This window comes from Streptomyces sp. NPDC048297, assembly GCF_043201585.1.
Taxonomy (GTDB): domain Bacteria; phylum Actinomycetota; class Actinomycetes; order Streptomycetales; family Streptomycetaceae; genus Streptomyces.
Genome location: NZ_JBICZA010000009.1, coordinates 67,839 through 180,252 on the forward strand (window position 1 = coordinate 67,839; position 112,414 = coordinate 180,252).

Here is a 112,414-nt window from a genome sequence, read left to right on the forward strand (position 1 = left end):
TCCCCACAGGGGACGGCAGCCATCCGACAGGAGACCGCGCCCACCCCGGCGAGAGACCGCAGCCGCCCTGGCAGGAGACGGCAACCGCCCCAGCGAGGAACAGCAACCGCCCCGACAGGGAACAGCAGCCACCCCGGCGAAGGACCGCAGCCACCCCGGCGAGGGATCGCAGCCGCCCCGCGAGGGACTGGCACCCCCTCCCCCGGCAGGGGTCGTCACTCCCCCGGCGCACCGGCTGGTTCGTCGTTCGGTGCGGCGGGAACCCGCATCCCGTGAACGCGCGCATCGAGGATTACGCCCTCATCGGGGACGAGCAGACCGCGGCTCTGGTCGGCAAGGACGGCTCGATCGACTGGCTGTGTCTGCCCCGCTTCGACTCGGGCGCCTGCTTCGCCAGGCTCCTGGGCGGCGAGGACAACGGCCACTGGCGCATCGCTCCCGCGGGAGCGGGCACCTGCACGCGCCGCGCCTACAAGCCCGACACTCTCGTCCTCGACACCGAGTGGGACACCCCCGAGGGCACGGTCCGGGTGACCGACCTGATGCCGCAGCGCGACCGCGCACCCGACGTCGTACGCATCATCGAGGGGGTCAGCGGACGCGTCACCGTGCAGAGCACGCTCCGGCTGCGCTTCGACTACGGCTCGATCGTGCCGTGGATGCGCCGCTCCGACGGCCACCGGGTGGCCGTCGCCGGCCCGGACTCGGTGTGGCTGCGCACCGAGCCGGCCGTACGCGTCTGGGGCGAGGACTTCAGCACCCGCTCGGAGTTCACCGTCGCCGCGGGCGAACGGGTCGCGTTCGTCCTCACCTGGCACCCCTCGCACGAGCAGCGTCCGCCGCTCGTCGACCCGTACAAGGCGCTGGAGACCAGCGTCCGGGACTGGCAGCGGTGGGCGGCGCGCTGCAGCTACACCGGGCCGCACCGGGACGCCGTCGTACGTTCCCTGATCACGCTGAAGGCCCTCACCTACGCGCCCACGGGCGGGATCGTCGCCGCGGCGACCACTTCACTGCCCGAGGAGCTGGGCGGGGTGCGCAACTGGGACTACCGCTACTGCTGGCTGCGCGACACCACCCTCACCCTCGGCGCCCTGCTGGCGGCGGGCTTCCAGGAGGAGGCCGCGGCCTGGCGCGACTGGCTGCTGCGCGCGGTGGCGGGCGACCCGGCGGACCTGCAGATCATGTACGGCCTGGCGGGCGAGCGCCGGCTGCCGGAGTGGGAGGTGCCCTGGCTGACCGGCTTCGGCGAGTCCACGCCGGTGCGGGTCGGCAACGGCGCCGTCGACCAGCTCCAGCTGGACGTGTACGGCGAGGTCATGGACGCGCTGTCGCTGGCCCGCACGTCGGGCCTGAGCACCAAGCCGCACATGTGGGCGCTGCAGTGCGCGCTCATGAACTTCCTGACGACGGTGTGGCGGCAGCCCGACGAGGGGTTGTGGGAGGTGCGCGGCGGGCGGCGCCAGTTCGTGCACTCGAAGGTGATGGTGTGGGTGGCCGCCGACCGCGCCGTACGGACGCTGGAGCGGCATCCGCACCTGAAGGGTGACCGGGACGGCTGGCGGGCGATGCGCGACGAGGTGCACCGGGAGGTGTGCGAGAAGGGCTACGACCCCGTGCGCAGGACCTTCACGCAGTACTACGGCTCGCGCGAGCTGGACGCCGCCCTGCTGCTGATCCCCCGCGTCGGCTTCCTGCCCCCCGACGACCCGCGGGTCGTCAGCACGGTCGACGCGATCCGCGCCGACCTCGGCCACGGCGGTTTCGTACGCCGTTACGACACCGATGCCGTCGGCGTCGACGGGATGCCGGGCGGCGAGGGCGCCTTCCTCGCCTGTTCGTTCTGGCTCGCGGACGCCCTGCACATGACCGGCCGCACCGACGAGGCCCGGGAGCTGTTCCGGCGGCTGCTGGACCTCACCAACGACGTGGGCCTGCTGGCCGAGGAGTACGACCCTGAGCTGGGCCGGCAGCTGGGCAACTACCCGCAGGCGTTCAGCCACATCGCGCTGGTGAACACCGCCCTCACCCTGTACGGCGACGAGGGGACCGTGCTCGGGGCAGGATAGGGACCATGGATCTTGGACTGAAGGACAAGGTGTACATCGTCACCGGCGCCACGCGCGGCCTGGGCAACGCCGCCGCGCGGGAGCTGGTGGGCGACGGGGCGAAGGTGGTCATCACCGGCCGCGACGAGAAGCGGGTGGCCGACGCGGCTGCCGAACTGGGCGAGAACGCGGTGGGCGTGGCCGTCGACAACGCGGACGCGGGCGCTCCGGAACGGCTGATCGCTGCCGCCCGGGAGCACTTCGGGGGCTTCGACGGCATCCTCGTCAGCGTCGGCGGGCCGCCGGCCGGGTTCGTCGCCGACAACACGGACGCGCAGTGGCAGGGCGCGTTCGAGTCCGTGTTCCTGGGCGCGGTGCGGCTCGCGCGGGCCGCGGCGGCCGAGCTGGACGCGGGCGGTGTCATCGGGTTCGTGCTGTCCGGCTCGGTGCACGAACCGATTCCGGGGCTGACGATCTCCAACGGACTGCGCCCCGGGCTCGCCGGGTTCGCCAAGTCCCTCGCGGACGAGCTGGGGCCGCGCGGGATCCGGGTGGTGGGGGTGCTGCCGTCGCGCATCGACACGGACCGTGTGCGCGAGCTGGACGGCATGGCCGCGGATCCCGAGGCCGCCCGGCAGGCGAACGAGTCCCGGATCCCGCTGCGCCGCTACGGGGCGCCGGAGGAGTTCGGGCGGGTCGCCGCCTTCCTGTTGTCGCCGGCGGCTTCCTACCTGACGGGAATCATGGTGCCGGTGGACGGCGGGATGAGGCACGGGTTCTGACGGTCCGTCATGTCCGCCTCATCCCTCCTGTCCCTGCCCATTCCTGAAAATCCTGAATCACATCCGTCACACCCGTCATGTGACCCTTTCCGCACCGTGTTTGACCTCCCGTAGGCGCACGTCCGCCGGGAGTACCGGCAGGCCCGCCGCCTCCCTCGCGTGAGTCAACGCCTGCGCCGTGAACTCCGTCAGGGCCGTCGCCGGGTCGACGTGGGGCTCCAGCTGGAGCCAGGCGCGCACCACGGGTGCCGTGCGGCGGCCCGTCAGCAGGAGTTCCGTGTGGGCCACGCCCGCCTGCAGGGCCGTGTCGGCGGCCAGGACGGACTCCAGGGCCCGGCCCCTCAGCAGGGCGCTCCCGCCGTCGCCGGTGTCGATGCGGATCTCGGCCAGACGGCGGGGGCGCAGCGTGGAGGTCAGCCACCACAGGGCGAGCAGCAGCAGGACGGCCAGGACCCCGAGGACCGCGGGCCACCACCAGCCGGCCTCCCGCCAGTGGGTGCGTTCGGCGCTGCTGAGCAGGACGTCGTGCGGGCCGGAGTGGACCCACCAGTGAGGCGGCGGCGCGCCCAGGCCCACGGCCAGTACCGCACCGCCGGCGGCGAGCAGCACCAGGCCCACGAGTGCGAGCAGGACACGGTGGACGGCACCCCTGCGCACGGCGCTCACCTCTTCCGTCCGGGCCGGCGGACGTGCACCGAGAGCGCGGGCGGGTGGTCGAGCCCGAATCCGCGGACCGCCTCGGCGAGCACGGTGTCCAGGTCGGCGCGCACCTCGTCCAGGTCGCGGAAGTGCGAGACCACGTCGACGGCGGCCCGCCTGCGCCGCATGCGCACCCGTACCGCGCGCACGCCGGAGATCTCCATGGCGCGGTCGCGCAGCACCAGTGCGGCGGCCTCGCGGCGCAGAGCGGCGCGGACGTCGGGGTGCGGGCGCCGCATGGGCAGCAGCCCGCGCAGTCCGGGGGTCACGGCGAGGAGGATCAGCCAGAGGCCGAGGGCGGCGGCGACACCGGCGCCGGCCAGGACCCAGGTGTCGTCCAGGGGCCGTTCGGCGAGTTGCCGGGCCAGCGCACGGCGCCAGTGCATCGCGGGGCGGTGGGCGCGTACGGCGGCGATGTCGTAGAGGAAGAGACCCGCGCCGGCCAGCAGGACCAGGGCGACGAGGGCCGCGGGGACGCGGCGCGGTGACCAGAAGCGGCCGCTGCTCCCGGCCGACGGGGTCGGCTCGGGTGGCGAGGGTGATGAGGGTGATGAGGGTGGTGGGGCGTCGAAGGGTTTCTCGGTGTCGAGGACGGGCAGCCGCCGGGTGGTGCCGGCCGGCCGGGGCTCGCTCATGGCGTCCTCCCGTGGGGCGCGCCGGGTGCCGGTGTCAGGTGCAGCCGCTCGACCTGCACGGTGACCTCCGGCACTTCCATGCTCACCAACGCGCCTACCCGCTCCACCACGTGACGACGCACGGCGGCGCAGCGGGCGCCGATGTCGCCGGGGTAGCCGAGTTCGAGAAGGACGCGGACGCGGGCGGTGTCATGGCGCAGGACGACCGTGGCGTGCGGGGGTGCGGCGTCCTCGGGCAGCGGGGCGAGGGCCTCGCGGGCGGCCTGTGCGGCGATCTTCGCGACGACCCGGTCGGCGATCCGCAGGGCGCCGCGCTCGCCCGGCTGCACGAGGGCGGGGGGCTGTCGTCCCGTGCCCGTGCCGGTGCCGGTGTCGGCGCTCACGGCTTTCACCGCCGCCGGTCGCGCCGGTCGTCGCGGGTACGGAAGAAGTCACCCAGTTCCAGGTCGCCCTCCAGGAACCGGCCGACGACGAACCCCACGGCTCCCAGCGCCGCCACCAGCAGAAAGGCTCCGAACCCGCCGAAGTACCCGGCGAATGCCAGCGCCATTCCGGCGATCATGCCGACCACGGCCATGCTCATGCGGCGCTCCTCTTCCCGTCGGGCGTGTTCTCGTCAGGCGTGTTCTCGTCAGGCGTGCTGTGCCGGTTGTGCTCGTCAGGCATGTTCTCGTCAGGCGTGCTGTGCCGGTTGTGCTCGTCGGGCGTGCCGTGGCGTGCTCACTGGATGCGGGGCTGCTCCGGTTCCTCTTCTTCCTCGTCGGGGAGGTTGACGTCGCTCACCGCGATGTTGACCTCGACGACCTCAAGGCCGGTCATGCGTTCCACGGCGGCGATGACGTTCTCCCGCACGGCGCGGGCGACATCGCCGATGGAGACGCCGTAGTCCACGACGATCTCCAGGTCGAGCGCGGTCTGCACCTCGCCGACCTCGGCCTTCACGCCCCGGGTCACCGACTTCGTGCCGCCGGGCACCCGGTCCCGCACGGCTCCGAAGGTGCGGGCCAGACCGCTGCCCATAGCGTGCACACCGAGCACGTCCCGGGCCGCCATGCCGGCGATCTTCTCCACGACACCGTCGGCGATCGTCGTCCGGCCGCGGGTCGCCGGGTCCCCGCCGCCGCGCCGAGTGGTCTTGCGGGGCGACCCCGGTGGTTCGTTCGCTTCGTTGTCGCCGTCTGGGGTCGTCGTCATCTCGGTCATCGCCGTACGTCCCTTTCGGTCGTCGTCCTGCGACCACCGTATGCAAGGTCGCGGGAATGCGCGCCGGTATACGGCAGGCTGGAGGAATGACGTCGACGTCGGACCGGTGGGCGCGGGAAGTCGGGCAGCAACTGCGGCTGGGCAGGCTGCTGCCGCTCGGTGGCGCGCGGGACGGGGTGTGGATCGCCGAGGGAGCGGTCCGGGCGGTCCTGGGGGTCGCGGTGGTCCGGGAGGTGCCGGACGTCCGGCTGGGCGGGCTGCGGATCACGCTCGCCGATCCGGAGGACGTCCACGAACCGGTCGTACCGCCGCCGCCGAGCGCGCTGCCTCCGGGCGCTCTGCGCGTGACGGCCGACTTCGCGGCCACCGTGGCCGAGCCGCTGCCGGCGACCGCGGCGCGACTGCGCGCGGCCCTGTCGACGACCGCGCGGCACCTGGGCCTGCGGGTCACGGAGGTGGATCTCCGGGTGACGGACCTGCTGGAGGCGGCGACCGCGCCGCCGCCCACGGCGGTGCCGGCGGCACGTCCGCCGCGCGCCCGCAGAACCACCGACCCTGACGAGTCCCTGGCCGCCGGCGCCGCACTCTCCGTCCCCGGAGTGACCGGCCTGACCGGCACACTGGGCGGCCTGGGCCACGCGGTCCACATCGAACGGCGGCACATGGGGGACGGGGAACACGCGGACGGATCCGGGGAAGCAGCCCGGCTCCCCCGCCGGCACGTCCGCGTGGAGGTGGCGACGAGCACGGCCCACCGAGCCGTCGAGGTGGCCCGGCGGGTACGCGCCGCCGTCGGAGACGCACTGGACGATCACCCGACGGTGGCGGTACTGGTCACGTCCGTGGGGTGAGCGAGGTCGAGCGGCAGGTGTCCGTCCCCGAGGCCGCGGGTGACCGGCCCCCGGGCCGCAGGCGACCGGGCCAGGGGCTGCGAGTGACCGAGCCAGGGGCCGCGAGTGACCGAGCCAGGGGCCGCGAGTGACCGGGCCAGGGGCCGCGAGTGACCGGGCCAGGGGCCGCGAGTGACCGAGCCAGGGGCTGCGAGTGACCGGGCCACGGGCTGCGAGTGACCGGGCCACGGGCTGCGAGTGACCGGGCCACGGGCTGCGAGTGACCGGGCCACGGGCTGCGAGTGACCGGGCCAGGGGCTGCGAGTGACCGGGTCAAGTCCCTGCTTGTCGAGGCGGGCCGCTCACTCGCCCAGGCCGGCCAGGTCGCGCAGGCGGCGGGACTGGGCGGCGCGTTCGGCGGCGCGCTGGTCGTCGTAGGTCCGGTCGGCGGCGCCCTGCAGCAGGGCCTTGGTCTCCACCACGGCGTCGCGCGGTGCGGCCAGCATCGCGGCGGCCAAGTCCCGTACGGCGCCGTCGAGTTCGTCGGCGGCCACGGCGAGGTTGGCCAGCCCGGTGGCGACCGCCTCCTGGGCCTGGACGAAGCGTCCGGTGACGCACATCTCGAGTGCGCGGGCGTACCCGACGAGGCCGACCAGCGGATGCGTGCCGGTCAGGTCGGGGACGAGGCCCAGGCCGGTCTCGCGCATGGCGAACTGTACGTCGTCCGCGACGACGCGCAGGTCACAGGCCAGTGCCAGCTGGAAGCCGGCACCGATGGCATGCCCCTGGACGGCGGCGATGGACACGATGTCGCTGCGTCGCCACCAGGTGAACGCCTCCTGGAACCCGGCGATGACCCCGTCGAGCCCGGCGTCGTCACGGCGTGCGAGATCGACGAAGCTCGCCTCGCCCGGGATTCCCTCCGGGGTGAACATCTGGCGGTTCAGCCCGGCGGAGAAGGACTGGCCCTCGCCGCGCAGCACGACGACACGGACGGAGCCCGGCAGCAGCCGGCCCGCTTCGGCCAACGCCCGCCACATCGCGGGGCTCTGCGCGTTGCGCTTGGCCGGATTGGTCAGCGTCACCGTGGCGAGCGCGTCGTCGACGGTGAGCCGTACGCCGTCCTTGTCGAGTGCAGGAGTGGAGTCCTGGTCGAGCGAAACCATGGGGCGCCTCCGATGGGTGCGGTCGTCACGCGATGCCTTGAGACATGCTAAGCGACTGCACAGTAACCACCCGGTCGATCACTTCACCGACCGGGTGGCCACCATCGAAGCCGATGGGCCGCCCGGGGTCAGGACGATGCGGCCTTCTTGCCCCGGGTCGCACCGCCACGCCCACGGAGCGTGACGCCCGACTCGCTGAGCATCCGGTGCACGAAGCCATACGAGCGGCCGGTCTCCTCGGCCAGCGCCCGGATGCTCGCACCGGAGTCGTACTTCTTCTTCAGGTCTGCCGCGAGCTTGTCGCGCGCGGCGCCGGTCACCCGGCTGCCCTTCTTCAGAGTCTCGGCCACCCGTGCCTCCTCATGGGAAGTGCGCTCTGGTCTCCTCATGATCACCCCTCCCGGGCGTGATGGCCACCCATTCGGCAAGGTCGGTGGGACATCGTTGTGACGACAGGAGCACATCCCCACATGCGGAATTGATGGTTCCGGCGCGTGAAAGCCGCGAGGCCGAACGGGTGGATCGCTGAAGTGCCAGGTCAGAGACGCGAAGCGGCCGATCCCTTGGGGGTCAAGGGATCGGCCGCGAAATCGATGTACGACACACCTCGATACGAGGACATCTCACACAGATGATGGATCACGGATCGGCCGAATGATCCATACGCAGTGGATCATTCTTTCGATCAAGCCAGGGCGACGAGGTCCGCGTAGTCGGAGCCCCACAGGTCCTCGACACCGTCGGGCAGCAGGATGATCCGCTCCGGCTGGAGCGCCTCGACGGCGCCCTCGTCGTGGGTGACGAGGACGACCGCGCCCTTGTAGGTGCGCAGGGCGCCGAGGATCTCCTCACGGCTGGCGGGGTCGAGGTTGTTGGTCGGCTCGTCGAGGAGCAGGACGTTGGCGGAGGAGACGACCAGCGTGGCGAGGGCCAGCCGGGTCTTCTCGCCGCCGGAGAGGACACCGGCCGGCTTGTCGACGTCGTCGCCGGAGAACAGGAACGAGCCGAGCACCTTGCGGACCTCGACCAGGTCCATGTCGGGGGCGGCCGAGCGCATGTTCTCCAGGACCGTGCGCTCGGGGTCGAGGGTCTCGTGCTCCTGGGCGTAGTAGCCGAGCTTGAGTCCGTGACCGGGGACGACCTCGCCGGTGTCGGGCGTCTCGACCCCGCCGAGCAGGCGCAGCAGGGTGGTCTTGCCGGCGCCGTTGAGGCCGAGGATGACGACCCGGGAGCCCTTGTCGATGGCCAGGTCGACGTCGGTGAAGATCTCCAGCGAGCCGTACGACTTCGACAGGCCCTCGGCCATCAGCGGGGTCTTGCCGCAGGGCGCGGGATCCGGGAAGCGGAGCTTGGCGACCTTGTCGGACTGGCGGACGGCCTCCAGGCCGGAGAGCAGCTTGTCGGCGCGGCGGGCCATGTTCTGCGCGGCGACCGTCTTGGTCGCCTTGGCGCGCATCTTGTCGGCCTGCGCGTTGAGCGCCGCGGCCTTCTTCTCGGCGTTGGCGCGCTCGCGCTTGCGGCGCTTCTCGTCGGCCTCGCGCTGCTGCTGGTAGAGCTTCCAGCCCATGTTGTAGACGTCGATCTGGGCGCGGTTGGCGTCCAGGTAGAAGACCTTGTTGACGACCGTCTCGACCAGGTCGACGTCGTGGGAGATCACGATGAAGCCGCCGCGGTACGTCTTCAGGTAGTCGCGCAGCCAGATGATCGAGTCCGCGTCGAGGTGGTTCGTCGGCTCGTCGAGCAGCAGGGTGTCGGCGTCCGAGAACAGGATGCGGGCCAGCTCGATACGGCGGCGCTGACCGCCGGAGAGCGTGTGCAGCGGCTGGCCGAGGACGCGGTCGGGCAGGTTGAGCGCGGCGGCGATGGTGGCCGCCTCGGCCTCGGCCGCGTACCCGCCCTTGGTGAGGAACTCGGTCTCCTGGCGCTCGTACTGCTTGAGGGCCTTCTCGCGGGTGGCGCCCAGGCCGTTGGCGATGCGCTGCTCGTTCTCGCGCATCTTGCGGATCAGTACGTCGAGGCCGCGGGCGGAGAGGATGCGGTCGCGGGCGAGGACGTCGAGGTCGCCGGTGCGCGGGTCCTGCGGGAGGTAGCCGACCTCACCGGAGCGGGCGATCTGGCCGGCGGCCGGGATGCCCTCGCCGGCCAGGCACTTGGTGAGGGTGGTCTTGCCTGCGCCGTTGCGGCCGACGAGGCCGATGCGGTCGCCCTTGGCGACACGGAAGGTGGCGTGCTCGATGAGGACGCGCGCACCGGCGCGCAGCTCGATACCGGAGGCGGAGATCACGGACAGACTCCAGGGCGTACGGAAGGGGCGGTGGGCGGCTGAGGACGTTCCCGCCGTCTAATGCGCGAGGAGAATGGCCATGGGCCAAGTCTAACGGGGCCGGGCAAGCGGTTTTTCTACGTGCGCCTGTTCGGACCGGCCGCCTGGGCGCTCGTTGCCCAGCGGTGTGCGGTCGGGGGCGATCCGGCCCAGGTCGTCCAGGGCCACGACCTGCTCGGTCCAGGCGCCCTCGGCGCAGGGCTGGGCGAGCAGCAGGGCCGTGCTGTGGCGTACGGCACGTTCGGGCGCGAAGACGCAGTCCGGGTGGGCCGGCAGCACCCAGCGCAGGTCGCCGTCTCCGGTGCGGTACGCGGTGACGCGGTGCGGGGTGACGACGGCGAGGATGCCCTTGCCGAGGGGGCGCAGGACGCCGGTGCCGCCCTGCTCGGCGAGCCAGCCGGCCGCGTCGGGCAGCGCGCGGTGCCAGCGCACGGCGCTGCCGTCGGTGCCGGTGACGAGCCCGTCGTCCCACAGCGTGACCGTCCGCCCGCCTGCCGGCACCACCGCGAGTGGCCGCCGCCCCACGCGCGCGTAGCGCCAGCGCAGTGCCCCGGTGCGGGGGTCATGCGCCTCGACGGCGTCCCCCCTGACCCGCGGCGAACCGTCCTCCGCGTGCGACGGCGCGGGCGCCGGCCGGCTCGTGGTGAGGCGGTCACCGTAGGGCGCGGGGCGCATGAAGTGGGCCCCACCGAGCAGACAGAGCGCGAGAAGCACCAGCGCGGCGGCTGCGGAGCGGGCGTAGGAGGGGCGCGGGGGACGGGGGCGCGTGAAGGGCGTGGGGGGTGTGGGGCGCGTGTGGGGTGTGGGGCGCGTGTGATGTGGGGCGCATGGGGTGCCTGCGGCGCATGGGGTGCCTGCGGTGCCTGCGGTGCTTGCGGTGCCTGCGGCGCGTAAGCGGCTCAGGAGGGCGCCCGGGGCGCGGATTGTCGCGTCGGTAGGGGGCGGGGCGGAGGGGGTCGCGTCGGCCCGGGGCGCGGGGGCGGGAGGCGCCCCGGCTCCGGGCACGGTGGCGTGGGGGCCGTCGGTATGAGGTGAGGCGCTTTGGGGTGCATCCGCACGGAGCGCGGCAGCTTGAGGCGGAGTAGTGGAGGGCGGCGCCGTGTCGGAGTGGGCGGGGGCTGGGCCGTGTGGTGGTGGAGTGGCCATTTCTCCGCCTTTGGTCGCGACGGCCACGGGACAGGCGCAGAGCGTAGTCAGGGGCCGTGGGTGTGGCCCGGATGTGTGGGGGGACACGGCGGGTGTGGGAGCGGGGCGTACGCCGTTCGGGCGTTCGTCCGGCGTTCGGGGAGGTGGGTCGGGCAGGGATGCGCCAGGCTGCGGAGCAGGAGCGCGACGGCGCGGACAGGTCGCGCGAGCGGATCGCGTGGACAGATCGTGTGGAAAGGCCGCGTGGACAGGCCGTGTGGGCAGGTGACGCGGACGGGCGGTTGGGACAGAGGGCGGTGGGCTCGTGCAGTTCGACGATGACGCGAGGCTGGACACCTCCGAGGTGCAGGATCAGCGCGGGCGCCGGATCCCGGGCGGCCGGGCGACCGTCGGCGGTGGCGTCGTCGGGCTGATCGGCCTGTTGCTGGCGCTGTTCCTCGGTGTCGGCCCGGACCAGCTCGGCCTGTCCGGCGGCGACTCGCCCGGACCCGCCAGTTCCTCGCTGGCGCAGGTCCAGCAGACCTGCCGTACCGGGCGGGACGCGAACATCCGGGACGACTGCCGGATGGTGGCGGTGGTCAACAGCGTGCAGGACTACTGGTCACAGGAGTTCCGGCGGCAGGGGGCGGCCTACACGCCGTCGCCGACGGTCTTCTTCAGCGGGGAGGTCGCCACGGGGTGCGGCCTCGCGACCTCGGCGGTCGGGCCGTTCTACTGCCCCGGGGACCGGAAGGTCTATCTCGACCTGGGGTTCTTCAACGAGCTGCGGACGAAGTTCGGGGCGAGCGGCGGGGCGTTCGCGCAGGCGTACGTGGTGGCGCACGAGTACGGCCACCACGTGCAGGACCTGACGGGCACGCTGGGCCGGTCCCAGGACGGAATGACCGGGGCGGACAGCAACTCGGTGCGCACGGAACTGCAGGCGGACTGCTACGCCGGGGTGTGGGCGCACCACGCGACCACGACACCGGACGAGTCGACGGGCCGCCCGCTGATCACCAGCCTGACGACGGCGGACGTCCAGGACGGTCTGGACGCGGCGGCGGCCGTGGGTGACGACCGGATCCAGGAGCGGTTCCAGGGGCGGGTGACGCCGGAGACGTGGACGCACGGGTCGGCGCAGCAGCGGCAGCAGTGGTTCCAGCAGGGGTTCAGGACCGGGGACCCGGCCCGCTGCGACACGTTCCGCTGAGGCGTTGTCAGTGGTGGCTGTCACACTCAAAATCACCGCGGAGACGGCTCCGGGGGCACGACGGATCCGACGCACGAGGGAGTGATCGGCATGGCGGGCACGGGCGGACGGCCGGGCATCTGTCCGACGCTGCTGTACGCGGACGCGAAGGCGGCGATCAAGCAGCTCACGGAGGCCTTCGGCTTCACCGAGCTGTCGGTGTACGAGGGGGCGGACGGCACGGTGATGCACGCCGAGCTGGCCCAGGGCAACGGCGTGGTGATGCTCGGTTCCAAGGGCCGCGGCGGCGTCTTCGACACGGCGATGAAGGACGCGGGTCCCGCGGGGGTGTACGTCGTCGTGGACGACGTCGACGCCCACCACCAGCGGGCCCTGGAGCACGGCGCCGAGATCCTGATGCCCCCGACCGACCAGGACTACGGCTCGCGGGACTACATGGCCCGGGACACCGAGGGCAACATCTGGAGCTTCGGGACGTACGCCCCCGAGATAGGCGGCTGAGCGGCCCGCTCCCGGCGCCGGTCCGGCGTCCCCGGTGTGCTGGCCCCGGTGTGCGCGTCGGCCGTACCCGGTGTGCTCGCCGGTTATCCCCCGGTGTGCACCTGGAAGGCGGCCCGGCGTACGGCCTTGGCGAGGGCGGGGTCGGGGTGGGCGGCGGCGAGCGCGACCAGGACCTGCACGGTGCGCGGGTGGCCGACGGCCCGTACCTCGTCGAGCAGCAGGGGGACGGTGGGCTGCACGGCGGCCTCCAGGTGCCGTACGAGCATGTCCGTCTCACCGTGGTCGGCGACGGCCGCGGCGGTGTCGACCCAGAGCCAGGTGGCCTCCTCGCGGGTGAGGACCTCGTGGGCGTCCTCGGCGTCGATGCCGTCGTGCTCGGCGAGCCACAGCAGGGCGTACGGCCGGAGGGCGGCTTCGTCGACGACCGCGCGGACGTCGGGCTCGGCGGGGGCGCCGACGACGCGCAGCGCCTCGAAGGCGAGGCCGCGCAGCAGGGCGTCCTCGCCGCGGGCGGCGTGCACGAGTTCGCCGACGGCGCTGCCGACGGGGCGGGCGGCGAGCCATGCGCGGTACTCGGCGCGGGCGGCGTTGGGGCGGAGCTGGGCGCAGCCGCGGAGCATGTCCTCGGCGGACTGCTCGATGTTGCCGGCGGGGCTCTGCGCGGCCACGCAGATCTGCTCCAGCTTGACCCAGACCGCCCAGCTGCCGAGCGGGGTGAGGGTGGCCTGGCCGTCGCCGTGGGTGAGGGCGCCGACGGAGGCGAGGGCGCGCACGGCCCAGTCGAGGAGGGGGGCGAGCGGGGTGTCGCCGGCGGGCGCGGGCTCCGCCGGGCGGAGCTGCTCGGCCGGGCCGGCGCTCCCCTCGGCCCCGGGGGCGTAGGAGATCTCGCAGCGCTCGGTGCGCAGTTCGCTGACCCGCTGCTGAAGCAGGTCGAGCAGCTGCTCGACCGGGACGGGGCCGGCGGACAGCTGGAGGAAGGAGAGCACCTGGGGCATGGCCGAGACGACCTCGGCGACGGCGGCGGGCTCGTGGTCCTCGGGTTCCGGGCAGGCGAGGGACCAGGCGTCGAAGAGGGCGACCCAGCCGCGCAGCACGGCACTGTCGTCGCGGTCCCAGGCGCGCAGGCGCCAGCCGGGGCGCGCGCTGTCCCCGTGCACCTCGACGAGTCCGGCGAGGCGGGCGGTGTCCCACTCGGCGCGGACCTGGGCGGAGCTCAGGCCGAGGTCGGTGGCGGCGCGCTCGGCGCTCTTGTCGGAGAGGGTGGCCTTGCCGTCACCGGTGACGTCGTTCCCCGGGCCGAGGGCGGCGTCCGCCCAGCGGGCGACGCGGACCGCGCCGGCCAGGCCGCTGCGCGCCATTCTGGCCAGTTCGGCGGGGGCGGGAGTGCCTTCCGGCGGCCGGGGTGCGGGGCGGCGTGGGCGCCGCTGGTTCACAGCTCTGGGGGCGGCGGCCAGGGGTCGCGGTCGGACGAGTCGAAGCCTGGAGTCGCGCGGGATACGGGACGTCACGGGTGCAGTCTTCCGGTTGACGGTCCGAAAACCCAAACGGAATGTCACGGGGGGCGACGGGGGTGGCCAATGCACGGGGTGCGGTGACAGGCGAAGGAGAGATGATCCGGCCGTTCGTACGGCGCTAAACGGAACGTCTGGAACCGGGGCTTCCGGTTGGGGTCGGAGGCGCCGGTGCACGGGTGATCGGCGATGACTCACCTCGGTGTCCGACCGCAGGTGTCCCACCCCAGGTGTTCCACCTCAGGTGTCCCACCTCGGCCGGTTCGCATCAGGGGTACCGGCCGGCTCACATCAGGGGTATCAGGAATCGGCGCAGGCGCTCCTCGTACTCCTCCGGGTCCACGTTCCACATCGCGGCGTGCGAGGCCTGGGCGACGGTGTGCAGGGCGACCCGGTCGGGGTGGCGGGCGGCGAGGCGGCGGGAGTACTCCCAGGGGGCCACCGTGTCGTCCGGGCCGTGGAAGATCAGCGTGGGCACGGGCGGCGGGGCGGGGTCGGCGGGCCCGGCGACCTGGTCGGCGGAGAGTCCGGTCCGGCCCTGCGCGGCCCGCACCGCGAGCGGCAGCAGCGGGCCGGGGGTGTGGTGGGCCCGTGCCAGGGCGCGCACCGTGGCCTCCCAGTCGAGCACCGGCGAGTCGAGGACGAGGCCGACGACGCGTTCCCGCACCGGGGAGTGCTCGACGGTGCGCAGGGCCATGGTGGCGCCGGTGGACCAGCCGAGGAGGACGACCCGGGCGGCGCCGTAGCGGACGGCGTAGCGGATCGCCGCGTCGACGTCCCGCCACTCGGTCTCGCCGAGGTGGTTCAGGCCGTCCGGGGGGCGCGGGGCGCCGAGGTCGCCGCGGTAGGCGAGCGCGAGGACGGGCAGGCGCCGCTCGTGCAGAAAGCGCATGACGTTCATGGTGTGCTCGCGGGTGGCGCCCAGGCCGTGGACCGCGATCACCCAGGTGTCCCGCTGCCCCGGCACGAACCAGGCGGGCAGGGAGCCCAGTTCACCGGGCACGTCGACGTCGGCGTGTTCGAGACCGAGGGCGCCGCTCGGGTTGCCGACGTACACGTTCGGGGTGAGCCACACCGCGTCGCCGGGTCCGAGGGCGCCGTGCGTGACGCGTTCGAGGCGGCGGACGACGGTGTCGGCGCTGCGCTCGGCGGACTCCAGGACGGCGCCGACGACCGCGTGGGAGCCGTCGCCGGCGAGGCCGTAGGTGCCGGGGCGCAGGGAGGCCAGGTCGCGGGTGAGGGTGATCCGGCCGGCCGCCGTGGCGTGCACGGTGAGGCGGGGCTCGGTGGGCAGGGGCCGGCCCGCGGGCGCCTTCAGCGCGGCGTCGCTGGCGAGCCGGCCGGCGGCCACGGATGCCGCGCCGGCGGCCAGGACTGCGGTGAGTGCGGCGGCGGTCGCCTTGACGGTGCGCACGCGTCCAGTGTCGTGGCGGTCGGTGATCCCGGCCAGCGGAGGAACACGGCGAAGCGAAAGCGCGGAGCGGAACAGCGGAGCAAAACCCTGGAGCGGAACAGCGGACCGGGACAGCCGAGCGAAACCCCGGAACTGAACCCCGGACCGGGACAGCCGAGCGAAAGCACGGAGCGAAACCACGGACCGGGAACTCGGACCGGGACAGCCGAGCGGAACAGCGGAGCGAAACCCCGGAGCGGAAGCGCGGAGCGGAAGCGCGGGTGGTCAGCTGTGCTGTCCGTACCCCTTTAGGCGTTCGGTGACCTCGGAGAGTTGGGAGTCGGTGAGCAGGGACGGGCTCAGAGCCGGGAGCGAGGACGCGGTCAGCCACAGACGGCACATCCACTCCAGCTGGGCGGTGCGGTCGTAGGCCTGGTCGAGGGTGGTGCCGTAGGTGACGGTGCCGTGGTTGCGCAGGAGGCAGCCGGAGCGGTCGGTGAGGGCGTGCAGCATGTTCGCGGCGAGTTCGTCGGTGCCGTAGGCCGCGTAGGGGGCGACCCGGACGCGGCCACCGAGGGCGCTGGCCATGTAGTGGATCGCGGGCAGCTCGGTCACGAGGGTGGAGACGGCCGTGGCGTGCACGGCGTGGGTGTGGACGACGGCGCGGGCGTCGGTCGTGCGGTAGACCGCGAGGTGCATGGGCAGTTCGCTGGTCGGCACCAGCGTGCCGAGCACCTGCCGGCCGGTGAGGTCGACACCGGTGATGTCGTCCGGGGTCAGCCGGTCGTAGGGCACGCCCGAAGGGGTGACGAGGACGGTGTCCCCGACCCGCGCGGAGACGTTGCCGGAGGTGCCGACGACGAGCCCGTCGGCGACGGTCCGCCGTGCCGTCGCGACCAGCTCCTCCCAGACGCGTGCCTCGTCCCCGCGCGCGCCCCTGCCCCCGCGCTCGTCCCCGTCCCCGTCCGCGCCTGCCGTGCGCCGCTGTTCAGCCATGCGGTGATCCTGCCAGCAGGCCGGGTGGGGAACGGCGCGCGGGAACGCAACAGTTGTGCCGCCGAACGGGCGTATATCGCCCTGAAATATACGAAAAACTGCTCCCCGTCGATGATCGCCTGCGTTCAATGTTCCTCCCGCTCGCCGGACTCCGTCGGCCCCGCCCCCGGGAGGACACATGACCCGCGACCACTCCCCCAGTTCACGTTCTTCACTCCCCGCGCCTCCCACGCATCCCGCGCCCCCTGCGCATCCCGCGCGTCGCCGCGCGGGCGTCCTCGCCGCGGCCACCGCGGTGCTCGCCCTCGCGGGCGCCCAGACGGCGACCGCCGGGCCGTCCTCGGCCGCGGCGGGAGGACTGCCGTCGGCGGCCATGGCGGGGCTGCCCGTGGGCCACGACGTGTCGTCCCACCAGGAGCACGTCGACTGGCCGGAGGTCCGCTCGAAGGGCGCGCGGTTCGTCTACGTGAAGGCGACCGAGTCCACCGGCTACCGCAACCCCTACTTCGACCGGCAGTACGGCGGCGCCCGCCGGGCGGGGCTGATCCGGGGCGCGTACCACTTCGCCCGTCCGGACCGGTCCTCCGGCGCGGAGCAGGCCGCCTACTTCGTGCGGAACGGCGGCGACTGGCGCCCGGACGGGCGCACGCTGCCGCCCGCGCTCGACATCGAGTACAACCCGTACGACCCGCACGAGAAGTGCTACGGGCTGAGCCGGCCGGGGATGGTCCGCTGGATCCGGTCGTTCAGCGACGAGGTCAGGCGGGAGACCGGCCGCCGCCCGGTGATCTACACGACCGCCCTGTGGTGGAGCGCCTGCACCGGCGACAGCCGCGCGTTCGCCGGTGACCACGCCCTGTGGATCGCCAGCCACGGCGCCCCGGACCCGGGGTCGCTGCCCGGCGGCTGGCAGCACTGGACCTTCTGGCAGTACGACATCCGGGGCGGTCTGCCGGGTGACCAGAATCTCTTCAACGGGCCGCGGAGCCGGCTGCGGGCCTTCGCGCTCGGCCGCTGACCAAGGGGCGCCTGAGGCACCGGAGACGAACGGAACCCCGACCCCCCGTTCAAGACACCCTCAAGCCCGCCTCAGTTCATCTTCCGTTCACCCAGGTTGCCTACGGTCCAACAGCCAATGACCTCGAACGATTGCCTGGGTAAATGGAAAACTTCTCGCTGATCCTCGCGATTGTGGTGGTAACCGCACTCGCGTTTGATTTCACGAACGGTTTTCACGACACCGCCAACGCGATGGCCACCACCATCTCGACCGGTGCGCTCAAGCCCAAGGTCGCGGTGGCCCTGTCCGCCGCCCTCAACCTTGTGGGCGCCTTCCTCTCCGTGGAGGTCGCCAACACGATCTCCAAGGGTCTCGTCGATGAGAACGGCATCCGTCCCGAGGTCATCTTCGCCGCCCTCACCGGCGCGATCCTCTGGAACCTGCTGACCTGGCTGGTGGGACTTCCCTCCAGCTCCTCGCACGCCCTGATGGGCGGCCTGGTCGGTGCCACCGTCGCCTCGGCGGGCCTCGGCGCCGTCCACGGTGACGTCCTGGTCACCAAGGTCCTGCTCCCGGCGGTCGCCGCACCGCTGGTGGCCGGTCTCGCGGCGACGCTCGCCACCCGCTTCTCCTACGGCATCGGCAAGAACGCCGGCGGCGAGGCCACCCGCAAGGGCTACCGCGCCGGCCAGATCGCCTCCGCCGGCCTGGTCTCCCTCGCGCACGGCACCAACGACGCGCAGAAGACGATGGGCATCATCACCCTCGCGCTGGTCGCGGGCGGCACCATCGCCCCCGACTCCAACCCTCCCACCTGGGTCATCCTCTCCGCGGGCCTGGCCATCGCGCTCGGCACCTACATCGGCGGCTGGCGCATCATCCGCACCATGGGCAAGGGCCTGACCGACCTGCAGCCGCAGCAGGGCTTCGCCGCGCAGACCAGCGCCGCCACCGCCATCCTGGCCTCCTCCCACCTGGGCTTCTCCCTGTCCACCACGCACGTCGTCTCCGGTTCGGTGATGGGTGCGGGCCTGGGCCGCAAGGGCGGTGTGGTGCGCTGGTCCACCGCGACCCGGATGGTCGTCGCCTGGGTGCTGACCCTCCCGGCCGCCGCCCTGGTCGGCGCGGGCGCCGAGTCGGTGACGGAGCTGGGCGACTGGGGCACCGGGCTCGTCCTCGTCCTCCTGGTCGCCGCCAGCGCCGCGATCTGGAAGGTCTCCCGCCGTGAGGTCGTCGACCACACCAACGTCACCGCCGACGGCGTCACCGAGCCGGCCGGCGTGGTGACCACCGCCATGGCCGCGGTGACCCCGCCCCCGGCCGGCACCGTCACCGCGACCGTGACCGAGGGCCTGACGGCCACCATCGCGGCTCCGGCCACCGCCGACCCGGCCCCGGCGGCCCCGGCGACCCCGCCGGCCGCCGCGGTCTGACCCCGAGCACCCGGTACCTGAAGGAAGCATCCCCATGAAGATCGACTGGGCGGCCATCGGCTCCGTCTTCGGTGTCAGCCTCGTGGCGACCGTGGGCCTGGTGGTCCTGTTCACCCTCGGTGTCACCGGCCTCTCCCGCCGGGAGAAGGCCGCGGCGCAGGGCAACTCCGCGGCGCTCGCGGTGACCGGCGCGTACGTCTGCTTCGCCGCCTGCGCTGCCGCGGTGGCGTACGGCATCTACCTGATCGTGGCCAAGGCCTGATCCCTCAGATCAAGACCTCAACCCCCAGGCCACGGCCCCGGCCTGACCGTCCGTCCGGAAGACTCCGCCCCGAAGCGTTCGGGGGGCGGAGTCTTTCGTGTGCCCCGGCATCGCGTGAGCGGCGCCCGACGCGGGGCTGTGTGGGGCTCGGCACACTCTCTCCGCGCAGGTCAACGGCAAGTTGACGGCTCTTCCGGGAGCGTGGTGGACTGCCGGGGCCATGTACGGCGGCAGAAGAGGAAGCCGGTGCGAATCCGGCGCGGTCCCGCCACTGTCACCGGGGTAGAACCCCCGGGAGCCAGGAACTCTCGCCGCCGGTCTCGTCGAACCAGGGCGTGGACACCCTGAGTGAGGACATACCGCCATGCTCGGCTGCCGATCGAGAACCCGTACCAGGACCGCGTCTTCGCCCACGGCCGGCTGAGCCGATGGGTGCCGATCGCTCGTACGCGTACGGCGCCGCCGCCGGCCTCCTGGGCGACCTGCTCCTCGGTGATCCACGCCGCGGGCATCCCGTCGCCGTGTTCGGGCGTGCGGCCGGCGCCATGGAAGGCGCGTTGTGGCACGACCACCGCGGCTGGGGTGCGCTGCACACCGCCGTGTGCGCCGGAGGCGCCGTCGCGCTGGGTGTGGTGGCCGAGCGCGCCGTGCGCCGCTCCCCCGCCGCGACCGTCGCGCTGACCGCGGCTGCTACCTGGGCCGTCGTCGGGGGCACTTCACTGGCCCGGGAGGCCCGAGCCGTCGGGCATGCCCTGCGGGCCGGGGACGTGGCGACCGCCCGTGCGCGGCTGCCGCACCTGTGCGGCCGGGACCCCCAGGCGCTCGACGCCGACGGGATCGCCCGCGCGGTGGTCGAGTCGGTCGCGGAGAACACCTCCGACGCCGTCGTGGGCGCGCTGGTGTGGGGCGCGGTCGGCGGGGTTCCGGGGCTGCTCGGGTTCCGGGCGGTCAACACCCTGGACGCGATGGTCGGCCACAAGTCCCCCCGTCTGCGGCGCTACGGCTGGGCCTCCGCCCGCCTGGACGACGTCGCCGGCTGGCCGGGGGCACGGCTGACCGCCGTACTGGCCACGCTCGCCGGACCCGATCCGCGCGGCGCCGTGCGGGCGTGGCGGGCGGACGCGGACAGGCATCCGAGCCCCAACGCCGGTCCTGTCGAGGCGTCGTTCGCGGGTGCCCTCGGGGTACGCCTCGGCGGGACGCTGTCCTACGGCGGGCGCGTCGAGCACCGGCCCGTGCTCAACGGGGCCGCCGGGCGGCCCGTCCAGGTCACCGACATCGACCGGGCGGTACGGCTGTCCCGCCGCGTCGGCCTGCTCGCGCTCGGCACCACGGTCGCCGCGCGCGTCCTGCTGAAGAACCTGAAGGGACGGGGCAAGTGAACGGTGGTCTCCTCGTCGCCGGCACCACCTCCGACGCCGGCAAGAGCGTCGTGACGGCCGGGATCTGCCGGTGGCTGGTGCGCCAGGGCGTCAAGGTGGCGCCCTTCAAGGCGCAGAACATGTCTCTCAACTCCTTCGTGACCCGCGAGGGCGCGGAGATCGGCCGAGCGCAGGCCATGCAGGCCCAGGCCTGCCGGATCGAGCCGACCGCGCTGATGAACCCCGTGCTGCTCAAGCCCGGCGGTGAGCAGAGCAGCCAAGTGGTGCTGCTGGGCAGGCCGGTGGGCGAGATGAGCGCGCGCGGCTACCACGGCGGGCGCCAGCAGAAGCTGCTGGGCACGGTGCTGGAGTGCCTGGCCGAGTTGCGGGGCACGTATGACGCGGTGATCTGTGAGGGGGCCGGTTCTCCCGCCGAGATCAATCTGCGGCGCACCGACATCGTCAACATGGGGATCGCGCGGGGTGCGCGGCTGCCCGTCCTCGTCGTCGGCGACATCGACCGCGGCGGCGTCTTCGCCTCCTTCTTCGGCACCGTCGCCCTGCTCTCGCCCGAGGACCAGGAGCTGGTCGCGGGCTTCCTGGTCAACAAGTTCCGGGGCGACGTCTCGCTGCTGGAACCCGGGGTGGAGATGCTGCGAGGTCTCACCGGCAGGCGGACGTACGGCGTGCTGCCGTTCCGGCACGGGCTCGGCATCGACGAGGAGGACGGCCTTCGTGTGTCGTTGCGGGGCACCGTCCGCGAGTCCACGGTCGCGCCGCCGCACGGCGAGGACGTGCTGCGGGTCGCCGTCTGCGCGATCCCGCTGATGTCGAACTTCACCGACGTGGACGCGCTGGCCGCCGAACCGGGCGTCGTCGTGCGGTTCGTGGACCGGCCGGAGGAGCTGGCGGACGCGGACCTGGCGGTGGTCCCGGGCACGCGCGGGACCGTGCGGGCGCTTCAGTGGCTGCGCGAGCGGGGCCTCGCCGACGCGCTGGTCCGCAGGGCCGCCGACGGCCGCCCGGTCCTGGGCATCTGCGGTGGCTTCCAAGTGCTCGGCGAGGAGATCGAGGACGACGTCGAGTCGCGCGCCGGCACCGTCCCCGGGCTCGGGGTGCTGCCCGTGCGGGTGCGGTTCGCCCGCGAGAAGACCCTGACCCGGCCGGCCGGGGAGGCCCTCGGCGAGCGGGTCGAGGGGTACGAGATCCATCACGGGGTGGCCGAAGTCCTCGGCGGGGAAGCCTTCCTGGACGGTTGCCGGGTCGGTCACACCTGGGGCACGCACTGGCACGGTTCGCTGGAGTCGGACGGCTTCCGGCGGGCGTTCCTGCGCGAGGTGGCCGCCGCCGCGGGGCGCCGCTTCGTGCCGGCCCCGGACACCTCGTTCGCCGCGCTGCGCGAGGAGCAGCTCGACCGGCTCGGCGACCTGATCGAACAGCACGCGGACACGGACGCGCTCTGGCGGCTCATCGAGTCGGGCGCGCCGCAAGGACTGCCTTTCATTCCACCGGGAGCGCCCGCATGAGCACAGTGTTGTTGTTGTCGACCGCCGACACCGATCTCCTGGCGGCCCGGTCGTCCGGCGCCGGCTACCGCATCGGCAATCCGACCCGCGTCGACGTCACCGGCGAGCTGCCGGGTCTGATCGAGGGCGCCGACATCGCGGTCGTACGGCTGCTGGGCGGAAAGCGCGCCTGGGAGGACGGTCTCGCCGCGCTGAAGGCGGCCGGGATCCCGGCGGTGCTGCTGGGCGGCGAGGCCGTACCGGACGCGGAGTTGATGGCCGAGTCGTCGGTGCCGGCGGGTGTCGTCGCGGAGGCGCTGCGGTACCTGGTCGAGGGCGGGCCCGCGAACCTGCTGGAGCTGTCCCGGTTCCTGTCGGACACCGTGCTGCTGACCGGCGAGGGCTTCGAGGAGCCGCGGAAGATGCCGGAGTACGGCGTCCGCGGCGAGCGTGCCGCCGTGGCCGGCCGGCCGACGGTGGGCGTGCTCTTCTACCGGGCGCACGAACTGAGCGGCAACACCGCGTTCGTGGACACCCTGTGCGAGGCGATCGAGGCGAAGGGCGCCAACGCCCTTCCCGTGTACTGCGGTTCGCTGCGCGGCGCGGACGCCGGGCTGTACGAGCTGCTGGGCCGGGCCGACGCGCTGGTCGCCACCGTGCTCGCGGCCGGCGGTACGCACGCCTCGCAGGCGTCGGCGGGCGGTGACGAGGAGGCCTGGGACATCGGGGCGCTCGCGGACCTGGACATCCCGGTGCTGCAGGGCCTGTGCCTCACCTCGTCGAAGCGGGCCTGGGACGAGTCGGACGCCGCGCTCTCCCCGATGGACGCGGCGATGCAGGTCGCGATCCCTGAGTTCGACGGCCGGCTGATCACCGTGCCGTTCTCCTTCAAGGAGCAGGGCCCCGACGAGGTCCCGGTGTACGTGGCCGACCCGGAGCGGGCCGGGCGGGTGGCCGGGATCGCCGTACGGCACGCGCTGCTCCGGCACAAGCCGAACGCGCAGAAGAAGGTCGCGCTGGTCTTCACCGCCTACCCGACCAAGCACTCCCGGGTCGGCAACGCGGTCGGCCTGGACACGCCCGCCTCGGCGGTCCGGGTCCTGGACGCGCTCCGGGACGCGGGGTACTCCCTCACCGAATACCCGTCCGGTGGCGACGAGTTGATCCACCGGCTGATCGAGGCCGGCGGCCATGACGTCGAGTGGCTCACCGAGGACCAGTTGGCCGCCGCGCCCGCGCGGGTGCCGCTGGCCGACTACCGGGCGTGGTTCGAGACCCTCGACGCGGAGCTGCGGGACGCCATGGTCGAGGCGTGGGGCGAGCCGCCGGGCGGCCTGTACGTGGACGGCGAGGACATCGTGCTGGCCTCGCTCCGGTTCGGGAACGTCGTCGTGATGATCCAGCCGCCGCGCGGCTTCGGCGAGAACCCGATCGCGATCTACCACGACCCCGACATGCCTCCCTCGCACCACTACATGGCGGCCTACCGCTGGCTGGACAACAGCTTCGGCGCGGACGCGGTGGTGCACATGGGCAAGCACGGCACGATGGAGTGGCTGCCGGGCAAGGGGCTGGGGCTGAGCGCCGGTTGTGCCCCGGACGCCGTCCTCGGCGATCTGCCGCTGATCTACCCGTTCATCGTCAACGACCCGGGCGAGGGCACCCAGGCCAAGCGGCGCGGGCACGCCACCGTCGTCGACCACCTGGTGCCGCCGATGGCACGCGCCGACACGTACGGCGACCTGGCCAAGCTGGAACAGCTGCTGGACGAGTACGCGCTCGTCTCGGACCTGGACCCGGTGAAGGCCCCGGCCGTGCGCGCGCAGATCTGGACGCTGGTCAAGGCGGCCGAACTCCACCACGACCTGCATGTGGACGAGCAGCCGGACGACTCCGACTTCGACGAGTTCGTCATGCACATCGACGGTTATCTGTGCGAGATCAAGGACGTGCAGATCCGCGACGGCCTGCACGTCCTGGGCGGTGGTCCGGTCGGCGAGCCGCGCGTGAACCTGGTGCTGGCCGTGTTGCGCGCGTCCCAGGTGTGGGGCGGGCAGGCGAACGCGCTGCCGGGGCTGCGGGCCGCGCTCGCCGCTCATTTCGGGCTGGTCGAGAAGGAGTTGCTGGCCGAGCCGGGAGCGCCGGTGAAGGTGCCGGTGGAGCTGACGGACCTGGTGGAGGGTCCGGCGCGCACGGGCGCCGACGCGATCGACCTGCTGGAGCAGCTGTGCCGGCGGTTCGCGCAGGGCATGGAGGACCGCGGCTGGGCGGTCGCCGACAGCGCGCCGCTGGTCCGCGAGGTCCTGGGCACCGAACTCCCGGACGCGGTCGCCGTGCTGGAGTTCGCCTGCGCCGAGGTGGTCCCGCGGCTCGCCCGTACGACGGACGAGATCGGGCACATCCTGCGCGCGCTGGACGGCGGTTACGTCCCGGCGGGCCCCTCGGGCTCGCCGACCCGCGGTCTGGTCAACGTGCTGCCGACCGGCCGCAACTTCTACTCCGTCGACCCCAAGGCCATTCCCTCCCGGCTGAGCTGGGAGGTGGGCCAGTCGCTCGCGGACTCGCTGGTGCAGCGCTACCTCCAGGACACGGGCGCGTACCCGAAGTCCGTCGGCCTCACCGTCTGGGGCACGTCCGCGATGCGCACCCAGGGCGACGACATCGCCGAGATCCTCGCGCTGCTGGGCTGCCGCCCGGTGTGGGACGACGCCTCGCGCCGCGTGACCGGGTTCGAGGTGGTTCCCCTGGCGGAGCTGGGCCGTCCACGCATCGACGTCACGGTCCGGATCTCCGGGTTCTTCCGGGACGCGTTCCCGCACGTGGTCGGGCTGATCGACGACGCCGTGCGCACGGTGGCCGAGCTGGACGAGCCGGCCGACCGCAACTTCGTGAAGGCGCACGCCGACGAGGACACCGCCGGACACGGTGACCGGCGGCGCGCCACGGCCCGGATCTTCGGCTCGAAGCCGGGTGCGTACGGCGCCGGGCTGCTGCCGCTGATCGACGCCCGCAACTGGCGTTCCGACGCCGACCTCGCCGAGGTGTACGCGGTGTGGGGCGGCTACGCGTACGGGCGCGGGCTCGACGGGCGGGCGGCGCGCGGGGACATGGAGACCGCGTTCAAGCGGATCACGGTCGCGGCGAAGAACGTCGACACGCGCGAGCACGACCTGGTCGACGCGGACGACTACTTCCAGTACCACGGCGGCATGGTCGCCATGGTCCGGCATCTGACCGGCGCCAACCCCGAGGCGTACGTGGGTGATTCGGCCGTGCCGGACCAGGTGAGGACGCGCACGCTGGGCGAGGAGACGCACCGCGTCTTCCGGGCCCGCGTGGTCAACCCGCGCTGGATGGCGGCCATGCGCCGGCACGGCTACAAGGGCGCCTTCGAGATGGCGGCGACCGTGGACTACCTGTTCGGCTACGACGCCACGGCGGGCGTGGTCGACGACTGGATGTACGAGAAGCTGGCCGGCGAATACGTCTTCGCCCCGGAGAACCGGGACTTCATGAAGAAGTCCAACCCGTGGGCGCTGCGCGGGATCACCGAACGGCTGCTGGAGGCGGCCGACCGGGGGCTGTGGGCCGAGCCGGACGCGGAGACGCTGGAACGGCTGCGCGCCACCTACCTGGAGTTGGAAGGCGACTTGGAGGGCGACCAGTGACCACCCCATTCCCCTTTACGGCCGTCGTCGGGCAGGACGACCTGCGGCTCGCGCTGCTGCTGAACGCCGTCTCGCCGGCGGTCGGCGGTGTGCTGGTGCGCGGCGAGAAGGGAACGGCCAAGTCAACGGCTGTGCGCGCCCTTTCGGCGCTGCTGCCGCGGGTGCCCGTGGTCCCCGGATGCCGTTTCTCCTGTGATCCGGCCTCCCCCGACCCGTCGTGCCCGGACGGACCGCACGAGCCGGGGCCCGGCGTCGAACGGGCGGCGCGGATGGTCGAGTTGCCCGTCGGCGCCTCGGAGGACCGGCTGGTCGGCGCCCTCGACATCGAGCGGGCGCTCGCGGAGGGCGTGAAGGCGTTCGAGCCGGGCCTGCTGGCCGACGCGCACCGCGGGATCCTCTACGTCGATGAAGTGAACCTGCTCCACGACCACCTGGTCGACCTGCTGCTGGACGCGGCGGCGATGGGTGCCTCGTACGTGGAGCGCGAGGGTGTGTCCGTACGGCACGCGGCGCGTTTCCTGCTGGTCGGCACGATGAACCCCGAGGAGGGCGAGCTGCGGCCGCAGCTGCTCGACCGGTTCGGGCTGACCGTGGAGGTCGCGGCCTCGCGGGAGCCGGACCAGCGGGTCGAGGTCGTACGGCGCAGGCTGGCGTACGACGACGATCCGGCCGGCTTCGCCGCGCGGTGGGCCGGCGAGGAGGCCGCCGTACGGCAACGGATCGTGGCGGCGCGGGAGTTGCTGGCGCAGGTGCGCCTCGGCGACGGGGCGCTGCGGCAGATCGCGGCGACCTGCGCGGCCTTCGAGGTGGACGGCATGCGCGCCGACATCGTGATGGCGCGCACCGCGACCGCGCTGGCCGCGTGGGCGGGGCGCACGGACGTGCTGGCCGAGGACGTGCGGCAGGCCGCGCTGCTGGCACTGCCGCACCGGCGGCGGAGGAATCCCTTCGACGCGCCGGGCCTCGACGAGGACAAGCTGGACGAGACGCTGGAGCAGTTCTCCGGGGACGACGTGGACGGCGACGAGGATCCGGATCCCGACGGTCCCGGTGGCGGCGGCGGTCGGCCGGCACCCGACTCGGGCCCCGAGGGCGACGGGGGCGGCGGGGGCGATGGGGGCGACGCCGCGCAGCCCGAGGCCGGTGAGGGCGGGCGGCCGCAGGCCTCCGGTGCGCGGGAGCAGTCGGCCGTACGGGCCGCCGAGCCCTTCCGCACCAAGGCGCTGAGCGTGCCCGGCATCGGCGAGGGTGCGGCCGGGCGGCGCTCGCGGGCGCGGACCGAGCACGGGCGGACCACCGGCTCGCGTCGGCCCTGCGGGACGCTGACCAAGCTGCATCTGGCGGCGACCGTGCAGGCCGCGGCTCCGCACCAGCGGGCGCGCGGCCGGTCCGGTCCCGGGCTGGTGGTGCGCCGGGACGATCTGCGGCAGGCGACCCGGGAGGGGCGCGAGGGGAACCTCGTGCTGTTCGTGGTCGACGCCTCCGGGTCGATGGCGGCGCGGCAGCGGATGGGCGCGGTGAAGGGGGCCGTGCTGTCGCTGCTGCTGGACGCCTACCAGCGGCGGGACAAGGTGGGACTGGTGACCTTCCGGGGCGCCGGCGCCGATGTCGCGCTGCCGCCCACGTCCTCCGTGGATGCCGCCGCCGTCCGGCTGGAGTCGCTGCCGACGGGCGGCCGTACGCCGCTCGCGGCCGGGCTGCTCAAGGCGCACGAGGTGCTGCGGGTCGAGCGGCTGAGGGATCCGGCGCGGCGGGCGCTGGTGGTCGTGGTGACCGACGGACGGGCCACCGGTGGGCGGGAGCCGGTCGCGCTGGCGGGGCGTGCGGCGCGGCTGTTCGCGGCCGACGGGGTCGCCTCCGTGGTCGTGGACTGCGAGTCGGGTCCGGTGCGGCTGGGGCTCGCCGGGCAGCTCGCGGGTGAGCTGGGCGGTACGGCGGTGACGCTGGACGAGCTGCGGGCGGACTCGATCGCCGGGCTGGTCAGGGATGTGCAGGGGGCGCACGGGACGCAGACGCGGGGAACACAGGGGACGCAGGGGACGCAGGGGACTTCGAGGAGGGCCGCGTAATGCCGCAGGGACAGCCGAGTGTCGTACCGGACGACGGTCTGACGACGCGCCAGCGACGCAACCGTCCGCTGGTCGTCGTGCACACCGGGATCGGCAAGGGCAAGTCGACCGCCGCGTTCGGTCTCGCGCTGCGCGCCTGGAACCAGGGGTGGCCGATCGGGGTGTTCCAGTTCGTCAAGTCGGCGAAGTGGAAGGTCGGCGAGGAGAACGCGCTGCGCGTGCTCGGCGCCTCCGGCGAGGGCGGGAGCGTCGACTGGCACAAGATGGGCGAGGGCTGGTCCTGGGTCCAGCGGGACGCGCAGATGGACAACGAGGAGAAGGCCCGGGAGGGCTGGGAGCAGGTCAAGCGGGACCTCGCGGCCGAGACGTACCGGCTGTACGTGCTGGACGAGTTCGCGTACCCGATGCACTGGGGCTGGGTCGACACCGATGAGGTGGTCGACGTGCTGCGGAACCGGCCGGGGACCCAGCATGTGGTGATCACCGGGCGGAACGCGCCCGAGAAGCTGGTCGGCTTCGCGGACCTCGTGACGGACATGTCCAAGGTCAAGCACCCCATGGACGTGGGGCAGAAGGGCCAGAAGGGCATCGAGTGGTGAGTTCGTCGATGCCGTCAGTGCCGTCAGTGCCTCGGCTGGTCGTCGCCGCGCCGTCGTCGGGCAGCGGCAAGACCACCGTCGCCACGGGGCTGATGGCCGCGTTCGCCGCGCGGGGGCTCGCCGTGTCCCCGCACAAGGTCGGACCGGACTACATCGACCCCGGGTACCACGCGCTCGCGACCGGGCGGGCGGGACGCAACCTGGACGCGTACCTGTGCGGTCCGGAGCTGGTCGCCCCGCTGTTCCTGCACGGGGCGCGGGGGTGCGATCTCGCCGTCGTCGAGGGCGTGATGGGGCTGTACGACGGGGCCGCGGGCCAGGGCGAGTTCGCGTCCACCGCGCATGTCGCCAAGCTGCTCGGGGCGCCGGTGGTGCTGGTCGTGGACGCGTCGTCGCAGTCCCGGTCGGTGGCCGCGCTGGTGCACGGGTTCGCGTCCTGGGATCCGGAGGTGCGGATCGGGGGCGTGGTCCTGAACAAGGTCGGGTCGGACCGGCACGAGGAGATCGTGCGGGAGGCGCTGGACTCCTCCGGGGTGCCGGTGCTGGGTGCGCTGCGGCGGGTTCAGCAGGTGGACACGCCGTCCCGGCATCTGGGGCTGGTGCCGGTCGCCGAGAGGCGGGCCGCCGCGGTCGAGGCCGTGGCCGCGATGGCCGAGCAGGTGGCCCGTGGCTGCGACCTGGCCGCGCTGGAAGCACTTGCCCGTGCCGCCGGTCCCGTACCGGGGCGCTCCGCTCCCTGGACCCCCGAACCCGTGCCCACCCCCGGCCCTCCTCGGCCGGCCGGGAAGCGGGCGCCTGTCGTGGCCGTTGCCGGCGGGGAGGCGTTCACCTTCTCCTATGCCGAGCACACCGAGCTGCTCGCCGCCGCCGGTGCCGAGGTCGTCACCTTCGACCCGCTGCGGGACGAACAACTCCCGGACGGCACCGCGGGGTTGGTCGTCGGCGGTGGTTTCCCCGAGGTGTACGCGGCCGAGCTGTCCGCGAACGAGCCGCTGCGCAAGGCCGTCGCCGAGCTGGCGCTGAGCGGTGCGCCGGTCGCCGCCGAGTGCGCGGGGCTGCTCTATCTGTGCCGGGAGCTGGACGGCAGGCCCATGTGCGGGGTGCTGGACGCCGGCGCGCGGATGAGTGACCGCCTGACCCTCGGCTACCGGGACGCCGTGGCCGTCGGGGACAGCGTGCTGGCCGTCGCCGGGACGCGGATGCGGGGGCACGAGTTCCATCGCACCGTCGTCGAACCCGGCGCCGGTGCCGCTCCCGCCTGGGGGCTCACCGCCCCGGTGCGGCGGGTCGAAGGTTTCGTACAGCAGGGCGTGCACGCGAGTTATCTGCACACGCACTGGGCGTCGCAGCCCGGTGTGGCCCATCGGTTCGTGGAGAGGTGCCGGACGTCATGAGCAGCAGGCTGGTCGGAGTCGGGGTCGGTCCCGGTGACCCGGAGCTGGTGACCGTCAAGGGGGTCAACGCACTGCGCGCGGCCGACGTCGTCGTCGTACCGGTGATGGACACCGGGGAGCGGGGCCGGGCCGAGGCGACCGTGCTGCACTACGTGCCCGCGGAGAACGTCGTCCGGGTGGTGTTCGCGCTGAACGAGCGGACCGACCGGGCGCGCCGGGAGGCCGCCTGGGACGCGGCGGGCGCGCGGGTCGCCGAACTGCTCGGCCGCCATGGGTCCGTCGCGTTCGCCACCATCGGGGATCCCAACGTGTACTCGACGTTCACGTATCTCGCGCAGACCATCGTGGAGCTGGTGCCGGGTGTCGTGGTCGAGACCGTGCCCGGGATCACCGCCATGCAGGACCTGGCCGCGCGCTCGGGTGCCGTGCTGACCGAGGGCACGGAACCGCTGACGCTGGTGCCGGTGACGGCGGGTTCGGCGGTCCTGAAGGACGCGCTGGCCGGGCCGGGAACCGTCGTGGCCTACAAGTTCGGGCGGCAGGCCACCGAGGTCGCCGAGGCACTGCGGGAGACCGGCCGGATCGGCGACGCGGTGTGGGGCTCGGCCCTCGGCCTGCCGGAGGAGTCGGTCCGCCCGGCCACCGAACTGGACGGGGAGCCACTGCCCTACCTCTCCACCCTGATCGCACCCCCGCGACGCGAGGGCGGCCGGGGCGGCAAGCTGTGACGGCTACGGCGGTTTCCACCACCGGCGGGCAGGGGCCCTCGGTCACCGGGGGCCCAGGAAGCCGGGGAGGCTCGGCGGCGGAAGACCGGGCCGGGGCTGTCGGCGGCGGGCGCGGGGACTCGGGCGCCGAGGGATCGCCGGGCTCGGACGCCGCAGGCCCGGAAGGCTCGGCGGCAGAAGGCCGGGCCGGGTCGGCCGATGGCGGGCACGGGGACTTGGACGTCAGGGGGTCGGGCGGCTCGACCGGCGGAGACCCTGACGGCGCGGCGGCGGAAGACCGGGCTGGAGCAGCCGACGCCGGGCGCGGGGACTCGGTCAGCGGTGCTCGCGGAGGGTCGGTTGTGGGGAGCCGCGTCGGGCCGGCCGCCGCAGACCCCTGCGACTCAGACATCAGCGGGCGCCGGGACCCGGCAGCCGGAGGCGGCCAGGCCGGTTCGGGCGCCGAGAGCCAGACCCGCACAGTCGCCGCCAGGCGCATGGGCTCGGGCGCCGGGCATCGGGGTTGCTCAGCCACCGGGAACCCCGTCCGCTCAGCCGCCGGGAACCCCGTCCGCTCAGCCGCCGGGAACCCCGTCCGCTCAGTCGCCGGGGACCCGGTCCGCTCGGTCACCGGGAACCCCGTCCGCTCAGCCGCCCGAGATGCCGACCACCAGCCAGATGAAGGCCGCGCCGGCGACCGTGCACAGCAGGGTGGAGCGGGCCGGGTGTTCGTGGTGGGCCTCGGGGAGGATCTCGGCGGCGGCGAGGTAGAGCAGGACGCCGCCGAAGAGGCCGAGATAGCCGCCGAGCACCGGCTCGGGGATGTGGATGAAGGCGGTCGACAGGGCGCCCACGAGCGGTGCGCAGGCGTCGGCGACGAGCATGCCCATCGCCCGGCGGCGCGCGTTGCCGTACAGGTTCGTGAGGGTGAAGGTGTTGAAGCCGTCAGCGAAGTCGTGCGCGATCACGGCGAGTGCGACGGACGTGCCCATGCCGCCGCCCACCTGGAAGGCCGCGCCGATCGCCACGCCGTCCATCGCGCTGTGGCCGACCATCGCGGCGGCCGCCGTCAGGCCCACCTCGGGCGCCCGGTGATTGTGCTCGGCACCGCCGTGCGCCGCGCGCCGGGCGGCCAGCGTGCGCTCCACCAGGTGGGCCAGCAGGAAACCGGCCACGAACAGCAGCAGGGCGGCGGGTACGCCGAAGATCTCGCCGCCGGCCACGTGCAGCGCCTCCGGCAGCAGGTCCAGGCCGACCACGCCCAGCATCAGTCCGCCGGCCAGGCCCAGGACCAGGTGCCGACGGTCGGTCACACGCTGGGCCGTCCATCCCCCGGCCAGCGTCATCAGGAACGCGCCGAGCGCGACGAAGACCGCCATAGGGCCTTGCTATCCGATGGAGGGCTCTTCGCGCACATCCGGCACCACCAGAACCACCCCAAACTCTGATAATCATCCCATTTTGATTCGCGATTCCGATGCGTGATGCAGATACGTGATTCCGATGCGCGATTCCGATGCGCGTTCCGAAGCGCGTCTTCGTGCGAGATACGAGAGGACCCCTTCCCATGGCCGATGCCCCCACCGGCAAGGTGACGTTCGTCGGTGCCGGCCCCGGCGCCGCCGACCTGCTGACGTTCCGCGCCGCGCGCGCGATCGCCGAGGCGGACGTGGTGATCTGGGCGGCGAGCCTGGTCCAGGAGGAGGTCCTGGAGCACGCGCGCGAGGACGCGGAGATCCTGGACTCGGCGACCATGTCCCTGGAGGACGTCGTCGCCGTCTACCTGCGTGCCCACGCCGAGGGGCTGCGCGTGGCGCGGATCCACTCCGGTGACCCGGCACTGTGGGGCGGCACGCAGGAGCAGCTCGACCGGTGCGACGAGATCGGGATCGCGACGGAGATCGTCCCCGGTGTCTCCTCCTTCTCCGCCGTCGCCGCGCTCGCGCGGCGCGAGCTGACCATCCCGGAGGTCGCCCAGTCCGTGGTCCTCACCCGGCTCGGCGGCGGCAAGACGCCGATGCCGCCCGGCGAGGAGGTGCGCGAGTTCGCCCGGCACGGCACCACCATGGCGATCTTCCTGTCGGCGGCGCGCAGCGGCCAGCTGGTGCGGGAGCTGCTGGAGGGCGGCTACCCGACGGACACCCCGGTCGTCATCGCGCACCAGGCGACCTGGCCGGAGGAGCTGGTCGTGAAGTGCACGATCGGCACGCTGGAGGAGACGGTCAAGGAGCACAAGCTCTGGAAGCACACGCTCTTCCTGGTCGGCCCGGCCCTGGACGCCCACGGCACCCGCTCGCACCTGTACCACCCCGGTCACTTCCACGGCTACCGCAAGGCCGACCCGGAGGCGCGACGGGCGCTGCGCGAGCAGGGAGCGAGCAGTTGATCACGGTCGTCGGCACGGGCACGGGCACGGGCACCGGCACCGGCACCGGCACCGGGGCTGAAGCGCCGGTCCCGCCTGACGTGCTCGCCGGGGCCGCCCTGGTGGTCGGCGGACGGCGCCACCTGGACGCGGCACGGCTGCCCGAGGGCGCGGAGCGCATCGTGCTCGGGCCGCTGGCCCCCGCCCTGGAGACGATCGCGGAGTACGTCGGCAAGGAGCTGCCGGTCCTCGTGCTGGCCTCCGGGGATCCCGGGTTCTTCGGGATCGTGCGGGCGCTGGCCGAGCGGTTCGGGTCCGGGCGGCTGGACGTGCGGCCGGGGGTGTCCTCGGTGGCCGCCGCGTTCGCGCGGATCGGGCTGCCGTGGGACGACGCGGTCGTCGTCAGCGCGCACGGGCGTGACCTGCGCACGGCGGTCAACGTGTGCCGGGCGCACCCGAAGACGGCCGTGCTGACCGGGCCGGGGGCCGGGCCCGCCGAACTCGGGGCGGCCCTGATCGCCGACGGCGACCGGGTGCTCGTCGTGGCGAGCGCGCTCGGCGATCCGGAGCGGGAGCGCGTGGAGCGGGTGACGCCCGCCGAGGCCGCCGCCCGGGGCTGGGGTACGGCGGTCAGCGTGGTGCTGTGCCTGGACGAGGCACGGGCGCTCGGTGCCGTGCGCACGGTCTCCGGGATGCCCGAGCGGCCGTCCGGATGGGCCCTGGACGAGGGCGAGTTCGCGCACCGCGACTCGATGATCACCAAGTTCGAGGTGCGGGCACTGGCCCTCGCCCGGCTGGGGCCGCGCCCGGGAGACCTGGTGTGGGACGTCGGCGCGGGCTCCGGCTCGGTGGCCGTGGAGTGCGCGCGGCTCGGCGCGGCGGTCGTCGCCGTCGAGAAGACCCCGGACGGGGTCGGGCGGATCCGTGCCAACGCGGACGCGCACGGTGTCGATGTGCGCGTGCTGCACGGCGAGGCTCCGGGCGCCCTGTCCGGCCTCGCCGACGATCCCGACGCCGTGTTCGTCGGCGGCGGGGGGCGTGAACTGCCCGCCGTCGTCGAGGCGTGCGCGCGGCGGGCCCGGCGGACCGTGGTCGTCGCCATGGCCGCGCTGGACCGGGTGCCGGCGGCGCGACAGGCGCTGACGAACGCCGGGTTGCGCTGCGACGGCGTGCTGCTGCAGTCGTCCCGGCTGGCACCGCTGCCGGGTGACGTGACCCGGCTCGCGGCCACCAATCCCGTTTTCCTGCTGTGGGGCGTGCGGCCTCCGGCATCCAGTGAAGGAGTGACTGCGTGATCGGCCTCATTTCCGCCACCGCGGCGGGGGCGGCGGCGCGCGACCGGCTGGCCGCGGCCTGGCCGGAGCGTACGCGGGTGTACGACGGCCCGGTCGGGGAGGCCGTACGGGCCGCGTTCGCCGAGTGCGGGCAGCTGGTGTGCTTCCTGGCGACGGGCGCGACGGTACGGCTGATCGCGCCGCTGCTCGGTGACAAGGCGAGCGACCCGGGTGTGGTGTGCGTGGACGAGGGCGGCCGGTTCGCGGTGTCGCTGGTCGGCGGGCACGGCGGCGGCGCCAATGAACTCGCCCGTGAGGTGGGCGCGTTGCTGGGTGCGGAGCCGGTGGTGACGACGGCGACTGACGCGGTCGGGCTGCCGGGCCTCGACACCCTCGGGTTCCCGTTCGAGGGTGCGGTGGCCTCGGTGTCACGGGCTCTGCTGGACGGTGAACCCGTCACGCTGGAGGCCGAGTTGCCGTGGCCGCTGCCTCCGCTGCCCACCTCGCCGCAGGGGTCGTACACGATCCGCCTGACGGACCGGGCCGTCGAGCCGGGTGAGCGGGAGGTGCTGCTGCGGCCCCCGTCCCTGGTGGTCGGCGTCGGCGCGTCCAGCGGCGCGCCCGTCGAGGAGGTGCTCGGGCTGGTCGAGGAGACGCTCCGGGAGGCCGGTCTTTCGGTCCGGTCGGTGGCCGAACTCGCCACCGTGGACGCGAAGTCGCGGGAGCCGGGCATCGTGGCCGCCGCCGGGCGGCTGGGGGTGCCCGTGGTGACGTACCCGGCCGAGGAGCTGGCCGCCGTCGAGGTGCCCAACCCGTCCGGGGCGCCGCTCGCGGCCGTCGGCACCCCGTCCGTGGCGGAGGCGGCGGCGCTGGTGTCCGGCGGTGAACTCCTCGTGCCCAAAAGGAAGTCCGAGCGCGCCGACGGGCGGCCCGCGATGGCGACCTGTGCCGTCGTACGGCGTCCGGCGCGCGGGCGGCTCGCGGTGGTCGGACTCGGGCCGGGCGCCCGGGACCTGCTCACGCCCCGCGCGGCCGACGAGCTGCGCCGGGCCTCCGTGCTGGTCGGGCTCGACCAGTACGTCGACCAGATCCGCGACCTGCTGCGGCCCGGCACCCGGGTGCTGGAGTCGGGGCTCGGCGCGGAGGAGGAGCGGGCCCGTACGGCGGTCGCCGAGGCGCGGAAGGGGCATGCGGTGGCGCTGATCGGCAGCGGCGACGCGGGCGTGTACGCCATGGCCTCGCCCGCGCTCGCGGAGGCGTCCGACGACATCGACGTGGTCGGTGTGCCGGGGGTGACGGCGGCGCTGGCCGCCGGGGCGATCCTGGGCGCGCCGCTCGGACACGACCACGTGTCGATCAGCCTGTCCGACCTGCACACGCCGTGGGAGGTCATCGAGCGGCGGGTGCGGGCGGCGGCCGAGGCGGACATCGTCGTGACCTTCTACAACCCGCGCTCCCGGGGCCGCGACTGGCAGCTGCCCAAGGCCCTTGCCATCCTCGCGGAGCACCGGGAGCCGACGACGCCGGTCGGTGTCGTCCGCAACGCCTCGCGGCCGGACGAGTCCAGCCGGCTGACCACGCTCGTGGCGCTGGACCCGGCGAGCGTCGACATGATGACCGTCGTCACCGTGGGCAACACCGCGACCCGGGACGTCGCCGGACGCATGGTGACCCCGCGCGGCTACCGCTGGCAGGAAAGCACGCAGGTGAGCACGCGGGCGGGCGATCAGGAGCCCCCTCAGGTGAGCAGCACGCGGGGGAGCACGCGGGCGAGTACGCAGGAGGAGGCCCGGTGAACAGGATCGTCCATCCCATCGAGCAGGAGTCCTTCCGGCGGCTGCGCGCCCGCCTGGACACCTCGCACTTCCCGCCGCTGACCCGGGCGGTGGTCGAGCGGGTCATCCACTCCGCCGCCGACCTGGAGTACGCGAACGATCTCGTCATGGACGAGGAGGACCTGGTCACGGCGCACGCTGCGCTGCATGCCGGGGCGCCCGTCGTCGTGGACGTGGAGATGGTCGCGGCGGGCATCACCCGCCGGGAGACCGTCTGCCGGCTGAAGGAGGCCAAGTCCGGGCCGGGGCTGACCCGTTCGGCGCACGCGGTCCGGCTCGCCCACGAGCAGGTCGGGCCCGGCGCGATCTGGGTGATCGGCTGTGCGCCGACCGCCCTGGAGGAGCTGCTGACCCTGGACGCCTCCCCCGCACTCGTCATCGGCCTGCCCGTCGGCTTCGTCGGCGCGGCCGAGTCCAAGGAGGCGTTGCGCGCGAGCGGGCTGCCCGCCGTGAGCAACGTGTCCGAGAAGGGCGGCTCGGCGGTCGCCGCCGCAGCGCTCAACGCCCTGCTGTACCACCCGATCCACCCGAAGGAGACACCGTGACCACCCCTCCCCCCGCGCTGCTCGTCGCCGGCCACGGCACCCGGGACGAGGCCGGAGCCGAAGCGTTCCGCGACTTCGTACGGGAGCTGGGCCGCCGGCACCCCGAACTGCCCGTCGCCGGCGGCTTCATCGAGCTGTCCCCGCCGCCGCTCGGCGACGCCGTCGCCGAGTTGGTGGAGCGCGGGGTACGGCGGTTCGCGGCCGTGCCGCTGATGCTGGTGTCCGCCGGGCACGCCAAGGGGGACATACCGGCGGCGCTGGCCCGCGAGAAGGAACGGCACCCGGGGATCTCGTACACGTACGGGCGTCCGCTGGGCCCGCATCCGTCGCTGCTGTCGGTGCTGGAACGGCGGCTGGACGACGTTCTCGGCGACGGGGACCGGGCCGATGTCACCGTGCTGCTGGTGGGGCGCGGGTCCACCGACCCGGACGCCAACGCCGAGGTGCACAAGGCGGCGCGGCTGCTGTGGGAGGGGCGCGGGTACGCCGGTGTGGAGACGGCGTTCGTGTCGCTGGCGGCGCCGGACGTGCCGAGCGGCCTCGACCGGTGCGTGAGGCTGGGCGCCCGGCGGATCGTCGTCCTGCCCTACTTCCTGTTCACCGGGATCCTGCCGGACCGGGTGCGTGAGCAGACCGGGCGGTGGGCGGCGGCGCACCCCGAGGCCGAGGTGCGCTCGGCGGACGTCATCGGGCCCGAGCCGGAGTTGCTGGACCTGGTGATGGAGCGGTACGAGGAGGCCGTCAAGGGCGATCTGCGCATGAACTGCGACTCGTGCGTGTACCGGATCGCGCTGCCGGGGTTCGAGGACAAGGTGGGACTGCCGCAGCAGCCGCACTTCCACCCCGACGACGACGGACACGACGGCCACGGGCACGGACACGGACACGGACACGGGCACCACCAGCACGGAGGGCACTCCCACAGCCATGCGCACTGAGAACTCCGGACACTCCGAGCAGGCCGCGCACACCGGGCAGAGCGCGCACGCCGCGGACGATCTGCGGCATCACGGCGACGCCGAAGTGCGCGACGACGGGGCCGCGCTGGTCGACCTCGCCGTCAACGTACGGACGGACACGCCTCCGGCCTGGCTGCGGGACGTGATCACCGCGTCCCTGTCCTCGCTCGCGGCCTACCCGGACGGGCGGGCCGCGCGGGCGGCGGTGGCGGCGCGGCACGGGCTGCCGGTGGACCGGGTGCTGCTGACGGCGGGCGCGGCGGAGGCGTTCGTGCTGCTGGCGCGGGCGCTGAAGGTGCGCCGGCCGGTGGTCGTGCATCCGCAGTTCACCGAGCCGGAGGCGGCGCTGCGGAATGCGGGGCACAGCGTGGACCGGGTGCTGCTGCGGGAGGCCGACGGCTTCCGGCTGGACCCGGCGGCCGTCCCGGAGGACGCCGACCTGGTGGTGATCGGGAACCCGACCAATCCGACGTCGGTGCTGCATCCCGCCGACACGATCGTCCGACTCGCCCGTCCCGGGCGGACGTTGGTGGTCGACGAGGCGTTCATGGACGCGGTGCCGGGTGAGCGGGAGGCGCTGGCCGGGCGGACCGATGTGCCGGGTCTGGTCGTGCTGCGCAGTCTGACCAAGACATGGGGGCTGGCCGGGCTGCGGATCGGGTACGTGCTGGCTCCCGCGGAGATCGTCGCCGCGCTGGAGCGGGCGCAGCCGTTGTGGCCGGTGTCGACGCCGGCGCTGGCGGCAGCACAGGCGTGTGTGGCGCCGCGCGCTCTCGCGGAGGCGGCGCACGTGGCGCACCGGATCGCGGCGGACCGGGGGCATCTGGTGGAGGGGCTGGCCGCGTTCGCGTCCCGCGGGGTGCGGGTGGTGGCGCCACCGGAGGGGCCGTTCGTCCTGGTCAGGATGGCTGGGGCCGCTCCGGTACGACGGCAACTGCGCGAGCTGGGCTACGCGGTGCGGCGTGGGGACACGTTTCCCGGGCTGGGCGAGGAGTGGGTGCGGCTCGCCGTGCGGGACCGGGCCACGGTGAGCGGTTTTCTGGCCGCGCTGTCAGCTGTGCTGCCGTAACAGGGCGCCGCTCCAGCCCAGTGCCGTAACAAGGCGCCGCCCCGGCCCAGTTGCCCGGCTGGAGCGGCGCCTCGGGTTCATGCGTGGCGTCAGCCCTTCCTGCGGCGTGCCACCGTGACCGCGCCTGCGCCCACCAGCAGCAGCGCCAGCGCGCCGCCGGCGATGTACGGGGTCGTCGAACTGCCGCCCGTTTCCGCGAGGTCGGCTCGGGCGCCCTGGGGTTTCACGGCGGCGACCGGGGCGTGACTCTGGACGGGGTGGCTCTGGACGGAGTGGTTCTTCGGCGGGTGCGTCGGCGACTCGCACGTGGCCTTGGCCAGAGTGACCGTTCCTTCGACGTCCGCGACGTTGAGTTTCAACGGGTTGACGGAGACCTTGAGTTCGAGGGCCGTCGCGGCGGCCGTGCGCGTGGTGGTCCGGTGCTGGGAGAGGTCGAGGCGGACCTCTCCGACACCGGGCACCTTCACCTCGGTGGGGCCGCCGGCGGTGAGCGTGACCCGCTTGCCGAGGACGGTGACGGCGCCGAGGACGTTCGCCGAGGCGACGGGCTGCTTGCCCACGTCGCAGGTCGCCTTGGCGGTCACCGTGTCGGCCTCGATCACGGAGAGCAGGGGCAGGCCCGGCACGTGGACGCGGGCGTGGACGATGCGGACGGAACCCTCGGCGCGCTTCGGCGTCACGGTGGCCCTGGCCGAGGCGACGTCCGCGCCGAGGACCGTGAACGGACTGCCTCCGTTCACGCCGTCGAGCCGGGCCGACAGCGCGGTCCTGTCGGCGCTGCGCGGTGCCTGGACCTCGTTGAGGGAGAGCGCGAGCGGGACGTTCACGGTCTTGTTGAGCAGGGACACGTCGAGCCCGGTGCGCAGCACGACGGCGGAGGCGCGACCGTGGTCTTCGGTCGCGTGCGCGGCGCCCGCGCCCAGGACCGCGGGACCTGCGGTGAGGGCGGTGACCGTCGCCAGGGCGGCGAGACGGCGTGCGGGCATGCGGAAGTTGTTGCTGTTCAAGGTGGTGGGACCCCCAGAAGGAACATGCTTGGGACCCGACAACTGTTACGCACTGAGGGTGAACGGGCGGCAATCCTGAGTTACTTCACTCATTCGTGGATATTCCGCACACCTCTTCGAAATATGTGGCACACCCGTTCCCCGCGCCCCCTACGCGCCCGCGCCCTTACGCCCCCTATGCCTCTACGCCCCTATGCCTCTACTCAACGACATGCCCGTTCAGCACCACCCTGCGCGGCGCCGCCAGCACCCGCACGTCCGCCCGGGGATCCGCCTCGTACACGACGAGGTCGGCCGGTGCGCCCTCCTCCAGGCCGGGGCGGCCGAGCCAGGCGCGGGCACCCCAGCTCGTCGCCGAGAGCGCGTCCAGCGGTGGGATGCCGGCCGTGACCAGTTCCTCGACCTCGGCCGCGACCAGCCCGTGGGCCAGCGAGCCGCCCGCGTCCGTGCCGACGTACACCGGGATCCCGGCGTCGTAGGCGCCGCGCACGGTGTCGTAGCGGCGCTCGTGCAGCCGGCGCATATGGGCCGACCAGCGCGGGTACCGGGTGTCGCCGCCGGCCGCGAGCCGCGGGAAGGTGGCGATGTTGACGAGGGTCGGGACGATCGCGACGCCACGCTCGGCGAACAGCGGGATCAGGTCGTCGGTGAGGCCGGTGGCGTGCTCGACGCAGTCGATGCCCGCCTCGACCAGGTCGCGCAGCGAACTCTCCGCGAAGCAGTGGGCGGTGACGCGGGCGCCGAGCCGGTGGGCCTCGGCGATGGCCGCCTCGACGGCGTCACGCGGCCAGCAGGCGGACAGGTCGCCGAGGTCGCGGTCGATCCAGTCGCCGACCAGCTTGACCCAGCCGTCGCCGCGCCGGGCCTCCTGGCCGACGTACGCGACGAGTTCACCGGGCTCGATCTCGTGGGCGAAGTCGCGGATGTAGCGGCGGGTGCGGGCGATGTGCCGGCCGGCCCGGATGATCTTCGGGAGGTCCTCGCGGTCGTCGACCCAGCGGGTGTCGGAGGGCGAGCCCGCGTCACGGATCAGCAGAGTGCCGGCCTCCCGGTCGGTCAGCGCCTGCTTCTCGGCGGTGTCCGCGTCCACCGGCCCCTCGGCACCGAGGCCGACATGGCAGTGCGCGTCGACCAGGCCGGGCAGCGCCCAGCCCTCCACGGTCCGCACGTCCCGGACGCCGGCGGGGCGGTCGTAGGAGACCCGGCCCCCGACCACCCACAGCTCGTCGCGGACGTCCTCAGGTCCCACGAGGACCCGGCCCTTCACGTGCAGCACCGCGTGACCGTTCATACACAGCACCTTAAAGGGCACTTTCCTGTCCTTACGATCTCTCCCGCCTCGATCTCATTGCCGCGAGGAGATCCACCCGGCTTCCATATACGAGGGAGCGATCCTCGAAAGGCCACCTAAATCACGGTATGTCATATTCCGGCATACCGTACGAGTGAGGAGATTTCGTGAAAACACCTCAGACCCTCAAGCGCACGGCCGTTGCCCTGGGCCTGGCCACGGCGTCGGTCGGCCTGATGCTGGGCAACGCGGGATCAGCCTCTGCGGCCAGCGCCTACCAGCTGACCCTGTGCTCCCAGGGGAACTACAGCGCCTACGCGGACGTTCCGCAGCAGGGCGGGTCGACCGTTCTGGTCGCCCCCGGCCACTGCACCACCATCGGGCTGAGCGGCAACACCACGTACGCCAACGTCCGGGGCAAGTGGAACACCAACAACGGCACGTTCTACATCGACACCGTGCCCATCAAGGCGTACAAGGGCGTCCAGATCAACACGTACGGCGTCACCACCGGCCCGTACCTGTGGTACAGCAACTGACGTGATCACGGCGGCCCTCGGCCGGTTCCAGGGAACCGGCCGAGGGCCGCTTCGCTGCTCACGACACCGGGTGAGTGAGCTACCGCTTCGCCGCTCACCGGTTGAGTGAGCTACCGCTCAGACTTTCCGACCTGGTCCGAGGTCTCCTCCTCGACCTCGGCCATCGCCGGGTCGAGCAGGCGGGACAGGAAGTGGCGGGTGCGCTCGTGCTGCGGGTCTCCGATGACCTGCTCGGGGCTGCCGTCCTCGACGATCACGCCGCCGTCCATGAAGACGACCCGGTCGGCGACCTCGCGCGCGAAGGTCATCTCGTGCGTGACGACCATCATCGTCATGCCGTCCTCGGCGAGGCTCCGCATCACCGCGAGGACGTCGCCGACCAGTTCCGGGTCGAGCGCGGAGGTCGGCTCGTCGAAGAGCATCACCTCCGGGCCCATGGCGAGCGCGCGGGCGATGGCCACGCGCTGCTGCTGGCCACCGGAGAGGGAGGACGGGTAGGCGTACGCCTTCTCGGACAGGCCGACCCGGGCCAGGTTCTCGGCGGCGATCTTCGCGGCCGTCGCCTTGTCGCGTCTGAGGACCCGTCGCTGCGGGAGCGTGAGGTTCTCGGTGACGCTCAGGTGCGGGAAGAGATTGAACTGCTGGAAGACCATGCCGATACGGCGGCGCGCGGCGTCGATGTCCACGTCCGGGTCGGTGATCTCGGTGCCGCCGACGAAGACCTGCCCCTTGGAGGGCTCCTCCAGGAGGTTCACGCACCGCAGCAGCGTCGACTTGCCGGAACCGGACGGGCCGATCACGCAGACGACCTCGCCCTGGCCGATCTCCAGATCGATCCCGCGCAGGACCTCGTTGTCGCCGAAGGACTTGTACAGGTCCCGGACGCGGATCTCGGGGCCGCTCGCCGGGCTGGTCTCGGGGCGGGTCACGTGATCTCCTTCTGGGCCTTGGCCTCCATGCGGCGGGCGACGATGCCGAGCGGGATGGTGACCAGCAGGTAGCACAGGCCCGCGACCAGGATCGGCGTGGAGTTGGCGGTCGTGCTCGCCAGGTCCCGGCCGAACTTGGACAGTTCGCGCTCCTCCAGGGTCACGCCGAGCAGCAGGACCAGGGAGGAGTCCTTGAAGAGCATGATCAGCTCGTTGGTGAGCGGCGGGAGGATGATCCGCACGGCCTGCGGGATGATGATGGAGATCATCGCGCGGGCGGGCGAGAAGCCCAGCGAACGGGCCGCCTCCGTCTGCCCCTTGGGCACCGCCTGGATGCCGGCGCGGAAGGTCTCCGCCATGTAGGCGGCGCCGATGAGGCCGAGGCCGAGCGCGGCCTTGCCGTACGTGCCGCCGGGGATCTCGGTGCCCGGGAAGGCCAGCGGCACGGCCACCGCGATGAAGACGAAGATCAGCAGGGCGGGCAGGCCCCGGAAGATCTCGATGTAGACGCCGGCCAGCCAGCGGTAGGGACCCACCGAGGACAGCCGCATCAGGGCGACGACCAGGCCGAGCACCACGCCGACGGCGAAGCCGGACACCGTGAACAGCACGGTGTTCTTCAGCGCCAGCGTGATGACGTCCGGGAACATCTGCCGGGCGATGGAGCCCTGCGCGAACTGGTTCCGCAGCCGGCCCCAGTCCGCCGTGACCGCGACGGCGATCACGGCGGCGACGAACACGACGTACTGGATGCCGCGCGAGAGCCGGCGCCTCTGCCGCCGGGTCAGGCCCTTTTTCTTCGGCTGATTCGGCTGGTTCGGCTGGTTCGGCTGCTTCGGCTGCTTCGGCTGCTTCGGCTGCTTCGGCTGCTTCGGCTGCTTCGGCTGGGGTGGTACGTCGAGTTCGCTCATGAGGCGGCGGGAGAGGCCACGGAGGCGTTGTACGGGCCGATCCACTGCTCGTAGATCTTCTTGTAGGTGCCGTCGGCCTTGGCGGTCTTGAGGGCCTTGTTGATGTCGTCGAGCAGGACCTTGTTGCCCTTCTTGACCGTGAAGCCGTACTGCTCACCGGTGTTGATGTTCTCGACGAGCTTGAACTTGTCCGCGTTGGCCTTGTCCTTCAGCCAGCCCTGGACGACCGGGAAGTCGATGACGACCGCCTGGACCTGGCCGGTGCGCAGGCCGTTGATGACCGCGTCGGAGGACTCGAAGGAGACCGGGTCGTAGCCCTTGCTCTTGGCGTAGTCCTCGCCGGTGGTCTGCGCCTGGGCGCCGAGCTTCTTGCCCTTGGCCTTGACGTCGGCGAGCGAGTTGACGCCGCTGCTCCTGTCGACCAGGACGGCCTGGGTGGCCTCGAAGTACGGGTCGGAGAAGTCGACGTTCTTCTTGCGCTCGGGCGTGATCGTCATGCCCGCCGCGGCAAGGTCGCACTGGCCGGAGTTGAGGAACGCGCCGGTCTTGAAGTTCTCGAACGGCGTGTCGTTGATCACCTGCTTGACGCCCAGGTCCTTGGCGACGAGGTCGATGAGGGAGACGTCGAAGCCCTGCACCTTGCCGTCGATCTCCGACTGGAAGGGCGGGTAGGGCAGGTGGGTGCAGGTGGTCAGCTGACCGGCCTTGGCGAGGTGGACCCCCTTGACGGTGGTCTTACCGCTCCCCGAGTCGCTGGAGGAGCAGCCGGCCACGAGCACCAGCCCGGCCGTCGCGGTGATGGCGGCCAGGATGCGGGTCCGGCGTCCGAGGAGCGTTGTCATGGAGGAAATCTCCCAGTAGAGGGAACTGTGCGTTCAGATTATAAGGATGAGTTTGGGCCCCTCAAACCAAACCCATGATCAAGGGACCCCTCGACTTAAGATCGGTGGAGTTGTCCCCGGGATCTACCCACTGAGCGAAGAGAGCACCGCCGTGACCCACCCCTTCCTCGATCTGCCCCCGCTGAGCGCCGAGCGGTTCGCCGCCATCGAGGACCGGGTGGCACGGCTGCTGGACACGCGGCAGGACGTCGTGATCACGCAGGGCGAGGCGCTGCTGCCGCTGGAGGGCGCGATCCGTGGGGCGGCCGGCCCCGGCACGACCGCGCTGAACGTGATCACGGGCCCGTACGGCCAGACCTTCGGGAACTGGCTCAGGGACTGCGGTGCGACGGTGCACGACCTCTGTGTCCCCTTCCACACGGCGGTGACGGCGGCCCAGATCCGGCAGGCTCTGACCGAGCACCCGGAGATCGACTTCGTGTCCCTGGTCCACGCGGAGGCGGCGACCGGCAACACCAACCCGGTCGCCCGGATCGGCGAGGTGGTGCGGGAGCACGGCGCGCTGTTCTACCTGGACGCGGTCGCCTCCGTCGGCGCGGAGCCGGTGCTGCCGGACGCGTGGGGCGTGGACCTGTGCGTGATCGGGGCGCAGAAGGCGATGGGCGGCCCGGCCGGCGTCTCGGCGATCTCGGTGAGCGAGCGGGCGTGGACCCGGATGGCCGCGAACCCGAACGCCCCGCGCCGCTCCTACCTCTCCCTCCTGGACTGGAAGGAGCGCTGGATCGACGGCGGCCGCACGGCACTGCTGCACGCTCCGGCCCAGCTGGAGATGCTGGCGCTGGAGGCGTGCCTGGAGCGGATCGAGGCGGCGGGCCTGGACGCGGTGATGGGCCGTCACCGTGACACGGCGCGGGCCGTGCGCGCGGGTGCGCTCGCGCTCGGCGGGGGCCTGGAGCCGTACGTCCACGAGGCGGCGGAGGCCGCCCCGGTCGCCACGACGCTGCGGGTGCCGGCCGGTGTGGTGGCCTCCGAGCTGGTGGCCCGCGCCCTGGAGAGCGACCCCGCGCTGCCGCTGGCCGCCGGGGGCGGCGCCCTGGCCAAGGAGATGATCCGGGTCAACCACTACGGCGCGGACGCCACGCCGGCCGTGGTGCGCGGCTGCCTCACGGCGCTGGGTGCCGCGCTGTCGCAGAGGGGCCTGGCCGTGGACGTACCCGGCGCCCTGCGGGCGGCCGAGCGGTCCGAGCCCGCTGCCTGATCTCAGGACGTCCGCCGGGGCCCGCGCGCGGCCCCGTCCGCTTCCCCGCACAGGACGGTGAGCCGGTCGGCGAGTTCCTCGCGCCGAGGACGCGCATCCGGTCGTGGAGGCGTGAAGCGATCAGGACGCGCACGCGGGGGTGCCGCCGGCGGAGAGCTGGTCGGGCACACGGCGGGGAGGCCGTCCCCGGGCGCGTGCACGGCACGCGGGAGCACGACGAACGGGGCGAGGTGGCTGAGCCGTCGGAGCCGCGGGCCGAGGGTGCCGTTCCCGGCGTGCGTGGCGTGCGTGGCGTGCGCGGCGAGCCGGCAGGCGGGGGTGGTCGTGCCGACGCCGGCCTCGCCGCGGGGCAGGACACGGGGGCGGTCCGCCGGCAGCGCGTCGATCCGCTGGGGCGCGGGTTCGTCGCCCGCTCGGGCTTCCTGAGCGAGGTAGGCCGTGTCCAGGTCCCACCTCGACTCACTGCGCCGCCGAGCGGGCCGCGGCGGTGACGAGTTCATTGCGCACGGCCTGGACCGCGTCGGCCGGTTCGATCCGGTCGTCGATCATGTGGCCTCCCCCATGCGGTCTCCGCTCGACGACGCGAAGAGGATCCCACGCCCTGGTCCCTCTTCACCGGTGCCTGGAATTCACACGACCCACATTAATTCCGGCCGCCATTTTCATCATTCAATCGAGAGCAGCTTCCCATATTCTCCTGCCCGCTTTCCGCGGGACTAAACAAAAAGGTTTCGTACGGATTTCCCGGCCGTGACGCACTCCACATGCGGGGTGTTTTGTCATGATTCAAGGAGGGGTATTCCAGACATTTCACCCTGCGTGGCGTCCACTCCGCGCACCCCCGCCGTGCATTTCTGAATTCACCTCGCTAAATTCCTTCCGCATGACTGCCGCTGCAGCAGACCTGCTCATCGACCGACCGGCAACGGCCGACGGCGCCGCACTCTGGCGCCTCGCCAAGGACTCGAAAACCCTCGATCTGAACTCCTCGTACAGCTATCTGCTGTGGTGCCGGGACTTCGCCGGCACCTCGGCCGTGGCGCGCGGGGCGGACGGCGAGCCCGTCGGTTTCGTCACCGGGTACGTGCGGCCCGACCGCCCCGGCACCCTGCTCGTCTGGCAGGTCGCCGTCGACGCCTCCCAGCGGGGGCGCGGGGTCGCCGCCGCGCTGCTGGACGGGCTGACCGGGCGCCTTGCCGCCGAACGCGGCGTCACCTCCCTCGAGACCACCATCACCCCCGGGAACACCGCCTCCGAGCGGCTGTTCACCTCGTTCGCGAAGCGCCACGGCGCGGAGCTCGCCCGCGAGGTGCTGTTCCCCGCCGACCTGTTCCCGGACGGCCCGCACGCCCCCGAAGTCCTGTACCGGATCGGCCCGTTGACCCGCTGATTCCGTCGCCCCGTCGATTCCGTCGACCCGTTGACCCACACTCCAGGCCCCCGCACTCCAGGCCCCCGACCCCAGCTCGCTTTGAGGAGCGATTCACCGTGACCATCACCCAGCCCGACCTCAGTGTCTTCGAGACCGTCGAGTCCGAGGTGCGCAGCTACTGCCGCGGCTGGCCCACCGTGTTCGACCGTGCGCAGGGCAGCCGGATGTACGACGAGGACGGCCACGCGTACCTCGACTTCTTCGCCGGCGCCGGCTCACTCAACTACGGCCACAACAACCCCGTACTCAAACGGGCGTTGATCGACTATCTGTCCCGGGACGGGGTGACCCACGGCCTGGACATGTCGACGACGGCCAAGCGGAACTTCCTCCAGGCCTTCCAGGACCTGGTGCTGCGCCCGCGCGACCTGCCGTACAAGGTCATGTTCCCGGGCCCGACCGGCACCAACGCCGTCGAGTCGGCGCTGAAGCTGGCCCGGAAGGTGAAGGGGCGCGAGGCGATCGTGTCGTTCACGAACGCCTTCCACGGCATGTCGCTCGGCTCGCTCGCCGTCACCGGCAACGCCTTCAAGCGGGCCGGCGCCGGCATCCCGCTGGTGCACGGCACGCCGATGCCGTTCGACAACTACTTCGACGGCACCGTGCCGGACTTCCTGTGGTTCGAACGGCTGCTGGAGGACCAGGGCTCCGGCCTGAACAAGCCGGCCGCGGTGATCGTGGAGACCGTGCAGGGCGAGGGCGGCATCAACGTGGCACGGCCCGAGTGGCTGCGCGAGCTCAAGGCGCTGTGCGAGCGGCAGGACATGCTGCTGATCGTCGACGACATCCAGATGGGCTGCGGCCGCACGGGCGCCTTCTTCTCCTTCGAGGAGTCGGGCATCACGCCCGACATCGTCACCGTGTCCAAGTCGATCAGCGGTTACGGCCTGCCGATGTCGCTGTGCCTGTTCCGGCCCGAACTCGACATCTGGGAGCCGGGCGAGCACAACGGCACCTTCCGCGGCAACAACCCCGCGTTCGTCACCGCCACCGCGGCCCTGGAGACGTACTGGACCGACGGCTCGGCCATGGAGAAGCAGACCCGGGCCCGCGGCGAGCAGGTCGAGCAGGGGCTGATCGGCATCACCGAGGAGAACCTCGCCGACATCAGGGAGTACCGCGGCCGCGGTCTGGTGTGGGGCCTGGAGTTCCACGAGAAGGAGCGGGCCTCCCGGATCGCCCGGCGGGCCTTCGAACTCGGGCTGCTCATCGAGACGTCGGGCCCGGAGGGCGAGGTCGTCAAGCTGCTGCCCGCCCTCACCATCACCCCGGACGAGCTGGACGAGGGCCTGAGCGTCCTGGCCCGCGCCGTCCGCGAGACCGTCTGACACCGGTCTTCGAGGAACGCGCACCATCCACCGAGGAGGAAGCACAGCACCGTGATCGTCCGATCGTTCAAGGACATCGAAGGCACCGACCGGCATGTGAGGGCGAAGTCCGGCACCTGGGAGAGCAAGCGCATCGTGCTCGCCAAGGAGCGCGTCGGCTTCTCCCTGCACGAGACCGTCCTGTATGCGGGCACCGAGACGTCGATGTGGTACGCCAACCACATCGAGGCCGTCGTCTACACCGAGGGCGAGGCCGAACTCACCGACCACGAGACCGGGAAGACGCACACGATCACCCCCGGCACCATGTACCTGCTCGACGGGCACGAGCGGCACACGCTGCGCGTCAAGGAGGACTTCCGCTGCGTCTGCGTGTTCAACCCGCCGGTCACCGGACGGGAGGACCACGACGAGAACGGCGTCTACCCGCTGCTCACCGAGCCCGAGGAGGTGTGAGGCACCGATGACCACCGTCACCGACCTGTACCCGAGCCGCGCCACCACCGAGGTGAGCACGCCCCGCAAGGACCCGGTCGTCTGGGGCTCCCCGGACACCCCCGGCCCGATCCCGGCGGCGGACCTGACCTCGTACGAACGCGACGGCTTCCTCGCCGTCGACCAGCTGATCACCCCGGACGAGGTCGAGGTCTACCGGCGCGAGCTGGACCGGCTGGTCGCCGACCCGGCGATCCGCGCCGACGAGCGCGCGATCGTCGAGCCGCGCTCGCGGGAGATCCGCTCGGTCTTCGAGGTGCACCGGATCAGCGCGGTGTTCGCGCGGCTGGTGCGCGACGAGCGGGTGGTCGGCCGGGCCCGGCAGATCCTCGGCTCGGACGTGTACGTCCACCAGTCGCGGATCAACGTCAAGCCCGGTTTCGGCGCGAGCGGCTTCTACTGGCACTCGGACTTCGAGACCTGGCACGCCGAGGACGGCCTGCCGAACATGCGCACGGTGTCCGTCTCGATCGCGCTGACCGAGAACCACGACACCAACGGCGGGCTCATGATCATGCCGGGCTCGCACCGGACGTTCCTCGGCTGCGCCGGGGCCACGCCGGAGGACAACTACAAGAAGTCGCTGCAGATGCAGGACGCGGGCACGCCCTCGGACGAGGCGCTGACCAGGATGGCGGGCGAGCACGGCATCAGGCTGTTCACCGGCCGGGCCGGCTCGGCGACCTGGTTCGACTGCAACTGCATGCACGGGTCCGGCGACAACATCACGCCGTTCCCGCGCAGCAACGTCTTCATCGTGTTCAACAGCGTGGACAACGCCGCGGTCGAGCCGTTCGCGGCGCCCGTGCGCCGGCCGGAGTTCATCGGAGCAAGGGATTTCACCGCGGTGACGTGACCCCCAGGACACCGGCCGGGGCCTCCTGGTGTGGGACGGGAGGCCCCGGCCCGGTCATGTCGTCAGCCTCGTACGGGACGGATGGTCCCGGCCCCGTCATGTCGTCAGCCGGGGAGATCGTCAGCCGGCGAGCACGTCCAGCAGGCGGTCCACGTCCGCTTCCGTGTTGTAGAGGTGGAAGGACGCCCGCAGATTGCCGGCCCGGTCGGACACCTCGATGCCCGCGCGGCTCACCTCGCCCTGCCGCTCGCCCAGTCCGGGGACGGAGACGATCGCCGAGCCGGGAGCGGGCAGGGGCGCGTGGCCGAGCGAGGCGAGTCCGGCCCGGAACCGGTCGGCGAGGGCCAGGTCGTGAGCGTGTACGGCGGCCACGCCCAGCTCCTCGATCAGGGCGAGGGAGTGGCGCAGTCCGGCATAGGTGAACAGGGCGGGGCTGACGTCGAACCGCCGTGCGGAGTGGGCGAGTTCGGTGACCGGGCCGTAGCAGCTGTCCCACGGCGACTCGGCGGCGACCCAGCCCGCGAGCAGCGGGATCAGGTCCCCGAAGTCCTCCGGTACGACGAGGAACGCGGCGCCGTGCGGGCCGAGCAGCCACTTGAAGGCGGTGGAGACGGTGAAGTCGTAGGCGCCGGCGTCCATGGGGAGCCAGCCGGCCGCCTGGGAGAAGTCGACGTAGGTACGGGCGCCGTGGGCGCGGGCGGCCTCGCGCAGGGCGGGCAGGTCGGTGATCCGCCCGTCGGCGGACTGGGCGGCGCTGACCGCGACGAGCGCGGTGCCGGGACGCACGGACTCGGCGAGCCGCTCCAGCGGTACGGCACGGACCTTGAGGTCACCCCGCGTGTGGAAGGGGTTGATCACGGAGGTGAAGTCGCCCTCGGCGGTGAGGACTTCGGCGCCGGACGGCAGCGAGGCGGCGACCAGCCCGGTCTGTGCGGCGACCGAGGGGCCCGCCGCGACCCGGCCGGCCGGGACCGAGGCCAGCCGGGCGAAGCTCGCGCGGGCGGCCTCGACGTCCTCGAACAGCGGGTCCATCGGCCGGCCCTCCGCCCTGATCGCCACGGCTTCGTGCAGCGCGGCGACGGTACGGGCGGGCAGCAGGCCGCTGCTCGCGGTGTTGAGAAAGGTGTTCTTCGGACTGAACTCGGCGCGGACGAGGCTCTCGAAGGTCTCCATGCCCCCACTGTGCGGGGCCCGGGATCCCCCGTCCATCGCGCATCTGTACACGGAACGCCTTTGGAGTCCTTATACATCCGCGCCGACCTGCGGTTTCAGCCCTGCTGCGGGACCGCGCACCCGTCCGGGCCACAGGCCTCGGCCGGCCCCTGGTCGACCAGCGTGAGCGGGGAGCGCTCGCCCCAGGCCTGGGCCAGCGCCTGGGTGAAGACCTCGGCGGGCTGGGCGCCGGAGACGCCGTACGTGCGGTCCAGCACGAAGAAGGGGACCCCGTTCGCGCCCAGCTCGGCGGCCTCGCGCTCGTCGGCGCGGACCTCGTCGGCGTAGGCGGTGGGGTCGGCGAGCACCCCGCGGACGGCGTCGGCGTCGAGGCCTGCCTCGACGGCCAGCTCCACCAGCCGCTCTTCGCCCTCGGTGAAGACGGACCGCTCCTCGGCGAAGTTGGCCCGGTAGAGGATCTGGATCAGCTCGTCCTGCCTGCCGTGCGCCTTGGCGAGGTGCAGCAGGCGGTGCATGTCGAAGGTGTTGCCGTGGTCGCGGCCCCGGGTGCGGTAGTCCAGGCCCTCGGCGCCGGCCTGGGCGCCCAGGTTGTCCTCGCCGGCCTGGGCCTGCGCCTCGCTCATGCCGTACTTCTTCGTGAGCATGGTGATCACCGGCTGGGCGTCGCCCTTGGCACGGCCCGGGTCCAGCTCGAAGGAGCGGTGCACCACCTCGACCTCGTCGCGGTGCGGGAAGGCGGCGAGCGCCTTCTCGAAGCGGGCCTTGCCCACGTAGCACCAGGGGCAGGCGATGTCGCTCCAGATCTCGACGCGCATGTCTTCGGCTCTTCTCCAGGTCGTACGGGGGCGGAGGATCTCTCCCCCAAGTACGTGAACGTTCAAGCAGGCATGTTCATTCCGCGGGCACGGAGAAGCGCAGGAAGAGGTGGTGGTCGCCGTCGGCCGGCGGGTTCTCCGGGTCGGGGAGCCAGCCCTGGCGGGCGTAGAAGGCCTGGGCGCGCGCGTTGTCCATGTGCACGTCGAGGACGGCCGTGCGCCGGCCGTCGGCCCGCCACTGCTCCACGCAGGCCGCGTGCAGGGCCGTGCCGATGCCGGAGCGCCACCGGCCGGGGTCGACGTGGAACTGGAACAGCTTGACCGTGTCCGCGGGTGCGTCCTGCGGGGGTGCGGAAGGAGGCGACGGCGACGATGCGGCCCTGTTCGACGGCGCACAGCACATGGGCGTCGGGGCGTTCGATGGAGGCGCGCCAGGCCGCCGCCCAGTCGACGTCGCTCTCGGGGAGCCCGTCCGGGTAGTACGTGGCGCGCGCCCGCAGGTGCAGAGCGGCGATGTCCTCGGTCTCGGCGGGCAGAGCGGTGCGGATCACCCGGGCACCGGTTTCACGTGCACTGATCATGCAGGGCAGGACGCGCCGGTGCCCGCTGCGGTTGCGCGGCTCCCGCCCCCGGCCACCGCCGACCGGGGACCGGGGACCGTCGTCCGGGGGACCATCGACCGGGGGGGCCGCCGACCGAGGAACCGTCAGCTGCCGTCGCGCAGGTCGTCCGGCCAGGCGTCGCGGTACGCGATGTGGTCGTACGTCACCACACAGCCCTCGCCGAGCGGTGACTGCGTCATGAACCCGACCAGCGCCGCTCCCGTCTCCTTCTCGTCGCCGAGGGTGAAGAGCCGTACGAAGGTCCAGCGCACCCCGTCGCGCGAGGCGTGGAAGGCGAGCGCCCGGCCGGTCCGGCTGACCCGCAGCCACACCGAACTCCCGTCCACGGTGAAGGAGTTCGCGTCGTCGGAGTGTCCCCGGGTGACCACCGTGCAGACGGTGGGCACGTCCGGGGAGTACTCCAGGCAGAGCTTGGCCCAGGCCCGGTCGCCGACCTGGACGTACAGCACGCCCGCGTCGAAGGAGGCGCGGAACCCCACGGTGACGCGGGCGATCAGCTGGAAGTCGCCTTCGGGCGCCCCGAGCAGCCGGGGCGCGTCGGCGGCGGGGTCCATGGCCTCCCCGGCGGGCGGCACGAACCGGTCCTGCCGGGAACCCGCCCACCCGGTGAGCACACCGTCCTCGTACGACCAGTTCCCGTCGGGTCCGTAGGTGCGCAGGGCGAAGGGCAGTTCGGGGAGTTCCAGGTCCATCGGCCCATCATCGCAGGCCGGCCCGCGGGCCTACCGCTCCAGGACCCCGTTGAACCTCCGCGGCAGCCCCAGCGGGTTGTCGTCACGCAGCTCCGGGGGCAGCAGGGCCTCGGGCGTCCCCTGGTAGGCCACGGGCCGCAGCCACCGCTCGATGGCCGTGCCGCCCACGGACGTGGACGTGGAGGTGGTCGCCGGGTAGGGGCCTCCGTGGTGCTGAGCCGGTGCCACGGCGACGCCCGTCGCCCAGCCGTTGACCACCACGCGCCCGGCGAGCGGTGTCAGTTCGGCGATGATGTCCGCGCCCCGGCCCTCTCCAGCGGCCTCCGCCGAGGACATCTGGACGGTCGCGGAGAGGTTGCCCGGGAGCCGCGACAGGACCGCCGAGACCTCGGCCTCGTCGTCGTAGCGCGCCACCACGGTGACCGGTCCGAAGCACTCCTCCAGCAGCAGGTCGTACGCCCCGCCCTCGGCCAGCCGCGACGCCGGCACGGTGAGGAAGCCCGCGCTGACGGTGTGCCCGCCGCCCGCTCCCGGGGTGACCGGGGACCCCACCTCGGGCAGCCGGCCCCGTTCGGCGACACCGGCGACGAAGTTGTCCCGCATGCGGTGGTCGAGCAGCACTCCGGCCTCGGTGTCGCTGACCGCGTCGGTGAGCGTCTTGACCAGCCCGTCGCCGGCCGCGCCTGACGGCACCAGCACCAGGCCGGGCTTCACGCAGAACTGGCCGACGCCGAGGGTCATGGACCCGGCGAGCCCGGCGCCGATCGCCTCCGCCCGCTCGGTCGCGGCCGCCTCGGTCACCACGACCGGGTTCAGCGAGCCCAGTTCGCCGTGGAACGGGATCGGCACCGGGCGCGCGACGGCCGCGTCGAACAGGGCCCGCCCGCCGCGTACGGAACCGGTGAAGCCGGCGGCGGCGACCAGCGGGTGCCGGATCAGTTCGACGCCCGCCTCGAAGCCGTGCACGAGGCCGACGACGCCCTCGGGGATGCCGTGCCCGGCGGCGGCCCGGCGCAGCACCTTGGCGACCAGTTCGGACAGGGCCGGGTGGTCGGGGTGGGCCTTGACGACCACGGGGCAGCCGGCGGCCAGCGCGCTCGCGGTGTCGCCGCCGGCGACGGAGAAGGCGAAGGGGAAATTGGAGGCGGTGTAGACGGCCACGACGCCGAGGGGGACCTTGTAGCGGCGCAGGTCCGGGACGGGCGGGGTGGGGGTGTCGTCGGGGTGGTCGATGACGACGTCCAGGAAGGCGCCCTCGTCGACGATGTCCGCGAAGGCCCGCAACTGGTAGGTGGTGCGGGCGAGTTCGCCGGTCAGCCGGACCGGGCCGAGGGCGGTCTCGGCGTCGGCGGTCTCGACCAGGCCGCCCCTGGCCGCGTCCAGGCCGGCGGCGGCCGTGCGCAGGAAGGCGGAGCGGACCGAGCGGTCGGCGAGGGCGCCGCGCGCCGCGTGCGCCGCCCGGACGGCCTCGTCCACCTCCTGCGCTGTGGCCTCCACCGCAACCTGTTCCCGCTGCTTCCCGTTGCGCGGGTCGACACTCCAGACTGGTGCTGCTGCCACTGCGGGTCCCTCCCGGTAAGGCCGTACTTTCGAGGTCGATCGTCGGAGCGTTCGATATACTGAACGCCGTCTCTGATGATGAATACGCTGCTGAGGCTAAGGGGTCAAGGCGATGTCGGCAGGCGAGACAGGCGGGGCGCAGGTCAAGTCCGCGGTGCGGACCGTGGAGTTGCTCGAGTACTTCGCCGGCCGTCCCGGTATGCACTCCCTCGCGGCGGTGCAGGAGGCGGTGGGTTACCCCAAGTCCAGCCTGTACATGCTGCTGCGCACGCTCGTGGAACTGGGCTGGGTGGAGACGGACGCGACGGGCACGCGGTACGGCATCGGGGTGCGGGCGCTGCTGGTCGGCACGTCCTACATCGACGGCGACGAGGTGGTGGCCGCGGCCCGGCCGACCCTGGACCGGCTCTCCGACGACACCACGGAGACCATCCACCTGGCCCGTCTCGACGGCACGAACGTGGTCTACCTGGCCACCCGCCAGTCGCAGCACTATCTGCGCCCCTTCACCCGGGTCGGCCGCCGGCTGCCCGCCCACTCCACGTCCCTCGGCAAGGCGCTGCTGGCCACGCACACCGACGAACAGGTGCGCAAGCTCCTTCCGGAGACCCTGCCCGCCCTCACCGAGCACACGATCACCGACCGCGAGGAGCTCATCGAGGAGCTGCACCAGGTCCGTGAGCAGGGCTTCGCCGTCGACCGCGAGGAGAACACGCTGGGCCTGCGCTGCTTCGGCGTCGCCATCCCGTACCGCACCCCCGCACGGGACGCCATCAGCTGCTCGGTGCCGGTCGCGCGCCTCACCCCGGCCCACGAGCAGATGATCAAGGACGCCCTGTTCGACGCCCGGGACCGGCTGACCCTGGCGACGCGGCGGCTCTAAGTCTTCACCTTTTCTGATTTTCAGATTTCCTGAACATGGGATGAGAAAGCGGGCGTACGGGAACGCCCACCCCCGTCCCGCTCGTCTTCACCATCGGCATGAACAAGACGATCAGGCGGGCGTCCGTCTTCGCGCTGCTGCTCGTGCTCGCTCTGCTGGTCAGGGCGACATGGGTGCAGTTCTACGACGGCAAGGCCCTCGCGGACGACAACAACAACCGCCGGAACCCGATCGAGACGTACTCCCGGCCGCTCGGCAACATCATCGTGGCGGGGAACTCGATCACGGGCTCGGCCCGGACGAAGGGCGGCGACCTCGCCTACAAGCGCACGTACACCGACGGTGAGCTGTACGCGCCGGTGACCGGCTACGCCTCACAGGCCTATGCCCCGACCCAGCTGGAGGGCATCTACAAGGACCTGCTCAACGGCACGGACAGCCGGCTGAAGACCGTGCTGGACACGGTGACCGGCAAGCGCGCCGACCCGGGCAACGTGCTCACGACCATCGACCCGGCCGTGCAGAAGGCCGCCTACGAGGCGCTCGGCGGCAACAAGGGCGGGGCCGTCGCCATCGACCCGAAGACCGGCCGGATCCTCGCCGTGGTCTCGACGCCGACGTACGACCCCTCGCAGCTCACCGACGCCAACACGGCGGGACCGGCCTGGCAGCGGCTGGTCGCGGACAAGGACAAGCCGCTCACCAACCGGGCACTGCGCCAGCCGCTTCCGCCGGGCTCCACGTTCAAGCTGGTCGTCGCGGCGGCCGCGCTGGAGAACGGGCTGTACGAGAACGTGGACCAGCACACCCGCAGCCCCGACCCGTACCCCCTGCCGGGCACGAGCAGGCAGCTGGTGAACGAGAACCGGTCGGCCCCCTGCGCGGACGCCTCGATCCGGGTCGCGCTGCAGTTCTCCTGCAACAACGTCTTCGGCAAGATGGCCGTCGACCTCGGCCAGGACAAGGTGCGTGCGATGGCCGAGAAGTTCGGCTTCGACGACCAGAAGCAGGACGTGCCCGTGCGCGCCTACACCAGCGTCTACCCCTCGGACATGGACAAGGCGCAGACCGCCCTCTCGGGCATCGGCCAGTTCGACGTCACCGCGACCCCGCTCCAGATGGCCATGGTGTCCGCGGCCATCGCCAACGACGGCAAGCTGGTCTCGCCGCACATGGTCTCGCGGATCACCGACAGCGGCGGCTCGGTGCTCGGGGACTACGACGACAGCGCGGACACCCGGCAGATCATGGACTCCCGCACGGCCGGGCTGCTGCGGTCGGCCATGGAGACGGTGGTGAAGGACGGCACCGGTACGAACGCGCTGATCGACGGGGTGACCGTGGGCGGCAAGACCGGTACCGCCCAGCACGGCGAGAACAACAGCAAGACGCCGTACGCCTGGTTCACCTCGTACGGAAAGTCCGGCAGCACCGGCAAGGAGGTCGCCGTCGCGGTGATGGTGGAACAGTCGGACGCGGCCAGGTCGGAGGTCAGCGGCAACGGGCTCGCGGCGCCGGTGGCGAAGGCGATGATGCGGGCGGCGCTGAAGTAGCCGTCGGGAGGGGGCGGTTCCGCGAAACCGCCCCCGGCCTCACCTGACGCCCAGGATCTGCTCCACCGGGTCGATCGCGAAGTACACCAGGAACAGCGCCGAGACGCCCCACAGCAGCCAGTTGACCTCCCTGGCCTTGCCGACGACGGTCTTGATCACGACGTACGCGAGGAAGCCCGCGCCGATGCCGTCGGTGATGGAGTACGTGAACGGCATCACGCCGATGGTGAGGAACGCCGGTACGGCGATCTCGTAGTTGTCCCAGTCGATGTGCTTGACGTGGGTCATCATCAAGAAGCCCACCGCGATCAGCGCGGGCGCCGCCGCCTGGAGCGGGACGATGGTGAGCAGCGGGGTGAGCAAGAGCGCGAGGCCGAAGAGGCCGCCGGTGATCAGGTTGGCGAAGCCGGTGCGGGCGCCCTCGCCGACGCCGGCGGCGGACTCGATGTAGGCGGTGTTGGAGGAGGCGGAGCCGATGCCTCCGGCGACGGCCGCGGCGCCGTCGATGAACAGGACGCGGCCGATGCCCGGCACCTGCCCCTTCTCGTCCAGGAGTCCGGCCTCGGCGCTGATGCCGACGATGGTGCCCATGGCGTCGAAGAAGTCGGACAGGATGAGGGTGAAGACGAGCAGGACGGCGGTGAGGACACCCGCCTTGGCGAAGCCGCCGAACAGGCTGAAGTGGCCCAACAGACCGAAGTCCGGGGGCGCGACGAGCTTGTCGGGGACCTTGGGGGTGGTCAGGCCCCACGTCTTGATGTCGGCCACGGCGTCGATGACGATCGCGACGACGGTCATCGTGACAATGCTGATGAGGATCGCGCCCTTCACCTTCCGGGCGAGCAGCGCGAGGGTGACGAGGACGCCGAGACAGAAGACGAGGACCGGCCAGCCGGTGAGGCGTCCGACGGCGCCGAGCTGCACCGGCACCGTGGTGTGCGCGGCGTCCGGGATGCGGCTGACGAAGCCGGCGTCGACGAAGCCGATGAAGGCGATGAACAGGCCGATGCCGACGCCGATGGCCTGCTTCAGCTGCTGCGGGATCGCCTCCATGATCGCCCTGCGCAGCCCGGTGAGGACCAGGACGCAGATGACGACGCCTTCGAGGACGACCAGGCCCATCGCGTCGGCCCAGCTCATCAGCGGCGCCAGCTGGAAGGCGACGACGGCGTTGAGGCCGAGTCCGGCGGCGATGGCGAGCGGGAGGTTGCCGCCGACGCCCATGATGATCGTCATCACACAGGCCACCAGGGCGGTGGCGGTGACGAGTTGGCCGGTGTCGAGGGAGTGCCCGAACTTGTCCTTGGCGCTGCCGAGGATGATCGGGTTCAGCACGAGGATGTAGGCCATGGTGAAGAACGTGGCGAAGCCACCGCGTATCTCCCGGCCGAAACTGGATCCCCGTGCCGAGATCCTGAAGTACCGGTCGAGGCTGTTGCCGGGAAGTGGCGCGGCGCCCGGCCGCTGGTCCACCTTCGCCGTGTCGGGCATGGGCGTACTCCTGTGTGCCTGAGGGAGCGGTGTGTGGATGCTGGCTGGATTGTTCCCTCGCCCGATCGCTTTCAGGTGTTCGCCGTGTTACGGATTCGACCGGGAGCCGGTCCTAGGAGACGAAGTACGTGGGGTTCGGCAGCTTGTAGGTGCGGTCGGCGTGGCCGCCGTCCAGATCCGAGTACTGGTCGCCGAAGTTGGCGATGATCTCGTACCCGAGGTCGTCCTCGATGTGCGCGCGGGTGCCGGACTTGTACTGGACGGTGGTGCAGGTCCAGGCGCCCGGGGTGGCGCAGTCGTTCAGGTAGGCCGGCGGATCGGCCTTGTCCTTGAGGAACATGTGGCCGGCGTCGAGGTTCACGTCGGCGCCGATCTTCTTCAGGTTGGCGACGGCGGCGGTGCGCTGGGCCTCGCTCAGACCGGAGTTGTAGAAGACCTCGACGCCCTTGGAGTGGGCGTACCGCACCAGTTCGGGGCTGCCGAAGACGGCGGGGCGGTCGGCGCGGTTCACGTAGTCGCTCCACGTGGTGGGGTTGTACGTGTAGTTGTAGCGCTTCTCGTAGTCGAGGCTGAGGAGCAGCGTGTCGTCGATGTCGAAGACGACGGCCGGCTTCTCGCCACGGTGGTGGGCCTTGCGGGCCGCTTTGTCGATATAGCGCCTGGCGTCGGCGTCGATGTCCGCCAGGTCCTCGGCGTACGGGCTGTCCGGCGAGGCCTGGTAGACGCCGCCGGCGTCGGCGTGGGTGCCGTAGTAGGTGTCGATGTCCGTCACCAACTGCCCGATGTTGTAGGGCTCGTGGGTGGAGTTCGCCGCCGACTGGCCGGCGGTGGCGGCGCCGGCGCCGCAGAGGGCGCCACCGGCGAGGGCGCAGGCGGCGGTGATCGCCGCGATCCGTGATGTCTTCCGCATGGCAGGATTTCTACGCGCGTCACCCCGGGTGGCGCGAGCGCCGTTGCCTGATCGTGATCAAGCGCGGCTTTGCCGCCGGCAGACGGGAGGTGACGCTGCGTCCGCCGGAGTGAAGGTGACACCCGCCTTCCGGAGCCCGCCCCGCCCCCGGCGGCCCGACAGCTGCCCAGCGGTGGCCCGGCGGCTCAGATGCCGCGGATGTCGCCCTCGACGGCGGGGCGGGTCGTGCGGCCGAAGACGGCGGCGGCTCGGGCGGTCGCCGACTCTCGGGTGAGCGTGGGGCCGACGTGGGTGACCAGCAGCTCCCGTACGCGCGCCTCCTGGGCGATGTGGCCCGCGTCCTCCGGGGTCAGATGCACCTGTTCGCCGCCGTGATGCCGGTCGATGTCGGCCTCGCACACGAACAGGTCCGCGTTGCAGGCGAGTTCCGTCAGCGCGGTGCAGGGGCCGCTGTCGCCCGAGTAGGCCAGCACGCTGCCCTGGCTCTCGGCGCGCAGCCCGTACGCCTCGCTGTCGTGGGCGACGGCGCGGGCGGTCAGCCGGAGGTTCCAGTGCCGGACGTCGTGGCCGTCGTACAGGGGCCGGAAGTCGAAGACGTCCTTCAGGAAGCCGAGGTGCGGCAGGCCGAGGAATCCGGCGAGCCGGCGGGCGCAGTCCTGCGGGGCGTACAAGGGGACGGGCACGGCCGGGGTCATCCCGCCGAACGCGAAGGCGTAGGCGGCGGCCAGCAGGTCGGCGCTGTGGTCGGCGTGCAGGTGCGAGATCCAGATCGCGGTGAGCCGGGACGGATCCGTGTACCGCTGCAACGCGGCGAACGTCCCGGGCCCCGCGTCCACCCACACCTCGGCGCCTCCCCCGGACAGCAGGTATCCGGAACAGGGACGGTCGGGGCCGGGATGGGGCGAGGCGGTACCGAGGACGGTGAGGCTGAGCGGCATGAAAAGGAGGGTACGACGCCGGGAACCGACCCCTCGCACACACGCCCAAGCGGAACCTCCGGCGCCGCTACCTGCGGCGTTGCGCCACGACCGCCCTCCGGACCTTCCCGCGTGCCCCACGACCGCCCACGACCGCCCTACGCCGCGTCGCCCTACGCCCCCCGTCGCCCTACGGCCGCCAGCCCGGGTCCCGGCCGCTCAGGCCCACCGCGCGGTCCAGGAGGGAGGCCTCCGCCGGGACGGGGACGATCTGGCCGAAGATGCCGCCGCCGCGGCTGGGGTCCTCGGCGGCGAGGCGCAGGAAGGCGTGGGCGGCGTCGATGGCGGCGGGGTCGGGGGCGTAGGGCCGGTCCAGGGCGCGGGTCAGGTCCCACCCGTGGATCACCAGCTCGTCGGCGAGGACCAGGCCCGCGACCTCGCCGGGCAGGTCCACGCTCCCGGCGCGGGTCGTACCGGTCCAGGCCGCCGGGTCGCGCCAGGCGTCGGCGAGGTCGTCCAGCACCTTGGGCAGCCGCTCGCGCCAGTCGGGCCCGAGGTCCGGGACCGTGGCGTCCGGGCGGGTGTCGGTCAGCGCGCCGAGGTCCTTGCGGGCGGCGGCATGGAAGGCGACGGACAGCCCCAGCACGTGGGCCAGCAGGTTGCGCACCGTGTAGTCCGGACACGGCGTGGGGGCCGACAGCTGCTCGTCGGTGACGGTCTCGGCGAGCTGCGCCATGATCCGTGTCTGGGCGCCGAGATCGAGGATCGAGTCGGACATGCGTTGCTCCTCGGGAGTGCTCCGGGCCGCGCCCACCGGGCTCGGGGACGGGGACGGCGGTTGTACCTGTACGAAGTGATGACCCCCCGGCGCGCCGTAACTCATCGGTGCCGAGGCCCCCGGTTCCGCCCGCCCCGTTCCGCTCGCCCGGTTCCGCCCACCTCCGTTCCGCCCACCTCCGTTCCACCCGCCCCCGTTCCGCCCGCCCCCGTTCCGCCCGCCCCCGTTCCGCCCGCCCGGATAGGGCACCTGACCGATCCGGTCGCACCCCCCTTAGCACCACGATGACCTGGCATGACGACTTCCTGGACCGTGTTCCGCGTGCTGCGGGACCGCAATGCGGCGCTGTTTCTGACGAGTGTGGTGGTGTCCGGTTTCGGCACGTCCTCGCTGTGGCTGGCGGCGGGCGTGTGGGTCAAGGACCTCACCGGCTCCGACGGTCTGGCCGCGCTGTGCATGCTCGCCATGTGGGCGCCCACCCTGGCAGGGCCGGCGCTCGGCACCCTCGCCGACCGCTTCCCGCGCGGGCCCCTGCTCATCGGCCTCAATGCCGGCCTGGCCGGGCTCCTGCTCACCTTGTGCGCGGTGGACTCCCCCGGCCGCCTGTGGCTGCTGTTCGCCGTGCTGCTCGGCTACGGCGCCGCCGGTGTCGTCCACGACGCCGCCGAGTCGGCGCTGGTCACCGCCGCCGTCGGCCCGGACCGCCTCGGCGACTTCAACGGGCTGCGCATGACCGCCAACGAGGGGATGAAGCTCGTCGCGCCGCTCACCGGGGCGGGCCTGTACACGGCCTTCGGCGGGCCGGCCGTCGCCTGTCTCGACGCGGTCACCTTCGTCCTCGCCGCCGGGCTGTGCGCCCTGCTGCGGGTGCGCGAGGAGCGGCCGGTGCGCTCCGGTGCCGGCTGGTGGCGGGAAACGACGGAGGGGGTCAGCGGGCTGTGGGGGCACCCGGGGCTGCGCCCGCTGGTCCGGGCCGGCGGGATCACGATGCTGCTCGCCTCGCTGAGCAGCACGACGCTGTACGCCGTCGTGGACCGCCTCGGGCACTCCCCCGCCTTCGCGGGCGTTCTGTACGCCGTGCAGGGCGCGGGCTCGGTGGCGGTCGGGCTGGTCTCGGGGCCCGCGCTGCGGCGCCTGGGCGGGCGCCGGTTCGCGGCGGCCGGGATCGCGCTGACGGCGGCCGGGGTGGCCGCGCGGGCGGTGCCGTCGGACGCGGTGGCCCTGGTGGGCGGCGCGGCCGTCGGGCTGGGGCTGCCCTGTGTGCTGATCGCCGCGCTGACGGCCGTGCAGCGCGAGGTGCCCGGACCGCTGCTGGGCCGGGCGACGGCCACCGCGAACACACTGCTGTTCACGCCGAACGTGGTCGGGCTGGCCGTGGGAGCCGGCCTGGTCGAACTGGCCGGTCCCGGCACGCTGTTGCCCGTGTACGGCCTGGCGCTGCTCGTGACCGCCGCCGTGCTCGCGGCTCAGCGCACCGCCGACAGCGCCTCGCGCACCGCCTCCAGGTCCGGGTCGGACGCCAACCCCGCGTGATACAGCCGCAGTTCCGTCGCGCCCTCCACGCGCGCGCGTGCCGCGTCCGCGGCGAGGGTGCCGGGGCTGCCGCCCATGCCGGTGACGACCGTGAAGTTGGCCACCAGGACCGTGTCCGGCCGCGCCTGTGCGGCGAAGGGCGCCAGCAGGGCCGTACCGCCCGCGCACGGGACCACCACGCCGTCGGCGACGGAGAGGACGTGGGCGGGGTCGACGCCGGCGTTGGCGCCGCAGTGGTAGGAGACCGGGTCGGCGTGCAGCAGCACCTGGAAGCCTTCGGGCGCGGCGGCGCGTACGGCGGTGACGGCCTCCTCCTGGAGGGTGCGGGCGGTGGTGTCGCGCCACGCGCGCGTGGCGGCGGCCGTGTCCGGCCCGAGGAGTTTCTCCACGGCCGGCCAGCCCCCGTCGTCCGGCGCGCCGCGCCACAGCGGCTCCAGCGCGGTCCGTACGGCGGCGGCCAGTTCACCGGCGTCGAGGCCCTGTGCGCCGTATCCGGCGCGGCAGTCCGGGCAGAAGCACAGCGACATCAGGTACTGCCCGGCCTCCCCGAGGGCGACTCCGGAGGTCTTGTCGTGGGCGTGCAGGTGTGCCAGGCCGTACCAGCCGAGGGACTCCAGTTCGGTGCCGTGCGCGCCGGGGCGTACGGCGGCCTCGGCGGCGAGGTCGACGAGGTACGCGCGCGTGGCGGGCTGGGCGATGCAGGGGGCCCAGGGGTAGCGGTCGCCGTAGGCGTTGACGACGGAGGTGTCCGGATGTTCGGCGCCCAGGCGGGAGTTGTGCGCGAGGACGACCCAGGTGTGCACCTCGATGCCGGCCTCGGTGAGGGCCTCGGCGGCCCGTCCGTGGGCGTCGCCGCCGGCCCAGCGGCCGGCCGCGTACGGGCGCAGGCCCCGGCCCGCCCAGCGGGGGCCGGCCGGGTACAGGAGGGCCGCGTACTCGGCGGTGACGACGCGGTGGCGGGGGTGGCGGGGGGTGAGCGCGCGGGTGGAGTGGTAGGCGGAGGCGAGGGTCGCCTGCCGTACGCCGAGCGCCGCGATGCGGGCCGGGGCGTCGGGGTCCCCGTCGACGTCCCAGGGGTAGACGAACGCCGAGGCCTTCACGCGCCCTCCCCCGGGTGCCGTCCCGCGCCCTCCCCCGGGCGCCGTCCCGCGTCCTCCCCCGGGCGCCGTCCCGCGTCCTCCTCCAGCAGCGCTTGGCCGCGTTCGATCAGCTGGGCGAGCTGCTTGACGTGGTCCTCGCCGGGCTCGTCCAGCGGGGGCCGGACCTCGCCGACCTCCAGACCGCGCAGCCGTACGCCCGCCTTGACGAGCGAGACGGCGTAGCCGCGGCCCTGGGCGCGCAGTTCGACGAAGGGGCGGTAGAAGCCGTCGAGGAGACGGCGCACGGTGGTCTCGTCGCCCGTCTCCAGGGCCTGGTGGAAGGCGAGGGCGATCTCGGGGGCGAAGCAGAAGACGGCGGAGGAGTAGAGGGTGATGCCGAGGGCGCGGTAGGCGAGCTGGGTCTGCTCGGCGGTGGGCAGGCCGTTGAAGTACAGGAAGTCGTCCGGGACTTCGGTGCGCACGGCGCTGACGATGCGCTGCATGAGGTCGAGGTCGCCGACGCCGTCCTTGAGGCCGATGATGCCGTCGGTGCGGGCGAGTCCGACGACCGTCGGCGGGGTGAAGACGGCGTTGTCGCGCTGGTAGACGATGACCGGCAGGGCGGTGGCCGCGGCGACCTCGCGGTAGTGCCGCAGCAGTCCCTCCTGGCCGGCGACGACGAGGTACGGCGGCATGGCGAGGAGGCCGTCGGCGCCCGCCTCCTCGGCGATCCGCGCGAAGCGGACGGCGAGCGCGGTGCCGTAGCCGGCGCCGGCGACCACCGGGACGCGTCCCTCGGTCGCCTCGACGGCCGCCCGGACGCAGGCCTCGAACTCCTGCGGCAGCAGCGCGTGGAACTCACCGGTGCCGCAGCAGGCGAACACGGCGGCGGCACCGGCCTCGACGCCTCTGCGCACATGGGCGCGGTAGACGTCGAGGTCCACGGAGCCGTCCCGGCCGTAGGCCGTGACGGGGAAGAAGAGCGGTCCGCCCGGCTCGCGGAGCCGGGCGGCGAGAGAGGCTGGCGTCACGGGCACTCCCTGTCGGTGCATGAATCTGATCGTTGTCCATATTTCTGAACTCCTTCACGCTACGATCCCTCCTCAGGGGCGGTCAAGCGGGCAAAGCCTCAACCCGGTAAGGGATTTCCGCACCGCATGGCACTCTTGACCAGCACGCCGACCCTCCTTAGCGTGGCCACGGATGTGAATGCAGTTCATGGATGCAGCCTCCCCGAGGAGGCTGAGGAGACCGAGGAGACGAGGAGTCTGAAGATGCCCGCTCCCCGCACCGTGCTGCTCACCGGCGCCGCCGGCGGGCTCGGCACCCTGATGCGCTCCCTGCTGCCGGAGTACGGCTACACGCTGCGCCTGTTCGACATGCGCCCCGTCGAGGGCGCGCCGGACGCGATCACCGCGGACCTCGCCGACACGGGGGCGGTGCGCGAGGCGATGCGGGGCGTGGACGCGGTCCTCCACCTCGCGGGCATCTCCCTCGAAGCACCCTTCGAGAAGATCCTGAAGGCGAACATCGAGGGCACCTACCACCTCTACGAGGCGGCCCGCGAGGAGGGCGTACGGCGGATCGTGTTCGCCTCCTCCAACCACGCCGTCGGCTTCACCCCGGCCCCGCGCCCCGGTGACCCGCTGATCCCGGTCGACACCCCGCGCCGCCCCGACACCTTCTACGGCCTGTCCAAGTCCTTCGGCGAGGACCTCGCCCAGCTCTACTGGGACAAGCACGGCCTGGAGACGGTCTCCGTGCGCATCGGTTCCTGCTTCCCCGAGCCCACCAGCGTGCGGATGCTCTCCGTGTGGATGAGCCCGGCCGACGGCGCTCGGCTCTTCCACGCGGCCCTGACCGCCGAGGGGGTCGGCCACACGGTCGTCCACGGCTCCTCGGCCAACACGCGCCTGTGGTGGGACCTGACCGGCGCGCGGGCGCTCGGCTACGAGCCGCGGGACGACTCCGAGCCGTACGCCGCGAAGCTGATCGCCGAGCAGGGCGAGCTGGACCCGCGGAACCCGGCCCACAGCCACCTGGGCGGGCCCTTCGTCGACAACCCGCCGATCTGGCCGTACTGAAGCGCGCCGGTCCGGTCGTACCGAGACGCGCCGATCCGGTCGTACCGAAGCGCGCCGATCCGGTCGTACGGAGGCGCGCCGATCGGCGGAAACCGATCGCTCATGACGGCGGGCGGGCACCTAACGGGCCCGCCCGCCGCCGTGTTCGGGCACCTGCGGTGCCCGCTCCCACTTCCCCGCGCACAGCCGTGCAGGTCCGAGACGGGCAAACTCGCGCCCAATCGGTCACATACGGGCAGCAACAAGTGCGCAATAAGCCTGGTCAGTGCCGGACGCCGACTGTAGAACTTCCTTCCGAGGGCCGCACCGGGCCCGAACGGGCAGCGAGCGCGTGAGCACGGAAGCAGGTGTCGGCGATGACGGCGAATCCCGCGAGGACGGCCGAAGAGCGCCAGCGCGAGATCGTGCGGCACGCCCGCGCCACCGGCTCCGTCGACGTCACCGCGCTCGCCGCCGAGTTGGGTGTGGCCAAGGAGACCGTACGACGGGATCTGCGCACCCTGGAGGACCACGGCCTGCTCCGCCGCACCCACGGCGGCGCCTATCCCGTGGAGAGCGCCGGCTTCGAGACGACCCTGGCCTTCCGCGCCACGAGCCACGTACCCGAGAAGCGCCGCATCGCCACCGCGGCGGCCGAACTGCTGGGCGACGCCGAGACGGTCTTCGTCGACGAGGGGTTCACCCCGCAGCTCATCGCCGAGACCCTGCCCATGGACCGGCCGCTGACCGTGGTCACCGCGTCCCTGGCCACCGCGGGCGCACTCGCGGAGGCCGAGAACAGGACCGTGCTGCTGCTCGGCGGCCGGGTACGCCGGGGCACCCTCGCCACCGTCGATCACTGGACGACGAAGATGCTGGCGGGGTTCGTCATCGACCTGGCCTACATCGGCGCCAACGGCGTCTCCCGGGAACACGGGCTGACCACGCCCGACCCGGCCGTCTGCGAGGTCAAGTCACAGGCGATCCGCGCTGCCCGCCGCACGATCTTCGCGGGGGTGCACACGAAGTTCGGGGCGGTGAGCTTCTGCAGGTTCGCGGAGATCGGCGAGCTGGAAGCCGTCGTCACCAGCACCCTGCTGCCCGCCTCCGAGGCCCACCGCTACTCCTTGCAGGGCCCCCAGATCATCCGCGTCTGAACAACCGAACACAGAATCCAGCACACAGAACCCAGCCACACCGAACACAGCACACCGAACACAGCACACCGAACACAGCACACAGCCCCCGAGGGCGTCCGCACGCCCGTCCATGCCCTGTATCTCACGAAAGGTCCGGGAAAGCCTCATGCGAATCCAGAGCCGCAGAACACGCCGCACCCTGCTTGCCGTGGCCACCGTAGGCACGCTGATCACCCCGCTGCTCGCCGGCTGTTCGGGCGCCGGCGGAGCAGGCGGCGGGTCCTCCGCCCACTCCATCAACGTCCTGATGGTGAACAACCCGCAGATGGTGGAGCTGCAGAAGCTCACCGCGAGCAACTTCACCAAGGACACCGGGATCAAGGTGAACTTCACCGTCCTGCCGGAGAACGACGTCCGCGACAAGATCAGCCAGGACTTCGCCAACCAGGCCGGTCAGTACGACGTCGCCACCCTCAGCAACTACGAGATCCCGATCTACGCCAAGAACGGCTGGCTGGAGCCGATGGACTCGTACGTCAAGAAGGACACCGCCTTCGACCAGCAGGACATCCTCGCCCCGATGCGGCAGGCCCTCACCGCCGCGGACGGCAAGCTCTACGGCGAGCCCTTCTACGGCGAGTCGTCCTTCCTGATGTACCGCAAGGACGTCTTCAAGAAGAAGGGCCTGACCATGCCGGCCAAGCCCACCTGGCAGCAGGTCGCCGGCCTGGCCGCCAAGGCGGACGGCGCCGAGTCCGGCATGAAGGGCATCTGCCTGCGCGGACTGCCCGGCTGGGGCGAGGTCATGGCACCGCTGACGACGGTCGTGAACACCTTCGGCGGCACCTGGTTCGACAAGAACTGGAAGGCCCAGGTGGACTCCCCCGAGTTCAAGAAGGCCACGCAGTTCTACGTCGACCTCGTCCGAAAGCACGGCGAGTCCGGCGCGGCCCAGTCCGGGTTCGCCGAGTGCCTGAACAACATGACACAGGGCAAGACGGCCATGTGGTACGACGCCACGAGCGGCGCGGGATCGCTGGAGGCACCCGGCTCCCCGGTCAAGGGCAAGATCGGCTACGTCCCGGCCCCGGTCGAGAAGACCGGCAGCTCCGGCTGGCTCTACACCTGGGCGTGGGGCATCCAGAAGGCGTCCAAGAACCCCGACGACTCCTGGAAGTTCATCTCGTGGGCGTCCAGCAAGGGCTACGAGAACCTCGTGGGCAAGACGGCGGGCTGGTCCAACGTGCCTGCGGGCAAGCGTTCGTCGACCTATGACATCCCCGAGTACCGCAAGGAGGCGGGCGCCTTCGCGGACGTCACCCGCACCGCCATCTCCAGCGCCAAGCCGAACGACCCGGGTGTGCAGCCCCGCCCGGCGCCCGGCATCCAGTTCGTCGGCATCCCCGAGTTCACCGACCTGGGCACCAAGGTCTCCCAGGAGATCAGCTCCGCCATCGCCGGCCGCACGTCCGTGGACAGCGCGCTGAAGAAGGGGCAGCAGCTCGCCGAGGCCGTCGGTAAGAAGTACGAGGCGTCATGACCGTGACCACCCCCTCCGCCCGGGTCGCCGCCGCCACCGCGCGGCCGGCGACCCGGCCGCCGAACCGCATGCGCGCCTGGGTCACCCGGGCCCCGCTGCTGCCCGCGCTGGTCTTCATGATCGTGGTGACCCAGCTGCCGTTCGTGGCGACCGTGGTGATCTCGTTCTTCGACTGGAACGCCCTCTACCCGAAGGACCGCCACTTCACCGGCGTCGACAACTACCGGCAGGTCCTGACCGACGCGGACCTGCGCCAGTCGGTGTGGACGACGATCCTGCTGACCGTCACGGTGGTCCTCGTCAGCCTGGTCCTGGGCCTGGCCATCGCGCTGCTGCTCAACCGGAAGTTCATGGGCCGCGGCCTGGTCCGCACCCTGCTGATCGCCCCGTTCCTCGTGGTGCCGGTGGCTGCCGCGCTGCTGTGGAAGCACGTGCTCTACAACCCCGAATACGGCCTGCTCAACGGGTTGTTGCACTACGTCGGCGGCCCCCAGCCTGACTGGATCTCCAACACCCCGCTACTCGCGGTCGAGATCGCGCTGATCTGGCAGTGGACCCCGTTCATGATGCTGATCCTGCTGGCCGGGCTGCAGAGCCGCGACAGCGAGCAGCTGGAGGCGGCCCGCGTGGACGGCGCCGGCGGCTGGCAGGTCTTCCGCTATCTGACGCTCCCGCACCTGCGCCGCTACCTCGAACTCGGCGGGCTGCTGGGGTCGATCTACATCGTCCAGAACTTCGACGCGGTCTTCACGATCACGTCGGGCGGACTGGGCACCGCCAACCTTCCCTACACCGTCTACCAGAGCTTCTACCAGGCCCACGAGAACGGCCTCGCGTCCGCCGCCGGCGTCCTGGTCGTCATCGGCTCGATCATCATCGCGACCTTCGCCCTGCGCGTGGTGTCGTCCCTGTTCCGCGAGGAGGTGTCCCGCGCATGAGCGCCGTCACCGCGCCCACCGCGTCCACCGCGTCCACCGCGCCCACCGGGGCCGCACGCCCCCGCAGCCGCCGCGGAGTGGGTCTCGGCCTGCTGGCCTGGCTGATCGGTCTGCTGTTCTTCCTGCCCATCGCCTGGATGGCCCTGACCTCCTTCCACTCGGAGGCGGACGCCGCCACCAACCCGCCGTCCTTCGGGGCCTCGCTGACCCTGGACAGCTACCGCGAGTTCTTCGGAGCCGGCGGCGGCGCGAGCCCCTGGCCGGCGCTGATCAACTCGGCCATGGCGTCGCTGGTCTCGACCCTGCTCGTGCTCCTGCTGGCCCTCCCGGCGGCCTACGCGCTGTCCATCCGCCCGGTACGCAAGTGGACGGACGTCCTGTTCTTCTTCCTGTCCACGAAGATGCTGCCGGCGGTGGCGGGCCTGCTGCCCATCTACCTGTTCGCCAAGAACACCGGGATGCTCGACAACATCTGGCTGCTGATCATCCTCTACACCTCCATGAACCTGCCGATCGCGGTGTGGATGATGCAGTCCTTCCTCGCCGAGGTCCCGGTGGCGGTGATCGAGGCGGCGCAGATCGACGGCGCCCGGCTGCCGACCATCCTGGCGCGCGTGGTGGCCCCCATCGCCCTGCCCGGCATCGCCGCCACCGCCCTGATCTGCTTCATCTTCAGCTGGAACGAGCTGCTGTTCGCCCGTGTGCTGACCGGCGTGGTGGCCGAGACGGCCCCCGTCTTCCTGACCGGCTTCATCACCAGCCAGGGCCTGTTCCTGGCCAAGGTGTGCGCCGCGTCGCTCGTCATCTCCCTGCCGGTGCTCGCCGCGGGGTTCGCCGCCCAGGACAAGCTGGTCCAGGGCCTGTCGTTGGGAGCCGTCAAATGAAGGCCGCCGTCATCGAGTCCGTGGGCCGCGCCGTCGTCACGGAGGTCCCGGACCCGACGCCCGGCCCGCGCGACGTCGTCGTCGAAGTGGCCGCCTGCGGGCTGTGCGGAACGGATCTGCACATCCTCCAGGGCGAGTTCGCACCCAAGCTGCCGATCGTCCCCGGGCACGAGTTCGCGGGCGAGGTGGTCGGCGTCGGCACCCAGGTCACGGAGATCGCGGTCGGCGACCGGGTGGCCGTGGACCCCTCCCTGTACTGCAACGAGTGCCGTTACTGCCGCGACGGCCACAACAACATGTGCGAGCGCTGGGGCGCGATAGGCGTGACGACGGCGGGCGGCGCGGCCAAGTACGCGCTGGCGCCGGTGGCGAACTGCGTGAAGCTGCCGGACCACGTGCGCACCGCGGACGCGGCCCTCGTGGAGCCGCTGTCCTGCGCGGTGCGCGGCTACGACGTCCTCAACTCCCGCCTCGGCGCCCACGTCCTGATCTACGGCTCCGGGACCATGGGCCTGATGATGCTCGAACTGGCCAAGCGCACCGGCGCGGCGCGTGTCGACGTCGTCGACCTGAACCCGGCCCGGCTGGAGACCGCGCACCGGCTCGGCGTCTCGGCAGCCGCCGCGAACGCGGACGAGCTGGACCGCCCTCAGGGCTGGGACGTGGTGATCGACGCGACCGGCAACGCGGCGGCGATCCAGGACGGCCTGGAGCGGGTGGCGAAGGCGGGCACGTTCCTGCAGTTCGGCGTGGCGGACTACGCGACGCGGGTGACGATCGACCCGTACCGCATCTACAACCAGGAGATCACCATCACCGGCTCGATGGCCGTCCTGCACAGCTTCGAGCGGGCCGCCGAACTGTTCGCGAACGGGGTGCTGGACCCGGAGCTGTTCATCAGCGACCGCATCCCGCTGGACCGCTACCCCGAGGCGCTGGAGCAGTTCGCGGCGGGGGTGGGCCGGAAGATCGTGGTCGTGCCCTGAGCGGATCGGCGGGGGCCGGGTGAACCGGCCGGCGCGGGTCAGGTGAGCCGATCGGGGGTCGCGGTGACGGTAAGGGAACGGCAAAGTGATGTCGTTCGTTGACCCGGCATGACAGCTATGACCCCTGGCTCGAACATCCCTCTGTCGGCCGCCCGCGTGACGGTGGACGTCGCCGCGCCGGTACGGCTCGACGTGTCGGGCCTGCTGCTCACCGCCGCCGGCAAGGTGCGCTCCGACGACGACTTCATCTTCTACAACCAGCCGGCCGGCCCGGGTGTGACCTACCGCTCCGGCGGCGGTGCCGCACCCGACGCGATCACGGTCGACACCACCGCGGTCCCGCCGGACATCGAGAAGATCGTGGTCACGGCCAGCCCGGACGCGGCGGGCCAGACGTTCCAGGGCATCGAGCCGACGGCCACGATCCGGGACGCGGAGGGCGGCGTGGCGCTGGCCACGTTCACCCCGCCGCAGCTCGGCACCGAGACCGCCCTGGTGATCGTGGAGATCTACCGCAGGGGCGGCCAGTGGAAGGCCCGCGCCGTGGGCCAGGGGTATGCGAACGGGCTGGCGGGAATCGCCACGGACTTCGGGGTCACCGTGGAGGAACCGTCCGCCGCACCCGCCGCGCCCCAGCAGCCGATCGCGCCTCCCCAGCAGTCGATCGCGCCTCCCCAGCAGCCGATCACCCCGCCGCAGCCGGCGACCCCGCCTCCGCCGGCTGCCCCACCAGCACCGGCGGTGTCCGCTCCCCCGGCACCGCCGGCCCCGGTGGCCCCCGCCCCGGGCGCCGGGAAGGTCAACCTGGACAAGGGCCGGGTCAGCCTCCAGAAGAACCAGACCGTGTCCCTGATGAAGGGCGGCCGGCCGCTGCTCTCCGCAGTGCGGATGGGCCTCGGCTGGGAGCCCGCGTTCCGCGGCAAGGACATCGACCTGGACGCCTCGGTCATCGCCTACGGCCCGCAGCGCAACCACGTCGACAGCTGCTACTTCGGCAAGCTGACCATCCTGAACGGCGCGATCCGCCACTCCGGCGACAACCTCACCGGCGAGGGCGGGGGCGACGACGAGACGATCACCGTCGACCTCGGCCGGCTCCCGATGGACGTCACCGGCCTGGTCTTCACCGTCAACTCCTTCTCCGGCCAGAAGTTCACCGACGTCGCCAAGGCCTACTGCCGTCTCCTCGACGCGACCACGGGCGAGGAACTGGTCCGCTTCGACCTCACAGGCGCCGAGCCCCAGACCGGCGTACTGATGGCCAAGCTGATCCGGCAGTTCTCCGGCGAGTGGGACATGACGGCGATGGGCGAGTTCGTGAAGGCACGGACGGTACGGAACATGGTGGAGCCGGGAGCACGGGCACTGTAGCCCCGCGACGGAAGGTTCGGGCCTGGCCAGGGGGTGTCGTTTGGATCAGGCCGGCTGGGACTGACAGTGCGGACCGGCCGACCCGAGCGGGGTCTGCTGCGTGCGGCCGCACGGCGGAGGAGCGAGTCGACGCGATGGGGGGTCCCCCGCGCAAGCGGAGCCGAGCATGCGGTCATGGGGCCCCCGCGAACGGAGCCGAGCGTGGGGGAATCGGCGGTCGACGACAACGCCGCAGACGTGCGTGCCGGGCCCCATGCCAGACCCCGCGATGCCGGGATGACCCAAACGCCACCCCCTATCGCCGCACCCCCTCCATCAGCAAGGTCAGGTAGCGAGGGATCTCCTTGCCCTGGCCGTTCGCCAGCTCGGAAGCCGTCGCCACGCCGTGCACCAGCCGGAGCAGCTCGACCGGCTCCAGGTCGGCCCGCAGGCTCCCCTCGGCCTGCGCGGCCTCGACCAGCCGGGTCGCCGTGCCCTGCACCACCGTGCCGCACACCGTCACCGCGGCCGAGCCGCCGTCCGAGACCGCCGAACCCAGCAGGGACTTCATCCCGCGCACCTGGATCGTGGCGGCACACACCTCGTGCAGCCACCGCGTCAGCGCCTCGCCCGGCGGCAGCTCCTTCGCCAGCTCCTCACCCCGCGCCCCGAGCGCCTCGACGCGGTCCACGTACGCGGCCTCCAGCAGCGCCTGCCGCGTGGGGAAGTGCCGGTAGAGGGTGCCCGAGCCGACACCCGCGCGCCTGGCGATGTCGTCGAGCGACGCGTTCTCCCCATGTTCGGCGAAGGCCTCGGCGGCCACCTTCAGCAGGCGCTCGTAGTTGCGCCGCGCGTCCGCGCGCATGGGTCTGCTCCGCGTCATCCAGAAACTCCTCGCGAGCCGGGGACTCCCTCCGCATTCCGGGGACTCCCTCCGCATTTTATCGAGCGCGGATCGAGGAGAGCCCCCGTGCGGCTCAGGCTCGGGCCTGCCACGGCCAGGAGGCGTCCCGGGCGGACTCGAGCAGCGACACCATCCGGAAGGCCGAGTCCGAGAGGCCACCGAAGGTGTGCCGGTTCCCCGCACCCGACGGGCCGTGGCCCGCCCGGTAGCCCTCCAGATTCCAGGTGTAGACGGGGATGTGCGCCGGGATCTGGGCGGTGGGGTCACCGTGCCGGTTCGGGGCGTACTGCTCGTCGGTGACGATCAGCACCCGGTCGTGCTTCTGGTAGTGCCGGCGCACCGCCTCCGTGGTGTCGGTGCCACCCAGGTCGCCGAAGCGCTCCAGGATCTTCAGCACCGACTCGCCCGTGCGGAACTCCACCGGCGCGCTGGTCGAGCCGAACTGCACGAGGTCGGCGCCGGCCGCCCGGAGGGCGAGCGCGGTACCGAACACCGCCGCCGCGTCGGCCCGGTTGAGCTGCGAGCGCTCGGACACCTGCGACCAGAACATCGAGCCCGAGCGGTCCACCAGCACCAGCGTGCGACCCGGCAGCGCGGGCACGTTGGCCAGCGAGTGACCGAGCGCCCGCTCCAGCGGGTAGGCCCAGCGCAGCGAGGGTGCGTGCTGGTAGGCGGCCAGGTAGCGGAAGGGGAACTGCCGCGAGCGCGCCACCTGCTCCGGGTCGCTGATCTTCGCCGCGACCTGGGCGGCGACCTCGTCCGAGACACCCGCCTCGTCGAAATTGCGCAGGTTACGGGTCAGCGCCATCGCACCCATGGACGGGATCACGGCCTCCCAGGCCGCCTTGTCCATCGGGCCCTGCAGCCAGCCGGCCAGCGCCTCCCAGGTGATGCCGGCCGCCGCCAGCCGCTCGGCGCCACCGGGCGAGGTGACGACGGACCGGCGCTCCTCGACAGGCAGTCGCATCAGCTCGCGGTGCGCGGTGAGCACCGGGACCGACGCGGGCGGCACGGCGGTGTCGGGGTTGTGCCGCCGGTCGAGGGCGTACCGGAACAGCTCGCCCTGCCACGGCTTGTCCGGGTCCGGGGCCGCGTGCACCAGGTTGAGGATGTCGCCGAAGCGGTAGCCCTTGGACGCGGTGTCGTACTTGAGCAGCGACTTGCCGTGGTAGAGCCGTCGTACGGCGTCGGCGACACCGCGCTTGAGAGGCTTGGGGAGGGCGCGGCCGTGGGTCACGGTCCAGTAGGCGAGCAGCTCACCGGGCTCGTCCGGGCGCTGCAGCACGGAGTTCACGACCTGCCGGTTGGACGGGCCTGCGGTCGCGCCGGCCGCGAGCCGGGCGTGCACGTACTCGGCCGCGCCGACGATCGAGGCCGTCCGCATGGCGCCCTCGTCCCGCAGCCAGCCGAGCAGGCCCGCGGTCCACTCCGGGTCGCTGACGGCAAGGCCGCGGATCAGACGGGCGAAGCGGTCGTCGCGGTCGGTGCCGGTCTCGTAGAAGGTGTTCTGCGCGACCATGTGGGAGACGGCGAGCAGGAAGAGTTCGGAGCGCGCGTCACGCTCCTGCCCCCGGCCGCTCTCGTGGGTACGCAGGACCCGGCCCGTCGAGGTCACGGCCGACGTCGGCCGCGCCTTGGCGGTGCGGGTGTTGAATCGCGCCATGGTGAATTCCCCCGAATTCGCTCGTGTTTCGGAGGAAGGCGCGGCAAAAGGAAGGTGGCCGAGATCGGAAGTCGGCTGCGGACCACGTCAGATGCTCTCTCCATTGAGCTGCACCGACCCTGAGTCGGTGACGGGAGTCGAACCCGCAACCTTCTGATCCAAAAGAAGTAACCGCTGCCTGCGCACCGGACACCCACCATGTGCCGCGCCTCCCGAGATCAACTCGGCGGTGGCTGTTTTTCATTCCAGGAAAGGGAAGTAGCCACTGCCTTCGCACCGGGAGGTGCGTCAAGTTTTCGGTGTCCAGAGATCGAGGGCGGCGGAACCGACGTGTTGGTGCTCTGCCGACTGAGCTACACCGGCCTGTCGGAGCCGGTGGCGGGACTCGAACCCGCGGCCTCCCCATGAACAGTGGAAGTAGGTCCTGCCTGTCGCACCTGGACGTGGATCACTCTAGGAGGGGAGGCGCGGCACGAGCGAGCGAATTAATCGCGCGAATCGATCAGCGGTGCGGAGGTCAGTCGCGCTTCTGCCGCTTCCAGGGGCCCGTGATGGCGAGCATGATGCCGGGCGTCTGGATGTTGGCGAACAGGGTGTCGCCGTCGGGCGAGAAGGTGACGCCGGTGAACTCGCTGAACTCCGGGGCGTCCGCGGTGCCGATGTTCAGGTCGTTGCGGGCGATGGGGTAGGTGCGGCCGCTCTCCGTGGCGCCGAACAGGTGCTGGACACCCTCGCCGTCCTCGGCGATGACCAGGCCGCCGTACGGGGAGACGGTGATGTTGTCCGGGCCGTCGAAGGCGCCGTCCTTGGACGGGTCCGGGTTCACGCCGAACAGCACCTTCAGGGTGAGGGTGCGGCGCTTGGGGTCGTAGAACCAGACCTGGCCGTCGTGCTGCAGCGGGCTCTCCGCGCGGGCGAAGGAGGAGACGACGTAGGCGCCGCCGTCGCCCCACCACATGCCCTCGAGCTTGCGGGCACGGGTGATCTGGCCGGCGGCGAACTGCTTGCGGATGGAGACCTGCTTGGCGTCACGGTCGGGGACGTCCACCCAGTCGACGCCGTACACGGTGCCGATCTTCGTGGCGCGGGAGAGGTCGTCGACGAACGCGCCGCCGGAGTCGAAGCACTTGAAGGCCTGGAGCACGCCGGCGTCGTCGGCGAGGGTGCGCAGTTTGCCGCGGCCGTGGTGGAAGCCCTCCGGCGGGGTCCAGCGGTAGAGCAGGCCGTTGGGGCCGGCCGCGTCCTCGGTGAGGTAGGCGTGGCCGCGCTTGGGGTCGATGACGACCGCCTCGTGGGCGAAGCGGCCCAGGGCCTTGATCGGCTTGGGGTCGCGGTTGGCGCGGTGGTCCTCGGGGTCGACCTCGAAGACGTAGCCGTGGTCCTTGGTGAAGCCGTTCTTGCCGGCCTTGTCCTCGGTCTCCTCGCAGGTCAGCCAGGTGCCCCACGGGGTGCTGCCGCCCGCGCAGTTGGTGGCGGTGCCGGCGATGCCGACCCACTCGGCGACGTGGCCGCCGTGGCGGACCTCGACGACGGTGCAGCCGCCGGCCGCGGCCGGGTCGTAGACGAGGCCCTCGGTGAGCGGCACCGGGTGCGGCCAGTTGGCGCGGGCGCCGGCCAGCTCGTGGTTGTTGACGAGGAGGGTGGCGCCGCGGCGGCCCTCGAAGGCGGCGGTGCCGTCGTGGTTGGACGGGGTGAACTCGCCGGACTCCAGCGTGGTCTTGCCGCAGTACGTGATGATCTCGTAGCTGAAGCCCGCGGGCAGGGCGAGGATGCCGTCCGGGTCGGTGACCAGCGGGCCGTAGCCGACGCCCTGGTGGCCGTGCGTCGACTCACCCTGCGCGTTCTCGGTGTCCGTGTCCGTGTCCGTGTCCGTGGCGGCCAGGGCGCCCGGCGCGGTGGCGAGGGCGCCGACGCTGCCGGCCAGCGCGACCCCGGCACCGGTGATCGCGGATTTTCTGGCGAAGTCCCTGCGGGTGAGCGACATGCTGTCTCCTGATGACGGTGTTCGCGCCGTGGCGGGCCACGGGGCCTCGTGCGGCGCTCACACTCCCGCCATGTTTTGAACGGGAGTTGAACATCCGGCTACTTTGCAGGCCCATCTTCCATGAATCCGCATGCACCGTCCCATGACGGGCCCAAGTACCGGTCATGTCCCGCCTTTACGGCCACCCGTGCAGCTCGACGGCCGCACCGTCACCGGGCCCCGCACCCACACCCACACCCACACCCACCAGCGACGCGACCGGCCGAAACGGCGTCACGGAAACGGCATCACCGAACCGGCCGGCACCGAACCGGCCGACACGCGCGCCGCCCACACTGGCGCGTCACTCACACCCTCGCGCCCCTCAACCCCCGTGCTGCGAACGCGCCTTGAACGCGGCCTTCCGCGCTTCCTTCGCCACCTTCTTGTCGGGGTGCAGCCGTCCCATCGCCTCCAGCACCTCCGCGGTGTCCGGATGCTCCACACGCCAGGCCGCCGCGAAGAACCCGCTGTGCTGCTCGGCGAGCCCCTCCACCAGGGCCTGCAGTTCCTCGGAGTTCCCCTCGGCCCTCAACTGCGCGGCGAGCGTGTCGATGGTCAGCCAGAACACCAGGCCCTGCGAGGGCGCGGGCACGTCGGCGGCGCTCCGCTCGCTCAGCCAGACCCGGGCGAGCCCGCCGAGTTCGGGGTCGTCGAGGACCTCCCGCAGCGCGGGCTCGGCCTCCTGCCCGACCAGGGACAGTGCCTGCTGACAGCGCAGCCGGCGCAGCGGCGCGCCGGCGTCGGCGCCGCGCGCGGCGGACAGCAACTCCCGTGCGGCGGCGAGGGGTTGCCGCCGGGTCAGCCACTGCTCGGTCTCGGCCTGGGCGGCGGACGGGCCGAAGCGGGCGGTGCCGTCGAGCAGCGCGTCCGCGCCCTTGTCGGCGAGCTCCCCGACGGCGGGCGCCTCGAACCCGGCCTCCAGCAGCCGGGCGCGCAGCCCGTACGCGCCGAGCGGGGTGAGCCGGACCAGGCCGTAGCGGGAGACGTCGGTGTCGTCCAGCGGTGCGGCGGGCTCCTCGTCGGTGTCGGCCATGAGCGCCTCGTCGACGGGCTGGTACTCGACCAGGCCGACCGGCGCCAGGATCCGGAACTGGTCGTCCAGGCGCATCATCGCGTCGGAGACCTGCTCCAGGACGTCGTCGGAGGGCCGGCCCATGTCGTCGGGGACGAGCATGGAAGCGGCGAGGGCGGGCAGCGGCACCGGGCCGTCGCCGGGGCCGTCCTCACTGACGGTCAGCAGATAGAGGTTGCCGAGGACGCCGTCGAGGAATTCTGCCTCGGCCTCGGGGTCCCAGTCGAGCGACGAGAAATCGACCTCGCCCTCGTCCATGGCGTCGACCAGTCCGTCGAGGTCGGGCACGCTCGCGTCCGCGAGGACGGTCTCCAGTGCGGCGAGCCAGACGGTCAGCACCTCGTGCGGGGAGCCGGTGAGCAGCTCCAGGTCCGCGCCGGCCGTGACGGTGCCGGCCTCCTCGTCGGTGATCTCGACCAGTCCGGCGTCCAGGGCCACCCGCCAGGCCTCGGCGGCGTGGGCGGCGGCGTCGTCCCCGCTCAGTCCGAGGAGTCCGGCGGCGGCCGGCAGCTGTTCGTCGACCAGTCCGCCCCCGGCGTCCACCCGGGTGTCGGGTCCGGCCCAGCGGGCGAGCCGGGCGGCCCGGGAGAGCAGCGGGGTGGACAGTGCGGCACGCGCCAGCTCCGCTTCGGGGTGCAGCCGGACGGGCGGCAGGGGGGAGCTGTCTGACATCGGCTGGTTCTCCTCGGACCGTGAACGGACTCAGCCGCTCAGCCTAGACGGATTTCCACCCAAGCCACCCGGTTCATCTCCCGGCCGACCGCCGTACATGGCCGGAACCTTGACAACTCCACGCGCCAGGCAGGAGATTGACGCGCGTAGAAGTCGGGGGACAACTGTTCACTCGGCTTTCGGCGTGTGCACGCAGGGTGACACCCCCCGCACGCCGGCGTTCCGTCCTCGTCCCGGTGCCCCACACTCGTCCCCGGAGGGATCCCTTGCCGAGCAGGTCTTCCACACGCCTCGCCGCGCTCACCGTCGCAGCGGTCTGCAGCGCCGCGTCGGCCGTCGTCCTCACCTCGCCCGCGCACGCCGAATCGGTGCGCATCCACGACGTCCAGGGCACGACCCGGATATCCCCGTTCGCGGGCCAGAAGGTGACGGACGTGCCCGGCATCGTCACGGCCACCCGCACCTACGGCTCCTCCCGCGGCTTCTGGATCCAGGACCGGACCCCGGACGACGACCCGGCCACCAGTGAGGGCGTGTTCGTCTTCACCAGCTCCACGCCGAAGGTCGCCGTCGGCGACTCGGTCACGGTGACCGGCACGGTCTCCGAGTACGTCCCGGGCGGCGCCTCCTCCGGCAACCAGTCGCTGACGGAGATCACCAAGCCGGTGATCACCACCGTGTCCACCGGCAACGCGGTCCCCGCGCCGGCCGTGATCGACGCGGACTCGGTGCCGGACGCGTACACCCCGCAGGGCGACACCGCCGCCGCGGGCTCGGTCAACGCCCTGCCGCTGGACCCGTCGGCGTACGCCCTGGACTACTACGAGTCCCTGGAGGGCATGAACGTCCAGGTCGCCGACACCCGCGTGGTCACCGCCACCGACCCGTACACCGAGCTGTGGGTCACGGTGAAGCCGCAGGAGAACCGCAGCCACCGCGGTGGCACGCTCTACGGCTCCTACGAGTCGCAGAACACCGGCCGGCTGCAGATCCAGTCGCTGGGCTCCACCGCCGACTTCCCGCGGGCGAACGTCGGCGACACCCTCAAGGGCGCCACGACCGGCCCGCTCGACTACAACCAGTACGGCGGCTACACGCTGGTCGCGGGCACGCTCGGCACGCTGGAGAGCGGCGGCCTCCAGCGGGAGACCACGCGCAAGCAGTCGGGCCGCGAGCTGGCGGTGGCGACCTACAACGTCGAGAACCTCGACCCGGCGGACGCCACCTTCGACCAGCACGCCGCCGCGATCGTGAACCACCTGCGGTCGCCCGACATCGTGTCCCTGGAGGAGATCCAGGACAACAACGGCGCCACGGACGACGGCACGGTCGACGCGAGCGTGACGGTGAACAAGCTGATCGACGCGATCGTCGCGGCGGGCGGCCCGCGGTACGACTGGCGCTCCATCGACCCGGTCAACGACCAGGACGGCGGCGAACCGGGCGGGAACATCCGCCAGGTGTTCCTGTTCAACCCCGAGCGGGTGTCCTTCGTGGACCGCGCGGGCGGCGACTCCACCACCGGCGTCGGCGTCACCAAGGTGAACGGCAAGGCACAGCTGACCGCCTCCCCGGGCCGCGTCGACCCGGCGGACGCGTCCTGGAGCAACAGCCGCAAGCCGCTGGCCGGCGAGTTCGTCTTCCACGGCAAGACCGTCTTCGTGATCGCCAACCACCTCAACTCCAAGGGTGGCGACCAGGGTCTGACCGCGCAGTACCAGCCGCCCGTGCGCAGCTCGGAGATCCAGCGCCACGCACAGGCGACCGAGGTGAACGCGTTCGTCAAGGACATCCTGTCCGTGCAGAAGAACGCGAACGTCATCGCGCTCGGCGACATGAACGACTTCGAGTTCTCCGGGACCACGAAGATCCTGGAGGGTGACGGCGCCCTGTGGTCGGCGATCAAGTCGCTGCCGAAGAGCGAGCGTTACACCTACGACTACCAGGGCAACGAGCAGGTCCTGGACCAGATCCTGATCAGCCCGGCGATCCGGCGCGGCTGCGACTTCGAGTACGACAGCGTGCACATCAACGCGGAGTTCAACGACCAGATCAGCGACCACGACCCGCAGGTGCTCCGCTTCCGCCCGTGACGAGCGCAAGCGCGGCTCGCCCCGGATAAGGCCGGATTCCGGCTCGGGGGGCCTGATCATCGCCGGGTGCGGGTGATTCGTGGTTTCTCGCACAATGCCCCGCGCCCGGCGAGGGGCTCAGGACTGGCCGGACACCCCGAACACCCCGTTCAGCCAGTCCTGCCAGGCGCTCTCGTTCGCCTTGGCGTCGGCGTCCGGCGCGAAGTCGTGGATGCTGATGCCGAGCGGGGCGCCCCAGTGGCCGCGCCCGAAGAAGCGGATGAGGGCGTCGTCGGTGCGCAGCCCGATGAAGTACGGGTTGCGGTAGTCGAGTACGGCGTCCAGGGTCCGTCCGCCGGGTCCCTGGGCGCCGACCTTCGTGCCCGCGGGCGTGTCGTCCGCCAGGCCCAGTGCGCGGGCGACGGCGGCGAGCGCTCGCGCGGTCGCCGAGGTCTCGGGCCCGTTCAGCTGGGCGAAGGTGACCGGGCGGGGCGCGAAGTGCGTCAGGTACTCGGACAGGGTGTGCAGGTAGAAGTTGGTGTGCTTGCTCGCGCCGTCGTACTGGTTGTTCCAGTCGTCCGTGAAGATGCCGCTGTGCACGTAGCGCACCCAGGCGCGGCGGCCCTCCTCGCGGGGCTCGATGGTGTAGTCGAGCTGGTTGGCGCTCTGGACCGGGAAGCCGACGTCCTCACTGCGGTTGGTGTAGCGGTGCGGCGGATCCCAGGCGGTCACGGTGGAACCGAAGGGTCCCTTTCCGCCCACCCGGGGCTCGGGCGGGTCCATGGGCCACAGATAGCCGCCGGTGCCGCTGGTGACGGCCTCCCAGACCTTCTCCGGCGGCACGTCGACCTCGAACTCGCGGACGATCTCGAATTCCTTGGACATGGGGGGAAGCTCCTGCTCACTGATCCGGTGCGGGGGCGGACGGGTCCTCGACCGTCGCCGGGGCGGGCTGGTCCTTGACCGTGGGGTGAAGGGCGACGACGATCCGGTGATCGCGGCCCGCATCGGCGTCCGGCGCGTCGTACTTGCGGATCAGCGCGCTCACGCCCGCCGCCAGCTCCTGTACGAAGGCCGCGCGGTCGGCGGCGGAGGCGAAGCGGACCTCGCCGTCCAGGGCGTACGTGGCCAGCCGCTTGCGCGCCCTCTCGGCGCCGGTGATCAGCGCGCCGACATCCCGCACCAGACGGGCGCCGAGCGCGAGCAGCCAGCGCGCGGAGAGCTGGTCACGGAAGCGCTCCGGGTCCGGCTGCACGGGGGCGAGCGCGGCCGGCGAGATGACGTACGACGCGGCGGTCGCGCGCATCAGCCGCTCGGTGACATTGCCCTTGCGTCGCTCCCCGGCCAGCTCGACCAGACCATGCCTCTCCAACGCCTTGAGGTGATAGTTCACCTTCTGCCGGGGCAGCCCGACCTTCCCGGCCAGCATGGCGGCCGAAGCGGGTCCACCGGTCAGCTCCGCGAGCAGCCGCGCCCTTATCGGGTCGAGCGATACCGCCGCCACCTCAGGATCCTCGATCACGGTCACATCCAGCATGCCCCCACTGTGCCACCGACCATTCTCCTTGTCCAGGCGAACCATTTTTTCGGCAGGGCCAGGGCCACCCGCACCCGACCACGAAACCCGCACGGGCGGTGCCGGCGGAAATCCCCCACACAGCCCGCAGCCGCCGACGCCACCACCTGCCCCACAGGCGCCACCCGCACCTGACGACGAAACCGTCACGGGCGGTGCGGGCGGGAATCACCCCACAAACGACCCGCAGCCGCCGCCGAACCCGACCTCCACAGGGGCCACCCGCACCCGACGACGAAACCGTCACGGGCGGTGCGGGTGGGAATCACACACCCCCCAGACACCCCGCACCCGCCCACCCACCGGCACCATCACCCACCATCAGTGATGCCGACGCCGCCTCACACCCACCGTAACCAGAACAGCCCCCGCGCCCGCGGCCAACAGCGGCCCCGCATGCCGCCGAGCCGAGCGGACAGCACCCTGCACCGACTCCGGAGCACGCCGCTCAACCGCATGCGCAGCATGCCCCGCACTGTCGCGCAACTGCACACCCATGGCACCGGCCTTGTCCCTGAGGTCGGCGGCGCGCGTGAGCGCCCGCCCCGACACATCAGACCTACCCATCAACTCCGCGACAGTCTCACCGAGCCGGCTCCTGGCACGCTCCATCTGCTGCCGCAGTTCGTCGGGTCCCTTGGCACCCGACCCGTGCGAGATCCTGTGCGTCATCGTCATACCCTTCCCCGATCGCGCCGCCCGCCACCACAGCACCCGGGTACCCCGCCCCGCGACGACCCGCACCCCCTCCCCGCCCAGCCGCGCGAACCCCGCGAGCGAGACCGCCGTACGCCCGCCCCCACACCCCCCGCAGGCCGGCACTTCGAGCAGGACCGCAGCCCGGTGCTCGGCCGTGCACAAGTGCCTTGCCGAGCTTCATGGTGCCTCCATGGCCGACGTCGGTCGATGACGATGACCATAGCGACCCATAGCGACCCATAAGGGGCAACGTTGGACACAGGGCGTCCGGCCACCCCCACACCACATCAGCAATACTTATCAATACCTCGTAGAAGAATTAAGTAGAGCTTCACCTTCGCCGTGCCGAGACTACCCCTATGACGAAGCGACGCACCCCCTTCGGCCGGACGCTCTGCGCGATGATCACGCCCTTCACAGAGGCGGGTGCGCTCGACCGGGAGGGGGCGCGGCGGCTGGCCGCCCGGCTGGTGACGGAGGGCTGCGACGGCCTGGTCCTGAACGGCACCACGGGCGAGTCCCCGACCACCACGGACGCCGAGAAGGGGGAGCTGATCGCGGCCGTACGGGACGCGGTGGGCGACCAGGTCCAGCTGGTCGCGGGCGTCGGCACCGCCGACACCCGGCACACCGTCGAGTTGGCCCTCGCGGCCGAGAAGGCCGGCGCCGACGGCGTGCTGGTGGTGTCGCCGTACTACAGCAGGCCCCCACAGGAAGCGCTGGAGGCGCACTTCCGTCAGATCGCCGACGCGAGCGGCCTGCCGGTGATGCTCTACGACATCCCCGGCCGCACCGGCACCCGGATCGAGCCGGAGACGATGATCCGCCTCGCCGAACACCCCCGGATCGTCGCCGTCAAGGACTGCTCGTACGACTTCCTCGGCACCCAGAAGGTGCTCGCGCACACGGAGTTGGCGTACTACGCGGGCTGCGACGAGCACGTCCTCGCACTGTACGCGGTCGGCGCGGCGGGCTGCGTCAGCACGGTCGCGAACGCCGTACCGGCCCACTTCGCCGCGATCCTGGACGCGTTCGACGCCGGCGAGACGGCACGCGCGGCCGAACTCCAGCTGGCCGCCACGCCGTTGATCGAAGCGATGATGGCCGCGGGCCTCCCCGGCACGGTCACCGCCAAGGCGGTCCTGAACCAACTCGGCCTACCCGCAGGCCCGGTACGCGCACCACTGCTACCCGCCGACCGAGAGACGACCGACGAACTGCTGGCACGCTACGAGGAACTCACCGCAGCCTGATCGATGGCCAGGCGGCGGTCCGGTACCCACGCACAAGCGCCCTCCTCGTCCTCAGGACGTAGGAGGGCGCTCGTCGGTGACCGGCATCGACAACTACCGACGGCTCACCGGCAGTTCAAGGGCCGCGATCGAAGAGGCAGCCACAGGCCATGGCACCGCCGCACGCCACTGCCACAGGCCACGACACAGCCGCCCACGCTCAGTTGTGGCTGTGCAGGATGTCGTTCAGGCCGCCCCACACCGCGTTGTTCGGGCGGGCCTCCACCGCGCCGGTGACCGAGTTGCGGCGGAAGAGGATGTTGGAGGCGCCGTTCAGTTCACGGGCCTTGACGATCTGGCCGTCGGGCATGGTGATGCGGGTGCCCGCGGTGACGTACAGGCCGGCCTCGACCACGCACTCGTCGCCGAGGGCGATGCCGACACCCGCCTCGGCGCCGATCAGGCAGCGCTCGCCGATGGAGATGATCACGTTGCCGCCGCCGGACAGCGTGCCCATGGTGGAGGCGCCGCCGCCGATGTCCGAGCCGTCGCCGACGACGACGCCCGCGGAGATGCGGCCCTCGACCATCGAGGTGCCGAGCGTGCCGGCGTTGAAGTTGACGAAGCCCTCGTGCATGACCGTGGTGCCCGCGGCGAGGTGGGCGCCGAGGCGGACGCGGTCGGCGTCGGCGATGCGGACGCCCTTGGGGGCGACGTAGTCCGTCATGCGCGGGAACTTGTCGATCGAGGTGACCTGGAGGTGCAGGCCCTCGGCGCGGGCGTTGAGCCGCACCTTCTCGATGTCGTCCACGGCGACCGGGCCGAGCGAGGTCCAGGCGACGTTGGCGAGGTGCCCGAAGATGCCCTCCAGGCTCTGGCCGTGCGGCTTGACCAGACGGTGGGAGAGCAGGTGCAGGCGCAGGTAGGTGTCGTGCGCGTCGATGGGCTTCTCGTCCAGCGAGGCGATGACCGTGCGGACCGCGACCACCTCGACGCCCCGGCGGGCGTCCGGGCCGATCGCCTTGGTGGCGCCTTCACCGAGCAGTTCCGCGGCGCGCTCGGCGGTCAGCCGCTCGGTGCCGGCCGGGCCGGGCTCGGCGACCAGCTCGGGGGCCGGGAACCAGGTGTCGAGGACGGTGCCGTCGGAGGCGAGGGTGGCGAGGCCGGCGGCGACGGCGCCGGTGGTACGGGAAGCAGTGTCGGTCATGCCAGAAACCTAACGTGGGGAAGGTCGCCGGGCCTAACCGGTGCGGGCGGCGTCTCAGGTGCCGGGCGCGGGTTCAGCGGATCAGCCGAGCGAGCACGGTGCGGGTGTACTCCTCGTCGTACGAACCGCCGGTCAGCAGCACCTGGAGAAAGATGCCGTCCATCGCGGCGAGCAGGGCGCGCGCGGTGAGCGGGTCCGTGTGCCGGGCCAGGCACGCGCCCGCGTCCTCGGTCCACTCGGCGGCGACGGGGCGCAGCGCGGGGCGCCGCAGCGCCGCCAGGTACAGCTCGTACTCCAGCTCCACGCCAGTGCGGTCGCCGCCGAGCCACTCCCCCATCACCTGGGCCAGGTCCGCGGCGAGGTCGCCCCGGCCGTCCTCGGGGAGGCGCTCGGCGAGCGTGTTCGCGAAGCGTTCGTTGCTCTGGCGCAGTGCGGCGACGAGCAGTTCGTCGAGGGTGGCGAAGTGGTACGTCGTGGAGCCGAGCGGCACGTCCGCGGCAGCGGCGACGGTGCGGTGGGTCAGCCCGGCGATGCCCTTCTCGCCGACGACCCGGATCGCCGCGTCGATGATCCGCTGCCGCCGCTCAGGGTCGTGACGTCGGGTCATCAGTGCGCGCCGCCCAGGTTCAGCACGACCACTCCCGCGACGATGAGCAGGATCCCCGCCACCTTGGTGACCGTCAGGCCCTCGCCGAACAGCATCAGGCCGAGCACGGCGATCGCCGCGGTGCCGACCCCGGACCAGATCGCGTAGGCCGTGCCGATCGACAGGCTCTTCAGGGTCTGGGAGAGCAGGAGGAAGGAGACGACGTAGCCGAACGCCGTGAGCAGCGAGGGCCAGAGCCTGCTGAGGCCGTGGCTGTACTTCATCGCCGTCGTCGCGGCGACCTCGGCGGCTATGGCGCCGGCGAGCGTGACGTATCCCATGCGTACGAGCGTACATAACGGCGATCGTGACGGGTAGAAGGGCACCCTCGCAGACACCGCAGGCCTCGCAGACACCGCAGACATGACAGAGGCGGCGGCCCCCTCGGGGGGGTGCCGCCGCCTCTGTCATGTGCGAAGAGCCTCGGAGAAGGGCCTCAGACGTTGAAGCCGAGCGCCCGCAGCTGCTCCCGGCCGTCATCGGTGATCTTGTCGGGGCCCCACGGCGGCATCCACACCCAGTTGATGCGCAGCTCGCTGACGAGGCCGTCGGTCGCGGACTTGGCCTGGTCCTCGATGACGTCCGTCAGCGGGCAGGCCGCGGAGGTCAGGGTCATGTCCACGGTGGCGATGTTCGCGTCGTCGACGTGGATGCCGTAGATCAGCCCGAGGTTGACGACGTCGATGCCCAGCTCGGGGTCGACCACGTCCATCAGGGCCTCGCGGAGTTCCTCCTCCGAGGCCGGCTTCATCTCCACGGTGTCGCTCATGCGGTCTTCCTTTCGGCGTCGGCGCCACCCAGTGCCTGGGCCGTCGCGTCCTTCCACGCCATCCAGCTCAGGAGGGCGCACTTCACCCGCGCGGGGTACTTGGAGACACCGGCGAACGCGACCGCGTCCTCCAGGACCTCCTCCATCGCGTCGTCGGGCTCGATCCTGCCCTTGGACTGCATCAGCTCCAGGAAGGTCTCCTGGATCTTCTGCGCGTCGGTCACGTCCTTGCCGACCAGCAGTTCGTTCAGCACGGAGGCGGACGCCTGGCTGATCGAGCAGCCCTGGCCCTCGTACGAGACGTCCTCGATGGTCGTGCCGTCGTACTTCACGCGGAGGGTGATCTCGTCGCCACACGTCGGGTTCACATGGTGCACCTCGGCGTCGCCATCCCTGAGACCACGCCCGTGCGGGTGCTTGTAGTGGTCCAGGATGACTTCCTGGTACATGGAGTCCAGCTTCACCTTGTCAGCACGCCCCTCAGCCGAAGAAGTTCCGTACGTGCTCCAGGCCGTCGATCAGAGCATCGATCTCGGCCGGCGTGGAGTACAGATAGAACGACGCTCGCGTGGTCGCGGGAATTCCGTACCGCAGGCACACGGGACGCGCGCAGTGGTGGCCGACACGCACCGCGATGCCCTGCTCGTCGAGGACCTGGCCCACGTCGTGCGGGTGGATGTCGCCGAGCGTGAAGGAGATCGCCGCGCCCCGGTCCTCGGCCGTGGTCGGGCCGATGATCTTCAGGTCGGGGACCTCCCGCAGCCGCTTCACCGCGTACTCGGTGAGCGCGTGCTCGTGGGCGAGGATCCTGTCCATGCCGATCGAGTTCAGGTAGTCGATCGCGGCACCGAGACCGACCGCCTGGGCGATCGGCGGGGTGCCCGCCTCGAACTTGTGCGGCGCCGGGGCGTACGTCGAGGAGTGCATCGACACCGTCTCGATCATCTCGCCGCCGCCGAGGAACGGAGGCAGGTCCTCCAGCAGTTCCTGGCGGCCCCACAGCACGCCGATGCCGGTCGGGCCGCACATCTTGTGGCCGGTGAAGGCCACGAAGTCGGCCTGCAGGGCCTGCACGTCCAGCGGCATGTGGGGGGCGGCCTGGGAGGCGTCGATGCAGACGAGGGCGCCGACCTCCTGGGCGCGGCGCACGATCGCCTCGACCGGGTTGACCGTGCCCAGGATGTTGGACACCAGCACGAAGGAGACGATCTTCGTCTTCTCGGTGATGACCTCGTCGAGGTTGGACAGGTCGAGGCGGCCGTCGTCGGTGAGGCCGAACCACTTCAGCTTCGCGCCCGTGCGCTGCGCGAGCAGCTGCCACGGGACGATGTTGGAGTGGTGCTCCATCTCCGTGATGACGATCTCGGTCTCGTGGTCCACCCGGTAGGGCTCGTCGGCCCAGCCGAGCATGTTCGCCACGAGGTTCAGCGACTCGGAGGCGTTCTTGGTGAAGATCACCTCGTCGCGGCTGGGCGCGTTGACGAACGCGGCGACCTTGTCGCGCGCGCCCTCGTACAGCGCCGTGGCCTCCTCGGCGAGCACATGCACACCGCGGTGGACGTTGGCGTTGTAGCGCTCGTAGTACTCACTGAGTGCGTCCAGCACCTGGCGCGGCTTCTGCGACGTCGCCGCGTTGTCCAGGTACACGAGCTTCTTGTCGTCGTGGACCAGGCGGTCCAGGACGGGGAAGTCCTTGCGGATCGCCTCGGTGTCGAGGAGGCCCGGCAGCTGTGTCACGCGGATGCGCCACCCTTCACGTATGCCTCGTAGCCCTCGTTCTCCAGCTTGTCCGCGAGCTCGGGGCCGCCGGACTCGACGATGCGGCCGCCGGCGAACACGTGGACGTGGTCGGGCTTGATGTAGCGCAGGATGCGCGTGTAGTGCGTGATCAGCAGGGTGCCGACCTCGCCGGTCCCGCGGACGCGGTTGACGCCCTCGGAGACGATGCGCAGCGCGTCGACGTCCAGACCGGAGTCGGTCTCGTCGAGGATCGCGATCTGCGGCTTGAGCAGTTCGAGCTGGAGGATCTCGTGGCGCTTCTTCTCACCGCCGGAGAAGCCCTCGTTGACGTTGCGCTCGGCGAAGGCCGGGTCCATGTTGAGGCGCTCCATGGCCTCCTTGACCTCCTTCACCCAGGTGCGCAGCTTGGGGGCCTCGCCGCGGACGGCGGTGGCGGAGGTGCGCAGGAAGTTGGAGACCGAGACGCCGGGGACCTCGACCGGGTACTGCATCGCGAGGAACAGGCCCGCGCGGGCACGCTCGTCGACGGACATCTCGAGGACGTCCTCACCGTCGAGGGTGACGGTGCCGCCGGTGATCGTGTACTTCGGGTGACCCGCGAGGGAGTAGGCGAGGGTCGACTTGCCGGAGCCGTTGGGGCCCATGATGGCGTGCGTCTCGCCCTGCTTCACGGTGAGGTCGACGCCCTTGAGGATCTCCTTCGTGGCGTTGTCGGCCTCGACGGTGACGTGCAGGTCTCGGATTTCAAGCGTTGCCATGGGTGCCTCAGGACTCCTGGGTGAGGGAGGCGTGTACGTCGACAAGGACGCTGCCCCCTTCGATCTTTACGGGGTATACGGGGACGGGGCGCGTGGCCGGGAGGCCGGACGGCTTGCCGGTGCGAAGGTCGAAGGCGGAGCCGTGCAGCCAGCACTCGATCTGGCAGTCCTCCACCTCGCCCTCGGAGAGGGAGACGTTCGCGTGGGAGCAGATGTCGTAGATCGCGAACACCTCGCCCTCGGTCTGCACGACCGAGACCGGCGTGCCGTCGAGTTCCACCCGCTTCGGGGTGTCCTCCTCCAGCTCGCTCAGCTCGCAGGCGCGTACGAAGGTCATGCGACCGAAGCCTCCAGCTCCTCCTCGATCTTGGCGAGCAGGCGCTCCTCGATGTCCGCGACACCGATCTGCTGGACCAGTTCGGCGAAGAAGCCGCGGACGACGAGGCGGCGGGCCTCGAGCTGCGGGATGCCGCGGGCCATCAGGTAGAAGAGCTGCTCGTCGTCGAAGCGGCCGGTGGCGGAGGCGTGTCCGGCGCCGACGATCTCGCCGGTCTCGATCTCCAGGTTCGGCACCGAGTCGACGCGCGCGCCGTCCGTGAGGACCAGGTTGCGGTTCATCTCGTAGGTGTCCGTGCCCTCGGCCGAGGCCTCGATGAGGACGTCGCCGATCCAGACCGCGTGCGCCTCGTCGCCCTGGAGCGCGCCCTTGTAGACGACGTTGGACTTGCAGTGCGGGGCGTTGTGGGTGACCAGCAGACGGTGCTCCTGGTGCTGCCCGGCGTCGGTGAAGTACACGCCGAACAGCGCGGCCTCGCCGCCGGTGCCCGCGTAGGTGACGCGCGGGTGCAGCCGGACGACGTCGCCGCCGAAGGTGACGACCACGGACTTGAAGCTCGCGTCGCGGCCGATCAGCGCGTTGTGCTGGGCCACGTGCACGGCCTTGTCGTCCCAGTCCTGGACGGAGACGACGGTCAGCTTGGCGCCGTCACCGAGGACGTAGTCGACGTTGGTGGCGAGCACCGCGTCACCGGTGTGGTCGATGATGACGACCGCCTCGGCGAACGCGCCCAGCTCGATCACCTGGTGGCCGAAGGCGACCCCGCCCTCGCCGTGCACGGCGATACGGATGGGCTCGGCCAGCACCGTCTCCTTGGGGACGGTGACCACGCCGGCCTGCTCGAACGCCGAGTACGCCTGGGCGGCCACGCGGTCCACCGGGGTGCCCGCCCTGCCGATGCGCGCGTCGTCGCGGCCGACGGTCTCGACGACGACGCCCTCGGGGGCCTCGACGGTGACCTTCACGCCGCCGCCGTTCGCGACGGCGGTGCCGTCGTGCAGCCCGCGCAGGCGCTCCAGCGGCGTGAACCGCCACTCCTCCTCGCGGCCGTGCGGGACGGGGAAGTCCGCGACGTCGAAGGACGGGGGCGCGCTCATGCGCGTGGCGACGGTCGACTCGGCGGCCACCGCGATCTGGCCCGCGGTGGTCGAGCCCGCGGGGATATTCTGAGCCTCAGCCATGGCTGTCGTTGTGCTCTCTTCCTACGTCAGAAATCTGCGTGCTGCCGGCGGGGGCGGGGTCAGCCCACCGCGCCTTCCATCTGCAGCTCGATCAGCCGGTTGAGCTCGAGGGCGTACTCCATCGGCAGTTCCTTGGCGATGGGCTCGACGAAGCCGCGCACGATCATGGCCATCGCCTCGAACTCGGTCAGACCACGGCTCATCAGGTAGAAGAGCTGGTCCTCGGAGACCTTGGAGACGGTCGCCTCGTGGCCCATGGACACGTCGTCCTCGCGGACGTCCACGTAGGGGTACGTGTCGGAGCGGGAGATCGTGTCGACCAGCAGCGCGTCGCAGAGCACGTTGGACTTCGATCCGGCCGCGCCCTCACCGATCTCGACCAGGCCGCGGTACGAGGTACGGCCGCCGCCGCGCGCCACCGACTTGGAGACGATGTTGGACGACGTGTTCGGCGCCATGTGGACCATCTTGGAACCGGCGTCCTGGTGCTGGCCCTCGCCCGCGAAGGCGATGGAGAGCGTCTCGCCCTTGGCGTGCTCGCCCATCAGGTAGACGGCGGGGTACTTCATCGTCACCTTGGAGCCGATGTTGCCGTCGATCCACTCCATGGTCGCGCCCTCGTACGCCACGGCGCGCTTGGTGACCAGGTTGTAGACGTTGTTCGACCAGTTCTGGATGGTCGTGTAGCGGCAGCGGGCGTTCTTCTTGACGATGATCTCGACCACGGCGCTGTGCAGCGAGTCCGACTTGTAGATCGGCGCGGTGCAGCCCTCGACGTAGTGCACGTAGGCACCCTCGTCGACGATGATCAGGGTCCGCTCGAACTGGCCCATGTTCTCCGTGTTGATACGGAAGTAGGCCTGGAGCGGGATCTCGACGTGCACGCCCTTCGGCACGTAGATGAAGGAGCCGCCCGACCACACGGCGCTGTTCAGGGAGGCGAACTTGTTGTCACCGACGGGGATGACGGTGCCGAAGTACTCCTTGAAGAGCTCCGGGTGCTCCTTCAGCGCGGTGTCGGTGTCGAGGAAGATGACGCCCTGCTCCTCCAGGTCCTCACGGATCTGGTGGTAGACGACCTCGGACTCGTACTGGGCGGCGACACCGGCGACGAGGCGCTGCTTCTCCGCCTCCGGGATGCCGAGCTTGTCGTACGTGTTCTTGATGTCCTCGGGCAGGTCCTCCCAGGACTCCGCCTGCTTCTCCGTGGAGCGCACGAAGTACTTGATGTTGTCGAAGTCGATGCCCGACAGGTCCGAGCCCCAGTTCGGCATGGGCTTCTTCTCGAACAGGCGCAGGCCCTTGAGGCGGAGCTTGGTCATCCACTCCGGCTCGGACTTCTTCGCCGAGATGTCCCGGACCACGTCCTCGTTCAGACCGCGCTTCGCAGAGGCGCCGGCCTCGTCGGAGTCGGCCCAACCGTATTCGTACTTGCCCAGGCCCTCGAGTTCGGGGTGGGCAGTCTCCGTGGGGAGAGTCATGCGGGGTTCCTCCCGGCCGTGCTGGCAGAAGCGTGGTCGCTCTGATCGGTCTTCGAATTCTTGGGGATGAACGTCGTGCAGACGCCGTCGCCGTGGGCGATGGTCGCCAGTCGCTGGACGTGGGTTCCGAGCAGCTCGGCGAAGATCTCCGTCTCCGCCTCGCACAGCTGGGGGAACTGCTCCGCGACATGGGCGACCGGGCAGTGGTGCTGGCACAGCTGTTCGCCGACCGGTGCGCTGCGCGCCGTAGCAGCGTACCCGTCGGCGCTCAGGGCCCTGGCCAGGGCTTCGGTGCGCTCGTCCGGGGCGACGTTCTCGATCGCCTCGCGGTACACACCCGCCTGGGCGGCGATCCGGGCGCGGGCGAAGGCGGCGACCGCGTCGGGTCCGCCCTCGTGGTCGGCGATCCAGCGCATGGCGTCCGCGGCGAGCTTGTCGTAGGACTGGTCGAAGGCGTCCCGGCCGCAGTCGGTCAGGGCGAACACCTTGGCGGGGCGGCCTCGCGTGCGCGTGCCGTAGACGCGCTGCTCACGGGCCTCCACGACCTCGTCGGCAGCCAGGGCGTCCAGATGCCGTCGTACGGCGGCCTGGGTCAGCCCCAGCCGGCCGGCCAGTTCGGCGACGGTCGACGGGCCGTGGTCCAGGATGGACCGCACGACCCGGTTGCGCGTCGAGCGATCCGAGCGCATCCCAGCCGCGAGCTCTTCCTGGGGGGTCCCCATGGGGGTCTCCCGAGCCTCGTCGACGTTTTTCACAACGCCATTGTTGCGTAATTCCTCCGGGCCTGACAAGCGCCATCCGGATCAACGCCGGTGCCCTGCATCACTTAGGCATACCTAATCCGACCTGCGGAAACGATCTTCTGATCGATCATTCCGGCCCCCCTCACCGGCCGAGCCGACCTCCCCCCACCAGCCGAGCCGGCACCCCTTCGCCGGCCGAGCCTGCCCCCTCACCAGGCAAATCGGTGGCACCGGGCACGCCCCGTCGGGAAGACTCCGCCCCATGCCGACATCGCCTCCGCGCGGCCCTCTCGTCACCCGCGACAGTGCCGGCGCACAGCTGCGCGCGCTGGGCGTCGAGAGCGGCGAGATCCTCCTGGCGCACTCCTCCCTCAGCGCCCTGGGCTGGGTCAACGGAGGCGCCGTCGCCGTCGTCCAGGCCCTCCTCGACGCCCTCGGCCCCGACGGCACCCTCGTCGTCCCCGCCCAGTCCGGCGACCTGTCCGACCCCGCCGTGTGGGGGAACCCCCCGGTGCCCGAGGAGTGGTGGGACCGGATCCGGGCCACGATGCCCGCCTACGACCCCCTGCTCACCCCCACCCGCGGAGTCGGCGTGATCCCCGAGACCGTGCGGACCTGGCCGGGCGCCCTGCGCAGCGCGCACCCGCAGACCTCCTTCGCGGCGCTCGGCCCGCGCGCCGCGGAGATCACCGGGGGTCACGCCCTCGACTGCCGGCTCGGCGAGCGCAGCCCGCTGGCGCGGCTGGAGAAGCTCGGCGCCCGTGTCCTGCTGCTCGGCGCGGGCTACGACGCCTGCACCGGCTTCCACCTCGCCGAGTACCGCATCCCCTCCCCGCACGTTCAGGTCGGCCGGCCCGCGCCGGGCGGCGGCTGGGAGCGGGTGACCGAGGTGTCGATCACCTCCGACCGCTTCGACGAGCTGGGCCACGACTTCGAACGGGACCGGCCGGTCGTGCGCGGAGAGGTCGGCGCGGCCACCGCACGCCTGTTCCCGCTGGCGGACGCGGTGGCCTACGCGGAGCGCTGGCTGCCCGTGCACCGTCCCCGTGAGGACGAGTTCCCGCACCCCCGCGCCTGAGCCCCGTTCGGCGTACCTAGACTCGGGGCCATGCGAAGTGAGCCTGTCGTCCAGGTCCAGGCCCTGGTGAAGCGGTACGGCACGAAGACCGCGGTGGACGGCCTCGACCTGGTGGCCCAGGCGGGAGTCACCGCCGTACTCGGCCCCAACGGGGCCGGGAAGACGACCACGATCGAGACCTGCGAGGGGTACCGGAAGCCGGATTCCGGCACGGTGCGCGTCCTGGGCCTCGATCCGGTACGGCAGTCCGCCGAGCTGCGCCCCCGCGTGGGCGTGATGCTCCAGTCCGGCGGCGTCTACTCCGGCGCCCGCGCGGACGAGATGCTCCGCCACGTCGCCAGGCTCCACGCGCACCCGCTGGACGTGGACGCGCTCATCGAGCGCCTCGGGCTCGGCTCCTGCGGCCGTACCGGCTACCGGCGGCTGTCCGGCGGCCAGCAGCAGCGGCTCGCGCTCGCCATGGCCGTCGTCGGACGCCCGGAGCTGGTGTTCCTGGACGAACCGACCGCCGGCCTCGACCCGCAGGCCCGCCGGGCCACCTGGGACCTGGTCGGGGACCTGCGCGCCGACGGCGTCTCCGTGATCCTCACCACTCACTCCATGGACGAGGCCGAGCAACTCGCCGACGACGTCGCGATCATCGACGGCGGCCGGGTCATCGCCCACGGCTCCCCCGAGGAACTGTGCAAGGGCGGCGCCGAGAACACCCTGCGCTTCACCGGCCGCCCCGGCCTCGACGTCAGCTCCCTGCTCAAGGCGCTCCCGGCCGACAGCACGGCCGCCGAGCTGACCCCGGGCAGCTACCGGGTCGTCGGCAAGGTCGACCCCCAGTTGCTCGCCACCGTGGCCTCCTGGTGCGCCCAGCACGGAGTGATGCCGGACCGCATCTCGGTGGAGCGGCACACTCTCGAAGACGTCTTTCTCGAACTCACCGGCAAGGAGCTGCGCTCGTGACCACCGTGACGGGTACCTACGCCCCCAGGCCGGGCGCCGCCCCGCTCGTGCGCATGATCGGGGCGCAGGCGGCGCTGGAGACGAGGATGCTGCTGCGCAACGGCGAGCAGTTGCTGCTGACCGTCGTGATCCCGACGCTGCTGCTGGTGCTCTTCAGCTCCGTGGACATCGTGGACACCGGCAAGGGCGAGGCGGTCGACTTCCTCGCCCCCGGCATCCTGGCGCTCGCCGTGATGTCGACGGCGTTCACCGGGCAGGCCATCGCGACCGGCTTCGAGCGCCGCTACGGCGTGCTGAAGCGGCTCGCCTCCTCCCCGCTGCCCCGCTGGGGCCTCATGACCGCCAAGACGGTGTCCGTGCTGATCACCGAGGTCCTCCAGGTGATCCTGCTGACGGTGATCGCCTTCGCACTGGGCTGGTCCCCGCACGGCGACCCGCTCTCGGTCCTGCTGCTGCTCGTCCTCGGCACCGCCGCCTTCTCCGGGCTCGGGCTGCTGATGGCGGGCACGCTGAAGGCCGAGGCCACGCTGGCCGCCGCCAACCTGGTCTTCCTGCTGCTGCTCGTCGGCGGCGGGGTGATCGTGCCGCTCGACAAGTTCCCGCCGGCCGCGCAGGACGTCCTCGGTCTGCTGCCCATCTCCGCGCTGTCGGACGGCCTGCGGGACGTGCTCCAGCACGGGGCCGGGATGCCGTGGGGCGACCTGGGGATCCTCGCCGGATGGGCGGTCGTGGGGCTGGCCGCGGCGGGCAGGTTCTTCCGCTGGGAGTAGGGGCCCGGCCGGGAACGGAGGTTCGGCTCGGACCAGGCGCTCGGCTCGGACCAGGCGGCTCGGTCGACCTCCTTCGGGGGACGGAGCGGGACCCTCGTGAACAGATGCACAAGCGGCGCCCTACGATGGTGCACGTGCCAAAGCTGACCCGCGCCGACGCCGTAGCGGCCCTGCGCAACCCGCTCGCCCTCATCGCAGCCCACTGGACCCCGCATCCCCGGACGGTCCAGCGGGCGGCCCTCGCCGCACTCGTCATGGCCGTGGTCATCGTGGTCACCGGCGGCGCCGTCCGGCTGACCGGCTCGGGCCTCGGCTGCCCGACCTGGCCCACCTGCACCGACGACTCGCTGACCACCACCAGCGCGATGGGCTTCCACGGCGCCATCGAGTTCGGCAACCGCATGCTGACGTACGTGCTGTGCGCGGCCGTCGGCTGGGCCATCGTCGCCGCGCGCGCCGAGAAGCCGTGGCGGCGCGGCCTGACCCGGCTGGGCTGGGCGCAGTTCTGGGTGGTCATGGGCAACGCGGTGCTCGGCGGCATCGTCGTCCTGGTCGGCCTGAACCCGTACACGGTCGCCGCCCACTTCCTGCTGTCCTCGGCGCTGATCGCCGTCGCCACGGTGACGTGGGAGCGCACCCGGGAGGGTGACGGGGCGCCCCGGCCGCTGGTCGGCAAGGCCGTGCGGCAGCTGGTGTGGTTCCTGGTGACCGCGTCCGTGCTGCTCATCGCGGTCGGCACGGTGGTGACCGGCGCGGGCCCGCACGCGGGCGACTCCAGCGAGGTGGACCGGATCAACATCAACTGGGAGACGGTCTCCAAGCTGCACGCGGTGCTCGCCTGGATCGTGGTGACGCTGACGTTCGCGCTCTGGTTCGTGCTGAAGGCGGTCGACGCCCCCAAGGGCCCGCTCGACCGCACCCGCGACCTCTTCCTGATCCTGCTCGGCCAGGGCGTCATCGGCTACGTCCAGTACTTCACGCACCTGCCCGAGGCCCTGGTCGGCCTGCACATGTTCGGCTCGTGCCTGGTGTGGATCGGCGTGTTGCGCGTCCTGCTGTCCCTGCGGGAACGCCCGGCGCTGGAGGCACGCCTGCCGGATCAGGCGTACGCCGCCACGAGTTCGTCGATCGCCGGTCCCAGGTAGGACCGGGTCACCTCGGCACGCCGGACGAGTCGGCGATCGGCCTGGCGATCGGTCCGGTGGTCGGCCTGGCGATCGGCCCGGTGGTCGGCCGACGGTGCGGTACGGCCGTACCGCCTGCGCCGTATGTCCTCGACGACTTCCGCGGGGGCACCGAGCCGGGGCAGTTCGTCCAGGGCCTCCCGCTTGGAGATCAGCCGTCCCTCGCGCAGGGTGAAGGTGGCGCGGGCGAAGGTCAGCAGCCCCAGGTCGACCCAGACGTCCTGCCGCCACAGCCGCGCCTTGCCGACCGCCGGCCGCCAGTAGTCCCGCTGGTCGCGTACGACGAACTCGTTCAGCTCGTGCGCCGGCACCGGTGGGAGCAGGGCGCCCGGCGCCTCACCGTGCAGCACCCGCCCGAACCGGTGCAGCTCGCACCGGGTGACGGGGGTGACCGGGCGGCGCATGACGTGTCCGTGCGCCCAGGTGAGGTGCGAACGGTCCGGGTCGGCGAGCGTGGCCCGGGTGACGTAGCTGCAGTGCAGTGCGGCGGCGAGCGGTTCGGTGCGCAGCCGGCGGTGCAGCGTCACCGTCTGCCGTACGGCCGCGAGCCCGACGGGGCCGGGCAGCACCGCGATCAGGTCCAGGTCGCTGCGGCCCTCCTGGTAGTCCCCGCCGGCCAGGGAGCCGTGGGCCCACAGGGCGAGCGGTCGTAACGGCGCGAGGCCGTGCAGGAAGCGGTCGATGAGCGCGTCGGTCGCCATCGGCTCAGTCTGGACGGCTCACGTCAGCCCGTACACCCGGCGCGCGTTGTCCGCCGCGACCATCCGGGCCACCCGCTGCGCGTCCCCCAGGGACCAGGCGCCGTCCGCGACCCAGGTGCCCAGCACCCGGCCCAGGGCCTCACGGAACAGCTGGGCGCCGACGACGTGCAGCTCGGGCAGGCCGTGGGCGCCGCTGGAGAAGAGGATCTTGCCGAACGGGGCCAGCTCCAGGATCTCCGCGAGCACGGTGGCCGCGCGGGCGCCGGTGCGCACGAGGGCCGCCCCCGAGTCCGCGTACACGTGCGGGAAGACACCGGCCAGGTGGGCGGCATGACGGTGGTACGGGTAGCCGTGCAGCAGGATCAGGTCCGTGCCGAGGCCCGCGGTGGCCCGCACGAAGTCGGTGAGCAGCACCGGGTCCGTACGGTCGATGCGGGAGCCCGCTTCACCGAGTCCGGCGTGCAGTTGGAGGGGCAGCCCGGAGGCGACCGCGATCCACAGCAGGTGCTGGAGCAGGACCGGGTCGCAGAGTGCGCCGCCGACCGGCCGGCCGGACAGCCAGCGGCCGGCCGCGCCCCGCACCTCGCCGGGTCCCGGGGGCTCGGGCGCGAGGGCGAGTCCGTTCCTGAGCCCGGCCACCGAGGTGAAGGCGACGGCCTCCCCGGCGGCCCCGTGCACGGATTCGGCGAGGTTGGCGAGGAAGGACTCGACGGTGCCCGAGGTGTCCGCGACCTGTTCGGCGAGGAGTTCCAGGCGGACGATCTCGCGCGCCTCGGCGTCCGCGGCGCAGGCCATCTCGGCGGGTCCGGTGAGGTCGCCGGGCAGGCCGGTGTCGACGAGGTAGGTGGTGATGCCGCTGCCCCGCAGCAGTCGGCGGCCCGCCTCCAGGACGCCCAGTTCGCGGCGCCGGGCCAGATAGCGGGCGGGCGCGCAGTGCGGTTCCAGGCCGAGCAGGGGCGGGCACCAGCGCCGCACGGCGAAGCCGGTCTGGGTGTCGAAGAGGGTGGTGCCGGGTGCGGGCGGCCCCTCGGTGCGGGCGAGCTGGGCCTCGAACGTTCCGAGGCCCAGCTCCGTGCGCAGCACTCCGTGGCAGTACTGGTCCACGAGGGACGACGTTTCGATCACCGGGGCTCCCCCGCAATGGACGCTGCGCGACGCCGCGCTGTTACCCGTCCTAACGGGTGAAACCGCGTTCCGGTGGCGGCAGTCGCCCCGAAGGGGCGCGGAGCCGTGCGGAACATGCGGCTCCGCCGCGGGACGCGACCGGCAACGACGAACCGGCGGTCAGCGGACCGAGCGAACCGGCGGTCGGTGAACCGAACGTACCGGCGGTCAGCGAACCGAACGAACCGGGACTCGACGAACCGGCGGTCGGCGAACCGAACCTACCGGCACTCGGCGAACCGGCAGTCGGCGTACCACCGGCACCGCCCGAGAGCTAGCCGCCGATCTGGATCCCAGCCATCCGCTTCCACTCGTACGGCCCCGTCTTCACCTTCGCCGCGAACTCGCCGTCGAAGGACTCGTGCACGGTGATGCCGGCCTTCTCCACCGCCCGCTCGGCGATCTCGAGGGTGGGGGCCACCAGGTTGCCCCACTCGCCGTCCTCGCCGACCAGGGCGATACGGGCGCCGCGCTCGCCGATGTAGGCCACCTGGCCCTCGGCGCCGCCGTGCGACGCCGCGAACGTGCTGATCTGGTGGGCGAGCTTCGCCGCCTTGCGCTCGGCCTTGGGGTCAACCTGCTGCGTGTCTGCCATGGCCAGGATGCTACTCAGCGGTAGATCAAACGGCGACGGGAGGGGTGCGTGGCCTTGACCACGCACCCCTCCCGCGCCACTCCCGTTACCGCTCCTGTACCGCTCCCGCACCCCTCGCGTCGAAAGCGCCGGAGGCTATCGCAGGAAGGGATCCACCGCGACCGCGACGAAGAGGATCGACACATAGGTGATCGACCAGTGGAACAGCCGCATCTCCTTGAGCTTGGCCCCGGTCACCTCGGCCTTCGCCCGGTTCTGCAGCCCGTGCGCCTCCCACAGCCAGAAGCCGCCGGCCGCGAGCGCGACCACCGTGTAGAACCAGCCGGTGTAGCCGAGCGGGGTGAGCAGCAGGGAGACGGCCACCATCACCCAGCTGTAGATGACGATCTGCCGGGCGACCACCTTGTTGGAGGCGACGACCGGCAGCATCGGCACGCCCACGCGCGCGTAGTCCTCCTTGACCTTCATGGACAGCGGCCAGTAGTGCGGCGGCGTCCAGAAGAACATGACGAGGAAGAGAATGACGGGCGCCCACGACATCGAGTCCGTGACGGAGGACCAGCCGATCAGCACCGGAAGGCAGCCGGCGATACCGCCCCACACGATGTTCTGCGAGGTACGCCGCTTGAGGATCATCGTGTAGACGACGACGTAGAAAAGGAGCGCTCCGAGTGACAGCCAGGCACTCAGCCAGTTGACGGTGAATCCGAACAGCAGCGTCGAGACGACGGCCAGCGTGATACCGAAGGCCAGGCACTCGCGCGGGCTGACCATGCCGGTCACCAGCGGACGCTGCGAGGTGCGGTCCATCAGGGCGTCGATGTCCCGGTCGATGTACATGTTCAGCGCGTTGGCGCCGCCCGCGGACAGATAGCCGCCGATACAGGTGAGCAGGACCAGCCCGAGGTCGGGCACGCCCTGCTGGGCCAGGAACATCACCGGAACGGTGGTGATGAGCAGCAGCTCGATGATCCGCGGCTTGGTCAGCGCCACGAACGCCTTGACACGGGCTCCGAACGACCGGTCGCCCGGACCCCGGCTCGCACCACCGAGCTCTCCCATGACCTGGACGGCATGGGTGGTGCCCCCATCCGCTGGACGGGATTCGACGGCCGTCACGCACACCCCTGACAGAGACATCCCAGCGAGCCTCACCGTGTGAATGTCCCGGTAAAGGCTCGCGCGTACCACGCCACTTTAGACGTTGCCCATACCCCGGCCTTCGCGGGGGTGGGGTCGTGTTGGCGCAGGGCGCATAAGAGAGGACAGAGGGCTCGATTGAGCGGTCAGATGAGCGGCTCCGTATTCATGTGCCGAATGCGATGTCGGCCAGTCGGGAGGCGGATCGCACGGATGCCCGGCAGTCTGGAATGACTCGAAAAAACACGCGTCCTCACGGGGGTAGGCTCAACCCGGCCGGTGGGCAGAAGTGCACCGGCGGCCGGGAGGGCGGCTTTGCCCCGACGACCGGCGACCGACTTGTGGAGAGGAGCCCTGAACCAGGGTGAGCACCAAGCCGACCACCACAGACCTTGACTGGACCGAGCTCGACCAGCGGGCCGTGGACACCGCTCGTGTCCTGGCCGCCGACGCCGTACAGAAGGTCGGCAACGGCCATCCCGGTACGGCGATGAGCCTGGCCCCGGCCGCCTACACCCTCTTCCAGAAGGTGATGCGGCACGACCCCGCCGACCCGCAGTGGGTGGGCCGTGACCGGTTCGTCCTGTCCGCCGGACACTCGTCCCTGACTCTCTACACGCAGCTCTACCTGGCCGGCTTCGGCCTGGAGCTGGAGGACCTGGAGTCCTTCCGTACCTGGGGCTCGAAGACCCCGGGTCACCCGGAGTACGGCCACACCAAGGGCGTCGAGACCACCACAGGCCCGCTGGGCCAGGGTGTGGCCAACTCGGTGGGCATGGCGATGGCCTCCCGCTTCGAGCGCGGCCTGTTCGACCCGGACGCCCCGCAGGGCTCGTCCCCGTTCGACCACTACATCTACTGCATCGCCGGTGACGGCTGCCTCCAGGAGGGCATCTCCTCCGAGGCGTCCTCGATGGCCGGTCACCAGAAGCTCGGCAACCTGATCCTGCTGTGGGACGACAACCACATCTCGATCGAGGGCGACACCGAGACGGCCGTCTCCGAGGACACGGTCAAGAGGTACGAGGCCTACGGCTGGCACGTGCAGCGCGTGGAGCCCAAGTCCACCGGCGACCTGGACCCCGAGGCGATCTACGCGGCGATCGAGAGGGCCAAGGCGGTCACCGACCGGCCGTCCTTCATCGCGATGCGCTCGATCATCGCCTGGCCGGCCCCGAACGCCCAGAACACCGAGGCCGCCCACGGCTCGGCGCTCGGCGACGACGAGGTCGCGGCGACCAAGCGCGTCCTCGGCTTCGACGACACGAAGTCCTTCGCCGTCGAGGACGAGGTGCTCGCCCACACCCGCCAGGCGCTGGAGCGTGGCCGCCAGGCCAAGGCCGAGTGGGAGAAGTCGTTCCAGGAGTGGCGGAACACCAACCCGGAGCGCGCCGCCGAGTTCGACCGCATCGGCAAGGAAGAGCTGCCGACGGGCTGGGAGGAGAAGATCCCGGTCTTCGAGCCGGGCAAGGGCCTCGCGACCCGTGCCGCCTCCGGCAAGGTGCTGCAGGCGCTCGGCCCGGTCATCCCCGAGCTGTGGGGCGGCTCCGCCGACCTCGCCGGGTCGAACAACACCACCATCGACAAGAACAGCTCCTTCCTGCCGGCGGACAACCCCCTGCCGGAGGCCGACCCGTACGGCCGCACCGTCCACTTCGGCATCCGCGAGTTCTCGATGGCCGCGGAGATGAACGGCATCACACTGCACGGCAACACGCGCGTCTACGGCGGCACCTTCCTGGTGTTCTCCGACTACATGCGCAACGCGGTGCGTCTGTCGGCCCTGATGCACGTGCCGGTGACGTACGTGTGGACGCACGACTCCATCGGCCTCGGCGAGGACGGCCCCACCCACCAGCCGGTCGAGCACCTGGCCGCGCTGCGCGCGATCCCCGGTCTGAACGTCGTCCGCCCGGCGGACGCCAACGAGACCGCCATCGTCTGGCGCGAGATCCTGGCGCGCTGGACCAAGGAGTTCGGCAAGGGCCAGCCGCACGGCCTGGTCCTGACCCGCCAGGGCGTGCCGACGTACGAGTCGAACGAAGACACCGCGCGCGGCGGCTACGTCATGTTCGAGGCCGAGGGGCCCGGCGGGCAGAACGCGGAGCCGCAGGTGATCCTGATCGGCACCGGTTCCGAGGTGCACCTGGCCGTCGAGGCGCGCGAGCAGCTGCAGGCCGAGGGCGTGCCGACGCGGGTGGTGTCCATGCCGTCCGTGGAGTGGTTCGAGCAGCAGGACCAGGGGTACCGGGACTCCGTGCTGCCGCCGTCCGTCAGGGCCCGGGTCGCCGTGGAGGCGGGCATCGGCCTGACGTGGCACCGCTACGTCGGGGACGCCGGCCGGATCGTCTCCCTGGAGCACTTCGGCGCGTCCGCCGACGGCAAGGTCCTCTTCCGCGAGTTCGGCTTCACCGCCGAGAACGTGGCCGCGAAGGCCCGGGAATCCCTCGCCGACGCCCAGCGCTGACGCTCATACACGACACGTAGGAGATGTAATTCCATGACAGACGCACTCAAGCGCCTCTCCGAGGAGGGCGTCGCGATCTGGCTGGACGACCTGTCGCGCAAGCGGATCACGTCCGGCAACCTCGCCGAACTGATCGACCAGCAGCACGTCGTGGGCGTCACCACCAACCCGACGATCTTCCAGAAGGCGATCAGCAGTGGTGACGGGTACGAGCGGCAGCTCGCGGACCTCGCCGCCCGCAAGGTCACCGTGGACGAGGCCATCCGCATGATCACCACGGCGGACGTCCGCGACGCCGCCGACATCCTGCGCCCGGTCTTCGACGCGAGCGGCGGCCAGGACGGCCGGGTCTCCATCGAGGTCGACCCGCGTCTCGCCCACAACACCCGGGCGACCGTCGCCGAGGCCAAGCAGCTGGCCTGGCTGGTCGACCGTCCCAACACCCTGATCAAGATCCCGGCCACCCGGGCGGGTCTGCCGGCGATCGCCGAGGTCATCGGCCTCGGCATCAGCGTCAACGTCACGCTGATCTTCTCGCTGGAGCGCTACCGCGCGGTCATGGACGCGTACCTGAGCGGTCTGGAGAAGGCGCGCGAGAAGGGTCTCGACCTGTCGCTGATCCGTTCCGTCGCGTCCTTCTTCGTGTCCCGTGTGGACACCGAGATCGACAAGCGTCTGGACGCCCTCGGCACCGACGAGGCCAAGGCGCTGCGCGGCAAGGCCGCCCTCGCCAACGCGCGCCTCGCCTACCAGGCCTACGAGGAGGTCTTCTCCTCCGACCGCTGGAAGGCGCTGGAGAAGGCGGGCGCCAACAAGCAGCGTCCGCTGTGGGCGTCGACCGGCGTCAAGGACCCGGCCTACCCGGACACCATGTACGTCACCGAGCTGGTCGCGGCGAACACGGTCAACACCATGCCGGAGGCCACCCTGGAGGCCACCGAGGACCACGGCGAGATCACCGGCGACACCATCACCGGCGGCTACGCGCAGGCCCGCGCCGACCTCGACGCCGTCGAGAAGCTCGGAATCTCGTACGACGACGTGGTCCAGGTGCTGGAGGACGAGGGCGTCGAGAAGTTCGAGGCGTCGTGGATCGACCTGCTGAAGTCGACCGAGGCAGAACTCAAGCGTCTCGTCCCCGCGGAGGACTGACTTGTCACCGCTCTCCGGTTCCGGAGCCAACCCGCTTCGTGACCCCGCCGACCGACGGCTCCCGCGTATCGCGGGGCCGTCGGGCCTGGTGATCTTCGGCGTCACGGGCGACCTGTCGCGCAAGAAGCTGATGCCCGCGGTGTACGACCTCGCGAACCGGGGTCTGCTGCCGCCGGGATTCTCGCTGGTGGGCTTCGCCCGCCGCGAATGGGCCAACGAGGACTTCGCGCAGGAGGTCCACGACGCCGTCAAGGCGCACGCCCGTACGCCGTTCCGTGAGGAGGTCTGGCAGCAGCTCATCCAGGGGATGCGCTTCGTCCAGGGCACCTTCGACGACGACGACGCGTTCGAGCGGCTGCGCTCCACCATCGAGGAGCTGGACAAGGCCCAGGGCACGGGCGGCAACTTCGCCTTCTACCTGTCGGTGCCGCCGCGCTCCTTCCCCGTCGTCATCCAGCAGCTGAAGAAGCACGGCCTGGCCGACCAGACCGGCGGCTCCTGGCGCCGCGCGGTCATCGAGAAGCCGTTCGGCCACGACCTGAAGTCGGCCGAGCAGCTGAACAAGGTCGTGCACGAGGTGTTCGAGCCGGACCAGGTGTTCCGGATCGACCACTACCTCGGCAAGGAGACCGTCCAGAACATCCTGGCGCTGCGCTTCGCCAACACGATGTTCGAGCCGATCTGGAACAGGTCCTTCGTGGACCATGTGCAGATCACCATGGCCGAGGACATCGGCATCGGCGGCCGGGCCGGCTACTACGACGGCATCGGCGCCGCCCGTGACGTCATCCAGAACCACCTGCTCCAGCTCCTCGCGCTGACCGCGATGGAGGAGCCGGCCTCCTTCGACGCGGACGCGCTGGCCGCGGAGAAGACCAAGGTCCTCGGCGCCGTCCGGCTGCCGAAGGATCTGGGCCGCAGCACGGTCCACGGGCAGTACGCGGCCGGGTGGCAGGGCGGCGAGAAGGTCATCGGCTACCTCGAAGAGGACGGCATCGACCCGAAGTCGACGACCGACACCTACGCCGCGATCAAGGTGGGCATCGACAACCGCCGCTGGGCGGGCGTCCCCTTCTACCTCCGCACCGGCAAGCGTCTGGGCCGGCGCGTGACGGAGATCGCGGTCGTCTTCCAGCGGGCCCCTCACTCCCCCTTCGACCACACGGCGACGGAGGAGCTGGGCCAGAACGCGATCGTCATCCGCGTCCAGCCGGACGAGGGCATCACGGTCCGCTTCGGCTCCAAGGTGCCGGGCACCTCCATGGAGATCCGGGACGTCTCCATGGACTTCGCCTACGGCGAGTCCTTCACGGAGTCCAGTCCGGAGGCGTACGAGCGGCTCATCCTGGACGTGCTGCTCGGCGACGCCAACCTCTTCCCGCGCACCGAGGAGGTCGAGCTGTCCTGGAAGATCCTCGACCCGATCGAGGAGTACTGGGACAAGCACGGCAGGCCCGCGCAGTACAAGTCGGGCACCTGGGGCCCCGCCGAGGCGGACGAGATGCTCGCACGAGACGGACGGAGCTGGCGCCGGCCATGAAGATCGACCTGACCGACACCACCGCCGGCGAGATCAACAAGGCGCTCGTGCAGGGCCGGCGGGCCATCGGCACCCCGGCCGTGGGCATGGTCCTGACCCTCGTCATCGTCACCGACGAGGAGAACGCGTACGACGCCCTGAAGGCCGCCGGCGACGCGTCGCGCGAGCACCCCTCGCGCACGCTCGTGGTCATCAAGCGCGTCTCCCGCACCCTGCGCAGCCGCACCTCGTCGCGTCTGGACGCCGAGGTGCGGGTGGGCGCGGAGGCGGGCACCGGCGAGACGGCGATCCTGCGGCTGTACGGCGAGGTCGCCGACCAGGCCGACTCGGTCGTGCTGCCGCTGCTGCTGCCGGACGCCCCGGTGGTGGTGTGGTGGCCGGTGAACGCCCCGCTGGACCCGGCGAAGGACCCGCTGGGCGCGCTGGCCCAGCGCCGGGTCACCGACTCCTACACCGCCGAGCAGCCGGTGCGGGAGCTGTCGGCCCGCGCCGCGGCCTACACGCCCGGCGACACCGACCTGTCCTGGACCCGGATCACGCCGTGGCGCTCGATGCTGGCGGCGGCCCTGGACCAGGTGACCTGCGAGGTGCGGGCCGTCGAGGTGGAGGGCGAGGAGTTCAACCCGAGCTGCGAGCTGCTGGCCATGTGGCTCGCGGACCGGCTGGACGTGCCCGTGCGCCGCTCCCTGTCCCCGGGCCCGGGGCTCACGGGCGTCCGCATGGACACCAGCTGCGGCGCGATCGTCCTCGACCGGGCCGACGGCTCGCTGGCCACGCTGTCCATCGAGGGCCAGCCGGCCCGCGCGGTGGCGCTCAAGCGGCGGGAGACCGCCGAGCTGATCGCGGAGGAACTGCGCCGGCTCGACCCGGACGACACCTACGCCTCGGCACTGCGGTACGGCGTGGAGCGGCTGAACACCGCGCCGGAAACGGAACCAGCACCGGAACCAGAACCGGTGGCGGAGGCCGCGAAGCCGGAGGCCGCGAAGGCGCCGGCGAAGAAGGCTGCCGCCAAGAAGGCCCCGGCGAAGAAGGCTCCGGCGAAGAAGGCGGCGGCGAAGTGAGCACTCCCCAGCTGGTCGTGCACCGCGACAAGGAACTGATGGCGCAGGCCGCCGCGGCCCGCCTGATCACGAAGATCGTGGACGCGCAGGCCTCCCGCGGCCGGGCGTCCGTGGTCCTCACGGGCGGCCGCAACGGCAACGGCCTGCTGGCCGCGCTGGCGGCGTCCCCGGCCCGGGACGCCATCGACTGGGGCCGTCTCGACCTGTGGTGGGGCGACGAGCGCTACCTCCCCGACGGCGACCCGGAGCGCAACGACACGCAGGCCCGCGAGGCCCTGCTGGACTCCGTACCCCTGGACCCGGCGCGCGTGCACCCGATGCCCGCGTCCGACGGCCCGTACGGTGCGGACGTCGACGGGGCCGCGGGGGCGTACGCGGCGGAGCTGGCGAAGGCGGCCGGGCCGGAGAACCACGGCAGCGTGCCGTCCTTCGACGTCCTGCTGCTGGGTGTCGGCCCGGACACCCACGTGGCCTCCCTGTTCCCGGAGCTGCCCGCGGTCCGGGAGACCGAGCGCACGGTGGTGGGTGTCCACGGCGCCCCCAAGCCGCCGCCGACCCGTGTCTCCCTCACCCTGCCCGCGATCCGCTCGGCCCGTGAGGTCTGGCTCCTCGCGGCGGGCGAGGACAAGGCGCAGGCCGCGGCGATCGCCCTGTCCGGTGCGGGCGAGATCCAGGCCCCGGCGGCGGGCGCGTACGGCCGTCAGCGCACCCTGTGGCTGCTGGACTCGGCCGCGGCCTCGGACCTGCCGCGGTCGCTGTATCCGCCCGCGTCGCCGTGACGCGGTCCGTTTCCTGAGCGCTCGACGCCGGGTTCCGTCGCAGGACGGGACCCGGCGTCCGCGTGTTCACGGCAGTGCGCTCAGGTGGCCGGCGCTCAGGTGGCGGCGCTCACATGTCGGCGCCGGTCCGCCAGGCCTCCGGGTCGTCCTGGATCGTGGCCAGCAGCAGGCTGAACGCCGCCCCGTCGAACAGGGCGTCCCCCATCCGCTCCCTGAGGCGCACGCCGTTGACGTCCGCGGTCGGGGTGCCCGGAACCCTTTCCCGGTCCATGGCGTCCTGGGAGGCGGTCACGAAGTCGCGGTACTTCATGCCCTTGACGGCGGCGTCGAAGGCGGGTGAGCGCAGTCCCTCGACCTGACCGGCCAGTTCCAGCAGGCGGGCGGTGGTGTATCCGTCGACCGACTCCTCGGGCTGGTGGGTGTAGAGCACGTCGTGGTACTCGGCGAACCTGCCGGCATCGAGCGCGGCCCGCAGCGCGTTGACGGCCCTCTTCGAGCCGCTTCCGCCGAGCCGGTCGTCGAGGAAGGAGCCCAGGGTGTACTCGGTCCTCGTCTGCCGCTGCAGGGTGGCCTCCCGCAGCACCGGGCCGGCCCCCTTGGTCTCGAACACCTTGCAGACCGGACAGCGGGGATCCTCGTACAGACGGACGGCGACGGGTGCGGCCATGTCGCCGACGACGACGGTCGTCCCGTCGTTGCCGAGCCGCTCCGGCAACGCGCCGAGGCTCTTGTAGGAAGCCTTCCCCGGCTTCTCGTCCTTCTTCGGGCCCTGTTCGCCGCACCCTGTGAGCGACACGGCCAGCATCACCGCCGTCGCCAACACGGCGATCCCCCCACGTATCCCGCGCACCTTCCACCTTTCCTCGTGATCAGCGGAACACTAGGGCATACGTGGGGTCGACGCACAAGTGAGATCTCGTGGCCGTGGCGACCGCCGTGCGCGTGGGGCGGCTTCTCAGCGGCCGCGCAGTTCTCTGTAGGTGGCGACAAGGGCCCGCGTCGACGCGTCCAGCCCCTCCACCTCGGCCCCTTCGGTCAGCGCCGGCTCCACCCGCCTGGCGAGGACCTTGCCCAGCTCCACGCCCCACTGGTCGAAGGAGTCGATGTTCCAGACCGCGCCCTGCACGAACACCTTGTGCTCGTAGAGGGCGACCAACTGGCCGAGCACGGAGGGGGTCAGCTCGCGGGCGAGGATCGTGGTCGTCGGCCGGTTGCCGTGGAAGGTCTTGTGCGGGACCAGCTCCTCGGGCACGCCCTCCGCACGGACCTCCTCGGCGGTCTTGCCGAAGGCGAGGGCCTGGGTCTGGGCGAAGAAGTTGGCCATCAACAGGTCGTGCTGGGCGGCGAGTTCATCACTCAGCTCGGCCACCGGCCGGGCGAAGCCGATGAAGTCGGCCGGGACGATCTTCGTGCCCTGGTGGATCAACTGGTAGTAGGCGTGCTGCCCGTTGGTCCCCGGGGTGCCCCACACGACGGGCCCGGTCTGCCAGTCGACCTGCTTGCCGTCACGCGCCACGTGCTTGCCGTTGGACTCCATGTCCAGTTGCTGAAGATACGCGGTGAACTTCGACAGGTAGTGGCTGTACGGCAGGACCGCGTGCGACTGGGCGTCGTGGAAGTTGTCGTACCAGATCCCCAACAGGCCCAGCAGCAGCGGGGCGTTGTCCTCGGCCGGGGCGGTGCGGAAGTGGTCGTCGACCAGACGGAAGCCGTCCAGCATCTCCCGGAAGCCGTCCGGGCCGATGGCGATCATCAGGGACAGGCCGATCGCGGAGTCGTACGAGTAGCGCCCGCCGACCCAGTCCCAGAACCCGAACATGTTGGCCGTGTCGATGCCGAACTCGGCGACCTTCGCGGCGTTGGTCGACAGCGCCACGAAGTGCTTGGCGACCGCGGACGGATCGCCGAGCGCGTCCACCAGCCAGGTGCGCGCGGAGGTCGCGTTGGTGATGGTCTCGACCGTGGTGAAGGTCTTGGAGGCGATGATGAACAGCGTCTCGGCCGGGTCCAGGTCCCGGGTCGCCTCGTGCAGGTCGGCGCCGTCCACGTTCGAGACGAAGCGGACGGTGAGATCGCGGTCGGTGAAGCTGCGCAGCACCTCGTAGGCCATCGCCGGACCGAGATCGGAGCCGCCGATGCCGACGTTGACCACGTTCCTGATGCGCTTGCCGGTGTGACCGGTCCACGCGCCGGAGCGGACGCGGTCGGCGAAGTCGCTCATCCGGTCCAGGACGGCGTGCACGTCCGGGACGACGTTCTCCCCGTCGACCTCGACGACGGCGTCGCGCGGGGCGCGCAGGGCGGTGTGCAGCACGGCCCGCTTCTCCGTCGTGTTGATCTTCTCGCCGCGGAACATGGCGTCCCGCAGGCCGAAGACGTCGGTGGCCGCCGCCAACTCCCGCAGCAACCGCAGCGTCTCGTCGGTGACCAGGTGCTTCGAGTAGTCGATGTGCAGGTCGCCGACCCGCAGCGTGTACCCGTCGCCGCGCCCCGGATCTGCGGCGAACAGGTCCCTCAGATGAGTGTCGGCAAGTGCCTCGCGGTGCTTGGCGAGGGCGGTCCACTCGGGCGTCTGGTTGAGCCTGGTACGGCCGTCTGCGTTCATGTCCGACTTCAGCCTTCTTTCCTGCCTGTCCTGCTGCGTCCGTTGCCCGCTACCGGTTCTCAAACTAGTTGATCAGCCCGTGGGACGTGGGGTCGTGACGCCGTCCCGCGGTGCGACGACTGGTACGTCCGGCTTGCGCGCCGGTATCAGCGCGGTGACGGCCAGCGCGAAGAGGACGGCCGCGAGCAGGGCGGGCGTGTTGAGGCCGAACAGCCGGGCCACGACTCCGCCGAGGAGGGCGCCGAGCGGGGCGCCGGACGTCGAGGCGGTCCGGAAGGCGGAGGCGATACGGCCCAGCATCGACTCGGCGCTGCGCTGCTGCATCAGCGTCACCTGGTTGACGTTCCACACCATGTTCATCGAGCCGAGCAGCAGCATCCCGGCGATCAGCGCGGCCAGGTGCCGCACACCGCCGATGAGCAGCAGCGACCCGACCTGGACGCTGCCGCCGAGCAGCAGGGCCCCCACCCGTCCGGTGCGACGGGCGATCCGCTGGGCGAGGAGTCCGCCCGCGAGGCTGCCGGCCGAGTACGCCGTCATCGCGGCCACGTATCCGGCGTTGCCCGCGTGCAGCCAGCGGGTGACGTGCAGGACGAGTGTCGCGATCAGGGCGCCCATGCCGATGTTGCACAGCAGCGTGGCCACACAGACCGCGCGCAGCGACCGGTCGTGCCACAGGGCGCGCAGGCCGGCGCCGATCTCCGCGCGCAGGGTGCTGCCGGCCGGGCGCGGCTCCCGCTCGGGTGGCCGCACCCGCAAGGACGCGACGAGCGCGGCGGCCACCAGGTACGTCCCGGCGTCCGCCGCGAACGGCATGAACGCCCCTGCCGTCAGCAGCAGCGGCACGAACGGGCCCGCGAGCAGTCCGCCCGCCAGTTGCTGACCGGTCATCAGACGGGCGTTGGCAGCGCCGAGTGCCTCGCGCTCCACCAGGGAGGGCAGCAGGGCGGTGGAGGCGTTGTCGAAGAGCGTCTGGAGGGCGGTGAGCGAGAACGCGAGGGCGATCAGCAGCGGGATCGATGCGTGCCCGAGGCCGACGGCGAGGGCGAAGGCGGCGACGAGCAGGCCTCGTACCGTGTCCACGGCCCACATCGCGCGCCGTTGGTCCACCCGGTCGGCCACGGCCCCGCCGAACAGCCCGAAGAGCAGCCACGGCACATAACCGCAGGCGGTGACCGAGGCGATGACGAGCGGCTCGTCGGTCAGCCGCACGGCGAGTAGCGGCAGCGCGGCCGTACGCAGCGCGTCTCCGAAGCGGGAGATGACGGCGGCCGTCCACAGCCGCCCGAAACCTCCGCGCCACGCGGGCTTTTCTTCGCCCGCCGTCCGGGCCTCCGCCGTCCTGTCCCCCGTCATGAGTTCCCCTCACGCTGTGCCGTTCATGACGCGCCGATCGCAATGGAGCGATCACGAAGAGCTGATCGCTCCGCGTCCATGTACACACCGTAACGAGCGCCACTGACAACGGGGCGTGGGCGGCCGGGCGAGACGGCTCCGGCCAGGCACCCTTGGGTACCCGGCCGGTGAGAACTCCTAGATTTCGCCGCGCAGTTTGGCGAGCGCCTCGGCGAGGATCGCCTCGCCGTCCGCGTCGCTGCGCCGCTCCCGTACGTACGCGAGGTGCGTCTTGTACGGCTCGGTGCGGGGCGGGTCCGGCGGGTTGTCCCGGTCCTGGCCGGCGGGGAAGCCGCAGCGCGGACAGTCCCAGGTGTCGGGGACCTGCGCGTCGCTGGCGAAGCTGGGCTGCGTCTCGTGCCCGTTGGAGCACCAGAAGGAGATGCGCAGCCTGGGTGCGGACTCGCCGCGCTCGGCCTCGCCCATCGGCCCCGCCCCGACCCGGCTTCCTCGGATCGCGTTGCCACTTGCCACGGTCGTAACTCCCTGCGTTTTGGTGCCGCGAAGCGAGTCGGCGTTTCGCTTCGCCGCGAGCGCCTCAGTTTACGTAAGGCCCAACGCGCGTCCAGTGATTGGAGTGACAACCCCCACACCTAGACGCAAGCCCCATGATAGGCCGCGCTCAGGAGCGCGTACCGAACATGGGGCCTTACGTGCGGAATGTATGTGCTTGTGCGACGTTGATCGCCTGTTCGTCCGGGCTGTCCGAATCAGCCGCTGGACTTCATCAGCATGCCGAGGACGATGATGCACGCGAACCAGAGGAGACCGACCACGATGGTG

At 71.8% G+C, this 112,414-nt stretch carries 104 protein-coding genes, 1 pseudogene and 1 riboswitch (1 of these 106 running past the window's edge); of the genes and pseudogenes, 48 read left to right on the plus strand and 57 right to left on the minus strand.

Annotation, left to right across the window (positions count from 1 at the left end; translation table 11 throughout):
* Positions 1-272: 272 nt before the first annotated feature.
* Positions 273-2,069, plus strand: coding sequence for a glycoside hydrolase family 15 protein (locus tag ACGFYV_RS12230; protein ID WP_393878277.1), 1,797 nt, complete (start codon positions 273-275; stop codon positions 2,067-2,069).
* Positions 2,070-2,074: 5 nt separating this feature from the next.
* Positions 2,075-2,830, plus strand: a complete 756-nt coding sequence (locus ACGFYV_RS12235) for an SDR family oxidoreductase (protein WP_393878278.1) — start codon at positions 2,075-2,077, stop codon at positions 2,828-2,830.
* A gap of 75 nt (positions 2,831-2,905) precedes the next feature.
* Here the strand turns inward: ACGFYV_RS12235 and amaP are convergent, their stop codons facing one another.
* From amaP to ACGFYV_RS12260, 5 genes are all read right to left on the minus strand, one after another.
* Positions 2,906-3,496, minus strand: a complete 591-nt coding sequence (gene amaP, locus ACGFYV_RS12240; RefSeq protein ID WP_393878279.1) for an alkaline shock response membrane anchor protein AmaP — start codon at positions 3,494-3,496, stop codon at positions 2,906-2,908.
* Positions 3,493-4,164, minus strand: coding sequence for a DUF6286 domain-containing protein (locus ACGFYV_RS12245; protein ID WP_393878280.1), 672 nt, complete (start codon positions 4,162-4,164; stop codon positions 3,493-3,495). Before ACGFYV_RS12245 ends, amaP begins: the two co-directional genes overlap by 4 nt.
* The gene (locus ACGFYV_RS12250; protein WP_393878281.1) at positions 4,161-4,547 is read right to left on the minus strand and encodes a hypothetical protein; all 387 of its coding nucleotides are present in this window, start codon (positions 4,545-4,547) and stop codon (positions 4,161-4,163) included. Before ACGFYV_RS12250 ends, ACGFYV_RS12245 begins: the two co-directional genes overlap by 4 nt.
* A 5-nt stretch (positions 4,548-4,552) precedes the next feature.
* The gene (locus ACGFYV_RS12255) at positions 4,553-4,747 is read right to left on the minus strand and encodes a hypothetical protein (RefSeq protein WP_393878282.1); all 195 of its coding nucleotides are present in this window, start codon (positions 4,745-4,747) and stop codon (positions 4,553-4,555) included.
* 137 nt (positions 4,748-4,884) lie between these two features.
* Positions 4,885-5,367, minus strand: coding sequence for an Asp23/Gls24 family envelope stress response protein (locus ACGFYV_RS12260; protein ID WP_393878283.1), 483 nt, complete (start codon positions 5,365-5,367; stop codon positions 4,885-4,887).
* An 86-nt stretch (positions 5,368-5,453) separates the two neighbouring features.
* Here ACGFYV_RS12260 and ACGFYV_RS12265 point away from each other — a divergent pair, with 86 nt between their 5' ends.
* On the plus strand, positions 5,454-6,218 hold the full coding sequence (locus ACGFYV_RS12265; RefSeq protein ID WP_393878284.1) for a nucleopolyhedrovirus P10 family protein: 765 nt from the start codon (positions 5,454-5,456) through the stop codon (positions 6,216-6,218).
* Between the two features lie 341 nt (positions 6,219-6,559).
* Here ACGFYV_RS12265 and ACGFYV_RS12270 read toward each other — a convergent pair whose 3' ends face one another.
* The 4 genes from ACGFYV_RS12270 to ACGFYV_RS12285 all read right to left on the minus strand — a co-directional run bounded on the left by ACGFYV_RS12270 (position 6,560) and on the right by ACGFYV_RS12285 (position 10,361).
* Entirely contained in the window at positions 6,560-7,363 is an 804-nt protein-coding gene (locus ACGFYV_RS12270) for an enoyl-CoA hydratase/isomerase family protein (protein WP_393878285.1), read from the minus strand.
* Between the two features lie 128 nt (positions 7,364-7,491).
* Positions 7,492-7,713 (minus strand): helix-turn-helix domain-containing protein, encoded by a 222-nt coding sequence (locus ACGFYV_RS12275; protein WP_004002281.1) that lies wholly within the window; start codon positions 7,711-7,713, stop codon positions 7,492-7,494.
* 335 nt (positions 7,714-8,048) lie between these two features.
* Positions 8,049-9,647: a ribosomal protection-like ABC-F family protein gene (gene abc-f / locus ACGFYV_RS12280; RefSeq protein ID WP_393878286.1), complete on the minus strand. Its 1,599-nt coding sequence runs from the start codon at positions 9,645-9,647 to the stop codon at positions 8,049-8,051.
* 90 nt (positions 9,648-9,737) lie between these two features.
* On the minus strand, positions 9,738-10,361 hold the full coding sequence (locus tag ACGFYV_RS12285) for a hypothetical protein (RefSeq protein WP_393878287.1): 624 nt from the start codon (positions 10,359-10,361) through the stop codon (positions 9,738-9,740).
* Positions 10,362-11,136: 775 nt separating this feature from the next.
* On the opposite strand from ACGFYV_RS12285, the gene ACGFYV_RS12290 reads away from it, so the two are divergent.
* Positions 11,137-12,024 (plus strand): neutral zinc metallopeptidase, encoded by an 888-nt coding sequence (locus tag ACGFYV_RS12290; RefSeq protein ID WP_393878288.1) that lies wholly within the window; start codon positions 11,137-11,139, stop codon positions 12,022-12,024.
* 90 nt (positions 12,025-12,114) lie between these two features.
* On the plus strand, positions 12,115-12,525 hold the full coding sequence (locus ACGFYV_RS12295; RefSeq protein WP_393878289.1) for a VOC family protein: 411 nt from the start codon (positions 12,115-12,117) through the stop codon (positions 12,523-12,525).
* 83 nt (positions 12,526-12,608) lie between these two features.
* On the opposite strand, the gene ACGFYV_RS12300 is transcribed toward ACGFYV_RS12295, so the two are convergent.
* The 3 genes from ACGFYV_RS12300 to ACGFYV_RS12310 all read right to left on the minus strand — a co-directional run bounded on the left by ACGFYV_RS12300 (position 12,609) and on the right by ACGFYV_RS12310 (position 16,425).
* Positions 12,609-13,883, minus strand: a complete 1,275-nt coding sequence (locus tag ACGFYV_RS12300) for a hypothetical protein (RefSeq protein ID WP_393878290.1) — start codon at positions 13,881-13,883, stop codon at positions 12,609-12,611.
* A gap of 439 nt (positions 13,884-14,322) precedes the next feature.
* On the minus strand, positions 14,323-15,450 hold the full coding sequence (locus tag ACGFYV_RS12305) for an alpha/beta hydrolase (protein ID WP_393878291.1): 1,128 nt from the start codon (positions 15,448-15,450) through the stop codon (positions 14,323-14,325).
* A gap of 264 nt (positions 15,451-15,714) precedes the next feature.
* Entirely contained in the window at positions 15,715-16,425 is a 711-nt protein-coding gene (locus ACGFYV_RS12310) for a class II aldolase/adducin family protein (protein ID WP_393878292.1), read from the minus strand.
* A 178-nt stretch (positions 16,426-16,603) separates the two neighbouring features.
* On the opposite strand from ACGFYV_RS12310, the gene ACGFYV_RS12315 reads away from it, so the two are divergent.
* The 10 genes from ACGFYV_RS12315 to cobI all read left to right on the plus strand — a co-directional run bounded on the left by ACGFYV_RS12315 (position 16,604) and on the right by cobI (position 30,444).
* Positions 16,604-17,443 carry a lysozyme gene (locus tag ACGFYV_RS12315; protein WP_393878293.1) on the plus strand — a complete coding sequence of 280 codons (840 nt, stop codon included), beginning with the start codon at positions 16,604-16,606 and terminating at the stop codon, positions 17,441-17,443.
* 143 nt (positions 17,444-17,586) lie between these two features.
* Positions 17,587-18,858, plus strand: coding sequence for an anion permease (locus tag ACGFYV_RS12320; RefSeq protein ID WP_393878294.1), 1,272 nt, complete (start codon positions 17,587-17,589; stop codon positions 18,856-18,858).
* A gap of 34 nt (positions 18,859-18,892) precedes the next feature.
* Positions 18,893-19,120: a hypothetical protein gene (locus ACGFYV_RS12325; protein ID WP_393878295.1), complete on the plus strand. Its 228-nt coding sequence runs from the start codon at positions 18,893-18,895 to the stop codon at positions 19,118-19,120.
* Between the two features lie 188 nt (positions 19,121-19,308).
* Positions 19,309-19,451: riboswitch (cobalamin riboswitch) on the plus strand.
* Between the two features lie 97 nt (positions 19,452-19,548).
* On the plus strand, positions 19,549-20,502 hold the full coding sequence (locus ACGFYV_RS12330; RefSeq protein WP_393878296.1) for a cobalamin biosynthesis protein: 954 nt from the start codon (positions 19,549-19,551) through the stop codon (positions 20,500-20,502).
* The gene (locus ACGFYV_RS12335; protein ID WP_393878297.1) at positions 20,499-22,007 is read left to right on the plus strand and encodes a cobyric acid synthase; all 1,509 of its coding nucleotides are present in this window, start codon (positions 20,499-20,501) and stop codon (positions 22,005-22,007) included. The genes ACGFYV_RS12330 and ACGFYV_RS12335 overlap by 4 nt, the downstream gene beginning before the upstream one ends.
* The gene (gene cobN, locus ACGFYV_RS12340) at positions 22,004-25,654 is read left to right on the plus strand and encodes a cobaltochelatase subunit CobN (protein ID WP_393878298.1); all 3,651 of its coding nucleotides are present in this window, start codon (positions 22,004-22,006) and stop codon (positions 25,652-25,654) included. Before ACGFYV_RS12335 ends, cobN begins: the two co-directional genes overlap by 4 nt.
* Complete coding sequence (locus ACGFYV_RS12345; RefSeq protein WP_393878299.1) at positions 25,651-27,723, plus strand: putative cobaltochelatase; 2,073 nt, start codon at positions 25,651-25,653, stop codon at positions 27,721-27,723. Before cobN ends, ACGFYV_RS12345 begins: the two co-directional genes overlap by 4 nt.
* Positions 27,723-28,322, plus strand: a complete 600-nt coding sequence (gene cobO, locus ACGFYV_RS12350; RefSeq protein ID WP_393878300.1) for a cob(I)yrinic acid a,c-diamide adenosyltransferase — start codon at positions 27,723-27,725, stop codon at positions 28,320-28,322. The genes ACGFYV_RS12345 and cobO overlap by 1 nt, the downstream gene beginning before the upstream one ends.
* A gap of 8 nt (positions 28,323-28,330) precedes the next feature.
* Positions 28,331-29,716: a cobyrinate a,c-diamide synthase gene (locus tag ACGFYV_RS12355; RefSeq protein ID WP_393878301.1), complete on the plus strand. Its 1,386-nt coding sequence runs from the start codon at positions 28,331-28,333 to the stop codon at positions 29,714-29,716.
* Positions 29,713-30,444 carry a precorrin-2 C(20)-methyltransferase gene (cobI, locus tag ACGFYV_RS12360; protein ID WP_393878302.1) on the plus strand — a complete coding sequence of 244 codons (732 nt, stop codon included), beginning with the start codon at positions 29,713-29,715 and terminating at the stop codon, positions 30,442-30,444. Before ACGFYV_RS12355 ends, cobI begins: the two co-directional genes overlap by 4 nt.
* Before the next feature lie 626 nt (positions 30,445-31,070).
* Here the strand turns inward: cobI and ACGFYV_RS12365 are convergent.
* Positions 31,071-31,802, minus strand: a complete 732-nt coding sequence (locus tag ACGFYV_RS12365; RefSeq protein ID WP_393878303.1) for a ZIP family metal transporter — start codon at positions 31,800-31,802, stop codon at positions 31,071-31,073.
* 188 nt (positions 31,803-31,990) lie between these two features.
* Here ACGFYV_RS12365 and cobM point away from each other — a divergent pair, with 188 nt between their 5' ends.
* Genes cobM through cobC form a run of 6 tightly spaced genes read left to right on the plus strand, consistent with a single transcriptional unit; the run spans position 31,991 to position 38,470 of the window.
* Complete coding sequence (gene cobM, locus ACGFYV_RS12370) at positions 31,991-32,809, plus strand: precorrin-4 C(11)-methyltransferase (protein WP_393878304.1); 819 nt, start codon at positions 31,991-31,993, stop codon at positions 32,807-32,809.
* Positions 32,806-34,083: a precorrin-6y C5,15-methyltransferase (decarboxylating) subunit CbiE gene (gene cbiE / locus ACGFYV_RS12375; protein WP_393878305.1), complete on the plus strand. Its 1,278-nt coding sequence runs from the start codon at positions 32,806-32,808 to the stop codon at positions 34,081-34,083. Before cobM ends, cbiE begins: the two co-directional genes overlap by 4 nt.
* Entirely contained in the window at positions 34,080-35,858 is a 1,779-nt protein-coding gene (cobJ, locus tag ACGFYV_RS12380; RefSeq protein ID WP_393878306.1) for a precorrin-3B C(17)-methyltransferase, read from the plus strand. Before cbiE ends, cobJ begins: the two co-directional genes overlap by 4 nt.
* Positions 35,855-36,442 (plus strand): precorrin-8X methylmutase, encoded by a 588-nt coding sequence (locus ACGFYV_RS12385; protein WP_393878307.1) that lies wholly within the window; start codon positions 35,855-35,857, stop codon positions 36,440-36,442. Before cobJ ends, ACGFYV_RS12385 begins: the two co-directional genes overlap by 4 nt.
* Entirely contained in the window at positions 36,439-37,380 is a 942-nt protein-coding gene (locus tag ACGFYV_RS12390) for a sirohydrochlorin chelatase (protein WP_393878308.1), read from the plus strand. Before ACGFYV_RS12385 ends, ACGFYV_RS12390 begins: the two co-directional genes overlap by 4 nt.
* On the plus strand, positions 37,370-38,470 hold the full coding sequence (gene cobC / locus ACGFYV_RS12395) for an Rv2231c family pyridoxal phosphate-dependent protein CobC (RefSeq protein WP_393878309.1): 1,101 nt from the start codon (positions 37,370-37,372) through the stop codon (positions 38,468-38,470). Before ACGFYV_RS12390 ends, cobC begins: the two co-directional genes overlap by 11 nt.
* 89 nt (positions 38,471-38,559) lie before the next feature.
* Here cobC and ACGFYV_RS12400 read toward each other — a convergent pair whose 3' ends face one another.
* Both ACGFYV_RS12400 and ACGFYV_RS12405 read right to left on the minus strand, forming a co-directional pair.
* The gene (locus tag ACGFYV_RS12400; protein WP_393878310.1) at positions 38,560-39,477 is read right to left on the minus strand and encodes an SCO1860 family LAETG-anchored protein; all 918 of its coding nucleotides are present in this window, start codon (positions 39,475-39,477) and stop codon (positions 38,560-38,562) included.
* 199 nt (positions 39,478-39,676) lie between these two features.
* Entirely contained in the window at positions 39,677-40,768 is a 1,092-nt protein-coding gene (locus ACGFYV_RS12405) for an amidohydrolase family protein (RefSeq protein WP_393878311.1), read from the minus strand.
* A gap of 167 nt (positions 40,769-40,935) precedes the next feature.
* On the opposite strand from ACGFYV_RS12405, the gene ACGFYV_RS12410 reads away from it, so the two are divergent.
* Entirely contained in the window at positions 40,936-41,307 is a 372-nt protein-coding gene (locus tag ACGFYV_RS12410) for a hypothetical protein (RefSeq protein ID WP_393878312.1), read from the plus strand.
* Between the two features lie 110 nt (positions 41,308-41,417).
* On the opposite strand, the gene ACGFYV_RS12415 is transcribed toward ACGFYV_RS12410, so the two are convergent.
* Genes ACGFYV_RS12415 through ACGFYV_RS12425 form a run of 3 tightly spaced genes read right to left on the minus strand, consistent with a single transcriptional unit; the run spans position 41,418 to position 43,989 of the window.
* Positions 41,418-42,236, minus strand: coding sequence for an amino acid ABC transporter ATP-binding protein (locus tag ACGFYV_RS12415; RefSeq protein WP_393878313.1), 819 nt, complete (start codon positions 42,234-42,236; stop codon positions 41,418-41,420).
* The gene (locus ACGFYV_RS12420) at positions 42,233-43,147 is read right to left on the minus strand and encodes an amino acid ABC transporter permease (RefSeq protein ID WP_393878314.1); all 915 of its coding nucleotides are present in this window, start codon (positions 43,145-43,147) and stop codon (positions 42,233-42,235) included. The genes ACGFYV_RS12415 and ACGFYV_RS12420 overlap by 4 nt, the downstream gene beginning before the upstream one ends.
* The gene (locus tag ACGFYV_RS12425) at positions 43,144-43,989 is read right to left on the minus strand and encodes a transporter substrate-binding domain-containing protein (protein ID WP_393878315.1); all 846 of its coding nucleotides are present in this window, start codon (positions 43,987-43,989) and stop codon (positions 43,144-43,146) included. Before ACGFYV_RS12425 ends, ACGFYV_RS12420 begins: the two co-directional genes overlap by 4 nt.
* A gap of 151 nt (positions 43,990-44,140) precedes the next feature.
* Between ACGFYV_RS12425 and ACGFYV_RS12430 the strand changes: the two genes are divergently transcribed.
* Positions 44,141-45,247 carry a pyridoxal-phosphate-dependent aminotransferase family protein gene (locus ACGFYV_RS12430; protein ID WP_393878316.1) on the plus strand — a complete coding sequence of 369 codons (1,107 nt, stop codon included), beginning with the start codon at positions 44,141-44,143 and terminating at the stop codon, positions 45,245-45,247.
* Between the two features lie 2 nt (positions 45,248-45,249).
* On the opposite strand, the gene ACGFYV_RS12435 is transcribed toward ACGFYV_RS12430, so the two are convergent.
* On the minus strand, positions 45,250-45,747 hold the full coding sequence (locus tag ACGFYV_RS12435) for a hypothetical protein (RefSeq protein ID WP_393878317.1): 498 nt from the start codon (positions 45,745-45,747) through the stop codon (positions 45,250-45,252).
* A 383-nt stretch (positions 45,748-46,130) separates the two neighbouring features.
* Here ACGFYV_RS12435 and ectA point away from each other — a divergent pair, with 383 nt between their 5' ends.
* From ectA to thpD, 4 genes are all read left to right on the plus strand, one after another.
* The gene (gene ectA / locus ACGFYV_RS12440; protein ID WP_393878318.1) at positions 46,131-46,637 is read left to right on the plus strand and encodes a diaminobutyrate acetyltransferase; all 507 of its coding nucleotides are present in this window, start codon (positions 46,131-46,133) and stop codon (positions 46,635-46,637) included.
* Between the two features lie 98 nt (positions 46,638-46,735).
* The gene (gene ectB, locus ACGFYV_RS12445; protein ID WP_393878319.1) at positions 46,736-48,007 is read left to right on the plus strand and encodes a diaminobutyrate--2-oxoglutarate transaminase; all 1,272 of its coding nucleotides are present in this window, start codon (positions 46,736-46,738) and stop codon (positions 48,005-48,007) included.
* Positions 48,008-48,058: 51 nt separating this feature from the next.
* On the plus strand, positions 48,059-48,463 hold the full coding sequence (locus ACGFYV_RS12450; RefSeq protein WP_393878320.1) for an ectoine synthase: 405 nt from the start codon (positions 48,059-48,061) through the stop codon (positions 48,461-48,463).
* A gap of 7 nt (positions 48,464-48,470) precedes the next feature.
* Positions 48,471-49,358, plus strand: a complete 888-nt coding sequence (thpD, locus tag ACGFYV_RS12455; protein WP_393878321.1) for an ectoine hydroxylase — start codon at positions 48,471-48,473, stop codon at positions 49,356-49,358.
* 120 nt (positions 49,359-49,478) lie between these two features.
* Here the strand turns inward: thpD and ACGFYV_RS12460 are convergent, their stop codons facing one another.
* The 5 genes and pseudogenes from ACGFYV_RS12460 to ACGFYV_RS12480 all read right to left on the minus strand — a co-directional run bounded on the left by ACGFYV_RS12460 (position 49,479) and on the right by ACGFYV_RS12480 (position 54,221).
* On the minus strand, positions 49,479-50,531 hold the full coding sequence (locus ACGFYV_RS12460) for an aminotransferase class V-fold PLP-dependent enzyme (RefSeq protein WP_393878322.1): 1,053 nt from the start codon (positions 50,529-50,531) through the stop codon (positions 49,479-49,481).
* Between the two features lie 95 nt (positions 50,532-50,626).
* Positions 50,627-51,346: a DsbA family oxidoreductase gene (locus ACGFYV_RS12465; RefSeq protein ID WP_393878323.1), complete on the minus strand. Its 720-nt coding sequence runs from the start codon at positions 51,344-51,346 to the stop codon at positions 50,627-50,629.
* Positions 51,347-51,422: 76 nt separating this feature from the next.
* Positions 51,423-51,927 (minus strand): annotated as a pseudogene (locus ACGFYV_RS12470) (GNAT family N-acetyltransferase).
* Positions 51,928-52,052: 125 nt separating this feature from the next.
* A complete protein-coding gene (locus ACGFYV_RS12475) occupies positions 52,053-52,661 on the minus strand; it encodes a DUF1349 domain-containing protein (protein ID WP_393878324.1) in 609 nt (202 codons plus the stop codon).
* Positions 52,662-52,691: 30 nt separating this feature from the next.
* On the minus strand, positions 52,692-54,221 hold the full coding sequence (locus ACGFYV_RS12480; protein ID WP_393878325.1) for an aldehyde dehydrogenase (NADP(+)): 1,530 nt from the start codon (positions 54,219-54,221) through the stop codon (positions 52,692-52,694).
* A gap of 112 nt (positions 54,222-54,333) precedes the next feature.
* Here ACGFYV_RS12480 and ACGFYV_RS12485 point away from each other — a divergent pair, with 112 nt between their 5' ends.
* Both ACGFYV_RS12485 and ACGFYV_RS12490 read left to right on the plus strand, forming a co-directional pair.
* The gene (locus ACGFYV_RS12485) at positions 54,334-55,104 is read left to right on the plus strand and encodes an IclR family transcriptional regulator (RefSeq protein ID WP_393878326.1); all 771 of its coding nucleotides are present in this window, start codon (positions 54,334-54,336) and stop codon (positions 55,102-55,104) included.
* Positions 55,105-55,202: 98 nt separating this feature from the next.
* Positions 55,203-56,657 (plus strand): peptidoglycan D,D-transpeptidase FtsI family protein, encoded by a 1,455-nt coding sequence (locus ACGFYV_RS12490; protein WP_393878327.1) that lies wholly within the window; start codon positions 55,203-55,205, stop codon positions 56,655-56,657.
* A gap of 39 nt (positions 56,658-56,696) precedes the next feature.
* Here the strand turns inward: ACGFYV_RS12490 and ACGFYV_RS12495 are convergent, their stop codons facing one another.
* From ACGFYV_RS12495 to ACGFYV_RS12510, 4 genes are all read right to left on the minus strand, one after another.
* Complete coding sequence (locus ACGFYV_RS12495) at positions 56,697-58,148, minus strand: NCS2 family permease (protein WP_393878328.1); 1,452 nt, start codon at positions 58,146-58,148, stop codon at positions 56,697-56,699.
* 112 nt (positions 58,149-58,260) lie between these two features.
* Positions 58,261-59,058 carry an HAD family acid phosphatase gene (locus ACGFYV_RS12500; protein WP_393878329.1) on the minus strand — a complete coding sequence of 266 codons (798 nt, stop codon included), beginning with the start codon at positions 59,056-59,058 and terminating at the stop codon, positions 58,261-58,263.
* Positions 59,059-59,243: 185 nt separating this feature from the next.
* Complete coding sequence (locus ACGFYV_RS12505) at positions 59,244-59,996, minus strand: MBL fold metallo-hydrolase (protein WP_393878330.1); 753 nt, start codon at positions 59,994-59,996, stop codon at positions 59,244-59,246.
* Between the two features lie 169 nt (positions 59,997-60,165).
* Positions 60,166-60,753, minus strand: a complete 588-nt coding sequence (locus tag ACGFYV_RS12510; protein WP_393878331.1) for a TIGR03086 family metal-binding protein — start codon at positions 60,751-60,753, stop codon at positions 60,166-60,168.
* Between the two features lie 294 nt (positions 60,754-61,047).
* On the opposite strand from ACGFYV_RS12510, the gene ACGFYV_RS12515 reads away from it, so the two are divergent.
* Entirely contained in the window at positions 61,048-62,286 is a 1,239-nt protein-coding gene (locus ACGFYV_RS12515) for an MFS transporter (protein WP_393878332.1), read from the plus strand.
* On the opposite strand, the gene ACGFYV_RS12520 is transcribed toward ACGFYV_RS12515, so the two are convergent.
* Together ACGFYV_RS12520 and ACGFYV_RS12525 are read right to left on the minus strand one after the other, a co-directional pair.
* Complete coding sequence (locus ACGFYV_RS12520; RefSeq protein ID WP_393878333.1) at positions 62,220-63,386, minus strand: hypothetical protein; 1,167 nt, start codon at positions 63,384-63,386, stop codon at positions 62,220-62,222. The two genes, ACGFYV_RS12515 and ACGFYV_RS12520, sit on opposite strands and share 67 nt — an antisense overlap.
* Positions 63,383-64,396: a 5-dehydro-4-deoxyglucarate dehydratase gene (locus tag ACGFYV_RS12525; RefSeq protein ID WP_393878334.1), complete on the minus strand. Its 1,014-nt coding sequence runs from the start codon at positions 64,394-64,396 to the stop codon at positions 63,383-63,385. Before ACGFYV_RS12525 ends, ACGFYV_RS12520 begins: the two co-directional genes overlap by 4 nt.
* Before the next feature lie 243 nt (positions 64,397-64,639).
* Between ACGFYV_RS12525 and ACGFYV_RS12530 the strand changes: the two genes are divergently transcribed.
* The 7 genes from ACGFYV_RS12530 to ACGFYV_RS12560 all read left to right on the plus strand — a co-directional run bounded on the left by ACGFYV_RS12530 (position 64,640) and on the right by ACGFYV_RS12560 (position 72,286).
* The gene (locus ACGFYV_RS12530) at positions 64,640-65,449 is read left to right on the plus strand and encodes an NAD-dependent epimerase/dehydratase family protein (protein ID WP_393878335.1); all 810 of its coding nucleotides are present in this window, start codon (positions 64,640-64,642) and stop codon (positions 65,447-65,449) included.
* Positions 65,450-65,805: 356 nt separating this feature from the next.
* Positions 65,806-66,585 carry a DeoR/GlpR family DNA-binding transcription regulator gene (locus ACGFYV_RS12535; RefSeq protein WP_393878336.1) on the plus strand — a complete coding sequence of 260 codons (780 nt, stop codon included), beginning with the start codon at positions 65,806-65,808 and terminating at the stop codon, positions 66,583-66,585.
* 148 nt (positions 66,586-66,733) lie between these two features.
* The gene (locus ACGFYV_RS12540; protein ID WP_393878337.1) at positions 66,734-68,107 is read left to right on the plus strand and encodes an ABC transporter substrate-binding protein; all 1,374 of its coding nucleotides are present in this window, start codon (positions 66,734-66,736) and stop codon (positions 68,105-68,107) included.
* Positions 68,104-69,045: a carbohydrate ABC transporter permease gene (locus ACGFYV_RS12545; protein ID WP_393878338.1), complete on the plus strand. Its 942-nt coding sequence runs from the start codon at positions 68,104-68,106 to the stop codon at positions 69,043-69,045. Before ACGFYV_RS12540 ends, ACGFYV_RS12545 begins: the two co-directional genes overlap by 4 nt.
* Positions 69,042-69,929 carry a carbohydrate ABC transporter permease gene (locus ACGFYV_RS12550; RefSeq protein ID WP_393878339.1) on the plus strand — a complete coding sequence of 296 codons (888 nt, stop codon included), beginning with the start codon at positions 69,042-69,044 and terminating at the stop codon, positions 69,927-69,929. Before ACGFYV_RS12545 ends, ACGFYV_RS12550 begins: the two co-directional genes overlap by 4 nt.
* A complete protein-coding gene (locus tag ACGFYV_RS12555; protein WP_393878340.1) occupies positions 69,926-70,915 on the plus strand; it encodes a zinc-dependent alcohol dehydrogenase family protein in 990 nt (329 codons plus the stop codon). The genes ACGFYV_RS12550 and ACGFYV_RS12555 overlap by 4 nt, the downstream gene beginning before the upstream one ends.
* Before the next feature lie 117 nt (positions 70,916-71,032).
* Positions 71,033-72,286 (plus strand): TerD family protein, encoded by a 1,254-nt coding sequence (locus tag ACGFYV_RS12560; protein WP_393878435.1) that lies wholly within the window; start codon positions 71,033-71,035, stop codon positions 72,284-72,286.
* 295 nt (positions 72,287-72,581) lie between these two features.
* On the opposite strand, the gene ACGFYV_RS12565 is transcribed toward ACGFYV_RS12560, so the two are convergent.
* The 4 genes from ACGFYV_RS12565 to ACGFYV_RS12580 form a co-directional block, all read right to left on the minus strand.
* On the minus strand, positions 72,582-73,148 hold the full coding sequence (locus tag ACGFYV_RS12565) for a TetR/AcrR family transcriptional regulator (RefSeq protein WP_393878341.1): 567 nt from the start codon (positions 73,146-73,148) through the stop codon (positions 72,582-72,584).
* A 94-nt stretch (positions 73,149-73,242) separates the two neighbouring features.
* A complete protein-coding gene (locus tag ACGFYV_RS12570) occupies positions 73,243-74,832 on the minus strand; it encodes a TROVE domain-containing protein (protein ID WP_393878342.1) in 1,590 nt (529 codons plus the stop codon).
* A gap of 517 nt (positions 74,833-75,349) precedes the next feature.
* Positions 75,350-76,816: an alkaline phosphatase PhoX gene (locus tag ACGFYV_RS12575; protein WP_393878343.1), complete on the minus strand. Its 1,467-nt coding sequence runs from the start codon at positions 76,814-76,816 to the stop codon at positions 75,350-75,352.
* Positions 76,817-77,180: 364 nt separating this feature from the next.
* Positions 77,181-78,602 (minus strand): hypothetical protein, encoded by a 1,422-nt coding sequence (locus ACGFYV_RS12580; RefSeq protein WP_393878344.1) that lies wholly within the window; start codon positions 78,600-78,602, stop codon positions 77,181-77,183.
* A gap of 266 nt (positions 78,603-78,868) precedes the next feature.
* On the opposite strand from ACGFYV_RS12580, the gene ACGFYV_RS12585 reads away from it, so the two are divergent.
* Positions 78,869-80,695 carry an endonuclease/exonuclease/phosphatase family protein gene (locus tag ACGFYV_RS12585; RefSeq protein WP_393878345.1) on the plus strand — a complete coding sequence of 609 codons (1,827 nt, stop codon included), beginning with the start codon at positions 78,869-78,871 and terminating at the stop codon, positions 80,693-80,695.
* A gap of 117 nt (positions 80,696-80,812) precedes the next feature.
* Here ACGFYV_RS12585 and ACGFYV_RS12590 read toward each other — a convergent pair whose 3' ends face one another.
* From ACGFYV_RS12590 to ACGFYV_RS12600, 3 genes are all read right to left on the minus strand, one after another.
* Positions 80,813-81,559: an SRPBCC domain-containing protein gene (locus ACGFYV_RS12590; RefSeq protein ID WP_393878346.1), complete on the minus strand. Its 747-nt coding sequence runs from the start codon at positions 81,557-81,559 to the stop codon at positions 80,813-80,815.
* A gap of 16 nt (positions 81,560-81,575) precedes the next feature.
* On the minus strand, positions 81,576-82,211 hold the full coding sequence (locus ACGFYV_RS12595) for an ArsR/SmtB family transcription factor (protein ID WP_393878347.1): 636 nt from the start codon (positions 82,209-82,211) through the stop codon (positions 81,576-81,578).
* A gap of 360 nt (positions 82,212-82,571) precedes the next feature.
* Entirely contained in the window at positions 82,572-82,928 is a 357-nt protein-coding gene (locus ACGFYV_RS12600; protein WP_393878348.1) for a DUF3618 domain-containing protein, read from the minus strand.
* A gap of 380 nt (positions 82,929-83,308) precedes the next feature.
* Between ACGFYV_RS12600 and dapA the strand changes: the two genes are divergently transcribed.
* On the plus strand, positions 83,309-84,202 hold the full coding sequence (gene dapA, locus ACGFYV_RS12605) for a 4-hydroxy-tetrahydrodipicolinate synthase (RefSeq protein ID WP_393878349.1): 894 nt from the start codon (positions 83,309-83,311) through the stop codon (positions 84,200-84,202).
* Between the two features lie 199 nt (positions 84,203-84,401).
* Here the strand turns inward: dapA and dapD are convergent, their stop codons facing one another.
* The 11 genes from dapD to ACGFYV_RS12660 form a co-directional block, all read right to left on the minus strand.
* A complete protein-coding gene (dapD, locus tag ACGFYV_RS12610; RefSeq protein WP_393878350.1) occupies positions 84,402-85,388 on the minus strand; it encodes a 2,3,4,5-tetrahydropyridine-2,6-dicarboxylate N-succinyltransferase in 987 nt (328 codons plus the stop codon).
* A 73-nt stretch (positions 85,389-85,461) separates the two neighbouring features.
* Entirely contained in the window at positions 85,462-85,995 is a 534-nt protein-coding gene (locus ACGFYV_RS12615; RefSeq protein WP_393878351.1) for a TetR/AcrR family transcriptional regulator, read from the minus strand.
* Positions 85,995-86,315: a DMT family transporter gene (locus tag ACGFYV_RS12620; protein WP_393878352.1), complete on the minus strand. Its 321-nt coding sequence runs from the start codon at positions 86,313-86,315 to the stop codon at positions 85,995-85,997. Before ACGFYV_RS12620 ends, ACGFYV_RS12615 begins: the two co-directional genes overlap by 1 nt.
* 155 nt (positions 86,316-86,470) lie before the next feature.
* Positions 86,471-86,803: a metal-sulfur cluster assembly factor gene (locus ACGFYV_RS12625; protein ID WP_131569140.1), complete on the minus strand. Its 333-nt coding sequence runs from the start codon at positions 86,801-86,803 to the stop codon at positions 86,471-86,473.
* Positions 86,800-87,267, minus strand: coding sequence for a Fe-S cluster assembly sulfur transfer protein SufU (gene sufU, locus ACGFYV_RS12630; protein WP_393878353.1), 468 nt, complete (start codon positions 87,265-87,267; stop codon positions 86,800-86,802). The genes ACGFYV_RS12625 and sufU overlap by 4 nt, the downstream gene beginning before the upstream one ends.
* A gap of 16 nt (positions 87,268-87,283) precedes the next feature.
* Positions 87,284-88,540 carry a cysteine desulfurase gene (locus ACGFYV_RS12635; protein ID WP_393878354.1) on the minus strand — a complete coding sequence of 419 codons (1,257 nt, stop codon included), beginning with the start codon at positions 88,538-88,540 and terminating at the stop codon, positions 87,284-87,286.
* A complete protein-coding gene (gene sufC, locus ACGFYV_RS12640) occupies positions 88,537-89,301 on the minus strand; it encodes a Fe-S cluster assembly ATPase SufC (protein WP_393878355.1) in 765 nt (254 codons plus the stop codon). The genes ACGFYV_RS12635 and sufC overlap by 4 nt, the downstream gene beginning before the upstream one ends.
* A 7-nt stretch (positions 89,302-89,308) precedes the next feature.
* A complete protein-coding gene (locus ACGFYV_RS12645; protein ID WP_393878356.1) occupies positions 89,309-89,638 on the minus strand; it encodes a non-heme iron oxygenase ferredoxin subunit in 330 nt (109 codons plus the stop codon).
* Positions 89,635-90,819: a Fe-S cluster assembly protein SufD gene (gene sufD / locus ACGFYV_RS12650; protein WP_393878357.1), complete on the minus strand. Its 1,185-nt coding sequence runs from the start codon at positions 90,817-90,819 to the stop codon at positions 89,635-89,637. The genes ACGFYV_RS12645 and sufD overlap by 4 nt, the downstream gene beginning before the upstream one ends.
* Positions 90,820-90,878: 59 nt before the next feature.
* Positions 90,879-92,300, minus strand: a complete 1,422-nt coding sequence (sufB, locus tag ACGFYV_RS12655; protein WP_393878358.1) for a Fe-S cluster assembly protein SufB — start codon at positions 92,298-92,300, stop codon at positions 90,879-90,881.
* The gene (locus ACGFYV_RS12660; RefSeq protein ID WP_393878359.1) at positions 92,297-93,055 is read right to left on the minus strand and encodes a helix-turn-helix transcriptional regulator; all 759 of its coding nucleotides are present in this window, start codon (positions 93,053-93,055) and stop codon (positions 92,297-92,299) included. The genes sufB and ACGFYV_RS12660 overlap by 4 nt, the downstream gene beginning before the upstream one ends.
* A 250-nt stretch (positions 93,056-93,305) precedes the next feature.
* On the opposite strand from ACGFYV_RS12660, the gene ACGFYV_RS12665 reads away from it, so the two are divergent.
* The 4 genes from ACGFYV_RS12665 to ACGFYV_RS12680 all read left to right on the plus strand — a co-directional run bounded on the left by ACGFYV_RS12665 (position 93,306) and on the right by ACGFYV_RS12680 (position 96,990).
* Entirely contained in the window at positions 93,306-94,121 is an 816-nt protein-coding gene (locus ACGFYV_RS12665; RefSeq protein ID WP_393878360.1) for an aminoglycoside N(3)-acetyltransferase, read from the plus strand.
* 30 nt (positions 94,122-94,151) lie between these two features.
* Positions 94,152-95,075, plus strand: a complete 924-nt coding sequence (locus ACGFYV_RS12670) for an ABC transporter ATP-binding protein (RefSeq protein ID WP_393878361.1) — start codon at positions 94,152-94,154, stop codon at positions 95,073-95,075.
* 53 nt (positions 95,076-95,128) lie between these two features.
* The gene (locus tag ACGFYV_RS12675; RefSeq protein WP_393878436.1) at positions 95,129-95,845 is read left to right on the plus strand and encodes an ABC transporter permease; all 717 of its coding nucleotides are present in this window, start codon (positions 95,129-95,131) and stop codon (positions 95,843-95,845) included.
* 125 nt (positions 95,846-95,970) lie between these two features.
* Positions 95,971-96,990 (plus strand): heme A synthase, encoded by a 1,020-nt coding sequence (locus tag ACGFYV_RS12680; protein WP_393878362.1) that lies wholly within the window; start codon positions 95,971-95,973, stop codon positions 96,988-96,990.
* On the opposite strand, the gene ACGFYV_RS12685 is transcribed toward ACGFYV_RS12680, so the two are convergent.
* The 4 genes from ACGFYV_RS12685 to ACGFYV_RS12700 form a co-directional block, all read right to left on the minus strand.
* Positions 96,945-97,730, minus strand: coding sequence for a nucleotidyltransferase (locus ACGFYV_RS12685; RefSeq protein WP_393878363.1), 786 nt, complete (start codon positions 97,728-97,730; stop codon positions 96,945-96,947). The genes ACGFYV_RS12680 and ACGFYV_RS12685 overlap by 46 nt on opposite strands.
* An 18-nt stretch (positions 97,731-97,748) precedes the next feature.
* On the minus strand, positions 97,749-98,855 hold the full coding sequence (locus ACGFYV_RS12690; RefSeq protein ID WP_393878364.1) for an amidohydrolase family protein: 1,107 nt from the start codon (positions 98,853-98,855) through the stop codon (positions 97,749-97,751).
* 313 nt (positions 98,856-99,168) lie between these two features.
* Entirely contained in the window at positions 99,169-99,489 is a 321-nt protein-coding gene (locus tag ACGFYV_RS12695) for a hypothetical protein (RefSeq protein WP_393878365.1), read from the minus strand.
* A gap of 135 nt (positions 99,490-99,624) precedes the next feature.
* On the minus strand, positions 99,625-100,614 hold the full coding sequence (locus tag ACGFYV_RS12700; RefSeq protein WP_393878437.1) for a heme o synthase: 990 nt from the start codon (positions 100,612-100,614) through the stop codon (positions 99,625-99,627).
* Positions 100,615-100,993: 379 nt separating this feature from the next.
* Here ACGFYV_RS12700 and tkt point away from each other — a divergent pair, with 379 nt between their 5' ends.
* From tkt to pgl, 5 genes are read left to right on the plus strand one after another with little or no spacing between them, the layout of a single operon-like run.
* On the plus strand, positions 100,994-103,096 hold the full coding sequence (tkt, locus tag ACGFYV_RS12705) for a transketolase (protein WP_393878366.1): 2,103 nt from the start codon (positions 100,994-100,996) through the stop codon (positions 103,094-103,096).
* Positions 103,097-103,129: 33 nt separating this feature from the next.
* A complete protein-coding gene (tal, locus tag ACGFYV_RS12710; protein WP_393878367.1) occupies positions 103,130-104,248 on the plus strand; it encodes a transaldolase in 1,119 nt (372 codons plus the stop codon).
* A 1-nt stretch (position 104,249) separates the two neighbouring features.
* Positions 104,250-105,788 carry a glucose-6-phosphate dehydrogenase gene (gene zwf / locus ACGFYV_RS12715; RefSeq protein WP_393878368.1) on the plus strand — a complete coding sequence of 513 codons (1,539 nt, stop codon included), beginning with the start codon at positions 104,250-104,252 and terminating at the stop codon, positions 105,786-105,788.
* A complete protein-coding gene (gene opcA / locus ACGFYV_RS12720; protein WP_393878369.1) occupies positions 105,785-106,852 on the plus strand; it encodes a glucose-6-phosphate dehydrogenase assembly protein OpcA in 1,068 nt (355 codons plus the stop codon). The genes zwf and opcA overlap by 4 nt, the downstream gene beginning before the upstream one ends.
* A complete protein-coding gene (gene pgl / locus ACGFYV_RS12725) occupies positions 106,849-107,631 on the plus strand; it encodes a 6-phosphogluconolactonase (protein WP_393878370.1) in 783 nt (260 codons plus the stop codon). The genes opcA and pgl overlap by 4 nt, the downstream gene beginning before the upstream one ends.
* A gap of 109 nt (positions 107,632-107,740) precedes the next feature.
* Here the strand turns inward: pgl and ACGFYV_RS12730 are convergent, their stop codons facing one another.
* From ACGFYV_RS12730 to secG, 5 genes are all read right to left on the minus strand, one after another.
* Positions 107,741-108,481, minus strand: a complete 741-nt coding sequence (locus tag ACGFYV_RS12730) for a thioredoxin domain-containing protein (protein WP_393878371.1) — start codon at positions 108,479-108,481, stop codon at positions 107,741-107,743.
* A gap of 105 nt (positions 108,482-108,586) precedes the next feature.
* Positions 108,587-110,236 (minus strand): glucose-6-phosphate isomerase, encoded by a 1,650-nt coding sequence (pgi, locus tag ACGFYV_RS12735; RefSeq protein ID WP_393878372.1) that lies wholly within the window; start codon positions 110,234-110,236, stop codon positions 108,587-108,589.
* 72 nt (positions 110,237-110,308) lie between these two features.
* Positions 110,309-111,592, minus strand: a complete 1,284-nt coding sequence (locus ACGFYV_RS12740) for an MFS transporter (RefSeq protein ID WP_393878373.1) — start codon at positions 111,590-111,592, stop codon at positions 110,309-110,311.
* Positions 111,593-111,769: 177 nt separating this feature from the next.
* The gene (locus ACGFYV_RS12745; protein ID WP_003957010.1) at positions 111,770-112,105 is read right to left on the minus strand and encodes an RNA polymerase-binding protein RbpA; all 336 of its coding nucleotides are present in this window, start codon (positions 112,103-112,105) and stop codon (positions 111,770-111,772) included.
* 236 nt (positions 112,106-112,341) lie between these two features.
* Positions 112,342-112,414, minus strand: partial view of a preprotein translocase subunit SecG gene (secG, locus tag ACGFYV_RS12750; RefSeq protein WP_393878438.1) — the final stretch only. 158 nt of this gene lie beyond the right edge of the window; the window shows 73 of its 231 coding nt (coding positions 159-231); its start codon lies beyond the right edge, outside the window — the gene reads right to left on this strand; it ends in the stop codon at positions 112,342-112,344.

What these genes read in the sequence shown, in the direction of transcription:
- ACGFYV_RS12235 (WP_393878278.1), top strand. Translation starts at nt 2,075, where the DNA reads ATGGATCTTGGACTGAAGGACAAGGTGTACATCGTCACCGGCGCCACG.
- ACGFYV_RS12245 (WP_393878280.1), bottom strand. Translation starts at nt 4,164, where the DNA reads ATGAGCGAGCCCCGGCCGGCCGGCACCACCCGGCGGCTGCCCGTCCTC.
- ACGFYV_RS12255 (WP_393878282.1), bottom strand. Translation starts at nt 4,747, where the DNA reads ATGAGCATGGCCGTGGTCGGCATGATCGCCGGAATGGCGCTGGCATTC.
- ACGFYV_RS12260 (WP_393878283.1), bottom strand. Translation starts at nt 5,367, where the DNA reads ATGACCGAGATGACGACGACCCCAGACGGCGACAACGAAGCGAACGAA.
- ACGFYV_RS12265 (WP_393878284.1), top strand. Translation starts at nt 5,454, where the DNA reads ATGACGTCGACGTCGGACCGGTGGGCGCGGGAAGTCGGGCAGCAACTG.
- ACGFYV_RS12270 (WP_393878285.1), bottom strand. Translation starts at nt 7,363, where the DNA reads ATGGTTTCGCTCGACCAGGACTCCACTCCTGCACTCGACAAGGACGGC.
- ACGFYV_RS12285 (WP_393878287.1), bottom strand. Translation starts at nt 10,361, where the DNA reads ATGCGCCCCGCGCCCTACGGTGACCGCCTCACCACGAGCCGGCCGGCG.
- ACGFYV_RS12295 (WP_393878289.1), top strand. Translation starts at nt 12,115, where the DNA reads ATGGCGGGCACGGGCGGACGGCCGGGCATCTGTCCGACGCTGCTGTAC.
- ACGFYV_RS12300 (WP_393878290.1), bottom strand. Translation starts at nt 13,883, where the DNA reads ATGGCGCGCAGCGGCCTGGCCGGCGCGGTCCGCGTCGCCCGCTGGGCG.
- ACGFYV_RS12310 (WP_393878292.1), bottom strand. Translation starts at nt 16,425, where the DNA reads ATGGCTGAACAGCGGCGCACGGCAGGCGCGGACGGGGACGGGGACGAG.
- ACGFYV_RS12315 (WP_393878293.1), top strand. Translation starts at nt 16,604, where the DNA reads ATGACCCGCGACCACTCCCCCAGTTCACGTTCTTCACTCCCCGCGCCT.
- ACGFYV_RS12320 (WP_393878294.1), top strand. Translation starts at nt 17,587, where the DNA reads ATGGAAAACTTCTCGCTGATCCTCGCGATTGTGGTGGTAACCGCACTC.
- ACGFYV_RS12325 (WP_393878295.1), top strand. Translation starts at nt 18,893, where the DNA reads ATGAAGATCGACTGGGCGGCCATCGGCTCCGTCTTCGGTGTCAGCCTC.
- ACGFYV_RS12330 (WP_393878296.1), top strand. Translation starts at nt 19,549, where the DNA reads ATGGGTGCCGATCGCTCGTACGCGTACGGCGCCGCCGCCGGCCTCCTG.
- cobN (WP_393878298.1), top strand. Translation starts at nt 22,004, where the DNA reads ATGAGCACAGTGTTGTTGTTGTCGACCGCCGACACCGATCTCCTGGCG.
- cobO (WP_393878300.1), top strand. Translation starts at nt 27,723, where the DNA reads ATGCCGCAGGGACAGCCGAGTGTCGTACCGGACGACGGTCTGACGACG.
- ACGFYV_RS12355 (WP_393878301.1), top strand. Translation starts at nt 28,331, where the DNA reads ATGCCGTCAGTGCCGTCAGTGCCTCGGCTGGTCGTCGCCGCGCCGTCG.
- cobI (WP_393878302.1), top strand. Translation starts at nt 29,713, where the DNA reads ATGAGCAGCAGGCTGGTCGGAGTCGGGGTCGGTCCCGGTGACCCGGAG.
- ACGFYV_RS12365 (WP_393878303.1), bottom strand. Translation starts at nt 31,802, where the DNA reads ATGGCGGTCTTCGTCGCGCTCGGCGCGTTCCTGATGACGCTGGCCGGG.
- cobM (WP_393878304.1), top strand. Translation starts at nt 31,991, where the DNA reads ATGGCCGATGCCCCCACCGGCAAGGTGACGTTCGTCGGTGCCGGCCCC.
- cobC (WP_393878309.1), top strand. Translation starts at nt 37,370, where the DNA reads ATGCGCACTGAGAACTCCGGACACTCCGAGCAGGCCGCGCACACCGGG.
- ACGFYV_RS12405 (WP_393878311.1), bottom strand. Translation starts at nt 40,768, where the DNA reads ATGAACGGTCACGCGGTGCTGCACGTGAAGGGCCGGGTCCTCGTGGGA.
- ACGFYV_RS12420 (WP_393878314.1), bottom strand. Translation starts at nt 43,147, where the DNA reads ATGAGCGAACTCGACGTACCACCCCAGCCGAAGCAGCCGAAGCAGCCG.
- ACGFYV_RS12425 (WP_393878315.1), bottom strand. Translation starts at nt 43,989, where the DNA reads ATGACAACGCTCCTCGGACGCCGGACCCGCATCCTGGCCGCCATCACC.
- ACGFYV_RS12435 (WP_393878317.1), bottom strand. Translation starts at nt 45,747, where the DNA reads ATGAACTCGTCACCGCCGCGGCCCGCTCGGCGGCGCAGTGAGTCGAGG.
- ectA (WP_393878318.1), top strand. Translation starts at nt 46,131, where the DNA reads ATGACTGCCGCTGCAGCAGACCTGCTCATCGACCGACCGGCAACGGCC.
- thpD (WP_393878321.1), top strand. Translation starts at nt 48,471, where the DNA reads ATGACCACCGTCACCGACCTGTACCCGAGCCGCGCCACCACCGAGGTG.
- ACGFYV_RS12460 (WP_393878322.1), bottom strand. Translation starts at nt 50,531, where the DNA reads ATGGAGACCTTCGAGAGCCTCGTCCGCGCCGAGTTCAGTCCGAAGAAC.
- ACGFYV_RS12465 (WP_393878323.1), bottom strand. Translation starts at nt 51,346, where the DNA reads ATGCGCGTCGAGATCTGGAGCGACATCGCCTGCCCCTGGTGCTACGTG.
- ACGFYV_RS12475 (WP_393878324.1), bottom strand. Translation starts at nt 52,661, where the DNA reads ATGGACCTGGAACTCCCCGAACTGCCCTTCGCCCTGCGCACCTACGGA.
- ACGFYV_RS12485 (WP_393878326.1), top strand. Translation starts at nt 54,334, where the DNA reads ATGTCGGCAGGCGAGACAGGCGGGGCGCAGGTCAAGTCCGCGGTGCGG.
- ACGFYV_RS12490 (WP_393878327.1), top strand. Translation starts at nt 55,203, where the DNA reads ATGAACAAGACGATCAGGCGGGCGTCCGTCTTCGCGCTGCTGCTCGTG.
- ACGFYV_RS12495 (WP_393878328.1), bottom strand. Translation starts at nt 58,148, where the DNA reads ATGCCCGACACGGCGAAGGTGGACCAGCGGCCGGGCGCCGCGCCACTT.
- ACGFYV_RS12500 (WP_393878329.1), bottom strand. Translation starts at nt 59,058, where the DNA reads ATGCGGAAGACATCACGGATCGCGGCGATCACCGCCGCCTGCGCCCTC.
- ACGFYV_RS12505 (WP_393878330.1), bottom strand. Translation starts at nt 59,996, where the DNA reads ATGCCGCTCAGCCTCACCGTCCTCGGTACCGCCTCGCCCCATCCCGGC.
- ACGFYV_RS12510 (WP_393878331.1), bottom strand. Translation starts at nt 60,753, where the DNA reads ATGTCCGACTCGATCCTCGATCTCGGCGCCCAGACACGGATCATGGCG.
- ACGFYV_RS12515 (WP_393878332.1), top strand. Translation starts at nt 61,048, where the DNA reads ATGACGACTTCCTGGACCGTGTTCCGCGTGCTGCGGGACCGCAATGCG.
- ACGFYV_RS12530 (WP_393878335.1), top strand. Translation starts at nt 64,640, where the DNA reads ATGCCCGCTCCCCGCACCGTGCTGCTCACCGGCGCCGCCGGCGGGCTC.
- ACGFYV_RS12535 (WP_393878336.1), top strand. Translation starts at nt 65,806, where the DNA reads ATGACGGCGAATCCCGCGAGGACGGCCGAAGAGCGCCAGCGCGAGATC.
- ACGFYV_RS12540 (WP_393878337.1), top strand. Translation starts at nt 66,734, where the DNA reads ATGCGAATCCAGAGCCGCAGAACACGCCGCACCCTGCTTGCCGTGGCC.
- ACGFYV_RS12545 (WP_393878338.1), top strand. Translation starts at nt 68,104, where the DNA reads ATGACCGTGACCACCCCCTCCGCCCGGGTCGCCGCCGCCACCGCGCGG.
- ACGFYV_RS12550 (WP_393878339.1), top strand. Translation starts at nt 69,042, where the DNA reads ATGAGCGCCGTCACCGCGCCCACCGCGTCCACCGCGTCCACCGCGCCC.
- ACGFYV_RS12555 (WP_393878340.1), top strand. Translation starts at nt 69,926, where the DNA reads ATGAAGGCCGCCGTCATCGAGTCCGTGGGCCGCGCCGTCGTCACGGAG.
- ACGFYV_RS12560 (WP_393878435.1), top strand. Translation starts at nt 71,033, where the DNA reads ATGACCCCTGGCTCGAACATCCCTCTGTCGGCCGCCCGCGTGACGGTG.
- ACGFYV_RS12565 (WP_393878341.1), bottom strand. Translation starts at nt 73,148, where the DNA reads ATGACGCGGAGCAGACCCATGCGCGCGGACGCGCGGCGCAACTACGAG.
- ACGFYV_RS12570 (WP_393878342.1), bottom strand. Translation starts at nt 74,832, where the DNA reads ATGGCGCGATTCAACACCCGCACCGCCAAGGCGCGGCCGACGTCGGCC.
- ACGFYV_RS12575 (WP_393878343.1), bottom strand. Translation starts at nt 76,816, where the DNA reads ATGTCGCTCACCCGCAGGGACTTCGCCAGAAAATCCGCGATCACCGGT.
- ACGFYV_RS12580 (WP_393878344.1), bottom strand. Translation starts at nt 78,602, where the DNA reads ATGTCAGACAGCTCCCCCCTGCCGCCCGTCCGGCTGCACCCCGAAGCG.
- ACGFYV_RS12590 (WP_393878346.1), bottom strand. Translation starts at nt 81,559, where the DNA reads ATGTCCAAGGAATTCGAGATCGTCCGCGAGTTCGAGGTCGACGTGCCG.
- ACGFYV_RS12595 (WP_393878347.1), bottom strand. Translation starts at nt 82,211, where the DNA reads ATGCTGGATGTGACCGTGATCGAGGATCCTGAGGTGGCGGCGGTATCG.
- ACGFYV_RS12600 (WP_393878348.1), bottom strand. Translation starts at nt 82,928, where the DNA reads ATGACGATGACGCACAGGATCTCGCACGGGTCGGGTGCCAAGGGACCC.
- dapA (WP_393878349.1), top strand. Translation starts at nt 83,309, where the DNA reads ATGACGAAGCGACGCACCCCCTTCGGCCGGACGCTCTGCGCGATGATC.
- dapD (WP_393878350.1), bottom strand. Translation starts at nt 85,388, where the DNA reads ATGACCGACACTGCTTCCCGTACCACCGGCGCCGTCGCCGCCGGCCTC.
- ACGFYV_RS12615 (WP_393878351.1), bottom strand. Translation starts at nt 85,995, where the DNA reads ATGACCCGACGTCACGACCCTGAGCGGCGGCAGCGGATCATCGACGCG.
- ACGFYV_RS12620 (WP_393878352.1), bottom strand. Translation starts at nt 86,315, where the DNA reads ATGGGATACGTCACGCTCGCCGGCGCCATAGCCGCCGAGGTCGCCGCG.
- ACGFYV_RS12625 (WP_131569140.1), bottom strand. Translation starts at nt 86,803, where the DNA reads ATGAGCGACACCGTGGAGATGAAGCCGGCCTCGGAGGAGGAACTCCGC.
- sufC (WP_393878355.1), bottom strand. Translation starts at nt 89,301, where the DNA reads ATGGCAACGCTTGAAATCCGAGACCTGCACGTCACCGTCGAGGCCGAC.
- ACGFYV_RS12645 (WP_393878356.1), bottom strand. Translation starts at nt 89,638, where the DNA reads ATGACCTTCGTACGCGCCTGCGAGCTGAGCGAGCTGGAGGAGGACACC.
- sufD (WP_393878357.1), bottom strand. Translation starts at nt 90,819, where the DNA reads ATGGCTGAGGCTCAGAATATCCCCGCGGGCTCGACCACCGCGGGCCAG.
- sufB (WP_393878358.1), bottom strand. Translation starts at nt 92,300, where the DNA reads ATGACTCTCCCCACGGAGACTGCCCACCCCGAACTCGAGGGCCTGGGC.
- ACGFYV_RS12665 (WP_393878360.1), top strand. Translation starts at nt 93,306, where the DNA reads ATGCCGACATCGCCTCCGCGCGGCCCTCTCGTCACCCGCGACAGTGCC.
- ACGFYV_RS12670 (WP_393878361.1), top strand. Translation starts at nt 94,152, where the DNA reads ATGCGAAGTGAGCCTGTCGTCCAGGTCCAGGCCCTGGTGAAGCGGTAC.
- ACGFYV_RS12675 (WP_393878436.1), top strand. Translation starts at nt 95,129, where the DNA reads ATGATCGGGGCGCAGGCGGCGCTGGAGACGAGGATGCTGCTGCGCAAC.
- ACGFYV_RS12680 (WP_393878362.1), top strand. Translation starts at nt 95,971, where the DNA reads ATGGTGCACGTGCCAAAGCTGACCCGCGCCGACGCCGTAGCGGCCCTG.
- ACGFYV_RS12685 (WP_393878363.1), bottom strand. Translation starts at nt 97,730, where the DNA reads ATGGCGACCGACGCGCTCATCGACCGCTTCCTGCACGGCCTCGCGCCG.
- ACGFYV_RS12695 (WP_393878365.1), bottom strand. Translation starts at nt 99,489, where the DNA reads ATGGCAGACACGCAGCAGGTTGACCCCAAGGCCGAGCGCAAGGCGGCG.
- tal (WP_393878367.1), top strand. Translation starts at nt 103,130, where the DNA reads ATGACAGACGCACTCAAGCGCCTCTCCGAGGAGGGCGTCGCGATCTGG.
- opcA (WP_393878369.1), top strand. Translation starts at nt 105,785, where the DNA reads ATGAAGATCGACCTGACCGACACCACCGCCGGCGAGATCAACAAGGCG.
- pgi (WP_393878372.1), bottom strand. Translation starts at nt 110,236, where the DNA reads ATGAACGCAGACGGCCGTACCAGGCTCAACCAGACGCCCGAGTGGACC.
- ACGFYV_RS12740 (WP_393878373.1), bottom strand. Translation starts at nt 111,592, where the DNA reads ATGACGGGGGACAGGACGGCGGAGGCCCGGACGGCGGGCGAAGAAAAG.